Below are 110777 nucleotides of genomic sequence, written 5' to 3' on the forward strand. Positions count from 1 at the left end.
CTCAAGTTCTTCGAGACAGGGGCAGTCGATGGCATGGATCACCACGCCCTTGCCGCGATAGGTGATGCCGACGATACGTTCGCCCGGGACCGGTTGGCAACATTGCGCACGGTTGTAGCTTTCGCCCTCGGAAAGACCCAAAATCGCACGCTTCGAATCGATTGCCGCACTTTCGCGCACCAGTTCCGGGTAAACCGTGCGCACCACGTCGGAGGCCGCGAGTTCAGCGGAGCCGAGCCGGGCCAGCAATTCCTCGGTGGTCCCCAGAGACATCTGCTTCGCCGCTGTCGCGAGCGCCTTCTCAGACGCTTTCTTGCCGACATGTTCAAATGCAACACGGGCCAGTTCACGCCCCAGCTTGACGAAACGCTCGCGGTCCTCTTCACGCAGGGACTTGCGGATCGCCGCCTTGGCCCGTCCCGTCACAACGATGTCGAGCCATGTGCCCTGCGGTCGCTGCCCCTCCGCGGTGAGAATTTCCACCGACTGACCGTTCTTCAGCCGGGTCCAAAGCGGCACACGGATACCGTCCACTTTGGCGCCGACACAGCTGTCGCCGATGCGGGTGTGGATCGCGTAGGCGTAATCCAACGGTGTCGCGCCTTTCGGCAGGGACACCACCTCTCCCTTCGGCGTGAAGGTGAAGACCTTGTCGGAATACATCTCCAGCTTGACGTGTTCGAGGAATTCGGAGTGATCCTCCGCATTCTCGAAGCGCTCGGTAAGCTGGGCCAGCCATTTCGCCGGATCGACGGCAAAGGGGTTCTGCGCCCGCACCCCGTCACGATAGGACCAGTGCGCGGCCACGCCACTTTCGGCCACTTCGTGCATCTGGCGGGTGCGAATCTGCACCTCCACCCGCTTGCCGTCCCGACCCGACACCGTGGTGTGGATCGAGCGGTAGCCGTTGGATTTCGGCTGGCTGATGTAATCCTTGAACCGGGTCGGCACGGCGCGCCAGCGTTGGTGAATCACACCGAGGACACGGTAACAATCCATCTCCGAACGAGTGATGACACGGAAACCGTAAATATCGGAGAGGCGGGAGAAACTTTGCTGTTTCTCCTCCATCTTGCGCCAGATCGAATAGGGTTTCTTCGCCCGCCCGAACACGTCGGCGTCGATGTCCTCACGCTCCAGTTCGGCACGGATGTCATTGGTAATCTTGTGGATCACATCGCCGGTTTCGCGTTGCAACGTGATAAAGCGACGGATGATCGAGTTGCGCGCCTCCGGGTTGATCACCCGAAAGCTCAAGTCCTCGAGTTCCTCACGCATCCATTGCATCCCCATGCGACCGGCAAGCGGCGCGAAGATATCCATGGTCTCGCGCGCTTTCTGGAGCTGTTTTTCGGGACGCATCGACTTGATCGTCCGCATGTTGTGCAGACGGTCGGCGAGTTTCACGAGGATCACCCGCAGGTCCTTCGACATGGCCATGAACAGTTTGCGGAAGTTCTCCGCCTGTTTGGTCTCCGTCGAAGAGAGTTGCAGGTTGGTGAGTTTCGTCACCCCATCCACCAACTCGGCGATCTCTTCGCCGAACTTGCGCGCGACTTCGCTGTACGAGGCGCGGGTGTCCTCGATCGTGTCGTGCAACAGCGCCGTGATGATCGTCGCATCGTCGAGCGATTGCTCGGTCAGGATGGCGGCAACGGCAACGGGATGGGTGAAATAAGGTTCGCCGGAGCGGCGAAACTGCCCCTCATGCATCTCACGCCCGTAGGCATAGGCCTCGCGGATCAGATCGGCATTTGTCTTGGGGTTGTAGTTGCGGACCAGCGCGATCAGGTCTTCGACGTCGATCATTTTGGTCCGCGAACTCCGTGGATTGGGGCCTTGAGGCCCCGCATCTTAATTCTGCCCCTGCGCTTCCATCAGCGCGCGCAGCAGTTTCTCTTCGGACATATCGTCCTCGGCCGGTTTGTCGGCCTCCTGCCCCATGAGAAGCGCCATCTGATCGTCTTCCGGCTCATCGACCTCGATCTGGGTCTGGTGGCTTTCGATCATCCGTTCGCGCAGCGCATCGGCGGACTGGGTTTCCTCGGCGATCTCGCGCAGGGCGACAACCGGGTTTTTGTCGTTGTCGCGATCCACGGTCAGCGCCGAGCCTGCGGCGATCTCGCGCGCACGGTGGGCCGCGAGCATCACGAGCTCGAAGCGGTTCGGAACCTTGTCGACGCAATCTTCAACGGTCACGCGGGCCATGGGATCTCCAATCGTTCGGACGGGGGTGCAATTCAAAGGCTCTACATAGGCGAGCACGAAGCCCTTGACAAGCGCCCTTTCCCGTCATTCTACCCCTAATCGACGAGGATTTCGATGCCTTCGAGGGGTTTCACCTCGGATTTTTCCGCCTCAGGACGGGCCGCGAGCATCTTCGCGACGGTTTTACCGAGGATCGGATGCCGCCAGTCCGGAGCGAGATCGGCAAAGGGAATCAGCATGAAAGCCCGGTCCTGGATGCGTGGGTGCGGCAGGATCAACCGATCCGGGGCACGCACGCTTTGTTGTGCCAAGGGCAGCTCGATCCAGCTGCTCACCGAGGCCACATCGGGAAAAACCTCATCCTCGAAGGCCATCAGATCCAGATCAATCGGACGCCCGGCCCAACGGGTTTCGCGCACTCGCCCGAAGGAATGCTCTACTTCATGCAACAGGGCGAGCAGTTCTTCCGGGGCCAAAACCGTCTCAATCTCTGCGGCAAAATTGATGTAATCCGGTCCGGCACCCTCGGGAAAACACGGGGTCTCGTAAATCCGGCTGATCGCACTGATCCTGCTCCCCTTGCTCTGCAACGCATGCACAGCCGCGCGTAACGTCTCCAGCGGGGCTCCGGCACTTGAAGGCAGATTCGCCCCGAACGCGATCCATGCGCGTCTTTTTGCCCAGTCTCCGGTTTGTTTACCCACTGCCCCCGTCCGCCCTATATATTTAGACAAGTGTTGATTTCGCCGATTTCATACTATCTCACTGTGCAGAAAGCCAAGAACAACTGACGTGCCGTGGCCACGGCACATCCAAAAAATACAAGACAAAAGGACCTTTAGATGTTTTACAAAGATGAACGGCTTGCCTTGTTCATCGATGGTTCGAACCTTTACGCGGCCGCGAAATCGCTTGGGTTCGATATCGATTACAAACTTCTCCGACAGGAATTCATGCGCCGCGGCAAGCTGCTGCGCGCCTTCTACTATACCGCCCTGCTGGAGAATGACGACTACTCGCCGATCCGTCCGCTGGTCGACTGGCTGAACTACAACGGCTTCACCATGGTCACCAAACCGGCCAAGGAATTCACCGACTCGATGGGCCGCCGCAAGATCAAGGGCAACATGGACATCGAACTCGCGGTCAACGCGATGGAACTTGCCCCGCATGTCGACCACATCGTGCTGTTCTCCGGCGATGGCGATTTCCGCCCGTTGGTCGAAAGTCTGCAACGTCAGGGTGTGCGCGTCTCCGTGGTCTCCACGATCAAGACCCAGCCGCCGATGATCGCCGATGAGTTGCGTCGTCAGGCCGACAATTTCATCGAGCTGAACGATCTCAAGGATGTGATCGGACGCCCGCCGCGCGAACCCCGCGACGACGACGGTTACGACAACTGATCCCGGCAACCGAATGCAAAGCCCCCCACGCGGGGGCTTTTCCCCTCCCGGTCGTTGCACTCCTGCACGTTCGCCGCTACCTCTGAACAAGATCAGGAGCGCGCCATGACCGATACGACCCCCAAGCCCCCACTCACCCTCTATCTCGCAGCCCCTCGCGGGTTCTGCGCCGGGGTGGACCGCGCCATCAAGATCGTGGAAATGGCAATTGAGAAATGGGGCCCGCCGGTCTATGTCCGCCATGAGATCGTGCACAACAAATTCGTGGTCGACGGGCTCAAGGCCAAGGGCGCAATTTTCGTCGAGGAGTTGAACGATTGCCCGGATGACCGCCCCGTGATCTTTTCCGCCCATGGCGTGCCGAAAGCCGTGCCTGCCGAAGCCGCCAAACGCGAAATGGTTTATGTCGATGCCACCTGTCCGCTGGTGTCCAAAGTGCACATCGAGGCGGAACGCCATCACGCCGACGGCTTGCAGATGATCATGATCGGCCATGCCGGTCACCCGGAAACCATCGGCACCATGGGTCAACTGCCCGAGGGGGAGGTTTTGCTGGTCGAAACGCCCGAGGATGTGCCGGGGCTTGAGGTACGTGATCCGGAACGGCTTGCCTTCATCACGCAAACCACGCTGTCGGTCGACGATACGGTCGATGTGATCGCGGCGCTGCGCGCGCGTTTCCCGAACATCGCCGGCCCGCACAAGGAAGACATCTGTTACGCCACCACCAACCGGCAGGCGGCAGTCAAGGCCATCGCATCACATATAGACGCTCTTTTGGTCATTGGTGCACCAAACAGTTCAAATAGCAAACGTCTTGTCGAAGTCGGCAAGGCCAATGGCTGCGCTTATTCCCAGCTTGTGCAGCGTGCGGCCGATATCGACTGGCGCGCACTTGAAGGGATCACTTCAGTGGGAATCACTGCCGGAGCTTCCGCGCCCGAGGTTCTGGTGAACGAGGTGATCGACGCCTTCCGCGCCCGTTATGACGTAACCGTGGAACGGGTCGAAACCGCGCAGGAAAACGTCGAATTCAAAGTGCCCCGTGTCTTGAGAGAGACCGCATGAGCGAGGCGGATCGCACCATCCCGATCTACGACGCGCAGGCGGGTGCCTATGCTGTGCGCAATGCCGAACTATACGAGTTGCCGCAAGCGCAGGCCTTCGCGGGCGGGTTGCCGTCAGGAGCACACATTCTCGATTTCGGCTGTGGGCCGGGGCAATATGCAGAATGGTTCGCCACGCAAGGATTTGAGGTCGAGGCATGGGATGCCTCGGCGGAAATGCTCGCACTTACAGCCCGGCATGAGGGCGTTGCAACGCGGCTTGCACGGTTCGATGCGTTGGAGGCGAAAGAGGTTTACGATGGCATCTGGGCCAATTTCAGCCTGCTGCATGCGGAGCGTCAGGAGCTACCCGATCTGCTCCACCGCATTCACCGGGCGTTGAAACCCGGAGGTGTCTTTCACATCGCCATGAAGCTCGGAGAGGGTGCCGGACCGGACAAGCTTGGGCGGTATTATACCTATTACGGCGAGGCGGAACTCGAAGACCTGCTGCACGCAGCGAGGTTTACCGTCCAGGATCGGCGGCTGTTTGGCGGCGTGGGGCTTGACGGCACCGCCGGGCACTATATCACCCTGCTCTGTCATGGCTGAATTCTACGCATATACCGACGGAGCTTGCTCCGGAAATCCCGGTCCCGGCGGGTGGGGCGCTTTGCTCGTCGCAAAAGACGGAGACAAGGTGCTCAAAGAGCGCGAACTCAAGGGCGGCGAGGCGGAAACCACCAACAACCGGATGGAGCTTCTGGCCGCGATCACCGCGCTCGAAACGCTGGAGCGCCCCTCGCACATCACCGTCGTGACCGACAGCGCCTATGTGAAAAACGGCGTCACCGGCTGGATTCACGGCTGGAAACGCAACGGCTGGAAAACCGCCGCGAAAAAGCCGGTGAAGAATGTCGATCTCTGGCAGAGGCTCGACGATGCGCAAAAGCGGCACGATGTAACTTGGGAATGGGTCAAGGGCCACGCCGGTCACCCGGAGAACGAGCGCGCCGATGAACTGGCCCGCGCAGGCATGGCACCGTTCAAGAAGGCGACGTCATGACCCCTCTCGCGGCTCTCGATTATGCCTCCGTAATCGTCTTCGCGATCTCCGGTGCACTCGCCGCCTCCCGCGCCCAGCTCGATCTTGTCGGCTTCGCCTTTGTCGCCTGTCTGACCGCCGTGGGTGGCGGCACGCTGCGTGACGTGCTTCTCAATCGCGATGCGGTGTTCTGGATCGCCGATCCGGCCTATATCGTCATTGCCTGTCTCGTGGCTGCCGTCGTGTTCTTTACCGCGCATCTGTTCGAGAGCCGCCAGAAAGCCCTGATGTGGGCCGATGCCGTGGCGCTGTCCGTCGCCGTCGCCGCAGGTGCCGGGGTCGCGCTCAAGCTCGGGCAGCCCCCGGTGATCGTCGCGCTCATGGGGGTCGCGACCGGCTGTTTCGGCGGGCTGATGCGGGATGTGGTCTGTAACGAGGTACCATTGGTGCTTAAGCAAGGCGAACTTTACGCCTCGGCCGCACTGGCCGGAGCGCTCGCCCTGCTTTTTGCATCCTACATAGAACTTCCGAGCATTTTTGAATTCATTTTCTGTGGTATTCTGACATTTACGCTGCGGGCAGGTAGCATGATCTGGGGCTGGTCTCTGCCTGTCTACAAATCACGCCCCCCTAAAAACTGAGCTCTCACGCCTTGATATACCAAGTTGCCGCCACTGCGAGACAACAGGCGACGAACCATCCTCCGGGGCGGAACATGAGCCAGAGCGCGAGGCTGAAGAGCACGCGCGCGATCATCCCCGGGATGGACAATAACCAGATCATTTCCGGCCCGTGATCGCTTTCCACGCCCAGATCAGCGCCATCGCCCCAAGGATCGCACCGACGAAACCCGCAGCTATGCCCGAGAGCATCAGCAGGAAGCGCAACACCAGCCCGCCGATCAGTGCCCCGAGCATGCCGATGACAACCGTGGTGATCAGATCGGTTTTCAAATCCATGACACGGGTCGCAATGAAACCCGCCGCAGCGCCGACAATGATCAGGAAGAGAACGGGCATGGGTGCCTCCTATCTTTTCCGCCAATGGGTCGGTACGATGATCAGCGCACCGATTGAGGAGGCGATGGCATTCAGCCCCGGTGAGCCGAATCCGATGCCGAACATCAGCCGGACAAAATAGGCCAGAAACGCGCCGCCCACACAGATGATGATCGAGGGCAGGATGCCGTTGCGGGTGAAACCGGTCCGCTCGCTGGCGTAGCCGACGATGCCCGCGATCACGATGGTGCCGATCATCACTGGAAACATGGCTTCACCCTCACACGAACCGGCTGCCTGTCGGCAGATCGAGCCCTTTCAAAATCTCCGCCACCGGCATAGCACGTTTGCCTTCGCGCTGCGCGGTGAGAATTTCGACGGCACCATCACCACAGGCGATGGTAAAATCCCCTATCACCTCGCCGGGAGCGCCAGTGCCGTCCGTGACGCGCGACATGTGGAACTTGATCCGCTCACCGTTCAGCGTGGCCCAAGCGCCGGGAAAGGGGGAGAGGCCACGAATTTGTCGGTCGATCTCCTCCGCCGGACGGGTCCAGTCAATATGCGCCTCAGCCTTGTCGATCTTTTTCGCGTAGGTCACGCCATCGTCCGGCTGCGCTTCGGGCACGAGATGATCCAGCGTGTCCAACGCTACGGTGATCGCATCCGCTCCCATTTCAGACAGACGGTCATGGAGTGTCGCGGTGGTGTCCTCCGCCGTGATCTCGGTTTCCTGACGCAACAGCACAGGCCCGGTGTCGAGCCCTGCCTCCATCTGCATGATACAGACGCCGGTTTTTTCATCGCCTTCGAGGATCGCGCGATGGATGGGGGCGGCACCCCGCCAGCGCGGCAGGAGAGAGGCGTGGATGTTGAGGCAGCCACGCTTCGGTGCATCGAGAATGCTCTGCGGCAACAAGAGGCCATAGGCCACGACCACGGCAATTTCGGCGTTCAGCGTGGCGAAGGCGGCGACATCCGCCGGGTCCTTGAAATTCACCGGATGCCGGATCGGCAGGCCAAGCTCTTCGGCGCGGGCCTGAACAGGTGTCGGGCGGTCTTTCTTGCCCCGCCCCGCCGGACGCGGCGGCTGGCAATAGACGCAGGCGATCTCATGGCCTGCCTCGACAAGTGCGTCGAGCACAGGAACGGAGAATTTCGGGCTGCCCATGAAGATCACTCTCATGTCATGGCCCCCGTCTTTTTCGCCTTCTTGAGGAACATCTGACGTTTCACCGGCTTGAGATTGTCGAAATACATCCTGCCATTCAGATGGTCGATCTGGTGCTGCACCGAGGTGGCCCAGAGACCGACGAAATCGCGCTCCTCAACCTCCCCCGCCTCGTTGAAAAAGCGCACGGTGACGGCGCGCGGGCGGGAGATCACGGCGGACATACCGGGCAGGTTCGGGGAGGCCTCTTCGTGTTCACGCATCTGTACGGAGGCGTGAAGCACCTCGGGATTGGCCAGTTTGATCGCCTTGCCCCGCTCGTCGGAACAATCGACCACGGCCAGGTGTTGCATCACCCCGATTTGCGGCCCGGCAAGGCCATAGCCCGGCATGGCATCCATGGTCTCGACCATATCGGCCCAGATCGTGCGAATCTCGTCCGTGATCTCGGCCACGGGCGGCACTGCGGTTTTCAGACGTTTGTCGGGATAAGACACAAAGGGGCGGATGGTCATGCGTAGGCCTCCTCCAGACGGGCGCGGGTTTTCGCATCGAGTCGGTCGAAATGCACAAGCCCGTCGAGATGGTCGTATTCGTGCTGGGCGATACGGGCCTCAGCACCCTCCATCTCGCAGCTGTGGCGGCCCCCATCAAGATCGGTCCAGCTCAGCGTGATCCGCATCGGCCGGGCGACGGTTGCGGTGATGCCGGGGATCGAAAGACAACCTTCGTCCATCTCACAGGTCTCATCGGACATGGCGGTGATCTCGGGATTGATCGCCACGAGGGGGGATCTCGTCCCCTCCTTCCATGTCGCATCCATCACGAAGAGCCGCAGCATTGCCCCGACCTGAGGCCCGGCAAGGCCACGACCGGGGGCGTCATACATCGTGTCGAACATATCTGCGACGAGGGTGCGAATCTCTGCGGTGATCTCAGTCACCGGCGCACAACGCGTACTCAGGCGCGCATCCGGCCAGAGCAGGATCTCGCGTAGCGCCATCAGAGGCGCGCCTTCTCGCGTTTGAGTTTCTGCATCTTGCGAGTGATCATTTGCCGTTTCAGCGGCTTGAGATAGTCGATGAACAGCACTCCGTCCAAATGGTCGATCTCATGCTGTACACAGGTCGCCCAAAGCGCGTCAAACTCCTGTTCGTGTGGCTTGCCCTCGACATCCTGCCATTTGACGCGCACCATCTTGGGGCGCTCTACCTCGGCATATTGGCCGGGGATGGAGAGACAGCCCTCCTCGTAGACATTGCGTTCTTCGCTTTTCCACGTCACTTCGGGGTTCACCAGAACCATCGGCTCCGGCGTACCATCCGCTTCCTTAGCGCAATCCATCACCAGCATGCGTTTGATCAGCCCGACCTGCGGCGCGGCAAGGCCGATGCCGGGCGCATCATACATCGTCTCAAGCATATCGTCAGCAAAGCGCGCGAGTTCCTTGTCGAACTCGGTGACGGGATCGCAGTGCTTTTTAAGACGCGGGTCGGGATGGATGAGGATCGGTTTCAGTGTCATGTCCTGCATTTAGTCAATGCGCCCGCCGCACGCAATATCAGCGCTGCGAAAACGCATAGCCCCTCGCGCGGGATTTTCGGTTTTCCTTCGGCAAGTGGGGCGATTAGGCTCGCACATAATGATTTCAGGGAGCCCTCCATGACCAATCCGCTGTTCGACCCGATCATCAACCGTTTTGGCACCCATTGCGCGAAGTGGGACAAGATGGAGGACCTCTACGGCGTGCCCGCCGAGGATGGCATTGCGATGTGGGTGGCGGACATGGATTTTCACCCGCCGGCCTGTGTGCAAAGGGCACTTGAAAAGATGACCGCTCATGGGGTCTATGGTTATTTCGGCGATGAGCGCGATTATCATGCCGCCATTCAGTGGTGGATGAAAAACCGTCATGGCTGGGAAGTCGACCCCGGCTGGATTTTCACCACACACGGGCTGGTGAACGGCACGGCGCTTTGCATCGACGCGTTTACCAAGCCGGGCGACGGGGTCGTTCTGATGACGCCCGTCTACCATGCGTTCAGCCGGGTGATCAAAGCCGCCGGGCGCGAAATCGTCGAATGTCCTCTGGCACTCGAAGGCGGCAAATACATCATGGATTTCGAGGCTTGGGACGCACAGATGACCGGCAATGAAAAGATGCTGATCCTCTGTTCTCCGCACAATCCCGGCGGGCGCGTGTGGACCCGTGAGGAACTGGAGAGCGTTGCCGAGTTCTGCAAGCGGCACGACCTCATTCTGGTCTCTGATGAGATTCACCACGATCTGGTGATGCCGGGACACATACACACGCCGATGGCCCTGATCGAGGGCATTGAAGATCGTCTGATCATGATGTCGGCGACCACGAAAACCTTCAACATTGCGGGGACGCACTCGGGCAATGTGATCATCCCCGATGCGACCTTGCGCGCGAAATTCGCCTCCCGCATGGCGGCGCTGGGGATTTCTCCGAACTCTTTCGGTCTGGAAATGGCCACCGCCGCCTATAGCCCGGAAGGCGCCACCTGGGTCGATGAGCTGATTGTCTATCTCGATGGCAACCGTCAGATTTTCGATGCCGCTATCGCAGAAATTCCAGGGCTGAAATCCATGCCGCTGGAGGCGACCTATCTGGCCTGGGTCGATTTCTCCGACACCGGCATGTCACGGGAGGAATTCACCGCCCGTGTCGAAAAAACCGCCCATATTGCGCCGAACCACGGGCCGACTTTTGGAAAAGGTGGGGAGCTTTACCTACGGTTCAATCTCGCAACTCCACGCAGCCTTGTGGAAACCGCCTGTGGACGCCTGAAGGACGCGTTCAGCGATTTGCAGTAAAGATCAGCGCGGCAAAAGCGCGACCGGCGCATCATCGGGCCGGTCGTAGTCGAGCGGCGGGCGATCCGTGGCACAGGTCGCGCGTTTGAACTCGAAGCTCATTTCGTGACCTTCTTCCTGCGAGGCCACGATCAGGGCTTGGTAAAGATGTTTCGAGCCATCGAACACGTCCACAAGCCCGCGCAGATGATCGGTGTTGTCCCGGTCCAGCGCAAAGCCGTTGTCCCAGGCTCGCAGGATCGGATAGGTCTGATCCCCGACTTTCACCCGAAGCCGCGACCGTTTTTTCAGATCGCGTTTGCGGGCCAGCTCAAGCCCTTCAAGCACTTCTTTCGGCAGAAAGTCGATCATGTCATCCTCCACGACAATCGTCTTGTCTTAAGGATGGCACAGGAATGGTTTTGGTCAAGTTAAAGCGTTTTGCGAACAATCTGAATCACAGATTTTCGGAAAACGTTGTGCAGGGCTCATATGTTGAGGGCCTTTTGCAACTGTTCTGTGCCTCAGATCAATTGCAAAAGGCTTTAACGATAACGCGAGTGTACCGCCCGATGCACGAGAGTCACCCGATTGCCGCAGTTACCGCTTCACCTTCGGGCGCAACACATGCGGTATCGCCGGATCGTAAAGCGCAGAATCCTTGAAATCCGCCACCTCTCCAAGAGCAGGCCCCACAAGGATCAACGCCGTGCGGGTGATCTTCTCAGCCCGGATTTTTTCATGAATATCGGACAGCGTGCCACGGATCAGCATCTGATCCGGCCAACCAACGCGATACGCCACCGCCACCGGACAATCGGCCCCGTAATAAGGCGCAAGCTGACGTTCGATCTCGCGTAAATTGCGAATACCAAGGTGAATGGCCAGAGTCGCACCGGTCTTTGCGAAATTCTCCAGCGTCTCACCTTCGGGCATTGAGGTCGATTTCATCGAGACCCGCGTGAGAACAATGCTCTGCGCAATCTCCGGGATGGTCAGTTCCTGCCCCAGCGCCGCCGCTGCCGCAGCATAGGCTGGAACACCGGGAATGATCTCATAGGGGATACCATCGGCGCGCAAACGGCGAATTTGCTCTGCGATCGCACCATAGAGAGAAGGGTCGCCACTGTGCACACGCGCAACATCAAGTCCATTTTGATGCGCTATTTTGATTTCTTTGTGAGTATCATCCAGCGTCATCGGTGCCGTGTCGAGAACCCGCGCACCCTCCGGGGCACAGGCGACAACTTCCGGCGGCACCAGAGAACCGGCATAAAGACACACGGGGCATTCCCCGATGATCCGCTCGGCCTTTTTCGTCAAAAGCTCCGGATCGCCGGGACCGGCTCCGATGAAAAAAACCGTCATAGATTGTCCTCCAGATGGCGATTGCCAACGTCCTGCAAATCTCCGTCGATCCGTCTCGCATAACCGCGCGGCGTGAACATCCGCGGCCCTTCGCCCAACTGCGCCAGACGTGTGTTCGACGAACCGATCAGCACCACGGTCAGCATGTCCACCTCCTCCACCTCAAGCGCGTCGAGCCGTCGATAACGCACATATTCCGTCGGGCGGCCCAGATTGGACGCCAGCATGACCGGCGTATCCGCCGGACGATGTTTCAACAATATCTCCCGCGCCTCGGCCAAAAGCGTGCGGCGTTTTTTTGAGACCGGATTGTAAAAAGCGATGACGAAATCTCCCTCGGCGGCGGCTTTCAAGCGGCGCAGGATGTCGTCGCGCGGGGTCAGCAAATCCGATAGCGAGATCGCACAGAAGTCATGTCCCAAAGGCGCGCCCGCCCGTGCCGCCGCGCCTTGCAGGGCCGACACGCCGGGAGAGCAGATCACTTCGACCCGACGCGCGGCATCGGAGACACCGTGCTCTTCCGGCTTGCGATCGAGCAGTTCGAACACCAGTGCGCCCATCGCGTAGATACCCGCATCTCCGGAACAGACCAAAGCTACGTTCTTGCCTTTTGCTGCCTGTTCCAAGGCATAGCGGCACCGGTCTTCCTCACCCCCCAAAGGGAAATCGCTGCGGAGTTTACCGGCAGCTAATGAGCCGAGAATATCAATATAGAGGCCATAACCAACGAGTTCTTCGGCTTCCGAGATCATTTTCGATACTTCCGGTGTACGCCAGCTTGCCTGTCCCGGCCCGATCCCAACAACCGACAGACGCCCCCGGGCGCGGCCTTTCAAATCAACGAGCGGTGTCTCGGAACGGGTCAGCGCGCAGGTCGTATTGGCGGTTTTGCGCTTTTCTGCAACCAACATCCCGCCCGCCGCCAAAGCCGCGCCTTCTGCAACACCATGACACCCGACCTCGGCGAAGACCACTTCCGACGGGTTGGCCAACCGATCCGCCTGCGCCTCCAGCTCCTGCGCCGTGAACAGCCGCAAAGGCACGTCCAGACGTTTTGCCAAAGCGATCATCGCCAGTTCATCCGCCTTCAGATCAATCGTATTGACCGAAGCAATCGCTCCCGGTGCAACCCCCTGTTCCGCCAACATATCCGAGACATTCTGCCAAAGCTCATCGGGATCGGCATTGCGCGCACACCCGACACCGAGGGCGTAACGTTGCGGGTGATAAACAAGGCGTTGCGATCCCGGCGCGCCCGGCGCATCGGTCACGGAAAGCGCCACCTCGCCACCCTCATCGGTCAGCTCGAAAATGTTTTCTCCCTCAACCGAGACACCGGCCCCGCAGAGCAATGCGGCCATCGCGGATTTGGCATCTTCGGGGTTGGCAAGGCGATAGCCCAAGGGCGGCTCATCCAGGGCGATCCCCAACGCAATATCCCCCGCCGTCGTGATGGCAGCTTTCGCCTCAAGGGTTTGTGCGATCTCTTGCGCCAGACGGTTGGCGCCGCGATGCCCCCCCAGAAGCGGGACAACGACGGAACCGTCGTCGGACACGGAAATCACCGGTGGTTCGCTTTTCTTGTCGTGCAATAGCGGCGCGACGGCGCGGATCAGGATACCGGACGCACAGACGCCGATCACCGGAATACCCGCCGCGAAAAGATCGCGGATGTGGTCCAGGGCATTTGGAAAACTGATCTTTGCGCTGGTCCGGCCTTCACGGCCATGCAGCTCTGCACCAAGGGCAACGGCAATTTTTGCCGCAACCTTCTCGCCAGAGGAATTCAGAGCGACGACAACCGGGGTCACAGCCATGGATCGGCCCCTTTCACGATAAGGATCATGGAAAAATACGGTGCCTTTTCAGGCGCTTTCGAGAGCGGCATCACCTGTTCGTCCGGGGTCGATGCACGTTCGATATAGACCGCTTTATCGGTCAGTCCCGCCACCTCAATCGCCGCCCGGACCGCCGCGAAATGACGCCCGAGTTTCATCACCACAATGGTGTCTGAGGGTGGCAGGGTTTGCGTCGGATTTCCGCCCGACAAACGTCGGGCAAGTTCCGGGGCGGGGAGGATCGTCACCACCTCGTTGCGGGCGGCGAGTGGAAGGCCCGCAACAGCGGCACAGCTCATGGCGGAGCTGACGCCGGGCACGACCTCGACCGGATAATCGGACCGCAGACGAGCGTAGAGATACATGAAGGAGCCGTAGAAAAACGGATCGCCCTCACAGAGCACCACCACGTCATGACCGGCATCGAGTTCGGTCCGAATGGCCAAAGCCCCCGCATCATAAGCGGCCTGTGCCGGGGCGCGGTCGACGGTCATGGGAATGTCCATGACGATCTCGCGTGTACCGGGGGCGATGTGATCTGCCGCAATGGAGCGGGCAAAAGATGTGCCGCCCGCGAGCCTCGGATAGGCAATGACCTTGGCCCCCGCGATGAGCCGCGCGGCCTTGAGGGTCATCAGTTCGGGATCGCCCGGACCAAGGCCAATACCGTAAAGTTTTCCGGTCATTTGGTGAGACTCCATTGCGTGACGGGCATGAAAGGCTTCCAGCCCGACAGGCTTCCGACTGGTTTGGCACGTGAGACGGACAGACGGGTGAGATCGCCACCGAATTCGCTGCGCAGCGAAAGCAGCATGGTTTCGCTTTCCAGCGTCACCGCATTGGCAACCAGACGGCCATGCGGTTTAATCGCGGCGAGGGCAATCTCGACGACTTCGCGTGATAATCCGCCGCCAATGAACACCGCATCCGGGGCGGGCAAATCCTCAAGCCCCTCCGGCGCTTTCGCGTCGATCAGTTTCAAACCCGGCGTGCCCAGAGCCAAGGCGTTTTGCGCCGCCAAAGCGCGACGGTCGGCGCGGTGTTCGATGCCGATAGCACGGGCGTCACGCGCCGCGCGCATCCATTCGATGGCGACCGAGCCGGACCCGCAACCGATGTCCCAGAGCATCCCACCACGCACCGGACCGAGCTTGGCCAAGGTCACGACGCGCACCTCTTGTTTGGTCATGTTGCCGTCGGACACAAAGGCGCTGTCGGGCAAACCAAAACGCGGCAGCAGGGTCGCGCCCTCTTCCGCAATTAGATCGACAGCGAGGGTATGGAACTCTGGCACTTCATGTGACCAATCGGCGGCGGTACCGTCAAAGCGGGCTTCATCAACACCACCCATATGGGCCAGCACCGTCATGCGAGAAGGGTAAAATCCAAGATTACGCAAAATTTTCGCAACTTCTGACGGGCTATCAGAACCTTTTGTCAAAATGAGCAATTTCTGCGATGCGGCGAGGAAAGGAATAACCTGTTCTGCCGGACGCCCGTGAATGGTCAATATTTCGCAATCGGCTAGCGACCATCCCATGCGGCAAGCCGCAAGCTGGAAGGCGGAAAGCTGCGGATGGTAGAGTATCTCGGACGAGTCGATCTCCCGTCCGATCCGGGCTCCGACAGAATACCAGAGCGGATCGCCGGTGGCGAGCACGGCGACACGACGCCCACGCAGGGAGTTCAGATCGGAGATCAGCGCATCGAAAGGCGAGGGCCATACGCGACGCTCGGCAATCAGCGATGCTGTCAGTTCATGGTGGCGTTCCGCTCCGAAGATCACCTCCGCATCTTCAAGCACCATGCGGGTGGCGGGGGCGAGGCTGTCGAGACCGTTGTCACCGATACCGATGATATGGAGCCACGGAGCACTCATTCGCCGATCTCCGGCAGTCCGGCCGCCAAGGCATTCACGGCGGCGGAAGCGATAGCCGATCCGCCGCGGCGTCCGCGAAGCGCGATGAAATCACAGCCTCGGGGATTGGCGGCAAGCTCGGCCTTGGATTCCGTCGCGCCCACGAACCCGACGGGAAAGCCGAGGATCAGAGCCGGTTTGGGAAAGCCCTGCTCGATCCGCTCCAGAAGGTGAAACAGCGCCGTGGGGGCATTGCCGATGGCAACGACGGCGCCCTCAAGATGCGGCTCCCAGAGGTCCACGGCGGCGGCGGAACGGGTGGTGCCGATCTCTCTGGCGTGCTCGGGGACGGAGGGGGCGTTGAGCGTGACGACCACCTCGTTGTCTGCTGGCAGATAGCGGCGGATAATCCCCGCCCCGGCCATTTCGCAGTCACAGAGGATAGGCGCGCCGGATTTCAGCGCGTCGTACCCGGCGGCATAGGCACCGGGAGAAAATGCGAGACGATCCGCCACCTCCACCATGCCGCAAGCGTGAATCAGGCGGATTGCAAGGCGTTCCATGCCGGGATCGAAACGATCCAGACGCGCCTCACGCCGTACGGTTGCGAAACTCTGGGCGTAGATCGCCTGTGGGTCCTTTTCATAAGGGCGCATGCGGTTCAGCCTTTGGTTTTGCGCGCCGACTCGGGGCCGAGCGGGTGATTGGCGTGCGGGTAGACCGGATGGCGGTGGTCGTGGCTGTGGTCATGACCATGATGATGATCGTGGTCATGCGGGTGCTCATGATCGTGATGATGGTGACTGTGGTGGTGAGCATGATGATCGTGATCGTCATGATGGTGATGATGATCGTGGTGGTGGTCATGGTGATGACCCGCCGCCTCAAGCCGACACAACCCGGTGCAGAAGGTATCGCAAAGCGTACAATCGGCCACGTTGGAACCCGGCGCAGAGGCTCCCTGCCCCTCGACATGGTGATGGTGGCTTTCCTGAACCGCGCCAAGCTCGGCTTCGAACCCCAACACCTCGGTGCGGTATTTACAGAGCACACAGGTCGGTGGCGGCACTTCGCTCAACGCCGGGTGGCCCTTGCCGTAGCGGGACAGATCGGCGGTGCGCTCGGTGGGGCTGATCTTGCGCGGTGCTTCCCCCTCGATGGAGAGAACCTGCGTGCGGTAGGGACAGATCCCGCAATTCGGCACTGGAATATCACCGTCCTGTTCGAGCACGCGTTCGGCGAAGGTTTCGAGCACTTTCGGATGGTCGTTGAGATAACCCGCCTTGACGAACTGAATGTCGGGATATTTGGCGGCGACCTGATCGGTGAAGCCATAGATGCGGTCGATCAGGATGCCGGTGAAAAGGAAATAGGGAAAGACGATGACACGTTTGTAGCCAAGCCTGGCGACATGTTGCAGGCAGGGTTCAACGAGCGGGAAGGTAACGCCGGAATAACCGATCTCGCACCAGCCAAAGCCCATGCCCTCCCAGAGAAGACGCGCGATCTTGGCGACATTGGCGTTGGCGTCCGGGTCGGAGGCGCCGCGACCGATGACCACAAGGCAGGTGTCGTGCAGAGGCAGTTCTCCCAAATCGGCATTGGCGCGGTCGACGGCATCCTGCACACGACCGGCGGCGGCGGCGATCATTTTCGGATCGACACCCAGTTCGCGGCCATAAGAGACCTCGATCCCATGCTTGGCGGCATAGGTGTTGAGCACCGTCGGAATGTCGTTTTTCGCATGCATCGCAGCAAAAAGCATCCCCGGCACGGCAAGGATGCGCTCGCACCCGGCCTCGCGCAGACGGTCGAGGCCATCGCGCAGCACGGGGTTGGCGAATTCCAGATAGCCGTAGTCCACGAGCCAGTCGGAGGGCAGCAAAGCGGGGAGTTTCTCCGCCAGAACGGCAAATTCGTCCACCGCAGCCTGGCTGCGGGAGCCATGGCCACAAATCATCACACCGGTTTTCATGGGATCAGACCTCTTGCGGCTCGACCTCGGCTTCCGCCTGCCCGGTCTCGTCCTCTTTCCTGCCCTTGATGGCGCCCCAGATCGCAATAGCGACAGCGGCCCCGATGGCAGCACCGGCAAGCCAGTGATTGTGACCGGCCATTTCGCCGATATGGCCCGGATGCGCGAGCGCCGGGGCGGCGAACAAAGTGAAAATGAGTGCAAGACTGCGAGTCATGGCATTTCCTTGTCTGTGGCCCCCATTTCGGGTCTGTGGGCCGTCGTGAATTCAAGGAGGCTGGGACGTCTGACGATGCTGCGCGTGATCCCCGGTTTGGGTCGATCCGCCACTGCCAACCTCTCTGGTCCCGTGTCGGGACGTCGTCATGCGTTCTCTATAGGCGGGGCCCGTGCTTCGCGCAAATGCTTTCGCTGTCGCAGCACCAACCTGTGCATGAGTGCACCATCACTGCGCTCGCAGGCCTGTTTGCACAGAAACGCAAAGTCTTTAGGTGAGCACCAAAGGCAAAAGGAGGCCCCGATGGGTTATCTGCAAGACGGCATCTGGCATGACCAGTGGTACGACACCAAATCTTCCGGTGGCCGGTTCCAGCGGACCACCACCGGCTTTCGCAACTGGATCACCCCGGACGGTGCCCCCGGCCCCTCGGGCACGGGTGGCTTCCGGGCGGAAAGCGGGCGCTATCACCTCTATGTCTCCTACGCCTGTCCCTGGGCGCACCGGGCGCTGATCTTTCGCGCCCTGAAAGGGCTTGAGGACCATATCTCCATCTCGGTCGTGCATCCCGATATGCTGAAGGACGGCTGGACCTTTGCAAGCGACTTTGCCGGGGCAACCGGAGATACACTTCTGGGCAAACGCTTTCTGCGTGAAATCTACACCGAAGCCGCCCCGCAGATGTCGGGCCGGGTGACAGTGCCGATCCTTTGGGACAAGAAGCGGAACACTATCGTCTCCAACGAATCCGCAGAGATCATCCGCATGTTCAATTCCGCCTTCGACGGGATCACCGGAAACGACCTCGACTTCTGGCCCGAAGAACTTCGCGACCAGATCGAACGCCTGAACGCTCGTGTCTATGACACGGTCAACAACGGCGTTTACAAGGCGGGCTTCGCCACCACGCAGGATGCTTATGACGAGGCCATCGAACCGCTGTTCGACAGTCTCGACTGGCTTGAAGGCATCCTGTCAGAAAGCCGGTATCTTACTGGCGATCATGTGACCGAAGCCGACTGGCGGTTGTTCACCACTTTGGTGCGTTTCGACAAGGTCTACCACACGCATTTCAAGTGTAACCGGCGGATGCTGAAAGACTATCCCAACCTCTGGGGCTACACCCGTGAACTGTACCAAACGCCCGGCGTGCGGGAGACCACACATTTCGACCATATCGTGCGGCATTATTATTTCAGTCACGACACGATCAATCCCAACCGGATCGTGCCTGTCACACCCGCGCTCAGCTTCGACGCGCCGCACGGACGCGCTTGACCTCGCTCAGGGCGCTGTCCTTGCCGTAATGCTCCACCATGGCAGTCAAATCTTCCAGATCGACCTTCTTGGGCAGGAAGGCGCAGGCATTCGCGACGTGTTGAAAAATCGACCCATCGGAGAAGAAACTCGAATTGGTGGTGAAGATCACCCGCGTGTCCGGATGGCGGTAATTGGCATAATCCGCGACAGCAAAGGCCGAGCCTTGCTCCAACACCAGATCGAGCACGATCAGATCCGGTGCGGAGTTCTGCAAACTCTCAATCGCCTCGTCCTGCCCGGCCACCAGCGTCACGCACATGCCTTGGCGTTCCAGATGGCGTTGCCAGACACGTCCAATGTCCGGGCTGCTTTCGACGATCAATACCTGCATGTTTCTTCTGCCGCCGGCCTCTGCCGCAAGCAACTCCGCTCAGCGCTGTTCGCGTGTCCTTGGATTCGATAGGCCACACTTAACGGAGCTTTAGTCGCTGGGTCAATCGACCCCGTCCCTGCCGTGCAGCGGAAAAGGCTAAGATTTTAGCTTGCACTCTGCGCGGGCTAGGGCAAAACACGGGATATGACAGAAAGCATCCCCAATTCCGCACAGACCTGGATCACGACCTGCGAAGGCTGCAAAGGCGCTGGCTGGGCGGAGCGGGGTGAGTCGCAAACCGATGGCGCGCGTCTGGCCGACGCCATCGAACGTCGCGCCGATCCGGCAGGGATCAGGACCCGACGGGTGAGTTGCACCATGGGATGCGAACGCGCCTGCAATGTGATTGTGCAAGCCGAAGGGAAAATCGGCTATTCCCTTGGAAAATTTGACGGAACCGAGGCGGATGCAGAGGCAATCGTGGCCTATGCACGGCTCCATGCCGCCTCAGCTACGGGGCAGGTTCCGTTCCGGGACTGGCCGCAGGGCGTCAAGGGACATTTCGTGTCACGGCAGGTGCCGCTGCCGGTTGAGGGAGATGCGGAAAGATGAGTCACCGGCGCGATCATGGCGGCGGGCTGGACGCCGCATTGGCCCGTTGGGGGGGGGAGAAATCCGACTGGATCGACCTCTCGACCGGCATCAATCCGGTGCCTTACCCCATCGGCGAGATTCCGCAAATCGTATGGAATGCGCTGCCGGATGCTGCGGCGCAAGATGCGCTGGTTCAGGCCGCGCACAGTTTCTGGCAGGTGCCCCATGGCGCCGCCGTGCTGGCCGCGCCCGGAGCATCGAGCCTGATCGCACGCCTGCCCGCGCTCTGGGCAGAGATGAGCAACCGGGGCAAGGTGGAGATTCAGCCACCGACCTATAACGAACATGCCGGAGCGTTCGAGGCTCATGGCTGGGAGGTCATGACCTCCGATCCGACGCGCAAAGCCAGCGTGCTGGTCGCGGTGCATCCGAACAATCCCGACGGGCGGCTTTGGCGGGACGAGGAATTCACCGCCCCCATAACGATCATCGACGAGAGTTTCTGTGATGTGATGCCCGAGGAAAGCCATATCGAACGGGTGCGGGACGGGCAGACGATTGTGCTCAAGAGCTTTGGCAAGTTCTGGGGACTGGCCGGGCTGCGTCTTGGCTTTGCCATCGGCGCACCGGAGTTGATCGACCGTCTCGCCACCTTGATCGGGCCATGGGCGGTGTCGGGACCGGCGCTTCTCGTTGGGACAGAAGCGTTGAACGATCCCGATTGGGCGATGCGCACACGGATCAGATTGGCACGAGATTCGGCGCGTTTGGATGAGATGATGGAGCGGAAAGGCGCGAATCTCGTGGGCGGCACCACGTTGTTCCGACTGTATGATGTGGGCGATGCCCATGCGGTGCAGAGCCGTCTGGCGGAGCATCATGTCTGGTCGCGGCTCTTCCCCTATTCTCGGCGCTGGCTGCGGCTTGGCTTTCCACCGCCCGATTGCTGGGAACAATTGGAAACGGCTTTGGAACACGCGCTTTGAGCACGGCACTGGCCCTCTGTTTCGCCATGGTGCTTGATGCCCTGTTCGGCGAACCGAAATGGCTCTGGGACCGGGTGCCGCATCCGGCGGTGCTGATGGGGCGCCTGATCGGCTGGGCCGATACGCGGTTCAATCGGGGTCCAGGGCGAAAAGCGAAAGGCGTCGTGCTGATGGCGGCGCTGGTGATTGGAGCAGCGGCGCTGGGGCTGGTGCTGCGGCAGATCCCTTTGATCGAAGTGCTTCTTGGCGCCATCCTTCTCGCCCAGAAATCGCTCATTGATCACGTGAAGGCCGTGACGCGCGGGCTGGAGACCTCTCTCGACGCGGGACGCCATGCGGTGTCGATGATCGTCGGGCGGGACACCTCTGACATGGATAAACCCGCCGTCGCGCGCGGGGCCATCGAGTCGGCGGCAGAGAATTTCTCCGACGGGGTGATCGCACCTGCGTTTTGGTTCCTCATCGCGGGATTGCCGGGCATTCTGGTCTACAAGGTGGTGAACACCGGCGACAGTATGATCGGCTATCGCACCGAACGGCATCGCGATTTCGGCTGGGCAGCGGCGCGACTGGACGATGTGCTGAACCTGATCCCGGCACGGCTCACGGCGCTTTTGCTGTTTCCCTGGGGCAAGCCGCTGTCGCTTTGGCGCGAGATCGTAACAGAAGCCCATCGCCACCGTTCCCCGAATGCCGGCTGGCCCGAGGCCGCCCTGTCACGCAGTCTTGGCGTCGCACTGTCCGGACCACGCGCCTATCATGGCGAGATGCGCGACTACCCTTGGGTCAACCCCGAGGGACGCGAAGCCACTACGCGCGACATCGACGCCGCCTGTGTGCGGCTTTGGGCCGCTTGGGCTTTTGTTCTAATCTGCGTCGCCATTCTGTCATTTGCCTGACACCGACCTGCCCGCTATCTTGCCCGTCAACATGACTTTAAAAGGTAACCCTATGCGTCTTCACGTCGGCTCTCTGGGCCTCATTCTCGCTCTCTCCCTCGCCTCCCCCGCTTTCGCGGACGTACCCTGCGGCGGAAATTTTTCAAGCTTCGTCAACCAGATGAAGCAATCCGCCCTGCAACAGGGTCATTCGAAAGCAGCCGTCGATCAGTTCTTCGCCTACGCCCGCCAAGACCCCGCCGTGATCAAGGCCGACCGCGCGCAGGGCGTGTTTCAGAAGAATTTCATCGACTTCTCCCGCGCCCTCATCAGTCAGAACCGGATGCAGAACGGCGCAGCCAATGCGGCGAAATACAAAAGCGTATTTGATCGGATCGAACGCGACTATGGCGTTTCGCGCGGGGTGCTTTTGGCGTTCTGGGCGCTGGAGACCGATTTCGGGCAGGTGCAGGGCAATTTCAACACGCTGAATGCGCTGATGACCCTGTCGCATGACTGCCGCCGCCCGGAACTGTTCCAGCCACAGGTCTTTGCCGCGCTGACACTTTTCGAGCATGGCGATTTCGACCCGGTGACCACGCAAGGCGCCTGGGCCGGGGAGATCGGCATGGTGCAGATGCTGCCGAAAGACATCCTTGAAAATGGCGTCGATGGCGACGGGGACGGCCATGTACGGCTCAAGACCTCCGCGCCGGATGCCCTGATGTCCGGGGCGAAAATGCTGCGGCATCTGGGCTGGCGGGCGCATGAGCCGTGGCTTCAGGAGATCGTGGTACCCGCAAATCTCGACTGGTCGAAAACCGGGCTTAATCACAAGATGACGGTCAACCAATGGGCCAAACTGGGCGTGAAGGCCCGCAGTGGGTCGCTTGGCAATGGCAATTTGCAGGCTTCTGTGTTGCTGCCGATGGGGCGCAATGGTCCGGCCTTTCTCGCCTATCCGAATTTCGAGGTCTATTTCGAATGGAACAAGAGCTTTGTCTACGTGACGACAGCGGCCTATTTCGCCACCCGTCTCGAAGGCGCACCAGTCTATAGTGTGGGCAATCCCGACGCGGGTCTCGCAGGCGCGCAGATGAAACAGTTGCAACAGAAGCTCGCCAACATGGGCTACGATGTCGGCGGCATCGACGGCATTCTGGGCGAAAAGACCCGTGAAGCGGTGCAGAACGTACAAGAAAAGCTCGGACTGCCCGCCGACGCCTGGCCGACGCCTGCGCTCTTGTCCAAGCTTTAAGTGCACAGGTGAAGTGTACAGGGGCTGTGCCTCGCAGCCCCTTGTCTTTTCCTGAGTGAAATACTTTTTTTGAGCAACGCGTCGCAACGCCCACAACAAAGGAATGTCCGATGGACGCCCCTACGATCCGCCGCATGCGGCACGAATTGAAATTCCGCGAGTTGACCGTAGCCAACACCAAGCGGCTGACCCCGCATATGATCCGCATGACCCTCACTGGCGTGGATCTTGCCGATTTCGCCAGCGGATCGTTCGATGACCACATCAAGGTTTTCATCCCCGGCGAGGGCGAACCTGCAAAGCGCGACTATACCCCGCGCCGCTTCGATGCAGACGCGCAGGAACTGGTGATCGACTTTGCCGACCATGGCGAGGGGCCTGCCGCAAGCTGGGCTCGGACAGTGAAACCGGGCAGCACGGTGCAGATCGGTGGCCCGCGCGGGTCTCGCGTGATCGAAGGTGAGATCGCGCATTGGGCCCTGATCGGCGATGAAACCGCACTTCCGGCGATGGGACGCAAGCTTGAGGAGCTGCCCAAGGGGGTCAAAGCCACAATGATCGCCGCCGTGCCAGGGCCGGAAGATGAGCAAGTTATCGAAAGTCAGGCCGATGTCACGATCCACTGGTTGCACCGCCCGCTGAGCGAGGCGACGGAGGCTAAACCTTTCCTTGACGTTTTGCCGCAGATTGAGTTGATCCCCGACACCTTCGTCTGGATCGCGACCGAGGCCGAAATTGCCAAACACCTACGCGAGGCTGTGCTGGCGATGGGACACCCCTTGCCCTGACTAAAAGCCGCTGGCTATTGGATCAATGGCGAGGCGGAAGCTTCGATCAAGAATCTGGATGCACCAGCCGGAGACCATGGCGGTGGCGACATGGGGCGCGGTTAACCATGTTTATCGCACATTCCCAAGCGTGCTTTACGATTTGGTAAGGAATCTGTTAGAGTCTAAACTAGCGAAATGAGACATCCAGTGTCATCATCCAAATGCCCCGGCGGAGTGGCTTCTCCGCCGGGGCTCTCTTTTTCGGATTATAACCCGATCCAGAGCCGGATGATGGCCAACACGAGCGTTGCCGCCGCAATAATCACCATCCATTTACGAAATGATTTCTCTTCCAGTATCATCACCTCCTGACACCGCAATGGGTTGCGGTATCGTCAGAATTAGAGTCGAATTGTTGGAAAAGTCTTAAGAGTCCGCGCAACACCCGGTTCACGCAACAAGCGCCTCGGCCTTTTTCAGGTCCACCGACACCAGTTGTGACACCCCCTGTTCCTGCATGGTCACGCCGAACAGGCGATCCATGCGGGCCATAGTCACGGCGTGGTGGGTGATCACCAGAAAGCGCGTGTCGGTGCGCTGGGTCATCTCGTCGAGCATGTCGCAGAACCGCGTCACGTTGGCGTCGTCCAAGGGCGCATCGACCTCGTCCAGCACACAGATAGGCGCCGGGTTGGCCATGAACACGGCGAAGATCAGAGCCAGCGCAGTCAGCGTCTGTTCCCCACCCGAGAGGAGCGACAGGGTGGAGAGTTTCTTACCCGGAGGCTGGCACATGATCTCAAGCCCGGCCTCTAGGGGATCGTCGCTTTCGACCATCATGAGACGCGCTTCGCCACCACCGAAGAGATGGGTGAAAAGCATGGAAAAATTGCTGTTCACCTGTTCGAAAGCGGTCAGCAAACGCTCCCGCCCCTCGCGATTCAACGACGCGATGCCCGAACGCAGCGTCTTGATCGCTTCTTCCAGGTCGTCTTTTTCTTTCACAAGGGTATCGTGTTCCTCACGGACCTCTTTCGCGTCTTCCTCCGCCCGCAGGTTGACCGCCCCGAGACTGTCGCGCAGACGTTTCAGACGGTTCACATCCACCTCGATTTCGCTGTGGGGCGGGATTTTCTCCGGGTCGACGGCCAGTTCTTCCAAAAGCTTCGCGGGCGTCGTTTCCAACTCCTCGCGGATGCGCTCTATCGCGGCCCCCACTGTCTCCTTCGCCGCATCCCGGCGGGCCTCGGCGGCGGCGCGGGTTTCGCGCGCCTCGGAAGCCAGACGCTCCGCCTCACGCTCCGCATGAACCGCTTCGCGCAGGCTCTCTTCGGCCACCGCAAGCGCATCGGACGCCCGTTTACGCCGATGCTCCGCCTCCTCGATCTGCGCCATCAGAGCCTCGCGTTTCTCCGCGATTTCCTCGGGCTGGGCTGCGGCCTCGTAAAGCTCTTCCTCGGTCGCTTCCTTGCGATCCTGAAGCTCCGCAATGCGCTTGCCCGCAGTCTCAAGACGGTGCCGCCAGCCGGACAGTTCCTTGGTCACTTCCTGAGAGCGCCGGGTGCGGGCCTCACCTTCGCGGCGAATTTCGTCATGAGACGAACGCTTCGTCATCATGGTGATCCGCGCCGCCTCTACGGCGAGCTTGACCTCTTCGATCTCGGACCGGGCAACCTCCAAATCAGGCAAGTCCTTGACCGCTTTCTCCGCCTCGCGCAACCGCTGCTCCGCTCCCCGCGCCTCTTCTTCGTGACGCGCCACCGCAAGGCCGAGATTTTCGACCTTACCTTCGGCGAGGGTCTTTTCATTCTCGACCTTCGAGAGCGTCCGCGCCGCTTCCGACATCGCACGATCCGCGTCGCGGCGGGCCTCGCGGGCCAGACGGTCGGCTTCGGTCAGACGGGCCAGTTCCGCTTTCAGATGCTCATGCGCCTGCGCGGCGCCATCCGCCTTGGCTTCTGCGGCGACGAGGTCCTGTTTCAAATCCTCAAGCCGGTTGAGCTGTTGCAGGCGCAGAGCGGCTGCGGAGGGCGCATCCTCCGCACCGGCACGATAGCCGTCCCAGCGCCACATATCGCCCTCGACGGAAACAAGCCGTTGGCCGGGTTCGAGATCGGCCTGAAGCCGCGCGCCATCTTCGGCGCGCACGAGACCGATCTGCGCCAGACGACGCCTTAGTACCGGCGGCGCTGTAACGTAATCTTCCAGCGGCTCAACCCCGTTGGGCAGGTCTTGATCATCGGAGTAATCAGGCAATGTAACCCAACCGGAGGCCTGATAGGCTTCAATCGCGGGCTGTCGCAAATCATCAGAAAGCGCTGCACCGAGCGCTTTTTCATATCCTGGTTTGACCTTAATGAGATCGAGCAACTGCTTGCCGCCGATCTGGTCGCGGTCGAGCATTTTCGCCAAAGCCCCTACTTCGGCCTTGAGCGCCCCGACCTCACCCTCCGCCTCGGAACGCGCAGCACGCGCCAGAGCCTCGCGAGATTGCGCCTCTGTCCGGGCATCATCCGCCTCGATCAACATCGCCTCCGCCTCTTCGGCGCGGGCGATGGCCTCTTCCTGACTAACTTCGGCCTCTTCCAACGCCTCGGCAGAGCGCACCAGCGTTTGGCGCGCCTCATCGACGGCGCCACGGGCGCGATCCGCCTCATCCCTCGCGCGGTCCAGCGTCTTGCGATTGTCCTCGACCAGACGGTTCGCGGATTGATGGCGGGCCGCGAGACGAGCCACGTCTTCGGTCATCTGGGTCAGGGCCGTTTCGCGATCCGCCAAAATCTGGCTGGCCTCAGAAGCCTCCGCTGCCGCTTCGAGCAGGCGCGGCTCATGGCCGTCGGCGGCTTTGATCAGCTCGCGCTGCTCCCATTCGAGCCGCGCAATGGTTTCACCCGCATCCTTGTTGAGCTGCTCCTCTCGCGCCATGTCGGCGACCAGTTGGTCGATCCGGCGCGACAGGGTTTCGATCATCTCGCGGGCACGACGTTCCTCGTCGGAGAGCTGATCGCGGGACACGGTCAGACGCTGCAACACCGCCGCTGCGATGGCCTCCTCCTCACGGAGCGGCGGCAGGGATTCTTCCAGGCCTTCGCGTTGCTTGGCGGCGTCGCGGGCGAGACGTTCGGCCTCGGAGGCCTGTTTCAACCGGGTGCGCAGAATGTCTTCTGCCTCGGCCCGCGCCTGATCGGCATCGCGCCAGCGACGATAATGCAAAAGCCCCTCGGCATGGCGCAACTCGGTGCCGATCTCGCGATAGCGCGCCGCCTGACGCGCCTGACGCGCGAGCGAGGCAAGCTGACTGGCAAGCTGTTCGATCACGTCATCGACGCGAGCGAGGTTGGTCTCGGCCCCCTTGAGTTTCAACTCCGCCTCGTGACGGCGCTGATAAAGACCGGAAATCCCGGCGGCCTCTTCGAGAATACGACGACGCGCTTTGGGTTTGGCGTTGATCAGCTCGGATATCTGCCCCTGCCGCACAAGCGCGGGCGAATGCGCGCCGGTCGAAGCGTCGGCAAACAGCATGGAAACGTCACGGGCACGCACGTCCTTCGAATTCACCTTATAGGCGGAACCGGCATCGCGGGTGATCCGACGGATGATCTCGACCGAGTCGCTGTCGTTGAAGCCCGCAGGAGCAAGGCGCTCTGAGTTGTCGATCATCAGACAGACTTCGGCGAAGTTGCGTGCCGGGCGCGAGGCGGCTCCCGCGAAGATCACGTCTTCCATTCCCGCGCCGCGCATCGCCTTGGGACGGTTCTCGCCCATCACCCAGCGCAACGCTTCGAGAAGGTTCGACTTGCCACAGCCGTTCGGGCCGACAACCCCCGTCAGCCCATCCGCGATCACAAGATCGGTGGGGTCCACAAAGCTTTTGAAGCCATTGAGACGCAGACGGGTGAAACGCAAAGGGGCCTCTTTCTGATTCCTTTTAACGGAAAATTCTTCGGGAGGTGGACGCCGGAGTCAACGGGGACACCCCGAGATATGGGGAAAACGGTGAAGTTATCCACAAAATATCGCCAATCTTCGAGAAATGACTAGGTTAACCTACGGGGGCAGAGGGCTAAAACGCTTGACCATACCATCGCGCACGCGCCAAATAGGCGCGTCATGGTTCCCCGACAAAGACGCATGAGCGTTCGGGGAGAAATGGGAATGTGGTGCGTGTGATCCACCCCGGAGCACAAGGCCACAGCCGCCCCCGCGACTGTAAGCGGAGAGTGCCCGTCGGCATACCACTGAGGGAAACCTTGGGAAGGTGACGAGAGCGCTTTGACCCGCGAGCCAGGAGACCAGCCCTGACCACATAACTCAACCCGCCGACGGGGATGTCGGCTATGGAGGATGTTTCGATGCATATCGAACCCGGTATTGTCACCGGTGCGAAGATCGCACTGTCTTATGCCACCGCTGCGGGCGCTGGCCTTTACACTCTCAAGGAAAGTATCGGCGCGTTGCGCGATCAGGGCGCGGGGTCGTTTCTGGCCCGGACCGTGATTTCGACCGCCGCCGTATTCGTGTTCTTTCAGGTTTTACCGCATTATCCAGTGGGGGTTTCCGAGGTTCACCTGATCCTCGGCTCCACGTTGTTCCTGCTGTTCGGGGCGGCCCCTGCGGCACTCGGTCTGGCGCTCGGGCTTCTGGCGCAGGGCGTGTTTTTCGCCCCCTTCGATCTGCCGCAATACGGGATGAACGTCACCACGCTTCTGGTGCCGCTTTTCGGGATCAAGGCGGTCGCGAACCGCATCATTGCGCCCGATACCGCCTATGCGGATGTCTCCTACAAACAGGCGCTGGCGCTTTCCACCACCTATCAGGCGGGGATCGTGCTCTGGGTCGGGTTCTGGGCCTTTTACGGTCAGGGTTTCTCTGCGGAAAGCCTTGCGGCAGTCGGCATGTTCGGCGGAGCCTACATGACCGTCATCATCCTTGAGCCGCTGGTGGATCTGGCCGTTCTGGCAGGCGCGAAAGCGATCAGGGGGCTGGGCAAGACCGGTCTCGTGTCCTCGCGCACTCTCGCGGCCTAAGCATATGACGCCGGGGCCTGTGGTCCCGGCGGTTTCCCAAAGGATAGTGATATGGCAGCGAAAATTCCTGCAACCGTTGTGACGGGGTTTCTCGGCGCGGGCAAAACCACGCTGATCCGGCACATGCTGGCCAATGCGAATGGCAAGCGGATCGCCCTGATCATCAACGAATTCGGCGATCTCGGGATTGACGGAGATATTCTCAAAGGCTGCGGCGACGCGAGCTGTTCCGACGAAGATGTAATGGAGCTGTCGAACGGCTGTATCTGTTGCACCGTCGCCGATGAGTTCATCCCGACGATGCAAAAACTCCTGGAGCGCGAGGACAAGCCCGATCACATCGTCATCGAGACCTCCGGGCTCGCCCTGCCGCAACCTCTGGTGCGGGCGTTCAACTGGCCGGAGATTTCAACGAAAGTCACCGTCGACGGCGTCGTGACCGTGGTCGATGGCAAAGCGGTGGACGAGGGCCGGTTTGCCCATAATGTCGCCGCCGTGGATGCGCAGCGCAAGCTGGACGAAAACCTCGACCACGAAACGCCGCTCTCGGAGTTGTTCGAGGATCAGATCGCCTGTGCCGACATGATCGTGGTGAACAAGGCGGATCTTTTGGGCGAGGATCAGGCGGAAGCTCTGGTCACGAAACTCAAGGACGAGGCTCGGGAAGGCGTGCATGTGCTCCGCTCGACCATGGGGGCTTTGCCTGTCGATGTGCTCTTAGGTCAGGGGATCGGCGCGGAGGGCGATCTTGAGGCGCGTGGCGAGGTACATCATCACCATCACGACGACGATCATGAGCATGATGACGATCATCATCATGAACACGGCCACGACGAATTCGAGAGCTTCGTGGTGATCCGCCCCGAAATCGAAGACCCGAAAGCCTTTGTCGAACAGATCGCCGAAGTGATCCGGGAACACGACATTCTGCGGCTCAAGGGCTTCGTCGCGGTCAAGGGCAAACCGATGCGTCTCACGGTGCAGGCCGTCGGCCCGCGCGTCGACAGCTATTTCGATCAGCCCTTCGGCACCGCACCCCGCCTGTCGCAACTTGTCGTCATCGGTGAAGCGGGGCTTGACCGCACCATGATCGAAGCGGCCCTGAAAGCATAAGGGAAGGCCGTTACTCGGCCTTCTTCTTCTCCGCCGCCGCTTTCATTCGCGCCAGCAACTCGGCTTTCGGGGCCTGTTTGCCTTTGGGTTGTTGGCGTTTGTGTTCACCGTGTTTCGGAGCGCCGGAGGCTTTCTTCGGCCCACCCATTTTCGAATAATCCATCGGAGACCTCTTTGGAGTTTTCCGAGCAATGCCCCGAAACGCGGGGCGTGACAAGGAGAAGCGATACATCTGCTCGCCGCCACCCCCGGTTCCATCGACGACGGCAGCGAGGCCGTGGATTTGGGCCAGACGCCCGCCGATCTCGTGGTGATCTCGGCGGCGGATACGGAGCTTGCGCTTTTGTCGGAAGCGCGGGTGGCGATGGCGGATGCACTCTCCCTGCGGTTGGCCTCCTTGATGCATCTACGCCATCCGATGTCGGTCGATCTGCATCTCGACACCTGCGCCACGCGGTCCCGGATGGTGATCGCCCGTGTACTCGGCGGGGCAGGCTATTGGAAATACGGTCTCGAACAATATGCCGCGCGATTGCATGAGGCGGGCGTCGCCTTTGTCGCGCTGCCCGGCGATGACAAGCCCGATGCGGAACTGGCGGCGCTCTCGACCGTCTCAACCGAAGATTACCACCGCCTCTGGTCTTATCTGACCGAGGGCGGGGCGGAAAACGCGGTTGGATTTCTGGCCTATGCCCGTGCGATGCTCGACGGTGGTGAAAAGCCCGCCTCCGCCAAGCAGCTTCTGCGCGCAGGGATTTATTGGCCGGGGAAGGGCGTCGTGGATCTCGACCGACTCGCACAGGGCTGGACCGAGGGCGCGCCGGTTGTGCCACTGGTGTTTTACCGCGCATTGGTTCAGGGTGCGGGGCTTGGCCCGATCAACGCACTGGTGAAAGCGCTTTTGGCGCAGGGCCTGAATCCCCTACCCGTCTTTGTCGCCTCCCTGAAAGACCCGGTGTCTGCCGCCACTCTGGAAAGCCTTTTCCAGAACGCCCCACCGGATGTCATCCTGAACTGCACCGCCTTTGCCGTCGGAACACCGGAGAGCGGCGGTACGGAAACACCGCTGAGCAATGCTGCCACGAACGGAGCGCCGGTGTTTCAGGTCGTGCTGGCAGGGTCATCGCATGAGGCGTGGGAAGCGGGCACCTCCGGACTTTCGGCGCGCGACATCGCAATGAACGTCGCGCTGCCGGAGGTGGACGGGCGGGTGATGACCCGTGCCGTGTCCTTCAAGGGTGAGGCCTATCGCGATACGGCAACGGAATGCACCATCGCGACCTACCGCGCGGAAGAGAGCCGCATCGCGTTCGTTGCGGAACTGGCGGCGAACTGGGCTCACCTGCGCCGCACCCCGCGCCCCATGCGCAAAGTTGCGCTGGTGCTGGCGAACTATCCGAACAAGGACGGACGACTTGCCAATGGGGTCGGTCTCGACACCCCCGCCGCGACGGTGAACGCGCTGCACAGGCTGGCGGAAGAGGGCTATGTCATCGACACGCCGCCAAAGGACAGCGATGCCCTGATGCAGCAGATCATGAACGGGCCAACCAACTGGCTCACCGACCGCGCGGCGCGGGAGGGGGGCGTTCGGCTGTCGCTGGTGGCATATCGTGCAGAGTACGACACCCTGCCCGACGCGGTGCGGCAACAAATCGAGGAGAGGTGGGGCCAACCCGAAGACGATCCCTTCTTCACGCAAGACGGCTTCGCCCTCTCGATCCTCCCCTTCGGCAACGCGCTCGTAGGTATCCAGCCCGCACGCGGCTATAATATCGACCCGACGGAGACCTACCATTCCCCGGACCTCGTGCCACCGCACAATTACCTCGCCTTCTATTTCTACCTGCGCCACAGCTTTGGCGCGCAAGCCATCGTGCATATGGGCAAGCATGGCAATATGGAATGGCTGCCGGGCAAGGCGGTCGCGCTGTCGGAGACCTGTCTGCCCGAGGCGGTCTTTGGCCCGACCCCGCATCTTTACCCGTTCATCGTCAACGATCCGGGCGAGGGAACGCAGGCAAAGCGCCGGGCGCAGGCCGTGATCATCGACCACCTCACCCCACCTCTGACCCGTGCGGAGACCTATGGCCCGCTGCGCGATCTGGAGGCCTTGGTGGACGAATATTTCGAGGCGGCGGGCGTCGATCCGCGCCGGATCGCGACGCTGCGCCATGAGATTTTGAGTCTCAGTTCCGTGACCGGTCTGGACCGCGATGTCGGCATGAGCGGGGCGGATGACGAAAGCGATCTGGCAAAGCTCGACGCCTATCTTTGCGACCTCAAAGAGGCGCAAATTCGCGACGGGTTGCACATTTTCGGCACCGCCCCCGAAGGGCGTCTGGCCCGCGATCTGGCGCTTGCGCTCGTGCGGGTGCCGCGCGGGGATGGCAAGGGGCGCAATGCCTCCTTCATTCGGGCGATTGCACTGGATTTGGGGCTGAGTTTCGATCCGCTCGATTGCGATATGGCGAAGGTTTTTGATCAAAATCGACCCAAATGTCTGGCCGAGGTCAGCCCGGACACATGGCGAACCTATGGCGATACGGTCGAACGTCTGGAACTTTATGCGGGGAACCTTCTGGATGAGGGCACAGACGCCCCCGGTCCCGCATCGCAAACGGTGCTCGACGCATTGCGCAAAGAGACCATGCCAACGGTGGCCGCCTGTGGCCCCGCGGAGATGAACGCGCTCCTGACCGGACTGGACGGGCGGTTCGTGCCTCCCGGACCTTCCGGCGCGCCAACGCGCGGGCGGCTGGATGTGTTGCCGACCGGCAAGAATTTCTATTCCGTCGACGCTCGTGCCGTGCCGACCCAAACCGCATGGCAGTTGGGCTGGAAATCCGCCAACCTTCTGATCGAGCGGCATTTGCAGGAACATGGCGACTGGCCGCGCGCTATGCTGATCACCGCATGGGGCACGGCGAACATGCGCACGGGCGGCGATGATATTGCGCAGGCGCTCGCGCTCATGGGGATCAAACCGACGTGGGATACGATGTCGCGCCGCGTCACCGGGTTCGAGATTCTGCCCGCCTCGGTACTGGGCCGTCCGCGTGTCGATGTGACGCTGCGGATTTCGGGCTTCTTCCGCGATGCCTTCCCGCAATTGATCGCCCTCGTAGACAGTGCCGCACGGGCGGTTCAAGCGCTCGATGAGCCTGAAGAGGACAACCCGGCGGCCGCGCGGGCGCGGCGTGGCGCGGGCAAATCCCGTGTGTTCGGGGCGAAACCGGGGGCTTATGGCGCGGGGCTTCAGGCGATGATCGACGAGCGGATCTGGACCGACAAGGCCGATCTGGCGGAAGCCTATCTTGAGTGGGGCGGCTATGCTTATGGCACGGCGCAGGAAGGCGTGCAGGATCGCGCGGGGTTCGAAGCACGATTGTCCGAGGTCGAGGCCATCGTGCAGAATCAGGACAACCGCGAACACGACCTTCTGGACAGCGACGATTATTACCAGTTCGAAGGCGGCGCGGCGGCCGCCGTGGTGACACTTCAGGGCCGTGATCGCCCGATCTACCACAACGACCATTCGCGACCGGAACGCCCGGTGATCCGCACGCTCGACGAGGAAATCGGCCGGGTGGTGCGGTCGCGCGTGGTCAATCCGAAATGGATCGAGGGCGTCAAGCGGCATGGCTATAAGGGCGCGTTCGAGATCGCCGCAACGGTGGATTACATGTTCGCTTTCGCCGCCACGACCCATGCGGTGAAGGACCATCATTTCGATCTGGTGCATACGGCCTTTATCGAAGACGATGACACGCGCGACTTTATCGCAGAGCACAATGCGCCCGCACTGCGCGAGATCGCGGAGCGGCTGATCGAGGCGATGGAGCGCGGATTGTGGCGGCCCCGGTCGAATTCGGCACGGGGGCTTTTGGAGAGACTCAGATGACATCGGAACAGATTGCCCCGGAGGATGCGCGGGTAACTGAGGCACTGAACCTGATCCGCACGACCTTTGCCGGAATGGAGGGACGGATCGACCCGCCTTCTTCCATGCATAGGATGACGTTTGAGAGCCTGCGCGAGGATGCGCGGACCAAGGAGCTTTGGGGCATCGGCACCCCGCTTGTCGCCTGCGTGATCCTGACGGAAAAGCCCGGGCGGCTTTACATCGGGAAACTGGCCGTGGCGGAAGAGGCGCAAGGCAAGGGGTTGGCACGAGCGTTGATCGGGATGGCCGAAAAGCGGGCCAAAGAATTGGGACTGAACCGTTTGGAATTGGAAACCCGGGTGGAGTTGACGGAGAACCATGCGGTGTTCACCCGGCTCGGCTTTGTCGAGACCGGGCGCAAGGCCCATGCGGGCTATGATCGTCCGACCTCGATCACTTTTCAGAAGCAAATCTAGGGATCATCCTCTCTTAACCCCAAGGACGAATATTGCAGGTGCCGGGCACCCAATCCTTGGCACCGGGCCCCTCCGAGCAATCGAGCTGACCTTTCGACATCGCCTGATCACCAATAAACGTGCCCTTCCTGATCTTGCAGCCCGTGGTCTGCATCGCGGCACTTTCCATCTGCATCAGGATCAGCATGCGCGAAGGTGGCGGGAACACCATGTTGACGCGATGCACCTCGACGCAATTGCGGGTCTCTTCAGTGTAGACGCGATAGCTGTTGCCGCCGATCTCCACCGGGTAGAACCCCGCTCGGGAATAGCCCAGAGCAGGGCTGTCGGCGGCACATCCGGGCAAAAGGAAAAGAGGCAGGAGGGCGAGGAGCGGTTTCATGCCGCGAGCTTCGCCGGACAAGATTAACGAGTGATTAACGCCAGTCCTTCCATAAGGCGCAACCCGCAGCTTATGCCATGGCCTCGGCTAAAACGACTGTTCACCACCCCGCTTCGGATCAAGCAGGTTCGACGGCCCTTGCTCCAGCACCTCGACCTCATCGCCAAGAACGATGTTGCCCTCTTCCTCGACGATCAGGTTTTGGCCGAAGATGATCTTGCCGGTGACGGCGCGGTGAATCCGCCCAAGGGTTGCAAGCGGCTCACGCGGATGGGTCTGTTCCCCAGTCTGCGGGTCCTGCGTGATCATGACGCAACGCTCACAGGGCTTCACCACCCGGAACACCGCAGATCCAATGCGGATCACCCGCCATGTGTCTTCCGACCAGGGTTCGATATCACCGGCGATCACGATATTGGGACGGAAACGCTGCATCTCCACCGTGTTACCCAGCTCAGCGTTCAGTTCGGCCAGAGAGGCCATCGTCGTCAGCAGTAACGGATACCCATCGGAGAAGGCCGTGAAATGCCCCTCCCCAGCATAGGCCCGGGACACCGGACGACGGGCCGTGTCGGGGAACCAGACCAGACGCACCTCCCGTTCGAGCGCGGAGGACAGGAAGTGCGAAGCGTAGTTGCCCGCATCTTCGACGCCTTCGATCAGATGCGAAAATACCTTGACCGAGGTCTGCGCACCGGAGGGAAACGGAATATCGAGGCGAGCGCCTTCGAAGGAAATGGAGATGCCATAGGGCATGCAAACCGCGCTCAGATGCGCCATGCGTGGCAATTCCCGACGCGTGGCCACGGTACCGTTCGGATAGACAACCGCCCAGCGCCGATCGCCCTCGATGCCGATCGGTTGCACTTTGACCGCAGCGTGATCCGATCCGGTCAGACTTTTGACCGGATAGGTTGTGATACGCGCGAGTTTCATTGTCCCCCCGAACAACACATTACAATGCTATCCACACCTAGCGCTTTGTGTCACAAAGAACCAGTTGCCTCAAAAGACAGGCCGGTTGCAGCAAGAACGTCATTGCGCTCGTTTTTGCCGCCGCTCCATTTGGTCGCGCGGCGTTTTGACATGTATCAAGGATGCACGTTTGTCAGGAAATATATTCGTCAAAAGGAATATATTCAGGAGACCTTCCATGAAACCGACACGTGCAGCGGACCACTACGTCCCGACGTACTTTCTCGCCTCACTCGGCGCCGGTGGCCTCTCTGTCACCTTCTTCATGTATCTCATGTTCTGGGTGCCCCATCCGGGCCGCCCGGTGCCGGTATTCGAAGACATTCTCGCCGCCTTTTCCACGGGTGCCCTGCCGATGAAGATCGCCATTCTGGCGGCCTGGATCGGCATTGCCGTCTTCGTCTTTCTCAACCTCAAGTACCTGATCTGGAACCTCAGCCAATATGCCGCTCTCAAGAAGACCGAACGGTTTCAGGCGTTGCGCAATTCCAATGCCGAATCGACCATGCTGGCAATGCCGCTGGCACTCGCCATGTCGGTGAACGCGCTGTTCGTGGCGGGTATGGTCTACGTGCCAAAGCTCTGGAGCGTGGTGGAATATCTTTTCCCCTTCGCAATGATCGCCTTCGGTGTCATCGGCTGGATCGCGCTGTCGATCATCGGCGATTTCCTAGGGCGGGTTTTGGCGAAAGGCGGCGTGTTCGATGTGACATCGCACAACTCCTTTGCCCAGATGCTACCGGCCTTCGCACTTTCGATGGTGGGCGTGGGCTTTGCCGCGCCAGCCGCCATGTCGCATGTGCCGTGGATCGTTGCGACCGCTCTGGTGCTGTCGACCTTCTTCGCCGTTGCCGCCCTGATCTATGCGCTCGTCGCGTTGACTACCGCGTTCAACTCGATGCTGCATTACGGCACGCATGAGGAATCGGGACCGACTCTTCTGATCGTGATTCCGATCGTGACGATCCTGTCGATCCTGTTCATGCGTCAGGCACATGGGCTCCACACGTTCGAGGGTCATTCCGATCCGGCCAGCACGATGATGTTCCTGGCCCGCATGGTGTCGCTGCAATTCGTCTTTCTCGGGCTCGGCCTCGTCGTGCTCAAACGTCAGGGCTATTTCAAGGATTTCGTCTTCGGGTCGAAAACCTCTCCGGGTTCCTATGCTTTGGTCTGTCCGGGGGTGGCGCTGTCGGTGCTGATCCAGTTTTTCGTAAATTCGGGTCTGGTGCAGGCCGGGGTGATTGCGAAATTCAGCGTGATCTATTGGGTGATCACGGCCATCGCCATCGGCTTCCAGATCGCGATGATCGCATTGGTCTTCCGCCTGAATGCGCAGCATTTCACCCGCACAGAGGCAACACCGGTACCGGCTGAATAAGCCTTCGAAACATCACAGAGAAAGGCGCATCCCAAGGCTGCGCCTTTTTCATGTTCGCTATGCCCTCAACATCAGGCAGGCTTGCGCTTGCAGCCCGGTCGCATGCGCGTAAAACTGCCCGCGCGTCATGCGACGCAAACGAGGCACGCACATGATCCTACATTTCGGCATTCTTCTCGGGTTTCAGCTTATCGGCGAAATCCTCGCCCGCTCTTTCTCCCTGCCGCTGCCTGGCCCGGTCATCGGCATGATCCTGTTGGCGATCCTGCTTTTGACGCGGCCTCGTGTCGGCCCGGCGATCGAGAAAACCGCCAGCGGGTTGCTGTCGCATCTCTCGCTCCTGTTCGTGCCAGCGGGCGTGGGTATCGTGCAATATCTCGACCAGATGTCCACCATCGGCCTGCCTCTGGCCGCCGCCCTCGTGGGATCGACGGTGCTCTCCATCGCGGCGGGGGCGCTCACGTTCAAATTCGTCAATCAGGCGCGCGGATACAAGGACCAGCCTCATCATGACTGAGATTCTCGACATCTGGAGCTATCTCTCCACAGGCCCGCTCCTGTGGCTGACGCTGACGCTTCTGGCCTATCTGATCGGATTGGGGGTGTTTCACCTGTCTGGGCATCGCCCCTTTGTGAACCCGGTGCTGATCTCGATGATCCTCCTGTCCACATTGTTGGTGGCAACCGACACAAGCTACACAACCTATTTCGAGGGTGCCCAATTCGTTCATTTCCTCTTGGGCCCGGCCACGGTAGCGCTGGCTGTGCCGCTTTGGCAGAATTGGCAAAGGATCAAGAAAAGCGCCATTCCGATGCTCGCCGCGCTGATTGTGGGCGGCCTTGTTGCGATGGCCTCGGCCACGGCGATTGGCTATGCCTGCGGACTTCGTGGCGAGGTGCTCTTGTCGCTGGTACCCAAGGCCGTCACCTCGCCTGTCGCCATCGGTGTGTCGGAGACCATCGGCGGGCTGTCGACCCTTACCGTTGCGCTGGTGCTGATCACCGGGGTGATCGGCGCTGTCGTCACGACACCCCTTCTCAATGCCATCCGTGTGCGCGACTATCGGGCGCGTGGCTTTGCGACCGGCGTGGCCGCGCACGGGATCGGCACGGCGCGCGCGTTCCAAGTGGATGGGACAGCGGGTGCTTTCGCTGGCATCGGCATGGTACTGAACGCCATTTTCACCTCGTTGATCGCTCCGATCTTCGTACAACTGTTTTTCTGACCGGGAGGACATATGTCAGACCAGAACGACCTTGACCGCCACGCCGCCAAGATGGCCAAGAAGAAGGCCGCCCGCGACAAGATCATGGCCACCAAGACCGATCAGAAAGGGCTGATCATCGTCCATACCGGCAAGGGCAAAGGCAAAAGCTCCGCCGCTTTCGGGATGATCTTCCGCTGCATCGCGCATAGGATGCCCTCTGCCGTGGTGCAGTTCATCAAGGGCGGCATGGAGTGCGGTGAGCGCGATGTGATCACCGAACATTTCTCAGACATCTGCCAGTTCTACACGATGGGCGAGGGCTTTACCTGGGAGACACAGGACAAGGCCCGCGACATCGAAATGGCACAGGCGGCGTGGGAAAAGGCCAAGGAGCTGATCCGCGACCCGGAAAACCGCATGGTGTTGCTCGACGAGATCAACATCGCGCTGCGCTACGATTATCTCGATGTGCAGGATGTGGTGGATTTTCTGATTACGGAGAAACCGCCTTTGACCCATGTCGTCCTGACCGGACGTAACGCGAAAGATGAGATCATCGAAATCGCCGATCTGGTGACGGAGATGGAACTGGTAAAACACCCCTTCCGGTCAGGGGTGAAGGCGCAGCAGGGGGTGGAATTCTGATGCTCAAACTTCTTGGCATCTCCGGCGCTTTGCGCGCCGCATCGACCAATACCAAGCTGCTGCACGAGGCGGTGCGGCTGTTCGGGCCTTGTGACGTCACGCAGGCCAACCTGCGCCTGCCGCTTTATGACGGCGATCTGGAGGCGGAGGGCATTCCGAGCGAGGTCATGACCCTCGCCGAACAGATCCGCGATGCCGACGCGGTGGTGATCTCGACACCCGAGTATAACAAGATGATCTCCGGTGTGCTGAAAAACGCTCTCGATTGGGTGAGCCGTACCGGCGTGAAACCGTGGGAGGGCAAACCCGTCGCGATCATGTCGGCAGCAGCAGGACGCGCAGGCGGAGAGCGGTCGCAATACAGCCTGCGTTGGGCGATGACGCCGTTCAACGCGAATCTGTTGCAGGCCCCGGAGGTTCTCGTCGCGGACAGTTCGAACGTTTTCGACAATCAGGGACGACTGATCAATGAACAGACCGAAGCGGCGCTTCAAAAGCTGATGACTGCCTTGCGCGAAGCCGCGTCAAAGCCGGTTTGACACCTCGATGAGGTTGCCGTCCGGATCCCGCAGATAGATCGACAGAAGCGGTCCAGCGGCCCCCGTGCGACTGACAGGCCCCTCTTCCACGGCAATCCCCTTTTCCGCAAGATGCCGCATCCAGTCGGCCACGGGCATGTCGGTCAGGAAGCAAAGATCGCCTGAGCCCCACTGCACATGGGCAGCTTTCGGTTCGAACTCGCGCCCCGCCTGATGCAAGTTGATCTTCTGCGCCCCGAAACGCAGCGCATGGCGCGTTGTGCCATCGGACGGCTGGAATTCTTCGGCCACCATGCCCAAAGCCTCAGTGTAAAACGCGACGGTCGCCGGGATGTCGGCCACGGTCAGCACGAGGTGATCGAGAGAGGTCACTTTCATAGACTCGCCTCCACGCGGAACTCTTCCGGGACAGCGTCGCGCCCCTCCAAGACGAGGTCAATCAAAACCTGTGCTGCCAGCGGAGCCATGCCATAACCGATCTTGAACCCGCCATTGGCGATGAAATGTCCGGCACGTTCGGGCCATGGCCCCAGCATCGGCGCACGGGATTTCGCACGCGGTCGCACCCCGGCCCAGCGACGGATTTCACGTGCCTCACGCAACGCAGGCACCGCCTCGCGCGCACGGGCCAGAAGCGCGTCGGCCTGCTCATCGGTGGTGTCGGGATTGTCGAAGTCGCGCTCTGAGGTCGAGCCGATCGCGGTGGTACCGTCAGCATGCGGGATGACATGCAGGCTTTCGCCGTAAAGCTGTGGCGCTTCGGGGAGGGCAAGATCCAGAAGTATGGCCTGCCCTTTCACCCCGTTGCCGACCTCTTTGCCGAAAGCGTCATTGAGCGCCTTGAGCCCCCACCAGCCGGAGGCATGGATGACAGCGCCCTCTTCCGGGCCTTCGGTAACGATCTCTCCGCCCAGAGCCGTAATTGCAGCCGCAAGTGACTGACAGGCGCGCCACGGGTTGAGGCGAGCCGAAAGCGTATCGAAAATAAGATACCCGGTGGGGCTGATCGGGGCCCAATAACCCGTCTCGCCCTGTGTCACCACGCGCCACTCGGCCTTGCCCTGCCAAAGTTCCTTCGCCTGATCTTCGCGCTCGCGGGCCAGTTGCAATTGACGCTCATCCTTGATGGCCTGCACACGCCCGAGATTGCCGTAACCCGAAGACACACCGCCCGTCGCCTCGACTTCCGGCCAATGGGTGCGGGCCATGATCAGGCTTTGAAACTGGAACTCCTTCTTTGCATTCCAGCGCTCCGGCGTATGCGGGGCGAGTGCCCCTACCACCCCACCCGAAGAACCGTGCCCAACGCCGTAAGGGTCGATCACCCGCACCTTCGCGCCGCGTCTGGCCGCCTCATAGCCACAGGACAGACCAAAAGCCCCCGCACCGTAGATCGTGATTTCCGCTCTGCCCATCTGCGATTTTACCCGTTGCAAGTGACCCCCGCCCAAAGCATGGTCTGCCAAACTCGCCTTCTCATAAGCCATCCCATGACCAACGACCAGACAGCCAGCATCGAATGGCGCGACGGGAAAATTCCCGTATCGCGCCAGTTCGACGATCCCTATTTCTCGCTCGGCAACGGGTTGGAGGAAACGCGACATGTTTTCCTGACTGGCAATGATCTGCCCGCGCGGCTCTGCGATGGGTTTCAGGTCGCCGAACTGGGCTTTGGCACCGGGCTCAACATGCTGGCGATGGCGCTGATCTGGCAGGGGCCGGGTGTGGTGAAATTCACCTCCTTCGAGGCCTTTCCCATGGTCACCTCCGACATCGCCACGGCGCTTGAGGCCTTTCCCGAGGCCGCCACGATTGCCGATCCGTTCCTAACCGCCTGGGCAGCGGACAAACGCGCCTTCCGTTTGGGCCATATCGAAGTTGAAGTGAAAATTGGCGATGCACGGGAAACCCTTGCGACATGGGACGGTCAGGCGGATGCCTGGTTCCTCGACGGGTTTTCCCCCGCCAAGAACCCCGAACTTTGGGGGGAGGACCTGATGCTTGAGGTCGGGCGACATACCGCGCCGGGCGGCACCTTCGCGACCTATACGGCGGCGGGCCATGTGCGTCAGAAACTCACCGAGGCGGGATTTGCCGTCGAGCGCACGCCCGGTTTCGGGCGCAAACGCCACATGAGCCGGGGCGTGAAAGCATGACGAAACAGAACCCCGCGCTTGGCATCTGGTTGATGATCGCCACAAGTTTCATCTTTGCCATGCAGGACGGCATCTCGCGTCATCTCGCGGGCGCCTACAACGTCTTCATGATCGTGATGATCCGCTATTGGGTTTTTGCGCTGTTCGTCCTGATACTGGCCGCGCGCAAGGGGAAGCTCGCTTCGGTGCTGCGCTCGGCGCGTCCGCGCCTTCAGTTCTTTCGCGGTGCGCTTCTGGCCTTTGAAATACTGATCATGGTCACCGCTTTCGTCCGCATGGGGCTGGTGGATGCGCCGGCGATCTTTGCCGCCTACCCGCTTCTGATCACAGCACTCTCCGGGCCGGTGCTGGGCGAGCATATCGGCTGGCGGCGGTGGATGTCGGTCGTGGTGGGCTTTGTGGGCGTGATGATCATCATCCAGCCGGGCAGTGGCGTGTTCTCCCTCAACGCAATCTTCCCTATCGCCGCCGCTTTCTGTTTCGCGCTTTACGGGTTGCTCAATCGCTATGTCGCACGCTTCGACAGCGCCGATGTGACCTTTGTCTACACCGGGATTGCGGGCGCGGTGGTCACCACTCTGATCGGCATCTGGTATTGGGAGCCCATGCTGCCCGCCGACTGGCTCTGGATGGGGCTTTTGTGCGTGACCTCGATCTCGTCGCATTACCTTCTGATCAAGGCCTATGAGCTGTCTGAGGCCTCCGCGATCCAGCCCTTCGCCTATCTGCAACTGCCGTTTTCCGCCATACTCGGGCTTTTCGTCTTCGGCGATGTGATCCGCAGCAATGTGGTGATCGGCGCGGCGATCGTGGTCAGCGCCGGGGTGTTCACCTTCCTCCGCGCCCGTCAGGTCAAAAACGGTTAACGGGCCGCGAGTTCTTTCGACAGACGGATCGGCCCGGTCTCCCCGTGCAGGCGCGCGCGGTAGACCGGCAGGCTCTCGGCCACCCGCATCACATAATTGCGCGTTTCCCGGAAGGGCAGGTGCTCGATCCAGTCCACCGGATCGACCTTGCCCGTGCGCGGATCGCCATAGCGGATGATCCAGTCGCGGGCACGTGACGGACCGGCGTTGTAGCCCACGGAGATCAGCATGACGTTATTGCCGAATTCTTCTTCCAACTGCGCAAGATAGGCAGACCCGAGCCGCGCATTGACGATCGGATCGAAAAGCTGACCGTCCGAATAGCTCTCAAGCCCGAGTTTTTCCGCCATGGCAGCGCCTGTACGTGGCATGAGTTGCATCAACCCGCGTGCGCCAACATGGCTCTGCGCCATGGGATAGAACTCGCTTTCCCGCCGGGCAATCGCCATGGCCAGTTCTGGTGCGACCGGAAGATCAGCCTCGGCCAGCGCATGCAGCGGGTAATAAGCGCGGTTCAGAACGATGCCCTGATCGGCCGCGAATTTCGCCACCAGAACCGCAAGGTAAGGATCGTGATCAAGCGCCAGATCGCCCAATTGCCCAAGTTCCTGCGGCGAGAGGCTTTCGCCCAGATGGCGCATAAACCGTGCGGCGAGCGGCAAATCCCCGACTTCTTCGAGCAGAAGCGCCGCCTTGAGCACGGAAGACCCCATGAAACCCGCTTGTTTATAATCGGCAAAGCGCATCTCGCCGGTCAGGGCCGGATCGAGAGAACGCCCGATTTTCTCGGCAGACAGCAGGCCATAGAAAGACGTCTGAAACTGCGCCCCGAAAGCATAGGCGGCGGCGGCATCGTCTTTGGCTCCCATGGCTTCAAGCGCCCGGCCCTCCCAATAACCAGCCCGGCCAAGAGAGATCGGCGTACTCACCGCCATGCGGAAACGGTTGAAATGATCGAGCGCCTTGCCCGGTTCCTTGAGATAGCGCAGCGCCACATAGCCCGCGAGCCATTCGAGATCGGCATAGTCGTCCTGATCCGGGGTCAGGCCATGACGGGTTGCCACGCTGTAGGCGATCTGTTCCTTGCCGTCGCGCATCATCTGACGCGCCAGAGTGCGGCGACGGTCGCTCCAGGCCTCGGCCCGTCCCAGCCCCTCGGACGTCGATTGTTGCAACAGAAGCGTCACCGCATCCTCGTTGCGTCCGCGCCGCACACGCCACTCGAAACGCGCATGGGCCAAAATCGGGTGATCGGCGAGGCTCGCAGGAACTGCGGCGATGGCCTCGTCCACCCCGGCCTCGTCGCGGACCAGAACGGCGGTGGCGGCAATCAGCTTGTCCCAGCCGGTCGGCAGATTGGGCAACATCCGCTCGGCATCATTAAATCGGTCGCGCCAGAGCAGCATTTCGGTGCGCGCCACATGGGAAGATTTCAGGATCGAGCCATAGCGCGCCAGAAGGATCTGTTCCTCCTCCGGTTTCAACGCCAAAGTGTTCCAGACCAGCACAGCCTCCGCCTGCGCATCGCCGGACTGACCGAGTTTTTCATAGGCCGAAATGAGCCGCAGAGCCCCCGCACCGGTCTGCGGCGGGTAGGCGGTCAGGTAGTCGATCACGGCGCGCGGCTCCGCATCCTCCGGGATGGTCGCCTCGCCCTTCTCGGCCAGAAGCGGCAGACCCGGCCAGTCCGCATGACGTTTCAGGAAATCACGATACTCGGCAAAAGTGCCGCGCCCCGCGCGCAGATAATTCCAGTCGATGATGTCGCGCCCGATGCCGCGCGCTTCCTCGCGTGCCAGTCGCCAGTCGCCCTGTCCCTGTGCCGCATATGCCCGCGACAGCGCCTCCGATTCGGGAGACGCGGTGGCGGAGATCGCGGAAAAAACTGCGAATACAAATGCGTAAGCCGTCTTCATGGCGGACTTTTGAAACATGATCGGGTCTGGACCTTCAGGATATCTGGCGGGGACTGCTCGGTTTTTCCCAAGGATGAACGCGCGCGCGAGGGACAGCAACACAGATTCTTGTGAACCGCAGCGAAGGCGGCTAGTTTCCGCCGGAACTTTCACGGGCGACTCGGGCACAAATGACCCGGGGCCCATATTTGCGAAAAAGGAGCGTACGATGTTCAAAGGATCCATTCCTGCACTGGTGACGCCGTTCAAGAACGGCGAACTGGATGTCGATACGCTCAAACGTCTCGTCGAATGGCATATCGAACAGGGCTCCAGCGGTCTCGTGCCCGTGGGCACCACGGGCGAGTCCCCCACCCTCAGCCATGCCGAACACCAGCAGGTGATCGAAATCGTGGTTGAGACCGCCGCCGGTCGTGTGCCGGTGATCGCGGGTGCCGGCTCGAACAACACTGCCGAGGGGCTGAACCTGATCAAGCACGCCGCGAAAGTCGGTGCGGACGCCGCGCTGGTGGTCACACCCTATTACAACAAGCCGACTCAAAAAGGCCTGATCGCGCATTTCACCGCAATGCATGACGCCGCCGAACTGCCGATCGTGATCTACAACATTCCGGGCCGTTCGGTGATCGACATGACCACCGCAACCATGGCGGAGCTTGCGAAACTGCCGCGTATCGTCGGCGTGAAAGACGCCACCGGCGATCTGTCTCGCGTGCCGAAAACCCGCATCGCCTGCGGGCCGGACTTCGTGCAGCTCTCCGGTGAGGACGCAACCGCGCTGGGTTTCAACGCCCATGGAGGTGTCGGCTGTATCTCCGTGACCGCCAACGTCGCGCCGAAGCTCTGCGCCGAGATGCAGGCGGCGACTGAGGTGGGCGATTACGCGACAGCGCTTGAGATCACCGACAGGCTGATGCCGCTGCATCTGGCGATCTTCCTTGAGCCAGGGGTATGCGGCGCGAAATACGCCATGTCGCTTTTGGGCCTGTGCTCCGATGAGGTGCGCCTTCCGCTCACGCGGCTGTCGGATGAAACCAAATCCGCGATCAAAGCGGCGATGGAACACGCCGGGCTGCTCTGAGCCTATCGTTAATAAGATCGGGAAGGGGCCCTTTGCGGCCCCTTTTGCTTTACCGATGTCGGCTTTCAAGCTGCGTGCGCCTTACATGGCGCAGCACTTCCATCAAAAGTGCGGTCATCATGCCGATGTTCAAAAGCCCGTTGGTCGCAGCAAACCCACCCAAAAGCCGCCAGGCGTCGGGCAGCAGGAGATCGCCGAACCCAAGCGTCGTGAAGGCCACGAGCGAGAAATACAGCGCCTCCTCGAAATGCACGAACAGCCCGAGCGAGCGAAAAGCGATGGCCCAGATCCACACCCCGGTCGTGATCATCCACAACACTGCGATCACCGCCCCAAAGAGCACAAACGCCAGTTTCGGCCTGTGCGGTTCGCGGATCAGCCAGTTATGCGCCCTTTGCAGCACCAGTTCGAGCATCAGAAATCCCAAGGCGGCCACGAAGACCGACAGAAGAATGAGCGCGCTGCCGACGAGGATCTGGAGAAACATGGGGGCTCCGGTCATATTTCATCGTGTTTTGCCAGATTTCCCGGCGGTGAACCAGTGGACAGATGACCGCCGAACGCCTATCTGACTGTCCACCATGGCCAAGAAAAAACAGACTCCGGAAGAAAAAAACTACAAGGTGATCGCCGAGAACCGGCGCGCGCGCTACGACTATGCCATCGAAGATGACATAGAATGTGGCATCGTGCTCACTGGCTCCGAGGTCAAATCCCTGCGCACCGGGCAGTCGAATATCGCCGAAAGCTATGCTTCGGTCGATGACGGCGAGCTTTGGCTCACAAACGCCTATATCGCGCCCTATGAGCAGGCGATGTTTCCGCATGAGGAACGCCGCAAACGCAAGCTTCTGGTGTCGCGACGCGAACTCGCCCGGCTCTGGCAGGCGACGGGGCGACAAGGCATGACACTGATCCCGCTGGTGATGTATTTCAACCATCGCGGCAAGGTGAAGCTCAAGCTTGGCATCGCCAAGGGCAAGAAAAACGTCGACAAGCGCGAAACCGAAGCAAAGCGCGACTGGGGCCGTCAGAAACAACGGCTTCTGCGCCACGGCGGTTGACGCAACGTTACGGCGGGAATTCCTTTCCCATTCTCCCCTGAAATTCCCGACCTGCTTCTGACATGTTTTCAGAAACAGAAGAGCCGGTGGTGGGCCGGACCTCTAAAGGGGCAGAAATGGAACAACTGATCACATCTCTCATCGCCGGGGCCGTGGGCGGCAATGCCGGTGGTGCAATTTTCAAGAACATCAGTCTTGGCACACTCGGCAACTCGCTTGCCGGGATCGTTGGTGGCGGGCTCGGCGGCCAGCTTCTTAGCGTGCTCGGTGCAGGCGGTATGGGCGATGCGGTGGCAGGCGCCACGGGTTTCGACATCGGCAGCCTCGTGCAACAGGCCGCAGGCGGTGGCGTCGGTGGTGTGATCCTGATGGTGGTCGTCGGCTTCATCAAATCGAGGATGTCCTGATCGCGCCCGTCTCGCGCGCTGCACCTCTATCCTATTGTAACGAGTACGGGACGCCCCAAAAGGCGTCCCGTTTTTCTAATTTCCGGACGATTTTCCACCAGCTTACTCACATAACCGGCGGATAACCCGTACACGCTTGCATGGCGCAATCGGGACCTGTATGGCAAAGAGCGTTACCGCAAAGAGAGCTGCCCATGCCCTATAGCGATCCGAAAACTCTCGTCTCGACAGACTGGCTTGCAGAGCATCTGAAAGCGCCAGAGCTTCGGCTCATCGACGCCAGCTGGTACATGCCTGCCGACAATCGGGATTGCCGCGCCGAATACGAGCGCGAACATATCCCCGGTGCGCGTTTCGTCGACATCGACGAGGTGGCCGATCTGCGCTCCGCCCTGCCGCATATGTTGCCGCCGGTGGAGAAATTCATGTCCCGCATGCGCGCGCTCGGCATCGGTGACGGGCATCAGGTGGTGGTTTATGACACCTCCGGCATCTTCTCCGCGCCGCGCGTCTGGTGGATGTTCAAATACTTCGGTCAGGACAATGTCGCCGTGCTCGATGGTGGCCTGCCGAAGTGGAAATCCGAAGGCCGTCCCGTCACCGATATTCCGCCGGTCATCCGCGACCGGCACATGGTTGTCGACGTGCGCCCCGAACTGGTGCGCGACGTGACACAGGTGGCTGCCGCCTCCAAACTCGGCGATTATGTGATCATCGACGCGCGTTCCTCCGGGCGGTTCAGGGGCGAGGAACCCGAACCGCGGCCGGGCCTCGCATCCGGTCACATTCCGAACTCCCGCAATGTGCCCTTCACCGAGGTGTTGAACCCCGATGGCACACTGAAATCTAATGAGGCGCTGCGCCGTATCTTCGAAACTGCGGGCGTCGATCTGAACAAACCGGCGATCACCACCTGCGGGTCGGGGGCGAGCGCCGCCATTTTGGGCCTCGCGCTCACCCGTCTTGGTGTAGCTTTCTCGCTCTATGACGGTTCCTGGGCGGAATGGGGCATGTACGGCGACCTGAAAGTCGCAACTGGAGACGCGTAATGCTGAGCACTCTGAAACCGCAACCGGCGGATAAAATCCTTCAACTGATGCAGTTCTACCGCGAGGACCCGCGCGAGACCAAGATCGACTTGGGGGTCGGCGTCTACAAGGACGCGACCGGCCACACACCGATCATGCGCGCGATCAAGGCGGCGGAGAAAAAACTCTGGGACGAGGAAACCACCAAGACCTACACCGCGCTTTCCGGTGATCCGGCCTTTGGCACGGCGATGAAGACGCTGGTTCTGGGCAATTCTGTCGATCATGCCCGCGTCAGTGCGATCGCGACCCCGGGCGGCACCGGCGCGATCCGTCAGGCGTTTGAATTGGCGAAACTCGCCAACCCCGATGTGACGATCTGGACCTCGAACCCGACCTGGCCGAACCATGTCTCGATCATCAACTTCATGAAGCTGAACCACGCCGAATATGCCTATTTCGACGAGGCCTCCTGCACCGTCGATTTCGACGCGATGATGGAGAGTCTGAAGGCGGTGAAAGCGGGTGATGTGGTGTTGCTGCATGGCTGCTGTCACAACCCGACGGGTGCGAACCTGACGCTGGAGCAATACGGTCTGGTGGCCGATCTGATCGCCGAAAAAGGCGCAACCGCGCTGGTGGACATCGCCTATCAGGGCTTTGGCGACGGTCTTGAGGACGACGCGGCGGCAACCCGTCTTCTGGCCTCAAAACTGCCGGAGCTTCTGGTTGCCTCAAGCTGTTCGAAAAACTTCGGCATCTACCGTGAGCGCACCGGCTGCCTGATGGCGGTCTCCGAGAAGGCCGAGCAAACTCCGGTGACCCAAGGCACGCTTAACTTCCTGAACCGTCAGAACTATTCCTTCCCGCCGGATCACGGCGCGCGTCTGGTGACGATGATCCTGAACGACGAGGCCCTCAAGGCCGACTGGATGGCGGAGCTTGAAGAGGTGCGTCTTGGCATGCTGGGCCTGCGTCAACAACTCGCCGACGAGTTAAAACGCCAGACCAACAGCGACCGGTTCGATTTCATTGCCCGCCACCGTGGCATGTTCTCACGCATCGGCGCGAGCCCCGAGGAAGTGCTCAAAATCCGTGAAGACTTCGGCATCTACATGGTCGGCGATTCGCGGATGAACATCGCCGGGCTGAACACTCGAACCGTGCCGCTTCTGGCCGAGGCGATCGCCAAGACCTGCAAGTAAGCACTTGCGAATATTTGCCACTCAAAAGCGCGCTTCGGCGCGCTTTTTTGATGTTTTCCATGCTAAATTGAAAATGTCGCATCGCGTCACATCAAGATGACTTTTAAATGCAACTTATTCGCATATGTCTGATTACCGGACAGAAACATCAAAAGGAAACGCCATGAAAACCGAAACCGTAGATGGGCTGAACTTCGAGACCTGGACCGTGGACGAGGTCGCGAAAGCTTTCGACGCCAACGAGATCGCCCTGATCGACGTGCGTACACCGCAAGAATATGCCTTCGAGCATATTGAGGGCGCGCTGCTTTTGCCGCTGTCCTTCTTCTCCGCCGAAAAACTGCCATCGCAAGAAGGCAAGCGCATCATCTTCCACTGCGGCTCCGGTGTCCGTTCCGGCAAGGTCGCGATGATGTGTGCCGCCGCCGGGATCAGCCCGGTCGGTCATATGGAAGGCGGCTTTGGCGCATGGAAAGCGGCGGGCCAAGCCTACACCGGCACCGACATGGCGACTGGGGCACCGAAAAAGGTTCCGGCCCAGTAAGCCCCAAACCTGTTATAACTGCGGGCGTCCCTCGGGACGCCCGTTTCGCGTCAGCCGGGAAAGGCTTCCGCCATTGCCCGCTCGAATTCGGCCCAGGAAATCGTCGCCTTGTTTCCGGCATAACCGTGATAATGCGATTTGCCCGAAGCGGTCGGCAAACCGGCCCAGATTTTCGCCAGATTGTTCATAAAGCTGTGCCGCGTGATCGCTCCCGCACGCAACTCATACACCCCCGCATCCGCCAAAAGAACGTCGGCCAGCCGGTCCTGCACGGCGGGGGTGAAAATCACCTCCGGTCCGAGATCAAGCTCGGTGACCAGAGAGGCCAGCGTCGAGGGAATGAACTGATAATAGCCGATGGCATGAGGCTGGCCCGGTGTCGCGTCGATCCATGCGAAAATCTCGCCCAGTGTCATTTGCGTCGGTTTCTTCACAGGCTTGCGTTTTGCCCCGTGCTGCACCGCATCATAACCATCGCGAGGGCTTTCAGCGCGGCCGATCAGGGCCCGGAGACGCAGGATGTCCAGAGGCGCATTAGACAGCCTGCGAATGCGCGCGCGGGCTTCGGGGCGCGGCGGCAGCTGTTCGAAAAAACTGCCCTCCGCACGCCCGACAAAGAGGCTCGGGCCAGGGCTTTCGGCCCCGCTCAGGGAGGTGGCAAGCGGTTGTGGCAGATTGACGACGAGGGGTTGACGTTCGAGGTCCCAGGCCTGCCCGCTGGGGCGCAGGAGAGATACGGGTTCCGCCGCCAGAAGGAACGGCCAGAGCAGAGCGATAACAAGCAGAACGCAATTCTTGCGCGACATCGGGTCCTCACGGAGAGAAGGGCGAAGACCGGATTAAGACAGTTTGGTTGAGAAAAGGTTAGGACCCAAAATTCGGACATGAAAAACCCGGGCGCTTGCACGCCCGGGTCTGTTTCTAGACTGAGGAAGGGATCAGCCTTTGTAGAACTCCGGATAGGCTTCCATGCCAAGCTCGCCTTTGTCGAGACCCATGATCTCTTCTTCTTCGGAGACGCGGATGCCCATGACCATTTTCAGGATGAACCAGACGATTCCGGAAACCACGAAGGTGAAGGCACCGACGATGACGATGGAGATCAGCTGACCGCCAAGGGTGGCATCGGGGTTGGTGAAGACCACGGCGATGGTGCCGTAGACGCCACAGAAGAGGTGGACCGGGATGGCGCCGACAACGTCGTCGATTTTCAGCTTGTCGAGCAGCGGCACGGCGAAGACCACGATGATACCACCCACGGCACCGATCAGGGTCGCAGCACCCAGCGTCGGGGTCAGCGGTTCTGCGGTGATGGATACGAGGCCAGCGAGCGAACCGTTGAGCACCATGGTGAGGTCGACCTTGCCGTAGACCAGTTGAGTCACGATCAGAGCGGCAATCGCACCACCGGCAGCCGCGGTGTTGGTGTTCGCAAAGATGCGAGAGATGTCAGCCACGTTGCCAGCAGTGTCCATGTAGAGCTGGGAACCGCCGTTGAAGCCGAACCAACCGAGCCACAGGATGAACGTACCGAGCGTTGCGAGCGGCAGGTTGGAGCCCGGGAAAGCGGTGACTTTGCCGTCTTTGTACTTGCCGATACGCGGACCGAGGATGAGAGCACCGGCCAGAGCGGCCCAGCCACCCACGGAGTGCACAACGGTGGAACCCGCGAAGTCGAGGAAGCCGTAGTTGGCGTCGAGGAAACCGCCACCCCATTTCCAGGAGGCCTGGATCGGGTAGATGAAACCGGTCAGAACGACGGTGAAGATCAGGAACGGCCACAGTTTGATACGTTCGGCCAGGGTCCCGGACACGATGGACGCGGTGGTGGCACAGAACATCAGCTGGAAGAAGAAGTCGGAGCCAACGGACGCGTAGGTCAGATCGGTGTCGGGGGAGCCGCCAACCGGCTCAAGCGAGGTCATCGAGAACGCGCCGAGCACGTTGGTGATGGACCATGCATCGCCCGGATACATCAGGTTGTAACCGATGATGTAGTACATCACGGCGGCAATCGCGAAGAGTGCGATGTTCTTGGTCAGCTGCATCGCAACGTTCTTGGAGCGCACGAGGCCAGCTTCGAGCATGGAGAAGCCCGCGCCCATCCACATCACCAGGAAACCGGTGACGAGGAACATGAAGGTGGTGAAGATATAGCCGATTTCTTCGTTCGGCGGCGTCATGTCAGCCGCCATTTCGGCTTCCTGCGCAAACCCCATGGCCGGAAGCGCGACGAGCGCGGCGGCAAGGGGAAGATATTTGGTGAGTTTCATCTGTCTCTGGTCCCTTTTCGTTTCGGGTATGCGCGACTTAGATCGCGTCGTCGTTGGTCTCGCCGGTGCGGACGCGGGTTGCGCCTTCCACGTCGAGGACAAAAATCTTGCCATCGCCGATCTTGTCGGTCTTGGCGGTGGTTGCGATGGTCTCGACCACCTGATCAGCCATGGCGTCGGACACGACGATTTCGAGCTTCACCTTCGGCACGAAGTTCACGGCATATTCTGCGCCGCGATAGATTTCGGTGTGACCGGACTGGGAGCCAAAGCCCTTGATCTCCGTCACCATCATGCCGCGCACACCGATACCGGTGAGTGCTTCGCGGACTTCTTCAAGCTTGAACGGCTTGATTGCAGCAATAATGAGTTTCACGTTTTTCCCCTTCCGTTTGAGCGGGCGGCGTCCAAAGGACAGCCACGGGGTCAGCAAAACGGTGTTCAGACTTGCTTCACAAGGAATCCGCGCAGGAGGGATGAGTTATTTCTAGGCATCGCTGCTCAAAAATTGTACATTTTGTGCGTCATGGTCAAAAAATAGGCGTAAAATAAAGAGGTGGAGGCGACTCGTTTCCCCTTAACTTTCCTCTCAACATCCGCAGGCCAAGTCTTTACACTTACGGCAATAAGAATGGACCGAGATCGAGCAAAAGACATGACCAGACCAAACCGGGGGAAGCCCAGGCTGGTGGCCGAGAAACGCTATCCCGCGACCCAAAAGACGCAGAAAAAACAGACAAAGCCCAAAACGAAGGCCCCGAGGAAGGCGCGCACCACGCGCACGACACGCGTTCGCAAACGCTCGTCCAACCTGTTTGTCCGGTTCATCGGCGGGCTCTGGCGTCTGATCTGGATCACCCTCACACGGGCCGGAATCGCGCTTGCGGTGGTCGTCGGAATTGCCGTCTTCTACCTCTACTCCAGCCTGCCGCCTTACGACTCCTTGCTCGACGGGCGCGCACGCGGTTCGGTCACGCTTCTGGACCGCGACGGGTCGGTCTTTGCCTGGCGCGGCGAACAGTTCGGCGGCCAGATCACCGCCGACACCGTTTCGCCCTATCTGAAAGAGGCGATTGTCGCGACCGAGGACAAACGCTTCTACCGCCATTTCGGGGTCTCGCCCCGCGGCATTGCCTCGGCCATTCGCATCAACCTGTCTGAGGGGCGTGGCCCCCTGTCCGGGCACGGCGGCTCGACCCTGACCCAGCAGACCGCGAAACTTCTGTGTCTTGGCGTGCCCTATGATCCGAAGAAGTGGAAGACCCAGGCCGAATACGAGGCCGATTGCCGGGAAAGCACGATTGCGCGCAAACTCAAGGAAATGGTTTTCGCCATGGCGATGGAAGCGCGCTATTCCAAAGATGAAATTCTCTCGATCTACATGAACCGCGCCTATCTCGGGGCCGGTGCGAACGGGTTTGAGGCCGCAGCTCAGCGCTATTTCGACAAATCCGCAGCCGAGGTGAACATTTCCGAGGCCGCCATGTTGGCCGGTCTTTTGACCGCGCCAACCCGTTATGCACCGACCAATAACCTGCAACGCTCGCAGGAACGTGCGGGGATCGTGCTTTTGTTAATGAACCAGCAGGGGTACATCACCGACGAGGAACGCGCCTATGCCAAGGCACATCCCGCAGAACTTTCGGAAACCGCGGAGAAACGCGCAGGCGGATACTTCGCCGACTGGGTCATGGGCGCCGGGCCGGATTTCCTGACCCGTGACACCACCGAAGACGTGGTGATCGAAACCACGTTTGACCAACGCATCCAATCTGCGGCCGAAGAGGCGCTGACGTGGATTTTCGAGAACAAGGTGAAGGAAGGTTCGGACGCGCAGGCCGCCATCGTGGTGATGTCCGCCGACGGGGCCGTGCGCGCCATGGTGGGCGGACGCAAGCTCAAGGTCTCCGGCGCCTTCAACCGCGCAACACAGGCGAAACGCCAGCCCGGGTCGAGTTTCAAACCTTTCGTCTATGCCACAGCGCTCGACATGGGCTGGTCCTATGACGATGTGGTGGTGGACGAGCCGATCACCCTTAACATTCCCGGTTCGGGCCCATGGTCGCCGCAGAACTACGACCGTAAATTCCATGGTGCCGTGACCCTGACCGACGCGCTCAGGCACAGTTACAACATCCCGGCGGTCGAGTTGGCGATGGATGCAGGACTTGAGAATGTGCGCACCGTGGCTTCGAGTTTCGGGATCGAGAGCGATCTGGCGCAAGGCCCCGCTCTGGCGCTCGGCGTGTCGGAAACCACGCTTCTGGAGATGACCGGAGCCTATGCCGGCATCCTCAACGGCGGCTCTTCGGTAACGCCTTACGGGTTGAAATCCCTGCGTCTCAAAGGCGACAGCACGCCGCTGATGGGACAGGAAGGCGGGCTTGGCGAGCGTGTCATCACCCCGAACAGCGCCCAGCAGCTTATTTACATGATGTATAACGCGGTCCAGAGCGGCACCGGCACGCGAGCGCAAATCCCCGGCGTCGAGGTGGCGGGCAAGACCGGCACGACGCAGGCCGCGCGCGATGCCTGGTTCATGGGGTTCACCGCCGATTACGTCGCAGGCGTCTGGATGGGCTATGATGACAACTCGCCATTGACGGGCGTGACAGGCGGCGGACTTCCGGCTGAGATCTGGCAACGGACCATGGCGCAGGTGCAGGAAGGTCTCGAACCCAAACCTCTGCCGATGATCCGTCCGGCTAGCCCCCCCACGGTACAACGGGTGCAACCCTCCGGCAACGGCCAGCGCGGCGGCAACAAGGCCGACAACGTGCTGCTCGATCTGTTGGGCGCGATTTTCGGAAATGGGAACTAAAGTGCCCCGCCTTTAACCTGAGGCATCAGATAAAGGCGGGGTGCGTGCAACGTTCATATGTTGCGCGGCGTTCGGCCAAAAGCTGTGTCTCAGGTTAAAGGCGTGACGCTTTCAACAAAAAACGCGCCTCTCAGGGCGCGTTTTTCAATTCAGATTTTAACTGCGATCAGGCCAGCGCGGCTGTCAGCTTGTCGATCGAGCCACCGGCCCTGTCGAGCATGGCACCGATCTCGGCCCGTTCGGATTTCAGCAGGGAAACGCCTTCGATCTGAAGGTCGATGAACTTCCCTGCCTTGTCATGCACGATGAAGGAAATCGCGAACGGCGCTTCGCCTTGCAGAATGGCGGTGCAACGCACATCGTAGATCGAATTGACCTGCTGGGTGCTGTTGACCTGAATCCTGCCGCCAATGAATTCGCGGAAGCGCGAACCGTATTTGCGGGCGATATAGGTCTGGAACGCCTTGGTGAAGGCCCCGAGCTGCGAAGACGAGGCGGAGCGGGCGGGCGGACCCAGTACCGAGCGCGCGATGTTGGGCATGTCGGCATAGCGCACGAGCACCCTCTCGAAATCCACATACATGGCGGCTTCGGACTTGCCTGAATTGATGATGGTATTGATGTCCGCCACCGCCTTGCCAATCAGCGCCTCCGCCTGCGAAGCCGAAAAGGCCAGCGCAGCCCGGGGAAGCACCAGAGCGGCCCCCAGAGCGGTCAGAACCGTGCGGCGTGTAAACCCGAAGTCACTCATAGAAATCCTCATAAATATCATAGGTCGCGGCCTGCTCCGTCCCTTCTTCGCCCGCAATGATCGGTGTGCCGAGCTCATAGCGGCGATTGTCGAGGTAGGTCAGGCGCATCTGTGTGTAGCTGTCCACGCTGTCATACAGCACGGATTCATACAGTTCCGAATAACGATAGCGTGTGTCGGCCAGATCGGCGACTTTCAGCCCCGTCTTGTAGCCCTTTTCCGGATTGCCCAGAAGGTTGCCCACCGGATCGAGCGCAATGTCGATGATCAGCCCAAGGGCATCGCGTTCCGTCGATGGGCCGTAGACCGGCAGCACGACATAGGCCCCCTCGCCCACACCCCAGGTGTAAAGCGTCTCGCCAAAGTCCGAATCGCGCTCTTCGAGCCCCATTTCGGTCGCCGGATCGAACAGCCCGCCAATGCCCACGGTGGCGTTCACCGCAAAACGGGCGGTGTTGTGCAGGGCATCGCCAAGGCGCAGTTGCAACACGTCGTTCACCACGGTACCCGGAATACCCAGCGTATCGGAGACATTCGACAGCCCCTTGCGCAGCGGATCGGGTACCACCGTACCATAGGCGGTCGACACCGGTTTGATGACCGTCCGGTCGAGCGCAATGTTGGTTTCGTGCCAGCTGCGGTTCACTTCCTCATAAGGATCGTTGATCCCGCCACCTTGCGGCGCGGCGGTACACCCCGCCAGAATTCCGAGAGACAGGGTGGCGATCAACGGCGTGAACCGGTTATGGATAACTCGCATCATGGGCAAACTTTCGGTTCAGGCGTGACAGAACAATCCCATCGGGGATATATGCCCAGATAATAGTACACGAATGAAAGCCCAATATTAACGCTCCGGGTGTTATCAGCCTGTGACATAGTTTCAACAGATTGTGCATGGTCGTGTCCTTCCGCCAGCCGACCCCCACACACATCACGAAAACCGGATAAGACAGCCGTATGAGTGAACACAGCCGCATCGGACAAGGGGAACTGATCAGCGCCCGCAGGGAATCGCGTGGCCTGTTCTGGGCTGTCGGGCTGTTTTCCATCTGCATCAACCTCCTGATGCTCACCGGCCCGCTCTTCATGTTGCAGGTCTATGACCGGGTGCTCGGCTCCGGCTCCGAGGCGACATTGCTTGCGCTCTTCTCCATCGTCGGCTTTCTTTATCTGATGATGGGGCTGCTCGACGGCACCCGTGCGCGAATTCTGTCGCGCATCGGGGCACGGTTCCAGAGCCGGCTCGAAGACCGTGTTTTTCACGCCTCCCTCGGCCATGCCGCCCTGACCCCGCGCGAAGCGGGCAAAGGCCGCGCCATGGAACAGCTCTCCGCAATCCGCCGCTTCTTCGGCTCCCCGGTCTTCGCCGCGCTGTACGACCTACCCTTCACGCCTTTCTTTCTTTTGGGGATTTCCCTGTTCCATCCCTATCTTGGCATTCTGGCCGTTGGTGGTGGCACGGTTCTGGTTATTGTCGCGCTGGTGCACCGCAGCCTCGCAAAGCCCGCCCAGGACGCTGTGATGCGCGCCGAATCCGAAGCCAGCCAGACCGCCAGTCGCATGGGAGCCTCCGCCGAAGCGCTTACCGCTTTGGGCATGCGCGAAGCCGCCTACCGGCGCTGGTTGCGCATGCGCAGCGTCGCGCTTGAGAAGACGGTCACGAGCGAGGACACCACCCACGGCTTTACCGCCGCCTCCCGTACCCTGCGGCTTTTCCTGCAATCCGCGATGCTTGCGATGGGGGCATGGCTTGTGCTGGAGCGTCAGGTCACGCCGGGTGCGATGATCGCCAGCTCCATTCTTCTGGGCCGGGCGCTGCAACCCGTCGATCTTTTGATCGGGCAATGGAATGTCGTGCAACAGGCCCAGCGTGGCTGGTCCGATCTGGCCGGGCTTCTGGGTAAGACACCCAAACCCGAGGCCCGCACCGAACTTCCACGCCCGCACGCGCAACTCAGCGTGCATCAGATTTCCGTCGTACCACCGGGGCAACAACAGGCCTCGCTGCGAATGGTCAGTTTCGATCTCGCCCCCGGAGAGGCTCTGGGTGTCATCGGACCCTCGGGGGCCGGAAAATCGACGCTGGCGCGCGCGCTCACCGGTGTCTGGCAACCGGCCAGCGGCTCCATTCGTCTCGATGGTGCGAAACTCTCGCATTACAATCCCGAGGTACTTGGAAGTTACATCGGCTACCTGCCGCAACAGGTGCAGCTTTTCGATGGCACGATTGCCGAGAATATCGCGAAGCTTTCCCTGACACCCAATGCGGAGGCCGTTGTTTCCGCCGCGAAAAAGGCCGATGCGCATGATCTGATCCTGTCGCTGCCCGATGGCTACGACACGCCGGTCGCCTCGGCAGGCGGGCTTTTGTCCGGCGGGCAGTTGCAGCGCATCGGACTGGCCCGTGCCTTTTACGGCAATCCGGTGATCGTCATTCTGGATGAACCCAACTCCAATCTCGACAACACTGGTTCTCTGGCGCTGAACACCGCGATCCGCCGCCACAAGGAAGAGGGTGGTGCCGTGCTGATCATGGCGCACCGGCCGTCTGCGATTCAGGAATGCGAAAAGCTCATGGTGCTGGATGGTGGCATGCGCCGCGCTTTCGGGCCGCGCGATCAGGTACTCTCGGAAATGGTCAAGAATTCCAAGGACATCCAGAAGGCGCGCGCCAAAACGGGCCCGCGACCGGGACCTGCCTCGGGCATGGGAGGCGTGCAATGAGCGCCCCGACCGCATGGCCCGCCCGCCGCACCGTGATGTTCGGCCTGTTCTGCGTCGCGCTTCTGATCGGCGGCTTCGGTGGCTGGTCGGTCTTTGCCCGGATCGACGGCGCGGTCGTCGCCTCCGGTCAGGTTCAGGTCGAACAGAACCGCCAGGCCGTGGCCCATCGCGACGGTGGCGAAGTGGCCGCCGTCTATGTCTCCGAAAGCAATCAGGTGGCCGAAGGGGAACTTTTGATCTCCCTGTCGCCGGATGAATATCTGAGCGAACTTGCCCTGATCGAAACCCAGCTTTTCGAATCCATGGCGCGCGCCGCGCGCCTTGAGGCCGAACGCGACGGAGCAGATGAGCTCACCCTGCCTGAGGAACTCGTGACCCGTATGGCGGAGGACCCGCAGGTGGCACGCTCCGTTACAGGGCAGCGCGATCTGTTCACCGCGCGGCGCGAAACAGCACGGGCGGAGATCGACCAGCTCGACAAGCAGCGCAACCAGATCGAGGTGCAAATCGACGGACTCGCCAGCCAAAAAGCTGCGCTGTCCGAACAACTCACCCTGCTCGAAGAAGACCTTGCGGCACAAAATGTCCTGCTCGACCGTGGCCTGACCCAGCAAAGCCGGGTGATCGGCCTGCGCCGCGATGCGGTGAGCCTTGCCGCCGAGATCGGGCGTATCGACAGCTCCGAGGCGCAGGCACAGGTGCAGATCACCGAAATCGAACTGCAAATCCTCAAGGTCGGCAGCGACCGGCGCGAAAGCGCCATCACGGAGCTGCGCGACATTCAGGCCGAGATTGGCAGCCTGCGAGAACAACGCAGCGCCCTGCGCGCCCGACTCGACCGGCTCGACATTCGTGCCCCTGTGGCGGGTGTGATCTATGGCCTGACCGTGTTCGGCCCCGGTGCCGTGGTTCAACCCGCGCAGCCCGTACTCTACATCGTGCCGCAGGACCGCCCCCTGATCATCACCGCGAGCGTCAGCCCGACCCATGTCGATCAGGTCTACCCCGGCCAACCGGTGCGGCTGCGCTTCACCTCTTTCGATCGTCGCACCACACCGGAGCTTGAAGGTCAGGTGACGCGCGTCTCGCCGGACGCCTTCACCGATGAAGTCACAGGCGCAAGTTTCTATCGCACCGACATTCACATCCCCGAGGAACAGCGTGCGCGCCTGCCCGACGGCTCCGTACTCATTCCCGGCATGCCGGTCGAGGCCTATATGGCGACGGGGGAGCGCTCGCCCATCGCCTATCTGACGAAACCGCTCACCGATTACTTCACCCGCGCCTTCCGCGAAGACTGAGGGCGTCACAAGACATCGCAAACCAAGGACTGACAATGGACCTTTCCGCCAAACTTTCCGATCTCGGCCACGCCCTGCCCGATGCCCCTGCTCCCGCCGCCAATTACGTGCCTTTCGTGCAGAGCGGTCAGCAACTTTTCATTTCGGGTCAGATTTCCGCCGGTCCCGAGGGGTTGATCTGCGGCAAGCTGGGCGCAGATCTCGACACCGAAGCCGGCGCAAAAGCTGCGGAACGCTGTGCTCTGGCGCTTCTGGCACAGGCCAATGCCGCCGTCGGCGGGGATTTCTCCAAGGTGAAACGGCTGGTGAAACTGGTGGGCTTCGTCAACTCGACGCCGGAATTCACCGATCAGCCGAAGGTCATCAACGGCGCATCCGATCTCATGGTGGCTGTGCTGGGCGAGACCGGACGTCACGCCCGCTCCGCCGTCTCCGCCGCCAGCCTGCCGCTGGGCGTCGCGGTCGAGATCGAAGCGATTTTCGAGCTGGCCTGATGCCGCAACTCGATCCCGCCTTTCTCAAGGCACCGATTGCACACCGGGCGCTGCATGACGGCAATCACACCCGTGCCGAGAACAACATGAAAGCCATCGAATCCGCCATCGCAGGCGGGTTCGGGATCGAGATCGACCTGCAACTTTCCTCGGACGGGGAGGCGATGGTGTTTCACGATTACAGTCTCGACCGGCTGACCGAGGGTTCCGGGCCTTTTGCGCAGCGCAATGTCACCGAGCTTTCGGAATTGCGCTTCAAGACCGGTGAGATCGGAGTGCCGACGCTTAGACGGGTGCTTGACGCCGTGGACGGGAAAGTGCCGCTTCTGATCGAAGTAAAGGATCAGGACGGCGCCATGGGCCCCAGGGTGGGCCTGCTCGAAGAGGCGGTGGCCCGTGCGCTTGCCGGTTATGAGGGGCCGGTGGCGCTCATGTCCTTCAATCCGCATTCCGTTGCGAAACTGGCGGAACTCTGCCCCGATATTCCGCGCGGACTGACCACCAGTGCTTGGGCGGATCGCGAGGACGAATTGGTCCCTGCCGCACGGCGGGCCGAGCTTCGGGATATCCCGGATTACGACCGGGTCGGGGCCTGTTTCATTTCGCATCAATGGGATGACCTGTCTTCTCCGCGGGTCGCGGGGCTGAAATCGGCAGGTGCGCATATCCTGTGCTGGACGATCAAAAGTGCTGAGGCCGAAGCGCAGGCGCGTGTCGTTGCGGAGAATATCACCTTCGAAGGCTACCTGCCGACTTGACGCCCCGAACCTGCGTGCCAGTTTCTAACGGAATGACGTGCGCAGGATTTTCATGACGGACCAGATCGAGATTAGCCTGATGAACAGCCTCGGCGCGATGCCCCCCGAGGACTGGGATGCCTGCGCCGCACCGCGAGACGGGCGCCCCGAGGACCCGTTTGTCACCCACCGGTTTCTCATGGCACTGGAGCGGTCCGGGTCGGTCGGCCCCGGCACCGGCTGGCAACCGAGCTATCTTGTGGCGCGGGCAGCGGGCCAAGTGATCGCCGTCGCGCCAATGTATGCCAAGAGCCATAGCCAAGGCGAATATGTGTTCGATCACAACTGGGTCCATGCCTATGAACGTGCAGGAGGGCGATATTATCCGAAACTTCAGATCGCGGTGCCCTTCACCCCGGTGACCGGGCGGCGGCTTCTGGCCCGTCCGGGGTTCGAAGCCGTCGGTCAAGCGGCCCTTGTGCGGGGGGCGGTCGAGATCGCGGAGCAAAACCGGCTCAGTTCCCTTCATCTCACCTTTTGCACCGAGGACGAGATTGCGGCGGGCAAGGCTATGGGGCTGATGCATCGCACCGGGCAGCAGTTTCACTGGGACAATGCGGATTACACCACGTTTGACGATTTCCTCGCAGCACTCTCCTCACGCAAACGCAAGAACATCCGCAAGGAACGCGCGCAGGCACAGGGTTTTGGCGGTGAGATCATGCAACTGACGGGCAAAGCGATTGAACCCGAACACTGGGACGCCTTCTGGACCTTTTATCAGGACACCGGCGGGCGCAAATGGGGCACGCCCTACCTAACGCGCGCGTTCTTCGATGAGTTGCATGAAACCATGCGCGCCGACGTTCTTCTGGTGTTGGCGCTTCGCGACGGGCAACCCATCGCAGGGGCGTTGAACTTCATCGGGCGGGAGCGGCTTTTCGGACGCTATTGGGGCTGCACCGAATATCATCCGAGTCTGCATTTCGAACTCTGCTACTATCAGGCCATCGACTACGCCATCGCCCATGGGCTCAAGCGCGTCGAAGCGGGCGCGCAGGGCGAACACAAGCTGGCGCGGGGGTATTTGCCCAACACCACCCATTCGCTGCACTGGATCGCCGATCCCGGTTTTGCCCGCGCCGTGGGCGATTATCTTGAGGCGGAACGTGCCGCCGTGGCCGAAGAGGTTGAGGTTCTGACCGCTTACGGCCCGTTCAAATCCACCGCAGAGGAGGAAGATCATGACTGAGCTTTTACAAGGCGCGACCCGGACCGAGGCCCTTGCGCCGCTTCTGGCACAAGGCTGGACAGAAACACCGGACAGAGTCGCCATCGAAAAACGCTTTGTCTTTCGGAACTTTAACGAGGCCTTCGGGTTTATGACACGGGTTGCGCTTATGGCCGAAAAAAGGGATCACCACCCCGACTGGCGCAATGTCTACCGCACGGTCGAGGTAACGCTTTCGACGCATGATGCGGGAGGACTGACCACAAAAGACACCGAATTGGCACAGAGAATGGACGAGGCAGCCGCATATGTTTGAACAACTCCTGAATTACGAAATCTACAACGGTCACACCGTGGGGGACTATCTGTCGCTCGAATTCCTTGCGGGTATTGCAGGTTCGATCCTCGGCGCACTCCTGCTTCTGGTCGTGGGAATGATGATTGCAGGCTGGGTCGGGCGGCGCATCCGCGCAATCGGCCTGCGGTATCAAAGCCTCGACGACACGTTGTTCAATTTCCTTGCCAATATCGCGCGCTATGCGGTTCTGGCCTTCACCGTTCTGATCATCCTGAACACCTTCGGCGTCCAGACCACCTCCATCGTAGCAGTGATCGGTGCCGCAGGTCTCGCCATCGGTCTGGCGCTACAAGGCACGCTGTCGAACATTGCCGCAGGCGTGATGATCATCCTGTTCCGGCCCTTCAAGATCGGCGATTTCGTCGAAGTCGCGGGCAAATCCGGCACCGTGAAAGATATTTCTCTGAACTATACCGAACTTGCCGATCTCTCCAACGTGCAGGTGATCGTGCCGAATTCGCAAGTCTGGGGAAATATCATCACCAACTATTCCACCAACCAGATGCGGCGCGCCGAATGGACCTTTGGTGTGGGCTATGGAGCCAACCTCAAGACCGCCGAAGAGGTCATTCGCAACACGATCATGTCCGATCCACGCTCTCTTACCGATCCGGAACCGTTCATTCAGGTCAACAATCTCGGCGATTTCTCGGTCGATTTTCTCGTCCGGGTCTGGGTCAAATCCGCCGATTTCTTCCAGTATCAGGCCGATATGAAGCGTAAGGTGAAAGAGGCTCTTGATGAGGCCAAGGTGGACATTCCTTTCCCGACACGGACCATTCTCAACGCCGCCGAATAAGAAAACGCCCGGGGGTCATCCCCGGGCGTTCGTCTTTCAGATCTTCTCAAGCAGCGACTCACCCGCCGAGATCGTGCATTCGCCGGGGCTGGTCTCGACTTCGAGCACCTTCACAACGCCGTCCTCGGCATAGAGCGCGAAGCGTTTCGAGCGGTTGATCAGGCCCGCAGGTGGGGCGGTGAAATCGAGTCCCAACGCCTTGATGAACCCGCCCTCGGCATCGCCCAGCATGGTGATCCCCGCAGCATCCGCCCCGGTGTCCCTGGCCCAGGCGCCCATCACGAACGGATCGTTGACGGAGACGCAAATCACCTCGTCCACGCCCTTGTCCTTGAACCTGTCCATGGTGCGAATGAAGCTCGGCACATGGGCGGTGGTGCAAACGCCGGTATAAGCTCCCGGCAGACCGAACAGCACAACCTTGCGCCCCTTGAACTTGCCCGCCAAATCAACCGGCGCAGGTCCGTCCGCCGTCATTTCAAGCACGCTGCCACCCGGCAAGCTGTCTCCAACCGAAATCGTCATATTTATGATCCTCTGTACGTTGTCATTCTCTCTTGCGACGATATAGGGTCGGGGCGTTTCACGACCAGAGGAAAGATCATGAGCCACTTCATCGTCATCGGGGCCGGACAAGCCGGACAAAGCATCGTCACCACATTGCGCGGGCAGGGGTTTGACGGAGCGATCACCCTGATCGGGGATGAACCCGTGCCCCCCTATCAGCGCCCGCCTCTGTCCAAAGCCTATCTTCTTGGGGAAATGGAGCTGGATCGCCTGTTCCTGCGGCCCGAAAGCTATTACGCGGATGAGAACATCACCCTGCGCACGGATACGAAAGTGACCGGCATCGACCCGGTTGCGAAAACCGTGTCCATCGGCGATGAGATACTGTCCTACGACAAGCTGGCGCTCACCACCGGTTCCGCCCCACGCCTGTTGCCCTCTGCCATCGGTGGCGATCTGGGCGGGGTGTACACCATGCGCACGCTCGCCGATGCCGATGCGATCGGGCCGGAATTCCGCGAAGGTGCCTCCGTGTTGATCGTGGGCGGCGGCTATATCGGGCTTGAAGCCGCAGCCGTCGCCGCCAAGAAGGGGCTCAAGGTCACACTCGTGGAAATGGCCGACCGGATTTTGCAGCGCGTCGCTTCGGTTGAGACCTCCGACTATTTCCGCGCGCTGCATAAGGAACACGGCGTCGATCTGCGCGAAGGCGTGGGGCTTGTCAGACTCACCGGAGAGGGGCGCGTACAGGCTGCCGAACTGACCGATGGTACCATGCTGGATGTGGATTTCGTCATCGTCGGCGTCGGCATCACTCCGGGTACGGAACTCGCGGAACGCGCCGGGCTGATGCTGGAAAACGGCATCAAGACCGATCTGCATGGTGCAACCTCCAACCCGGATATTTTTGCTGCGGGAGATTGTGCCTCCTTCCCGCATGAGGGCGCGCAAATCCGCCTCGAATCCGTCGGCAATGCGATTGACCAAGGTGCAGTCGTTGCGAAAAACATGCTGGAGCAGGGTGTCACCTATGTGCCGAAACCGTGGTTCTGGTCGGATCAGTATGACGTCAAATTGCAGATTGCCGGGCTGTCCACGGGCCATGACCGCATCCTGATCCGTGAGGACGAAGGCACGCGCTCGCATTGGTATTACAAGGACGGGCAGTTGATCGCCATCGACGCGATGAACGATCCGCGTGGGTATATGGTCGCGAAACGCCTTATCGAGGGCGGCAAGACTGCCGATCCCGCGAAAGTGGCCGATCCGGCGACCGATCTCAAAGAGCTGATGCGCGGCTGATGCGGATCATCGCCGGAAAGTTTCGCGGGCTGGCGCTTGCTTCGGTGGGAAAGGGCGACGCGGGTGCGCATCTGCGCCCGACCACCGACCGCGTGCGCGAAAGCCTGTTCAACGTCCTGATGGGCGGAAAATACGGTGATCCGATCACGGATATGCGGGTTCTGGACCTGTTTGCCGGCACCGGCGCTCTGGGTCTTGAGGCTCTTTCGCGTGGAGCCTCTCATGTCACATTTGTTGATGATGGACGTAAATCCCAAGAGTTAATCCAGAAGAATATCAAAATCTGCAAATCAAATGCAGAAACGAAGCTGATCCGCTCGGATGCTACGCGCCTACCCCGGAACCCCGATGCACCTTATGACCTGATCTTCCTCGACCCGCCCTATGCGAACGCTCTCGGAGAAAAGGCAATAGAGGCTGCCATGCAAGGTGGCTGGGTGGCGGAGACTGCGCTCATCGTCTGGGAAGACAGTGCAGCCATTACCCCGCCCGAAGGACTGGTGCTTCTGGACACACGCAAATATGGCGATACGAAAATCAATTTCCTGGAACCCGCATGACACCGAAAGCCGTGATCTTCGATTGTGACGGGGTGATCGTCGACAGCGAACCGCCCCTGCTCGCCTTCCTGCAAAAGGACTTCGCGCGCTTCGGGCTTGATGTTTCCCTGCACGATCTTGAAACCCAATATGTCGGCGGGACGATGAAGCTGGTGGGCGAACGCGCTCGCGCTTCCGGCGCTGACCTGCCAAAGAATTGGGAGGTGGACGTTTACCCCCGCGTCTTCGAAATGCTGCGCGCGGGCGTCCCGCTGATCCCCGGCATCGAAGCCGCATTCGACGCACTGGATGCGGCGGGCATTCCCTATGCGGTCGGCTCCAATGGGCCTATGGAGAAGATGGATGTCACGCTCGGCGCGCATCCCAAGGTTTTCGCCCGCCTGAAAGGCCGCATCCATTCGGCCCACACCCATGGCACGGCCAAACCGGAGCCGGAACTCTTCCTGATCGCTGCAGCCCAACTTGGGGTCACGCCTGAAACCTGCATCGTGATCGACGACAGCCCGTCCGGCTGCATCGCAGCGCGTCGAGCGGGTATGCGCTGTTTTGGCTTCGACCGTCACGGCGACGGTGCGCGCCTGATCGCGGAAGGGGCAGAACACCTCTCCGACATGCACGACCTCGTTAACCAGCTCGGCCTCTAATTCTTCTTGGTCAAATACTCACAAAGAAAAGCCGCCCGAAGGCGGCTTTTCCATTCAATATCACAGATTTTACTCCGTGGTGATCTTATATGCCGCCCCGTTGGCATCGACCCAGGGCGCCGCGTCATAAGCGTGCTCCATCGCCGCTTTCACATCGGCCACGAGTTTCTCCCCGTCGAAACCTTTCTCATCCATTTCGGCGATCCAGTCGGCCACGACCTCATCGCCTAGTTCATAAATCTTCGCGGTTTCCGCTTCGCTCAACACGTTCACCGCATTGTCGCTGTCTGCGATGACTTTCACGCCATCCTCGTCACCCATGTCATAGGCCACACCGGACCAGCGCGAGGCCATCAGGCCGGAATTGCGGTCGATCACCTCTTTCAGGTCATCGGGCAGGCTGTCGTATCTCGCCTTGTTCATCGCCCAGAGGAAATAGAGGTTATAGAAGGACCGGTTCCCCGCCACATCGGTTTCCGCGTCGGTCAGTTCGTCGAGCTTCAGCGACGGCGACATGGCGAAGGTGATGATCCCCCCGTCCAACACGCCCTTGGACAGCGCTTCGGGAAAGGCTGGCACCGGCAGGCCCACCGGAGTCGCCCCCATTTTTTCCAGCAGAAGCGTCGAGGTCCGCGTTGGCGCACGCAGTTTCAGCCCCTTAAAATCCTCGACCTTGCGGATCGGTTCACCTTTCTTGTGGACCAGTCCTTCGCCATGGGTGTGGGCGGCCAGAATGTGAATGTCCGCGAAATCGTCGAGCAGATGTTCCTGAGTGAACTCCCATGCGGCCATGGAGGACAGTTCCGCCGATTTCAGCGAAAGGAACGGCAGTTCGATCGCCTCGGTTTCCGGGAAACGGCCCGGTTGATAGCCCGGAATGATCCAGCCCCCGTCGATCGCACCGTCACGGATCAGATCGTACTGATCCGGCGCGTTACCGCCGAGCTGCATCAATGGGTAGATCTCGATCTTGATGCGACCGCCACTGTCCTTCTCGACCTTGCGCGCCCAGGGCTCCATAAAATAGGTCGCGGACCCGGCTTTCGGCGAGACGAAATGCTGGAAACGGAGCGTGACCTCCTGCGCCGCGAGCGACAGGGGGCCGCTGGCCGTGACAAATGCCGCAAGCGCGACGGTTTTCAGAAAGGATGTCATGAACAAGCCTCCTCGCTTGGCGGCCCCATCGGCGACCGCAACCGGATGAATGATGCTGTTAGCTAATCCAGCCGGGATAGGCACACAACATCCGAAGGCGAAGTTTTCTCTGACCCTTTGGTCAGGCTTTTGAAATCATGGCAAAAGCAAAAGGCGGGACATCGCCCGCCTTTGACACGTCACATGGGTTTCAAGACCGTTCAGACCTTGTAGGTCGGATGGAACAGGTTGCCCGGAGAGAGGGTGAAAATCTCGCATCCCGTGGCGGTCACGCCGATGGAATGCTCGTATTGCGCGGAGAGAGATTTGTCCCGCGTCACGGCGGTCCAGTCATCGGACAGCACCTTGGTCTCCGGACGGCCAAGGTTAACCATCGGCTCAATGGTGAAGAACATGCCTTCTTCAAGTACCGGCCCTGTCCCCGGACGCCCGTAGTGCAGCACATTCGGCGGCGCATGGAACACCCGGCCAAGCCCGTGACCGCAGAAATCGCGCACGACCGACATGCGGTTGCTTTCGACATAGGTCTGGATCGCGTGACCGATGTCGCCAAAGGTATTGCCCGGCTTCACCGCTTCAATGCCGATCATCAGGCTGTCATAGGTCACCTGCAACAACCGCTCCGCCTTGCGCGACAGTTTGCCCGCAACATACATGCGCGAGGTGTCGCCGAACCAGCCGTCCTTGATCACCGTCACGTCGATATTGAGGATATCGCCGTCCTTGAGCGTCTTGTGCCCGGGAATACCGTGACAGACGACATGGTTCACGGAAATGCAGGAGGCGTGTTTGTACCCCTTGTAGCCGATGGTGGCCGAGGTCGTGCCAAGTTCCACCACACGGCGTTCGATGAAAGCATCAAGCTCCTCGGTCGAGACACCGGGCACCACGAGCGGCGCCACCTCGTCGAGAATCTGCGCCGCGACCTGCCCGGCCGCGAGCATGCCGGCATAATCGGCGTCCTCGTAGATGCGAATTCCGTCTTTGGTGATGCGGCCGCGATGCGTCTCGTCCAAGGGTCCAACTCCATTGTCTTTCCCGGCCCATATAAGCCTTTCGATAAGAAAGGACCAGTGCCGGAGGGTTAAAGCGCGCGCACAGGGGTTGCGTTGAAAGTCACCGCCTCGGGTGTCGCCCTGACCGGGAAGACCATGATCTCGACACCTGCCGCCTTTGCCTCACGCTCAGCCTCGGCATAGACCGGATCAATATCGGAGGCGGGCGCAAAGCGGGCGCAATCGTCGCGCGAAACGAGATAGAGCATCACGGCGCGGTCGCCCTCGGCCACCCGCGCGGCCAGTTCGCCAAGATGTTTGGCGCCGCGTGCGGTCCTGGCATCCGGGAATTCGGCCAGTCCCGTTTCACGTGACAAGGTGACGGATTTCACCTCCACCCAAATCTTTCGCTCGTCTTGCGTCACCAGAAAATCGGCGCGGGAGTTTTCGCCGTATTTCACTTCGGCACGCATCTCGCCTTCGAGACCGGGCACCTGCCCCGCCTCAAGCGCCTCTTTCACCACACGGTTGGCAATGCCAGTGTCCACGACCACCATCGCCCCGGACAACTCCACCAGACGCAACCCGTATTTGAGCTTTTTCTTCGGATCGTCATTGGGTTCGACCCAGACTTTCGTCCCTTCTTCCGCCAACCCCATCATCGAACCGGGGTTCGGGCAATGGGCTGTCACCTCGCGCCCGTCCATCAGACGAATGTCCGCGAGGAAGCGTTTGTAACGTCGCAAAAGCGTGGCGGGGATCAGGTCTGATTGAAAGCGCATGATCAGAGGCCTATACCGTTTGGGAAACAGTCTCAAGGAGACCGAGATGACCCGCACCGACAATCCCACCGCCGCCATTTTGATCATCGGGGACGAAATCCTCTCCGGTCGCACCCGTGATGCCAATATGTATCACCTCGCGGGCGAATTGACGCGCGTAGGGATCGACCTGAAGGAAGCGCGGGTCGTGCCCGACGACCGCGAGATGATCGTCGCCACGGTGCGGGAGCTGTCGAGCAAGTATACCCACGTCTTCACCTCGGGCGGCATCGGACCGACTCATGACGACATCACCGCCGATTGCATTGCCGAGGCCTTTGGTCTGCATATCGACATCCGGGATGACGCCCGCGCGCTTTTGACCGCGCATTACGAGGGCCGCGGTGTCGAGTTCAACGAAGCACGGATGCGCATGGCCCGCATTCCGGACGGCGCGACACTGATCGAGAACCCTGTGTCCATCGCCCCCGGTTTCTCCGTTGAGAACGTGCATGTCATGGCCGGTGTGCCGAATATTTTCGAGGCCATGGTCGCGGGGCTTTTGCCGCGTCTCACCGGCGGCAAACCGCTTTTGTCGCAAAGCTATCACATCGACCGCCCGGAAAGTGCCGTGGCCGAACCGCTCGGCGCGCTGGCCAGCAAATACCCCGATTTGTCGATGGGCTCCTACCCGTTCACCCGCAACGGCGCCTTCGGTACAAACATCGTGATCCGCGGACAGGACGGGGCGGAGATCGAAGCCGCGCTTCTGGAACTCGCCGCGCTGTTCCCCTCAGACGCCTGATGACCGATCCAGCCGCCCTCTTCGCCGCCTTCGAGGCCACATGGCCCGCTGCGGCGCGTGAGACACTTGGCCCCTTCACCTATCGCGATGGGGCGGGCGGTGGCAGCCGGGTGTCGGCGGCAACGCTGGACGGTGAGTTTAATGCATCGGCGCTCAAAACCATCGAGACCCGTTTTGCAAAGGACGGTCGCGACGCCCTGTTTCAGATTCGCGCCGGCGAGGAAGCATTTGATGCAGAGCTGGCGGCGCGGGGTTATCGGCTGTTCGATCCTGTCGCCTGCCTGATCGCACCGCTTGAGACCTTTCCCGCCGCCTCTTCGGAAAGCGGCTATGCCTGCTGGCCCCCCGTGGCGATCCAGCGTGAGATATGGGCCGAGGGCGGTATCGGTCCCGCCCGCCTCGCGGTCATGGACCGTGTGCCCGGCCCCAAATGCGCCCTGCTCGGACGGTTGGGCGACACGCCTGCGGGCACCGGCTTCATCGCGATTCATGAGGGGATCGCAGCGCTTCATGCGCTTGAAACGTCCGTTCCCCACCGCCGTCAGGGTTTGGCTCGGGCGATGATGGCGCTGGCCGCCGATTGGGCGCGCGCGCAAGGCGCGAACAGCCTCGCCCTGCAAGTCACCCGTGCAAACACGGCGGCATTGGCGCTTTATTCTTCGCTTGGAATGCAGGAGGCGGGACAGTACCACTACCGCACCAAAGCCTTGTCAGAGTTCCAATGATCCGTCCGGTTTCCTTCGCCTTTTCCCTCACTCTCGCCACCGGAGCATGGGCCCTCGACTTGCCCGGCGTTGCGACCCAGACAGGCAGGAGCGAGGAATTGTCCTCCGCACAGCCTTTTCCGCGCGGCGCGTTTCAGGGCGAGGCAACGCCCGACGTCATGGCGGAGGGGGATATCGAACTGGTGGCCTACCGGCTCAACGGCACTTCCCTGACCAGTTACCAGATGATCGACCCGCTGCGCGCGCAACTTGAGCAGGATGGGTTCAATACCCTCTATTCTTGCGCCGACATGGAGTGCGGCGGATTCGATTTCCGCTATCTTCTGGATCTCCTGCCGGAACCTGCGATGCATGTGGACCTCGGCGATTTCCAGTATCTCCTGAGTGAGCACCCCGACGGGCGGGTCGTGTCGGTCCTGAGCAGCAAGGCGCGGGATGCGGGTTATATTCAGATCAGCACAGTAACCCCCTCCGACGAGCCCGAAGTCGAGTTGCGCGCACCGTCCGCACCGGAGGCGGTTGTGTCGCTGTCGGGAAGCGAGGACCTGATCAACCGGCTGGAAACGCGCGGGCGTGTCGTGCTGGAGGACCTGACGTTCGAGACAGGTGCCTCCAATCTCGGCGAGGGGCCATTCGCCTCGCTCCGCCGTGTGGCGGAATATCTCAAGACGCACCCGGAAGTGCGTCTTGCTCTCGTCGGACATACCGACAATGTCGGCGGGCTGGACGGCAACACCGCCCTGTCCCGCAAACGTGCCGAATCGGTGCGACAAAGGCTTATCCAGAATTACGGCATCGCGCCGGGGCAGATCAGCGCAGAGGGCATCGGTTATCTCGCGCCACGCACCTCCAATGCAACCGAAGAAGGGCGGGAAAAAAACAGAAGGGTCGAAGCGGTGATCACCTCGACCCAGTGAGAGCTTTCGCTCCTCTCTTCCACGAGAATCAGTTCACCACTTGTCCGGGCCTTTTTCGGCAAAGGCATGGACGAGGAAGTCGATGAAAGCGCGCACTTTCGGCTGGGTGAAGCGCCCCGGCGGGTAGACGGCATAAATCCCCTGGGTCTCCGGCGGCAGATCGGGAATCGCCTCCTCGATCAGGCCCTTCTCCATCGCATCCGCATAGAGGAAGGACGGCAGGTAGGCGATGCCGAGGCCGGAGATACAGGCGTTCAGAAGCGACTGCCCGTCATTCACAGTCAGCCAGCCCGCCGTGCGAATCTGGCGCTTTTCCCCCGAGGGTGCGGTGAGTTTCCACACGGCTCCGTTCGACTGGTTGGAATAATGCAGGAGCTTGTGTTCGTTCAGGTCGTCTATCTTTTGCGGATGGCCATATTTCTCGAAATAGGCAGGGGCACCGACCATCCGCTTGGTCGTTTCCGTCAGCTTACGGGCACGCAGTGTGCTGTCTTCCAATTCACCGATGCGCACAGCCATGTCGAACCCTTCGGAAATCAATTCGACGTAACGGTTGTTCAGAACCATGTTGACCTGAATGTCCGGAAATTCGGACAGGAAGTTGCCCAGCACAGGGGAAAGGTGATTGACGCCGAAATCGGTGGCGACCGAAATGCGCAGAAGACCTGAAGGGGCCGACTGCATCGAGGTCACGAGAGCATCGGCCTCTCCGGCATCGTTGAGAACCCGGCGCGCACGGTCGTAATAGGCCAGACCGATCTCGGTCGGAGACACACGACGGGTGGTGCGGTTGAGAAGGCGGGCCCCCAACCGCGCTTCAAGCGCAGAGACATGTTTGGAAACGGCGGATTTGGAAATCCCCATCTTCTTGGCTGCATCCGTGAAACCGCCCTGATCCACAACGGTGGCAAAGGCTTCCATTTCAGTCAGTCGGTCCATGTAATCATACCTACAAATTCTCGCCCCACGGAAAGAAGTTATCCTTTCGAAATCGGGCAAGATTGCGGAAGACAGGCGACAATAGCGTGGTCTCTTAGTGATCGTTTTGGGTCCGGAAACGCGGACACAATCAGCAAACAGACCGCTAACTCCGCCGAAAAATGCCTCCGGCGGGCGTATTTTTACTGCCGTGAAAACGGGTTAAAGCGTCCCGACAAAAATCTGAGACACAGTTTTTGGCGAAACGCAGAGCAAGATACGAACGTTGCCCGAAATCCGCCTTTATCTGATGCCTCAGGTTAAAGGCGGGACGCTTTAGAGGCAGGCGGCGAGGCGTGCGCCCTGGTCGATGGCGCGCTTTGCGTCGAGTTCGGCGGCGACGTCCGCCCCACCGATGATGTGACAGGTCCTGCCTTGCGCCTCCAGCGCCTCGGCAAGGCTGCGCTCCGACAACTGACCGGCACAAAGTACAATGGTGTCGACCTCGATCAGCCGCGGTTCACCGTCTTTGGTGACCCAAAGCCCCTCGGATGTGATCTTGTCGTAGGTCACACCGCCCAGCATCTTCACACCTTTCATCTGAAGCGTTGCGCGATGAATCCAGCCAGTGGTCTTGCCAAGCCGCTTGCCGGGTTTCTCTGCCTTGCGCTGCAACAGCGTCACCTCCCGCGCAGGCGCCTCCGGTTTCGGCCCCTCGGGCGACAACCCGCCGCGATCCTGCACCGGATCGGTGATGCCCCATTCGGCCTTCCACTCCGTGAGGTTCAGCGTCGGGCTTTCCGCAGTCGTCAGGTATTCGGCAACATCGAAGCCGATGCCCCCCGCGCCAATAACCACGGCGCGCGGCCCGGCAGTGACGCGACCTTTCAGGATGTCGATATAGCTGACCGTGTTGCCGTGCTCGGTCTGGCCCGGGATTTCCGGATCGCGTGGGATGACACCCGTGGCGATCACCACCTCGTCAAAAAGCGCGAGCATCTCCGACGTGGCCTCAGTGCCGAGCTTCACCTCGATGCCCGAAGTGTTCACCATGGTCTTGAACCAGTCGACAAGGCCAAAGAATTCCTCCTTGCCCGGCACCTGCTTGGCCATGTTGAGCTGACCGCCGATCTCATCGGCTTTGTCGTAAAGCGTGACCTTGTGCCCGCGCTGGCTGGCGATGATGGCCGTCATGACACCCGCAGGCCCCGCTCCGACGACGGCGACGGTTTTCGGGGCCTCCGCAGGATCGTAACGCAACTCGGTCTCATGACAGGCGCGCGGGTTGACGAGGCAGGAGGTGAGCTTGCCCGAAAACGTATGATCGAGACAGGCCTGATTACAGGCGATGCAGGGCGCGATCTGATCCGACTTGCCCTCCGCCGCTTTCACGACGAAATCGGGATCGGCAAGGAAAGGCCGCGCCATGGAGACCATATCGGCACAGCCATCGGCCAGAACATCCTCGGCCACCTGCGGATGGTTGATGCGGTTCGAGGTAATGACGGGAATCGTGACTTCTCCCATCATGCGTTTCGTCACTTCTGCAAAGGCCGCGCGCGGCACAGAAGTGGCAATCGTCGGCACACGGGCCTCATGCCAACCGATACCGGTGTTGAGGATCGTGGCCCCCGCTTTCTCGATCTCTTTGGCGAGTTGCACGACTTCCTCCCAGGTCGAGCCGTTCGGCACCAGGTCGATCATGGAAATCCGGTAGATCACGATGAACTCGGACCCTACGGCGGCACGCACACGCTTCACCACCTCGATGGGAAATCGCATCCGGTTCTCGTAGGAACCGCCCCAGCGATCCTCACGCCTGTTGGTATGGGTGACGAGGAACTGGTTGATCAGGTAGCCCTCGGACCCCATCACCTCGACACCATCGTATCCCGCCTCCTTGGCACGGGCAGCAGCGGTGGCATAGTCGGCGATCTGTTTCTCGATCCCGGCCTCATCGAGTTCCGTGGGCTTGAAAGGCGAGATCGGCGATTTGATCGCGGAAGGTGCGACACAATTCGGCCCGTAGGCATAACGCCCGGCATTGAGTATCTGCATCGCGATCTTGCCACCCTCGGCATGAACGCGATCCGTCACCTTGCGGTGGTTCTCGATGTCCTGATCGGTGAACAGACCCGCCGCACCGGGATAAACCCCGCCTTCGACACTGGGCGCCATGCCGCCGGTGACGATGATCCCCGCTCCGCCACGGGCGCGGGCGGCATAGAATTCGGCCACGGCCCCCCAATCGCCGCGCTCCTCTAACCCCGTGTGCATCGAGCCCATCAGGGTACGGTTGCGCAGGGTGGTAAAGCCGAGATCAAGCGGCGCCAAAAGATGCGGATAGTGGGTCATGTAATGTGCCTCCCTTTGCGCGTCAAAATGCGCAAGGGGCCGGAACATGTCACGCAAGACGCCGCGTCAGATCAGTTCGAGCCGGTCTCTGTACAATGCCGCCGGAAGGCGCGCTTGAGCATGTCGAGCTCCTGCCGCAGCAGGTCCATCTCGGCCCTGATGTCTTCGGCGAGCACATCGCCCGCCATCAGCGTCAGCGAATTGAGCACCTGCCCGGTGGCACGGTCGGAGAAGACAAAGGTCTGCACCCCGTCATTGAGCAGTTCGGAGGGTACGGCAAAGCGGAAAAACCAGACACCTTCGCGTTCCGCATCCTCACTCAGCGTATGCCCCTGCACCGGCTGGTCGAGATAGGTCACCTCGATCTCGGGCAGCGCGCTCACGGTTTCAGGCACATGCAACTCGCCTTCCCAGACCCCCGCCTGAAGCCGCGTCTTGACCAGTATCACCTCTTCCATATCCGTCCTCCGTCAGAGTTCCGCGCGCGGACGGCGCGAACAGGTCAGGTCCCGCAGTACGATCTGATTCATTTCCGGCCCCTCGAAAATCAGGTCGATCCAGAGCTTTTCCACCCGTTTTTCATTGAGCTTCGTATAGGCCAGATCGAATTCGACATAGCCCTCATCGGTGTATAGCGGCAATTCCCGCACCACCTGTTCCATGTTCGGTCCGTGCTTCACATTCAAACGGGCGAAAATTTCGATGCCTTTTTCAAGGTCGATCGAATAATCCATCCGCACGAGATGACGTTTGCTCAGCCCGTGACAGGCCTCTTCCGGCAACTCCACCGACAGTGACAGGAACGAGCCGTCAAACCGGAACACGTCGAGCCTCAGACCGAAAGGGGCAAGGTCCTCCTCAGAGGTGTTACGCACCTGGCGATAGGTCAGTTCGGAGATTTGACAGTCGTGATAAAGCGTTGTCCCGGTGCCGATCGCCGTCTTGGTCGGCACGGCAGAGGCGCCTTTCAGCGGGATCGGTCCGCGCCAAAGCTCCGGTCGGTAAGACCAGTCGGTGTAGAGCGGCAATGGCATCGCGTTCGATCCGATCAGTGGTAGGGCAAGACGCCCGTCCGCCACGAAAAGAAAACGGTCGATTTCCCATCTGAGCCCACGCGCCTGACCGCGCAGACGCCGCAGCGCCGGCAGAGACAGACGTTCGGCCATATTCGCCCGCCGCGCCCAGCGCCGCGTGGCCAGCGCGTTGATCCGATTTTCGATCATATGCTTGAGTCGACGCCGCATTGCGCAACCTTTTCTTTCGCTTCGGAAGCTTACTATGACCGACAATGGTTTCCACTCAACAAACGCGAAAAAATTCCGTCGTTTGGTTCCATTTGGGCAACAGTTTCAGACCTCAAGCCGGATTACGACGTTTGAGTTCCGTGACGAAGCGGTCGAGCAGGGTACGCAGTTGGTTTTCGGACATCGGCGCTTCGGCAAAGGGCGTGGCCGTCGCGGTCACCAGACGTCCGTTCAGCAGGAAAAGCGCACGCCAGTATTCCCGCCCCTGCCCGCGCAGGGTCAACGGCGCACTGTCACGGACATGGAGCAGAACCGACTCCCCCTGCGCCTCGCTTTCAATGAGTTGCACGGTTCTCGCGGAGCCGCTGCGTGACAAGGCCCGGCGTCCGGTCTCGGAGGCGAAATAGGCCTCGAAACTCGGCGGGTCGAATTGCTCCGTATCGGCCATCGGCGCGGAGACAGAAAGAGTCAGAAGCGCCGTCTTGCCCTTGAACGCCGGATTGTTGCGCCCGCTCAGCCCGAAACAATTGCCCAGAAGCGCAAAGCCGCCCTTGTCATTGTCACGCACCGAGGCCGGATCGACGCAATATCCCGAAGGCCCGGCCACACTGACGCCGCTGACCGGGAGTGTCACGGCACGCGCCGGACGATGCGCCGGATCCACCGGCGTGCCCATGTCCATCTCGCAGCCCGCAAGACCAAGTACCAACCCCGCCACCATTGCCATATTCACAAACGTCTTTACCGGGCTCTTCACAGACACCATTCCGCTCTCCTCACGTCTTGCGCCGCCTATAGCCCGCCCATCCGGGGCTTCCAAGTCGGGCGGGTTCACGGATCGGCGAGTTCCCGCGCTTTCACACCGGAGCCACGCGTGTTACCTCTGCCTCGAACACCCTCGTCATGAGAGAGCGCATGCCGCAAAGGACGCATCCCTACGCCCCGATCATCGCCTCCGCGATGCGCCGCCCCGAGCTTTGGCGGGTAGGTGTCACACTTTTGGCCGGCCTCCTGCTCAGCGTGGTGGTCACGCCGCTGTTTTATTTCTTCGTCGGACGCCTTGCACCCAATCTCATGCCCTTCCAAGCTGGTCCTCGCGGTGTCATGGTCGGTGCCACGCCCGGTGGCTTGTTCACCATTCTCGCGGGGTTTGCCCTGCTTCTGATGGGGTCGATCAAACTGGCCGAACGCCTGCATGGGCGCAACCTGCGCGAACTGACCGGACCCGCCCGCACGATGCGCGCGCAGTTCCTTGTAACGCTCAAATGGATCGCGGGTTTCACGGTTCTCAGCATGCTTTTGCCTTGGGACGGTCCCGCCGAGCCGGTCGCCAACATGCCAGGTACGGTATGGTTGTTCTGGCTGCCCTTTGCCATACTCGGCCTGATGGTTCAGGTCACCGCCGAGGAGGTGTTTTTTCGCGGCTACCTGCAAAGCCAGATCGCCGGGGCCACGAACTCCTACCCTCTGGGTGTGGCCGCCTCTTCCGTGCTCTTCGGTCTGGCGCATCTGAGCGGCACGTCCGAGGGCATCGCCGCCGTGTTCCCGGCGCTCTGGGCCATCGGCTTTGGCGTTCTGGCGGGCGATCTGACCATGCGCTCTGGCACGCTCGGCCCGGCCATCGCGCTGCATTTCATGAACAACCTCTCCGCCATGCTGCTTGCCCCGCAACAGGACATGATGTCGGGTTTCGGACTTTTCGTACAGACCGACAGCCTCCAGACGCTCTATTCCGACCCGAAAGCCCTGATCTTCCAGAGCCTCATGTTGTTCGTCAGTTGGCTTGTCGCCCGGCTCGCGATCAGGCGTTGATTGCAATTCACAGCAGAGGGGCTTATCTGAGGCCCTGATAACGTAACGTCCAAAGGCGCACCCATGAACTGGATTTCGAACTACGTCCGCCCGAAGATCAACTCGCTCTTCTCGAAACACGACACACCGGACAATCTTTGGACGAAATGCCCGGAGTGCGGCACCATGCTGTTTCACCGCGAACTGGCCGAAAACCAGAACGTCTGCACCAATTGCGATCACCACATGCATATCACCCCGCGCGCGCGGTTTAGCGCGATGTTCGACGGGGGGATTTTCTCCGAGGTGAAGGTTCCCGAACCGATTGAAGATCCGCTGAAATTCCGGGATCAGAAAAAATATCCCGACCGTATGAAAGCAGCACAGAAGTCGACGGGCGAGAAAGAGGCCATGCTGGTCGCCGAGGGCGAGATCGGGCGCACGCCAGTCGTGGCCGCGGCACAGGATTTCTCCTTCATGGGCGGCTCCATGGGCATGTATGTCGGTAACGCCTTCATCGCCGGTGTCGAGCGTGCAATCGAACTCAAGCGCCCGTTCATCATGTTTTCCGCCGCCGGCGGCGCCCGGATGCAGGAGGGGATTCTCTCCCTCATGCAGATGCCGCGCACCACTGTGGCCATCGAAATGCTGAAAGAGGCGGGCCTGCCGTATATCGTCGTGTTGACCCACCCGACCACGGGCGGGGTGACAGCGTCTTATGCAATGTTGGGCGATGTGCAGATCGCCGAACCGAATGCTTTGATCTGTTTTGCCGGTCCCCGCGTGATCGAACAGACGATCCGCGAAAAACTGCCCGAAGGCTTCCAGCGCGCCGAATATCTTCTCGATCACGGCATGCTCGACCGTGTGACCCATCGCATGAAGATGAAAGACGAACTTGTCACCATCCTGCGCATGCTCGGCAACCTGCCGCCTGCTGTCATGGGCGATCTTCCGGCCCCCGCGCCGGAGGACAAGGGTGCCGCGCCGAAAATCGCCGCAGAGGCCGCCGTTGGGGCCAAAGTTCCCGCGAAGGACGCGAAAAAGTGACCATCCAAAATTCCGACATCATCCTTGATCGGCTGATGTCCCTGCATCCCAAGGTCATCGACCTTGTCCTTGACCGTGTCTGGCGTCTTCTGGACGCTTTGGATCACCCGGAGCGCAAATTGCCGCCCGTGATCCATGTGGCGGGCACCAATGGCAAGGGCTCGACACAGGCAATGATCCGAGCGGGATTTGAGGCGGCGGGTAAGAAAGTCCATGCCTATACTTCGCCGCATCTGGCGCGCTTTCATGAGCGTATCCGTCTGGCGGGCGAACTGATTTCCGAAAGCGATCTCATGGCCGTGCTCGAAGAATGCGAGGCCGCGAATGGTGGTGAGGCGATCACCTATTTCGAGATCACCACGGTTGCTGGCATCCTCGCCATGTCGCGCGTGCCTGCCGATTACACCCTGCTCGAAGTGGGGCTTGGCGGACGTCTCGATGCCACCAATGTGATCGAAAGACCGGAACTGACGATCATCACGCCGATCTCCATCGACCATACGCAATTCCTCGGTGAAACGATCCGCGAGATCGCGGGGGAGAAGGCCGGAATCATCAAACGCGGCGTGCCCTGTGTCGTCGGCCCGCAGCCCGATGAGGCGCTTGAAGTGATCGAAGCCACCGCCGCCCGTCTTGGCGCCCCCCTGTTGCGCTACGGACAGGAATGGCATGTCTGGGAAGAACGCGGGCGTCTGATTTTCCAGGATGAGAATGGCCTGCGCGATCTGCCGATGCCGCATCTGATCGGGCGCCATCAGGTGCATAACGCAGGCGCCGCCATCGCGGCACTCCGTTATCTGGGCTATCATGACAATGCGTTTGAGGCCGCCATGACAGGGGCCTATTGGCCCGCCCGGATGCAGCGGCTCAAGACCGGGCCACTCATCGACGCCGCCCCCGAGGCCGAGCTTTGGCTCGACGGCGGGCACAACCCGGCGGCGGGGGAGGCTCTCGCGGAGGCACTTGATCGCCTGCCCGCACGTCCGACCTACATGATCTGCGGCATGCTCAACACCAAGGACATCGCCGGCTATCTGCGTCCGTTGAAGCGCCACGCCAAACGTCTCATCGCCGTCTCAATCCCGGATGCGCAGGCCACCCTGCCCGCCTCAGAGACCGCAGCGACCGCCCGCGCGGAAGGATTTTCCGCCATCGAGGCCGACAGCGTCCTGACCGCCGTGCGCACCATCGTCGCCGACGCCCCGCAGGCGCGTATCCTGATCTGCGGTTCGCTCTACCTCGCAGGCCATATCCTCCAGACCAACAGCTGAGACGAACAGAAGCTGTGCGCCCGCGCGTGTTTGCGCGGGAGACCCGTGCGCGTATCCAGCGCGCAGCACAGGAGGTCACGCATATGGCTTTGGAATTCGGCATCGATACGTTTGGCGACGTCACCTGGGACGCGGAGGGGCACGACCTTCCCCAAGGGCAAGTCATTCGCAACGTGATCAAGGAGGGCATTCTGGCCGATCAGGTCGGGATCGACGTTTACGGCATCGGCGAGCATCACCGCCCGGATTACGCCGTCTCCGCCATCGAACCAGTGCTCGCCGCCATTGCCGCGCAAACCTCCCGGATCAAGCTGACCTCTGCGGTCACGGTCCTGTCATCCGACGATCCGATCCGGGTGTTTCAGCGGTTTTCGACGCTTCAGGCGATCTCCAATGGACGTGCCGAAATCACCCTCGGGCGCGGCTCCTTCACCGAGAGCTTCCCGCTCTTCGGATATGACCTGTCGGATTACGAGATGTTGTTCGAAGAGAAATTCGAACTGTTCAAACTGCTCGCAACGGAAGAAAAAGTGAGTTGGTCCGGTCGTCATCGTTCCGCACTCAAAGGGCAGATCGTCTATCCCCGCCCCGAACGCCCGATCCCGGTCTGGGTCGGGGTGGGCGGAAGCCCGGATTCGGTGGTGCGCGCCGCCACCAATGACATCGCCATGACGCTTGCGATCATCGGTGGCAATCCCGCGCGGTTCAAACCCTATGCCGATCTCTATCGCGACATTCGGAACAAGATGGACGCGCCCATGCTGCCGCTTGGGGCGCATTCACCCGGGCACATCGCGGCCACGGACAAGGACGCGCGCGACCGCTTTTTCGAAGGCTACAGGATCATGCATCAGCGCATCGGTCGAAACCGTGGCTGGCCACCACTGACCCGCGATGCCTTCGAGCATGAAATCGACCATGGTGCGCTTTATGTCGGCTCTCCTGACACCGTAGCGCAGAAAATCGCCGCGACGATATCTGTGCTGGGAGTGGATCGGTTCGATCTCAAATATTCGGCCGGACCCGTGAGTCATGAGCTTTTGATGGATAACATCCGCCTCTATGGTGAAGAGGTCGTGCCGCGCGTTCGGGCGATCCTGGCGAAGGGCTGATCAGTCCTGCGCTTCTGAGCCCCAGTCTCGATCCTGCATTTCCCGCAATCTCGATGCCGTGCGCTCGAACTCGAACGCCCCGGCACCTTCAATATAAAGCCGTTCCGGTTCGTCCACGGCGGAGCACACCGTCCGCACTTTCGCCTCATAAAGCGCGTCGATCAGCGTCACGAAACGTTTCGCCTCGTTGAAATTGTTGCGCGTCAGGCGCGGGATGTCTTCGAGGATCAGCAATTTCACCGCATCCGCGATCACGAGGTAATCGCCCGGCCCGAACATCTGGCCACACAGATCCCAGAACGTCGCCCGCGCAATGCCGTTGTGAAACCGCGGCAGGACCACATCCCGCCCCTTGACCTTAAGCGTCAGGCTCTCCGTCGCGCCCCCGGTCAGGTCGTTCCAGATATCGTCCATGGTGGCGCGCACATCGGGCGTGACCGGATGGAAATAGACCAGCGTACCCGTCAGACGGCCTTGGCGATAATCCACCGGCGAGTGCAGGTGATGCACTTCGAGCCGCTGTTTGATGATCTCGATGAAGGGCAGGAAAAGCTGGCGGTTCAGCCCATCCTTGTACAGGTCATCCGGCACCCGGTTCGAGGTGGTGACAACGGTCACACCCTTGGCAAACAGCCCCTCGAACAGACGCCCGACGATCATCGCATCGGCAATATCGGTGATCTGCATCTCGTCAAAGCACAGCAACCTGATGTCCTGCGCGATCTTGTCGACCACGGGGGCAATGGCATCGGCGGTTCCCGCTTTGCGCGCCGCCTCGATCCCCGCCTGCACCTCCTGCATGAAAGCATGGAAATGCACGCGGCGGGCAGGCACGGGGGCGTGATCATAGAACAAATCCATCAGCATGGATTTGCCACGTCCGACCCCGCCCCAGAGGTAAAGGCCACGCACAGCTTCGGGCTTTTTGCGCCCGCCAATCAGAGACAAAAGTCCCTTTTTGGTCGGTTGCTGCGACAAATCTGCCCTTACCCGGTCGAGCAAGGGCAAAACTGCGACCTGCGCGGGATCTTCGCGCAGCGCGCCTGCGGCCACACGGGCCGCGTAAATGTCCATGAGCGTTTCCATGCTTCTCCCTTACTGCGCCGGCTCACATAAGGAAAGATGATGCGCATCATTGCGATCATTCGATTGACCGCACAGGGGGTTTTCCCGGATGGTGCCCCAAAGGAGACAAATATGTCCGACACGCGCACGCCGCTTTTCACGCCGGTTTTGATCGCCGGTTGCATCGTCATCATCGTGAGCTTTGCGATCCGCGCCTCCTTCGGTGTGTTCCAAATCCCGATTGCCGAGGAGTTCAACTGGCCGCGCGCGGAGTTCTCTCTGGCGATTGCGATCCAGAACCTGTTCTGGGGCATCGGCCAGCCGATTTTCGGCGCTTTGGCGGAGCGGATCGGGGATCGCAAGGCGATCATCCTTGGCGCACTCACCTATGCGGCGGGACTGGTGCTATCGTCCTTCGCGGTCTCGCCCGTTGCCCATCAATTCTATGAAACCCTCGTCGGCTTTGGCATCGCAGGTACGGGGTTCGGCGTCATTCTCGCCGTCGTCGGTCGTGCGTCCTCGAACGAGAACCGCTCCATGTCGCTTGCAATCGCCACCGCAGCGGGCTCCGCCGGGCAGGTGTTCGGCGCGCCTCTGGCGGAATGGCTATTGGGTTTCATGTCCTGGCAGAACGTTTTCCTGCTCTTCGCGGCTTCGGTCCTCGCCACGCTTCTGGCGCTGCCGATGATGCGCAGCCCCGCCATGGCCTCAAAGGCGGAACTGGAAGAAAGCCTCGGCGCTATCCTCGGCAAGGCTTTCCGCGACCCGAGTTACACGCTGATTTTCCTCGGGTTCTTCTCCTGCGGTTATCAGCTTGCCTTCATCACCGCGCATTTTCCGGCGATGGTGACGGAGATGTGCGGTGCCATCGACCCGTCGGGAACGCTCGCCTCTCTGGGCGTTTCGACCACTTCCGCGCTGGGGGCGATCTCGATCTCCCTCATCGGGCTTGCGAATATCGGCGGCACGCTTCTTGCGGGCTGGCTCGGCAACCGGTTTTCCAAGAAATACCTGCTCGCGGGGATTTACCTCGGACGTACTCTGGCCGCAGCCCTGTTCATCGCACTGCCGATCACACCGACGTCCGTACTGGTCTTTTCCGTCACCATGGGCGCTTTGTGGCTCGCCACCGTGCCGCTGACCTCCGGTCTCGTCGCGCATATCTACGGGCTGCGCTACATGGGCACGCTTTATGGCATCGTGTTCTTTTCCCATCAGCTCGGCGCGTTTCTGGGCGTCTGGCTCGGTGGGCGGCTTTACGATCTCTACGGCGATTACACCGCCGTCTGGTGGGTCGGTGTCGGCGTCGGCGCGTTTTCGGCCATCGTGCATTTGCCGGTGAAGGAAGTGCCCTTGGGCAAGCGCGCCTTAGCCTGAGGCCTCCTGCGGGGTCAGAAGCCCTTCCTCCACAAGGCGCCCGGCCCATCCCAGCGGCCCCTCAAACAGGTGTGTCTGCCAACCGCGCGCCCTGGCCGTGTCGATATTGTCCTGCCGGTCATCGGTAAACAACAGCCGTTCAGGCGGAATTTTGCAATCGGCCTCGACCATCTCGTAAATGATCGCATGCGGTTTGACACAACCCATCCGCCCCGACACATAGCGTCGGTCGAATTCGGTCAGGAACGGGTATTGCGTCTCGGCGAACTCGAAACTTTCGATGCCGAAATTCGTCAGCGCAAACACCGGCACGCCTTTCCTGCGCAACGCCCGCAAAAGCTTTACCGAATGCGGAATCGCGGGCTGGGCCATTTTGATCCAGTCGTAATACCACATCATGATTTCGCTCTGGAATTTAGGATGTTGCGCTGCGGCCACCTCGATCGTCGCGCGGAAGTCATAGCCCTGATCGACCAGATCGTTCATCGCATGCAGATCGACGGTCTCGAACATCGTCTTGCGCCGTTCGATCCCGACCGTCGCATCGTAATGCCGTTCCGGCTGCCATTCGATCAACACGTTGCCGATGTCGAAAATCACCGCCTCAACTGTCATGAACCCTCCCGTTTCGCGGCCTGCAGGGCACGCTCCAAAGCATCCAGAAAGCGGGAGCGATCTGCTTTTGTAAAGGCCTTACCGCCCCCTTGTCGGAACGGATCGGCAGCCCGCAGGTCATACATCAGATCGCGCATGGCAAGCGCATTGCCGATATTGGCCTGAGTGAAGGCCTCGCCATCATGTTTGAGCACGCGCGCACCGGCCTCGACAGCTTTGGCCGCGAGGGGAATATCCCCCGTCACGACCACGTCACCCAGACCCGCGCGTTCCGCGATCCATTTGTCCGCCTCGTCCGGTCCGTCGGGCACGATCACCAGTTCCATGAACGGATTCGGAGACGGACGCAGCCCGCCATTGCAGACCAGCAGACATTGCAAACGGTGCCGTGTGGCAACCTTTTCCACCTCGGCCTTTACCGGACAGGCATCTGCATCGACATAGATTTTGGTCACGGCATCCGTCTTCTTCTTGACAAAAATACTCGATCAGCCACCGCCGATGAGCACCCCCGCAGCGAACACCAGCGCGCCGCCGAACACAACCTGAAAGGCCGCACGCAGGAAGGGCGTGTTCATGTATTTCTTCTGAATCCAAGCAATTGACCACAGTTCGATGAACACCACCGCCATGGCGATGAGCGTCGCGGTCCAGAAATGCGGGATAAGATAGGGCAGCGCATGACCGAGCCCCCCGAGCGCAGTCATGACCCCGGACGCAATACCGCGTTTGATCGGGGAACCGCGCCCCGACAATTCGCCATCGTCGGAGGCCGCCTCGGTGAAGCCCATGGAAATCCCCGCGCCGACGGAGGCCGCCAATCCGACAAGGAAGGTGGTCCATGTGTTCTGGGTCGCAAAGGCGGTGGCGAAGATCGGTGCCAGCGTCGACACCGACCCGTCCATCAGGCCCGCCAACCCCGGCTGCACCCAAGTCAGGACGAACTGACGATGTGCGGTCTTTTCTTCCTCCGAGCGGGCATGATCGTCGAGATGCTCGGCCTCAAGCTCCTCTGCGCGCTTCTCATGCCCCGCCTCCGCCGCAGCCAGACGGCCCAAAAGCGCACGCGTGTCGGCATCCTGCGTGCGTTGCGCAGCTTTGCGGTAAAAGGCTTCGGCACTCTGCTCCATGGCATGAGCTTCTTCACGGATACGGTCGAGGCCAAGGTTCTCGATCAGCCACACAGGCGTACGCGTGTAATAGCCGGAGATATGTTCACGCCGAACCAAGGGAATGACATCCCCGAAACGGCGTTTGTGAAGTGAAATCAAAGCCTCGCGGTGAGCGTCCTCTTCCTCCGCCATGCCTTCGAAAATCTTTGCGCTATCGGGATAATCGGCGCGCAAACGCTCAGCATATTGACGGTAAATACGAGCGTCGTCCTCCTCGGATGAAATGGCGAGGGCGACGATTTCCTGTTCCGACAGGTCGGAAAAGCGTCTGCGGTTGGCGAGTACCGGGATCATGTGGGACCTCAATTTAGAATGGTTCTAAAATAATGATCGTATAACTTTCTGCAAGCCCATTATATGCGCTGCCGTATGGGTGTCACCGTACGAATCCCTTGCTCAACTAAACCAATCCGTTTAGATTCTCCTTGGCCGCGTGTCGTGTGCGGCCGATCGACATCCCTGTCGAGCACTGGGGCAGGCCAATGGCCTGCCTTTTCTTTCATTGCACACAGGTCTGAACACACTAAGCTTGGCCCATTGGAGAAAGAGCCATGGACGAGACACATTCCAGCATCAAGAAAGGGCGCAAGTACGCCCAAGTGATTGAAGGCGCCCGGACCGTGTTTCTCAGGGACGGGTTCGAAGGCGCCTCGGTCGACGACATCGCCCGCGAGGCAAAGGTCTCCAAGGCCACGCTCTATAGCTATGTTCCCGACAAGCGTGTGTTGTTCCTTGAAGTCGCCGGCCTCGAAGCCACACGTCAGGCCGATGCCTTTACCGAGCGCATGGACGAAAACCAGCCGCCGCATGTGTTGTTGCCTTCCGCCGGGCGCAAGATCCTCGATTTTTTGCTCTCGGATTTCGGTACGGCCGTCTACCGTATCGCCGTGGCGGAAAGTCTGCGGTTCCCCGAGGTCGCACAACGTTTCTACGAAAGCGGCCCGGGCCTCGTGCAAAAGCGCCTGTCGCAATACCTCGCCACCGCCACCGCCCGCGGCGAGTTAGTGATCGAGGATATCGAACTGGCCGCCGAGCAATTTGCCGAGCTCTGCAAAGTTCGCCTCGTGCCAATGCGCATATTTCAAATGGTTCACGATATTGACGAGGCCCAGAAACAGGAAATCGTCGACAGCGCCGTCGCCATGTTCCTCGCCCGCTACGGAACCTCTCGATGACCCGCATCTCTGCCCTGCTCGCTTTGTCCCTTTTCTTCCTGAGCGCCTGCAAGGAAGAACCCCGGGCCGCGACTGAAAACATGACGGCTCCTGCGGAGACCTGTGCCGCCTCTCTCGTCACGCCCCTGATCGGTGAACCGAAATCCGCACTCGACGGACTTGGCATTCCAGAGCCCCTGCGCATTATGGGTCCGGGCATAGCAATGACCATGGACCACATCCCGGAGCGCACAAATATCGAGATTGATAAGTCCGATCACATCCGCCGCGTCTGGTGCGGCTGAACACAGCGAATTTTTGCCCCCCCCCCAAAGGAAAAGCCGAGACAAAATTTGCCTCGGCCTGAAAGTTGGTTGAGCAAGATCCCCGGTGCCGCGAACTGGGTGGGGGCTGTTGAACCGCGACACCGGGGTAAAGCGTTCTCGCTCTGTCCCCGTTTCTGACGTGAGAAGCGGGCTAAATGAGGGGTCAGGCGCGGAATTCTCCGGGCGATTTTGCGCCCGAAATGAGGCAATCCACAGAGGTCCTGCGAGTTTTCTTGATTTGCAAAGTAAATGACCTCACTCTTGGGGCATGACCATTCAAACGCCGACGCCCTTTCCGGGCCCACCGCAGCCCCCCCACCAACCGGACAAGGTCGCTTTCGACCGCCATGAGCTTGGGGCCATTCTCGGACTTTACGGACGCATGGTTGCCGCAGGCGAATGGCGCGATTACGGCATGTCATTTCTCAAGGATGTCGCCGTCTTCTCCGTGTTTCGCCGCACTGCCGAGCACCCGATCTATCGCATCGAGAAGCGCCCCAAATTGCGTGGCAGACAAGGTATGTATGCGGTGATCGGCATGGACGGTCAGGTGCTCAAACGCGGAGCGGACCTGCGCATGGTATTGCGGGTATTCGACCGCAAGCTGATCCGCCCCGTGGAGTGAGTCACAACCTACGATGCGCCATGACCGGCCCGTCGCCCTGCGCCTCGATCCGGGCAATCGCCCGCGCGATGGGTTCATAAGCGACCGCCATATGATGCGCATTGGCGTGGATCAGCACCTCTTCGTCGACACACATCGCCACGTGGCCTTTCCAGAACAAGAGATCGCCACGCTGGTAACCGTCCGTTGCATCGGAGCCAAGCCCCATCTGCATGTCGCTGTCCCCCGGACAGAGCACGCCACAGGCCAGCAGACCCGCCTGCACAAGCCCCGAACAATCGATACCGAAGGCGGAATTTCCGCCCCAGAGATAGGGCGTGCCGAAAAAAATCTGCGCGATGGTCACGGGGTCTGAAAACGGTCGTCCAATGGGGCGCACATGGGCTTTCGGAACGAACAGCCCGCCCTCGATCTCCATGAATTTGTGTCGCTCATCGACCACCTTGATGCGTGATCCGAAAGACAGGCTGGTCACGGCTTCGATCTTGAAATCGTCACGCGGGTAGAGATGGGTCGCACGCGCCGAAATCGTGTGCGTCGGAGTGAGTTCCGGCTCCAGATCCGCCTCCTCGACATAGCCGACATAGCCGTCCCGCGCGGCGATGCCGAAGGCCCAGCCGTCGCGCACCTCCAACACATCGAAACCCTCCCCCCAAAGCAGTTGCCGATCCCGCGTACCCACTGGCGACCTACGCAGATCGGCGACGGGAAGGGAGATGGTGTGACGGGTCGGCAGCACTTCGGCCTGCCCGCCCGTGGCATGACCGGACAGGGCGACTCGTGGATTGGCGGGGGTCAAGCGACGATCCATCACAGGTCCAGAAGCTCCGGCAAAGCGGCGAGAATCGCCCGTGCACCCTGTCCCACCCCGCCCTTCGGTCGGGCCGGAAGCGGCGCGGGGCACCAGCCGTAAATGTCGAAATGCATGTAACGCGGGGTCTCGGTCACGAACCGGCGCAGGAACAGCGCGGCGGTGATCGCCCCGGCCATGCCGCCCGAAGGCGCGTTGTCGAGATCGGCGATACCGGGCTCGATCATCGTCTCGTAAGGCTCCCAATAGGGCAGTTGCCAAAGCGGATCGGCAACCCTGACCGAGGCGTTTGTCAGCCTCGTGGCGTCCTGCGCATCGGTGGCAAAGAATGGGGGCACATCGGGACCAAGCGCCACGCGCGCCGCCCCCGTGAGCGTCGCCATGGAAATCAGCAGATCGGACGGCGTCTCATCGGCCAACGCCAGCGCATCGGCCAGAACCAGACGCCCTTCCGCATCGGTGTTGTTGATCTCGACCGTCAATCCCTTGCGCGAGGTCAGGATGTCCTGCGGCCGAAAGGCGGAGCCATCCACCGCATTCTCCACCGCAGGGATCAGCACCCGCAATTGGAGCGGCAGCTCCAGCGCCATGATCATTTTTGCTAGGCCAAGCACCGTGGCCGCGCCGCCCATGTCCTTTTTCATCAGGCCCATGGAGGAACCGGGTTTGAGGTTCAGCCCGCCGGTGTCGAAACACACGCCTTTTCCCACGAGCGTCAGCTTCGGCCCGCTAGCACCCCAACGCATGTCGATCAGGCGCGGCGCGCGGGGAGAGGCCCGACCGACCGCATGGATCATCGGGAAATTCCGATCCAACAACGCCCCTCCCGTGGTCACGGCAATTTCTGCCCCATGCTCTTCCGCCAAACCTCGCGCCGCAAATTCAAGCTCCGCTGGCCCCATGTCATTGGCGGGCGTGTTGATCAGATCGCGGGTAAGCGCCTCGCCTAGGGCAATCGCTTCGAGCCCCGCAGCATTGAGCCCTTCCGGCGCCACGAGATCCGCTTCGGGGGCAGATTTTTTCGCATAGATGTCAAAGACGTACCCAGAGAGCAGCCATCCAAGAAGCTGTTCCTCCAGTGCGTCTCCCGCCAAATCCGTTTCCAGATGATAAGTGCCCTTCGGCAGTTTGGTGCGCACCGCACCGAGGATAAATCTCTGACGTGCGCGGTCTTGTGGCGTTCCCAAACCGGCGAGGGCACCCGCGATCCCATCCGCCCCCGGCAGCAGGCACACCGCTCCCGCAGCCGCCTTGAAGCCCTGCGCGCGGACCCAGCCGGCCTGAGACGGGCTGAGGTGGGCAAGCGTCGCGTCCAGATCTTCCGGTGCAATCAGATAAAGCGGGAGGGAGGGTGTGCCGCGCACGGCAAAGGTAAGTGGCATCGGGTGGGCCTTTCTTGACTGTTGCGCCAAATTTAGCCCATCCGGAGCCACCTGCAAGCCGAAGCGTTTCAGTGAAGACTTTGGCATGGCAAGGGACAGTGCGCCCCTAAACCATCAGGATCTTCCCCGCGTCTAGAGAGAAGCCCCTTGTAAATCCCAGACGGCCAGAAGGGAATTTTCCCCAATCCGCATCAGTCGTTCGACACAGGCGGCCAAAGCCGTGCTATCGTCGGTCAGCGCCAGCGCACTCACATCGCCCACAACACGGGCGAAGGTGACCATTCCGATCTGCTCGGAAATCGCAATCATCGACCGCGCCGCCCGCTGCAACTCCGGGAGTTGACCCTTGCGATAGCTGCTTTCGACCTTGGCCAGCCGCACCGCGAGTTCCTCCATCGCACGCGACACCACCCCGTCCGCGCCGGAGGTTCCCAGTTGGCTATACAATTGATCCAAAAGATCACGATCCACCTCGACCGTCCCATCCGGTCGCAACTTCGACACCACCATGTCTCTACCCCACAAATCTCATACGCCCCCACGCGCTATGCAAAAACTTTGCAACAAGACCCTCTAGAAAAGGTTTAATGCAAAGCAGTTTCTCACTCGAATTCCCCGAAAACTCTCATTACATTCGCTGCAATTTGGCAGCCGATGTCTGAAAGGAACGTTTCACCCGATGAAATACGCACGCCCCCTTCCCAACTACATGGTTCAACGCTACCACGGCTGGAAAGCCACGACCTTCAACGACAACCGCACCTGGTACAAAAAGCTCGCGGAAGAAGGACAACGTCCCCGCGCCTTCATTATCGCCTGTTGCGACTCCCGTGTGCATGTGACCTCCATCTTCGGGGCGGATCAGGGCGAATTCTTCATTCACCGCAACATCGCCAATCTCGTGCCCCCCTTTACCGACGACGGCGACCACCACGGCACTTCAGCGGCGGTGGAATATGCCGTGACCGCGCTGAAAGTGGCCCATATCGTGATTCTGGGGCATTCCAACTGCGGTGGCGTTCAGGGTTGTTACGACATGTGCTCGGGCCATGCGCCGGAGCTCGAAGAAAAATCCTCTTTCGTCGGTCGATGGATGGACATCCTCCGCCCGGGTTATGAACGCGTCCTGGATGTGCCGGAAGAGCAGCGCAAAGACGCTCTGGAAAAGGAATCCATCCTGATCTCGCTTGAAAACCTGATGACCTTCCCCTTTGTCCGCGAAGCCGTCGAGAAGGGCAATCTCACCCTCCACGGGCTCTGGACGGATATCGGTGACGGCGATCTCCTGCAATACGATCCCGAAACCAAATCCTTTATCCAGGTGTGACCTTAGGCGACCAGTCGCAGGACGTTTTCGACAGCGTGCTCTTCGGTCAAAACGAAGGGCACGTTGGCCACCTCTTCCGGGTGTGGCGCTTCGATCAACGTTCCGGATTGCACCGAGGCGGAACGCACGAACATCGGTTTGCTCATCCGGGTCATCGCTTGACGGCTGGTCGGGCATTCCGTGGTGACGATCTCGTCCATTTCTTCCGGAAAGAACATCACGGCACCGTTCTGACACAGGTTCAGCGCGATGATGCGGCCTTGGCGGGCTTTGGCGATGTAATCGGTCATGGGTCTGTCCTTTCTCAAATCTTCGTTCAAGCGGCCAGCGCGAGGCGCACGCCGAGATCCGGGCGGTAGTCCGGATCGTTGCGACATCCCCCGAAAAGGACCACGTTCGAACGCCGCGTTTCCCGGGTCAGGTTGTGATTGGCGGGACGACCGGCAGCCTCGGAAACATGCACATCCCAGTTGAAAAGGATCGCCCCTTTGGCCTCAACGGAGCAGCCTGCGGTCTTCATCAGCTTGGTCATGTTTCCATCCTTTCGGTCCGTGCCCCCGGAACCCTTGAGAGCATGGGAGCACAGCCGCGCCTGCAGCGGAATTCAAGCATGGAAACAATTTGAGACAACTACCGGGCTTCGGCAGCCTTACAAAAAAATCTTCTTCAAAAACAGTATCTTAAAACCCCCTGCACCGAGAGTTTTCGAAAGTTAAAATTCTTCCCATCGGTGATGGGATGGTTAATTTCCATTAAGACTCGCAGCGCGGCGGAGGCAGCTTTGGGGCAGCTTTGTGACATGCCCGTTTTTGCCTCCACAGCTCCCGAATCGTACCCCAGCTCAAATGGAAAAGCGCGCCCCTCAGATGGCTTCACACATCGCTCATTGCAGTTCCTTCCCTTCCGGCCAGCGCAGGTTTTCGCTCAGTTCGATCTCCTGACGCGCCCCCGCATCAAGGTCGAAATGCCAGGCAAGCACACCGCGCTTGTCGTTCAACCCCTCCACATCCGGCGCGGGTCGGGCAGTCCAGTCGGTCTTCAGCTCGTCCTGCTCGGAGACGGACACCCGGTCCACGACCTCCACAGGCCAACTCCGCGCCGTGTGGTTCTCCACGCTGATGCGCCATTCACTCGCCGCTTCGTTGGACTTGGAAATCACCCCCCGATCACCCTCGTTGCGGGTCACAAGCACGCGCTCCACGGTAATCCCGTCCACCGCCCCAAAGGCCAGTTCGGTCTCTGCCCCGTTCACCACGGTCCCGAGCATCACCGTGCCAAGGCTCACACCATCGCGGATCAATCGCACCTCACCCGGCACCAGCATCTCACCGGTGTCATTGGCGAAAGAGGCCATGAGATAGCCGGTGTCCTCGTAAAGCGGCACGGCGCGCACCACGATCTCCGGCGACAGCGCGAGCGAGGACAGCATGAACTCGCGCCCCTCCGTTCCGGAATAGAGGCTGACCGGTTCGGGGGCGTTATAGGTCTGGCTGAGCCCGGTCAGATTGACCTGAATCTTGGGCGCGGTCTCCATGACCGGCGCCGCCGCGTCCAGTTCCATTACACCGCCCGCCGCCCGCATCAGGGGTTCGACCGGGCGCGGCTCGTAAACCCGGCGGACATACTCGTACACCTCATTCGGGGCCGGTTTGCGGTTCGGGTCGTCGGTGGCAAAGCGCAGTGCCACATCGAACCACGGTTCCCGCGTGCTCTGTTCGACAAAGACGGAGCGGACCAGATCCATTGTCCCGGCCTCCGTGTCGAGCCGTGCGGTGTAGCGCGGTTGCCAAAACGCGTCTTCGGACATGTAGGTGAAGCTGACATGCACCTCCCCGGCCTGCGCCACACTCACCGGCAGCGTGACCGAAATCCGATCCTCGGTATCTGGAACCAGAAGATCGAGCGCGATCCTGGCCTCCGTCAACTCCTTCTCAAGCCCTTCGAGCGCCTCTTCCGCCGCATCAACACGACGGGACGCCTCCAGACCAGCAAGACGCGCGGCCAGAGATTCCTCGCGGATCATCCGGGCGGTGGCAGCCGATTGCCCGGCATCCTCGCCCGCCGTCAGCCGTCCGAGATAGGCCAATGTATCCTCGACCGCATTCACCTCGAACCGGATTTTCTCGATCTCGGCACGCCGGTCGGCAATCTCTTTCTCAAGCGTATCGACACGCGCCTTGGCTGCTTTCTCCGCATCGGAGCGAAACAAAAGGGCCTCACTGATCGGTGCGGTGCCATAGGAAACCGGGCCAGGCTCGCCTCCCTCCACCCGGATTTGCAAACTCCGTTCGACCTCACCCGGATCGTAGCCAACGGGAATGTCGGCGAAGACGATCTCGTGCTGCCCCTCGGGCAAGCTCACTGTCGCATCCCGGGTGATCATCGCTCCTTGAGGATAGATCGTGGCCACCGTGACAAGACTGCGCGCCTCGAACCGCTCTGCAAAGGCCGGTAGCGCCATGAGTGTGCTTCCCGCCAAGCAGGACAGGGTCAGAATGGAACGGGTACTGAATTTCGGCAACATGATTTCCTCCTTAGCGGTCGGAGGAAAGGTCCAATGCAGAGCCGCTCTGTGCAAGGGGAATTCAGCTCTCGGCAAATTCGCATCACACACATGGCGAAACCTCGCCGATCCCCGACAACAGGTCAGGCGACGGTCTTGCGATCGCCTTTGTCCCCGTCGCGCAACTTGTCCCGGAAGGTTCTGCACAAATCTTCTCTGGTCGATTGCGGATGGAGCTTGGCCAATTCCTCCGCCCAGTCACCCAGACGGTCTCCCAGAGAGTCCGATACCCCCGTGTCAGTCTTTTTGATCTCGTGGTGACGCATTACGCCAAGGTCTATTTTCACTCGAAACATCACCCCACCCCTTCGTTGCATGGCTCTGTCGTCAGGATGAAAGTCAGCACAGCAACGCCACAGATGCGCCGTGGATGTGAATAAAATTTAAAGTTAACCTCCTCATCCACGCGCGCAGGCTGCAAATTCTGCTAAAATCCCAAAGCGTTGAGTGAATAAAACTTGAGGCTTTTCACGGCCAACTTCACCCGACAGGCACCCTCGCCAGCGTCGACTTCCCGGAAATGCCGCCATCATGCCCCTGATCCGGCGAATCGTGCCATGAAACCCAACGAAAAAGGGCGCCCACAAGCGCCCTTTCGTTAAGAGGTTCGTTGTCGCCTAGACGGTTCAGCCCTTTTTGAGGACCCGGCGCCCCAACAGCTCGGCAATCTGAACCGCGTTCAGCGCCGCGCCTTTGCGCAGGTTGTCGGAGACGCACCAGAGGTTCAGCCCGTTCTCGACGGTCACGTCCTGACGGATACGGGAGATGAAGGTCGCGAAGTCGCCGACGCATTCCACCGGCGTCACATAACCGCCGTTCTCGCGTTTATCGACCACGAGAATACCCGGCGCGGTGCGCAGAATTTCACGGGCTTCGTCCTCGTCAAGGAATTCCTCGAACTCGATATTGATGCTCTCCGAATGGCCGACAAAAACCGGCACACGCACGCAGGTCGCGGTGACCTTGATCGCGGGATCGACGATTTTCTTCGTCTCGGCGATCATTTTCCACTCTTCTTTCGTGTCGCCCGAGTCCATGAAAACGTCGATATGCGGGATCACGTTGAAGGCGATCTGCTTGGTGAATTTCGAGGGCGCGACTTCCTGCCCCGGCACATACATGCCCTTGGTCTGGTCCCAAAGCTCGTCGATACCTTCCTTGCCGGCACCGGAGACGGATTGGTAGGTCGACACCACGACGCGCTTGATCTTCGCGCGGTCATGCAGCGGCTTAAGTGCCACGACCATCTGCGCGGTCGAACAGTTCGGGTTCGCGATGATGTTCTTGTTCTTGTACATCTCGATCGCGTCCGGGTTCACTTCCGGCACGATCAGCGGAATGTCCGGGTCGTAGCGATAGAGCGAAGAGTTGTCGATCACGACACAACCCGCCGCTGCCGCTTTCGGCGCGTAGGTTTTGGTCGCATCCGAGCCCACGGCAAAAAGCGCGATGTCCCAGCCGGAGAAATCGAACGTGTCGAGGTCCTTGGTGGTCAGGGTCTTGTCGCCAAAGCTCACTTCGGTGCCGAGAGATTTGCGCGACGCAAGTGCCGCGATCTCGTCCACAGGAAACTCGCGCTCGGCGAGGATGTTCAGCATTTCGCGGCCCACATTGCCCGTGGCGCCCGCGACGACGACTTTATAGCCCATTTGGCACTCCTCATTCGTCCAGGGTGACTGGCGCAGAGCCTTACTGGAAAGGGGGCGGAGAAGAAAGAGGGTTTAGCGCCGGACGGCGGCTCTGGCGGCCGCAATTCGGGCCTGTGCGGTCTTTTGGTCGATCACCACGCCCGCAATCGGGTCATCCGATACGCATGGGAAATGGACCTGATCAAGATAGTTCATGAATGCGGCCCTGAGCGCGGGATCGAAAGAGAGTGATTCCGCCCGGTCGAGGGCCCCGCTCAGGGCCTCCGCACTGGCGGCCACTTCCACCAGCCCAGGCAGGGCGAAAAACGCCTCACCCAGCACGATCACCGGCTTGTCGTAGAAAAACGCCTGAAGACCGACGGAGGAATTGATGGTGATCACCCCACAGCTCGCACGGACCTGTTCGAACGTGTCGGTCTGGTTGTCCACCACGATCCGTCCCTTCGCCACCTCAATGGCACTGGCCAGAGGCCAGGCGAGCGAGGTCTTGGCGGAGGGATGTTCCTTGACCCGGATATGCCAGCCCTCGGGCAGGGAGGCCGCCGCCTTACCCAGAGCGGCCAACATGTTCGGCACGGAACCGACCCAGCCGGAGAACAGGGTGATCTGGCTGTCATTGGGCACTTGCAGCGGGACAAAGAGAAAGTTTTTTCCGGCCAGATCAGCCCCCGTTGCCTGTCCGACATCCGCGCGTCGCGAGACCCGTGCTGTCAGATTGGCCCCCAGTTGCCGCCAATCCTCTCCCTGTCGGTCCGGTCGGCCCGCAGCCCATGAGGTGTAAAACCGCGCATCGCGTGGCAGGGAGCCAAGCGCGTTTACCCCGGTATGATCGAGCTGCATCCGCCCCGGAAAAGGCGCAAGCTCGGCGTAAAGCGTCGGCACACCCGCATCGCGCGCGCCCTCCATGAACACCCGTCGCGAGCCTGTGATGCCGTTCCAGCACAGCGCCACCGTCTCGGGCTGACGTGTGAAATAGCGGCGCGATCCATTGTATTGCAGGCGGATCAGAAGGCGTTTGAGCGCACGCCCCACGCCTCCTTTCGGCTGACGCTTCGCCACAGCCAGCGCCGCATCGACGCGCGTGCGGGTTTCCGGGAAATCGCGCAAGGACATGGGGATCGTCCAGAGGACACGGGAGCCGCCATCGGCCGCCCCGACAGAGGACATGAAGCTGTCCTTCTTTTTCGCATAGCCCTTGAGATAGGTGATCATCGCGCCCCGCCTTTCCCTTCCTACCTATGTCAGCCGGGAATGCACGACAAGATCGCTCCGCATCACGGCATCGGATCGCGAGGGTTTGACAGCATTCACCCAAACTGCATCGCTGCATCACTGGCTGACTTATTTTCCGGTGGAAACCTCCCCGTCAGCCCCCACCCATCGGCACAGGCCATCACGAGCGGACGCAGGTTCTCGCGGTTCGATGTTTCAATCGCGACATGAATCTCACGCAACAGTTTGGCCACCTCGATTTCGCTCAACCGATGTTCCTCCGCCCGCAGAATCTTCGGATGCGGCGTTTGGCAAAGAGTTTCCGGAGAGACGAAAAGTTCCTCGAAAAGTTTCTCGCCTGGGCGCAAACCCGTGATCTCGATCCCGATATCCCCTTCCCCCGTCACGGGGTCCTTAACACGTCGCCCGGAGAGGTGGATCAGCTTGCGCGCCAGATCCATGATCTTTTGCGGCTTGCCCATGTCGAGCACGAACACATCCCCGCCTTCGGCATAAGCCCCGGCCAGCAGCACAAGGCGGGACGCCTCGGACACCGTCATGAAGTAACGCCGGATCTCGGGATGCGTGACGGTCACAGGTCCACCACTTTCGATCTGAGCCTGAAACAGCGGCAGAACGGAGCCGGAAGACCCGAGCACATTACCGAAACGCACCATTGAGAATTTGGTGTTGGGCGCGCGGGTCTGAATGTCCTGAACGATCAGTTCGGAAATCCGTTTCGTCGCCCCCATGATACTGGTCGGACGCACGGCCTTGTCGGAGGACACGAGAATGAAACGCGCGACACCTTCCTGCACCGCCGTATCGGCCAGAATTTTCGTCCCCATGACGTTGTTGCGCACGCCTTCGATCTCGTTGTTTTCGAGCAGAGGAACGTGTTTGTACGCGGCAGCGTGCAAAACGATTTCCACTTGGTGTTGACGCATCATCTGGCTCAGACGAATGGCATCGGTGACCGTACCAAGACAGGGCACAACCTCGACTTTGCAGACCTTCGCACGGGCCCGCAGTTCAAAATCCAGCCTGTAGAGATTATATTCGTTCTGTTCAAACAGAACGATTTTGGCCGGCTGACAATGGAGGAGCTGGCGACACAGTTCCGACCCGATAGAGCCCCCGGCTCCGGTCACCATGATCACGCGACCGGCATAGCTTCTGGCCACCTCTGGCGTATCGAGATCCACCTTGCCGCGACCGAGAACCTCGTCGGGGTCCACCGTCCGCAGCCGTGCATTGCCACGCTCGATCAGCATGTCGATGAAAGACGGGAGAATCCGAACCTCGACATTGGCGCTTGCGCACAGATCCACGATGGCATCCCGACGCTTTTTGGCACTGTCCGGCAGCGCGATGATCAGTTCAGAAATCGAATTTCGAAAAATCTCCGGGACCAGATTGCCGGAGGGCAGCACTGGAATACCGCCGATTTCCATGCTTTGCAGGGTGGGATTGTCATCGAAGAAGGCCACCACACGCCGGTCTGGAGACTGACCCAAGGCAGAGGCGAGCTGTACCCCCGCCGCCCCCGCGCCAAAGATCGCCACGCTTTTGCGTTTGTGCAGATGCCCCCGAAGCCCACCGAGGATCGACACGGCGATGGCGCGTGACGCCACCAGACCCGCGAATGCGAAAATGCCGAAGACCAATCCGGGTGCACCGATACGCTCCATCCCGAGCACAGTGCCCGCCCCCCAAAACGTCAGAGCGATCCCGAAGCTGAAACGGGCAATGTTGAGCAAGTCCCGTGCATTCAGCATCACAAGCTTGATCCGGTCCAATCGGAAGGCGGCATTCAGGGTCAGCCCACCGATCACAATCGCACCCGAGAGCCAGAGCGCATTTGCAGTCTCCCGGAAAGCTTCCATGCCGGGCAAAAGCTGAAGGCTCAGGATCAGGGAAAGCATCAGGACCGCAAGATCAGAGGTCAGAAGAAGCCCCCGGATCACCTTGCGCGGAAGGGATGTCAACCCAACGATCAGAACCTTTTTGTACACTGGAATGCTCGCCTGAATCTGTGGACCCTCCCCACTGTTCCGAGAGTACTCACGGCGAAGTTAAAAACTCCTTAGCCTCGGGAGAAAACTTCCAGATCAAACGCAGATAGTCGGCAGCCGCCTTGCAATTTGGCTCCTACCTCAGAGTCTTGCGCAGCGTGAGATACAGAATTTTCGCATCAAAACAAAGGTTTGAATTTTTCTGGTAGAGCAGGTCCAGCCGCGCTTTCCGGGGCACGCATCGACGGGAATACACCGCATCGGTCGCCTCAGGCGTCTTGCAAGGTGTCAGAAGACGCGCTTCGTGGGCATGAAAGATCAAGGTTGCAAGCCCCGTCACACCGGGCTTGTTGCGCAGCACTTCCCCATAGAGTTCCGGATAGCGCTCGACATAAAGCCGCAACGGCGGGCGCGGCCCCACGAAGGACATGTCGCCTTTGAGAATATTCCAGAGCTGCGGCAGTTCATCCAGACGGCTGCGGCGCAGAAACCGGCCGCTCCGGGTGATCCGGTTGACCTTGTCACCACCGGACACACCGCTGTCGCTCCCGGACACGGTCATGGTCCGAAATTTGACCAACCGGAATCCGCGCTCCGGCGTCTTCATCCGCTCGGACAGAAAGAACACCGGGCGCCCGTCACGGATCAGGACCAACAGCGCCAGAATCACGATGACCGGCGACAGCAACAGCCCGAGACTGAGCGCCAGAGCAATGTCGAACACGCGTTTGCCAAAACTCATACCATGGCCCTCAACACCTGCCATTCACGGACGATCTCCACCGCGCCGCCCGACAGATCGACGCCCGGACAGAGTACCGACAGCCGTGTCGTATCCAGCGTGATATTCTGATGCCCCGGATCGGTCCGCTTACACCTAACCCACGGCACCGCTGCCGCCTCCAGAAGATCGTTCATGCGCACCGGACGCCCCCCAGCCAGATTGAGTACCGGAGGAAGGGATTCCTGTGTCGCGATCAGGGCACGCAACACCGAAAAAAGCGTCATCGGCCCGATATAGGAGCGCTGCGGCCCCTGACCGTCGGGGAAGATATCCAGTGTCAGAGGATGAACTGAACGGCTCGCGGCATTGCGCAAGAGCATATCCGCCCCGGCGACATTGCCGATCCTCAGGGCGCAAATTTCGATCCCTTCGGTCTCGGCACGGCGGGCACAGAGGGCCTCCATCTCGACCTTCGCCCGACCGTAGGCATTGATCGGGGCAAGCGCATCCTCTTCATGAAATGGTTGCTCTCGCCCCAACCCGTAGACGGCGGAAGACGAGGCGACCAACACCCGCGGGATTCCAGCTTTGAGCGCTGCCGTAAGAGCATGATTCACGTTTGTAACGTGGGCCTGCATCGCTTCCGAGTCATCTTTCGCCCCAATTGCGCCGGAAAAGATCAAAAAGCGATCAAAGCCATGGCGTGCCTGCGCGGCGACCAAAGGTGCGGGATCGTTGAAATCGGACCAGAGAAAAGCCGCCTCATCCGGTATGTCCAGAGTCCGATACTGCCAAAAGAGCGCCACGCCATTTTCGGAAACCTGTCGTTGCGCCGCACGCAAAAGACGTCCGATCCGGCCGGAAGCCCCGAGATAAGCGGCATGGTGATCTGGCATAACGGGCCCCATGAAAAGCGACCTCATTATGCTAAAGCGTTTTGCGAACAATCTGAATCACAGATTTTCGGAAAACGTTGTGCAGGGCTCATATGTTCAGGGCCTTTTGCAACTGTTCTGTGCCTCAGATCAATTGCAAAAGACTTTAGACGCTTAACCGACAACAGGCCAGTCCGCCCGGTTCACCCGGTAAATTTTATCGGCAAACTCATCGGATAGCTGGCATCGGTCAATTCAGCAGGGGCCGCCGGGAACCGACCGACCCGTTTCACCGCCTCGACAGCCGCCGCATCGAGTGCCGGGTTGCCGGAACTTCTCGCAATACCGACACTCAACAGAGTGCCCTCGCGACTGACACGAAAACTCACGGTCACGGTGCCATCCCCATTACCACGGGGCACGCGTTTACGGCGCTCGATACGCGAACGAATGGTTGCGGCCCAGCTCGACAAGGCCGACTGGCGTTTCGCTGCACTCAGCCCCGCCCCCTGCGACGCGCGGGCCTCACCGGCCTGTTGCCCACCACCGCTACCCGCGGCACGGGTCTCCTGACTGGAGCGGTCGCTGCCCTGTACGGCTTGTTGCGCCCGCTGCGACTGTTGCGCTTTCGGGGCAGGTTTGGGCTGGGGTTTGGGCTGCGGCTTCGGCGGTTCCGGAGCCTTCGGCGGCTCCGGCGCGTCAAAGACTTCTGCCTGCTCGACCGGCTTCATCGGCACCGGCAGCGCCATTTCGCTTGGAGCCAGTTCAAGCTCCGGAATATCCGACAGAGGCTCCATCACAGGCTTGGGCGGCTCAGGAACCTTCGGCAGGTCAGGGGCCACGTCAGGAACTTCTTCCCAACGCTCAACCATCGCCGCCAGTGCCATGTTCGACGCCTGAAGCGACAGGAGGTCTTCGCCACCTTCGCCCGAAGCCGAAGTGCCTGCGGAATGATCCATGAGCACAACCGCCGCGACAGCGAGATGCGCCCCCAGAGCAAGGGTAACGAACAGTGCTCCTGTGAGCATTCGGTTCATGAGCCACCTCCCGTGCGGGTCACCAATTCGACCTTGGGAAATCCGAGCGCCGCCAGTTTCGGCAGGAGCGCAGCCAGCACCGAAGCCGGCACCTCGCGATCCGCGCTCATGGCGATGGAAGGACCGCTCGCCCCGATACATCCGCCATCGGCACAGAGATCAATGCGTTCAAGCTCCAACGCATGCAGCACCGCCTCTTCGCCCTGCGCGTCACGGAAGGCCAGCGTGCCGTCCTTGGCCAGATAAAGCGGCAGGGGGGCGGTGATCTCGGCTTCCGCCCCTGCCTCGGGCAATTCCAGTTCAATCGGATCGGGAGGCGCGATTTCCGCCGTCATCAGGAAGAAGATCAGCAACAGGAACACGACGTTGATCATCGGCACGACCGTCTCGGCCGGTTGCGGGCGGGGGGTGTCAGAAAAATCCATCGCTCACTCCACCAGAACCAGATTGGCAAATCCGGCCTCACCGAGCCATTCCATCACGCTCACCAACCGTTGCAGCGGCACTTCCACATCGTCGGGCCGCAGCACCACGATGTCGTCGGGGCCTTCCACCAGCTCTTTCAGATGCTCAAGCAAAGCCTCTTCGCCCTCGATGTTGCCATTGAGTTTCAGGTCCTCGACCCCGACACGAATCAAACGCGGCGGGCCGGAATAGCCCTGCGATGCGCCGCCACCCAATGTCAACGAAAGCTGCGCCGGAGAACCGAAGCGTGAGGCCAGCATGAAAAACACCAGAAGCAGAAACACCACGTCGATCATCGGCGTGAGCGACATGCGGTGTTTGCGCCGGGGCGCACCGAAGTCCATGGTTCACTCCGCCGCTTGTGCCATCTGAATCGTCCGGTCCGTCTTGGCCCGTGGACGCAGGAAGATGCGGGTCGCCATATCCTCGAATTCGTGGCGCAGGCGGTCGGCCACGGCCTCGAACCCGGTGAAGGCGATAGAGGCAGGGATCGCCACGGCCATACCGGCGGCAGTGGTCAGAAGCGCCTCCCAGATGCCACCCGCAAGCAACGCCGGGTCGGCCTTCGCCCCCGCTTCCTGAAGCGTCTGGAAGGCGGAGATCATGCCGAGCACCGTGCCCAGAAGACCCAGAAGCGGGGCAATCGTGGCAATCAGTTCGAGCGGGCGCAGACCGGAGCGGGCACGGGCGAGAAAACCCTTGGCGACACGCACGGTTTCAGCTTCGGCACCAGCGTCGTCATAGGCGGCATTGCGATGCGCCTCGAACGCGGCGCGGATGAAACGCGACCGCAACCCCTTGCGACCCGCAAGACGCGCCTCGGCCGCAGCGGTGTCCCCTGCAGCCCATAGTGCAATCGCCTCTTCTCCCGGCGTGGTCCGGCGCCAGGCGCCGAGATAAGCCAGATCCCAAAGCTTCCACAAGATCAGCGCCAGTGTGATCACGGACAAGGCCGCGATGGCCCAGATCGAGGGCCCGCCCTTGGCGAGAAAATCGAGAAGAGAAGAGAGAAGGGCCGAATCATCCATGTCAGTCACCATATTACGTGCGTAGCTGGCTGATCCATTCAGCTGGCGTTTGACCCCGGATAGATTATCCTAGTTTTTTAGTCAAGATATGGAGATCATTCCCGTGACAGTGCTACCACCGGATCGAGCCGCGCAGCGTTGCGCGCCGGAAGGAAGCCGAAGGTGATGCCGATCAGTGTCGAGGACAGAAAGGCCACGACAATCGCGGTGGTCGAAAAACTCAACCGCACGCTGGAAGCGAATTCTTCGATCAGATAACCGCCAGTCAGGGCACCCAGAATGCCGAGAACGCCACCCACCAGACATACCATGACCGCCTCGATCAGGAACTGACTGACGATATCGGAACGCCGCGCGCCAATGGCGATGCGCACGCCGATTTCCTTGGTGCGCTCAGTCACCGAGACCAGCATGATGTTCATCACCCCGATGCCGCCCACGACAAGGGAAATCACCGCAATCATCGCCACGAGATAGGTCAGCGTCTGAGTCGTCGAAGTGATAGTTTCCCGGATCGTATCGGAGTTCGACAGGAAGAAATCCTCCGTGCCATGACGCGAGATCAACAGCGCGGTGATTTCCGCCTCGGCCTGGTCCATGTCGTAATCGTCGGTCACCCGCACCCCGATGCTGTCGAGATTGTCCTGACCGGACACCCGCGCCATTGCCGTAGTGTAGGGCACCCAGACATTGAGCGACGACGGGCCGAAACTCGCCCCCGTAGAGCGCACGACACCGATCACGCGCACCGGCACATGGCCGAGGAACAGCACCTGACCCAGCGGATCTTCCCCATCCTCGAAAAACGTGTCCTGCGTGTCCTCGTCGATCACCGCGACCTGCGTGTAGCCCTTGATATCTTCCTCACCAAAGACCGAACCGGACACGGTTTCATAGGCATGCACCTGGAAGTAATCGCCGGACACCCCGTTGATCGTCGCCGAAGCCTCGGTGTTGCGATAGCGCACCGTCGCCGAGGAGGACACAGCGGGAGAAACGCTGTCAGAGAGAGCCAGAAGCGCGAGCGCATCAGCATCCGAAGGCACAAGGGTCTCGATCCGTCCCTGATCACGCGACCCGAAACCCGAGCCCGCCCGCACGGTGATCGTGTTGGTCCCGAGCGAGGAAATATTTTCCAGCACCTTTTCCTGCGAGCCATTGCCGAGCGCGACCACCAGCACCACGGAAGCGATCCCGATGATAATCCCGAGCATGGTCAGGAAAGAGCGCGTACGGTGCGCCAGCATAGCCTTGAGCGAAATGTTGAAGGCTTCGGTCAGGCGACGGAAGGAAGCCCCGAGCCCGCCGCTTTGTTTCATCGGGCGTTCTATGGAAGCCTGCGACGGTTCTCCATCCTCCTTGCGCGTGTCGGAAATGATCCGCCCGTCGCTGATCTCGACGATCCGGTGCGCGTGTTCAGCCACATTCGGATCGTGGGTCACCATGACGATGGTGTGACCCTTGGCGTTCAGTTCCCGAAGCAAGGTGATCAGGTCCTCGCCGCTTTTGCTGTCGAGTGCGCCGGTGGGTTCGTCGGCGAGGATCACCTCGCCCCCGTTCATCAGCGCACGCGCCACGGAGACCCGCTGTTGTTGCCCCCCGGAAAGTTCAGAGGGCCGGTGATCGAAGCGGGTGTCGAGACCAAGCTGAGTCAGCAGGTGTTTCGCATGTTCACGCCGCGCAGACCGCGTCGCCCCGGCATAGATCGCAGGCACTTCCACATTGCCCACCGCATCGAGATCGGGGAGCAGTTGATATCGTTGAAAGATGAAACCGAAATGCTCACGCCGGAGCTGCGCCAACTCGTCGGGGTCGAGGTCGCTCACATCCTTACCGTTGAAACTGTAAGTCCCGGAACTGGCCCGATCAAGACAGCCGAGTATGTTCATCAGCGTCGACTTTCCCGAGCCCGACGCGCCGATGATCGCCACCATCTCACCGGGGTAAATGTCGATATCGACATCGCGCAGCACGGTGATGGTTTCGTCGCCGGCCTGAAACGAGCGGCTGATGCCACGCGCGGAAATCAGTGGTTCACTCATGACGACCTCCCCCTCAGAACATTCCCGGAGGGCCCATGCGACTGTTGCCGGAACTGCTCGGCGCGCTCACCGTACCCCCGGTCACGATCAGATCGCCTTCGCTCAGGCCCGAGACGATCTCCGCCGTCACCTTGTTGTTCAGTCCGACCTCGACCGGTTGCGGGTGGCTGGTGCCGGTTGCGGCATCGTAAATCTCGACCATGTATTGGCCGTCCGGCCCGCTGTTCAGGGCCGAAGACGGTACGGTCAGCACATCGACGGCCTCGTCGAGCACGATGGACACTTCTGTGGTCATACCGATGCGCAACATGTGATCCGGATTATCGACCTCAAGCCGCCCATTGTAATAAATCGCCTCATCCGTGCTGATCGTATCGCTGTCCTCGATCTCGGAGGGCGCGGGTTCCACATCTCGCACCACAGCCTCGAACGCCTTGTCCGGCTCGCCCAGAATGGTGAAGCTCACCTTCTGCCCCGCCGCGACATGCACGACATCGGCCTCGGAAATCTCCGCCTTCACGATCATCTTGTCGAGATTGGCGAGCTTCACGATGGTCGGCGCATCGGTACTGGCGTTCACCGTCTGCCCCTCATCGACCACCACGGCCACCACGGTCCCGGCCATCGGTGCCGTCACCTTGGTCCGGTCCAGCGCGATCTGGGCGGTGGAGACCGTCACCTCGGCACTGGATTTCTGCGCATTCAGCGCGTCAAGCTCAGCCTGATAGACCTCAAGCGTGGCCTCAGCCGCCTCGACATCCTCCTGCGAGGCGTAGTTCTGAGCATGCAGGCTGGTGACCCGCGTAAGGCTCAGTTCCGCCTGTTTGAGATTGGCTTTCTTGGCCGCGATCTGCGCCTCGATATTGGCAAGGTCCGCCTGCGCCTGCAAAAGGTCGTTCTTCTGATCCTCACTGTCGATCTGCGCGATCAGATCGCCCGCCGCGACCGTATCACCCAGCGCCACGACCAGTTCCTCGATCTGCCCCGAAGTCCGTGCGCCGACGCTCACAAGCTGACTCGCCTCGATCACGCCTGAGGCCAGAACGGTCTCCTGCACCGTCCCCCGCGTCACCGTCGCAGTTTGCGGCGGGGCGGTTTCAGTATCGCCCTTGTACCAGGTCCAGCCGAAATATCCGGCCACAACCACAAGGGCGACGATCAGGAGGCGCAACGGGGTTTTCATGGCAAACCTTTCAAGCGAAACGGAAACGGGTCGAAAACCCGCAGTTAAGACATGATACGCAGATAGGCGCGTTCTCCGTCGCTTCCACAAGGAAATCGCGGAGAAAAACCGCCGGGACCCGAAATCCCGGCGGTTTTGTCACATACCCCTACAGCTTCAGGGCGTCACCTCACCCCGCTGGAACGAGCTGCGCCAGAGGCTCATAGGTTTCCTCGTAATGATCGAGTTCCGCCTCGAACCATGCCGTGCCACGGGTCGCACCGCCAAGCGATTGAAACAACTCCCCTTCGGCCATCGCCGGAAGAAGTGCGTTGAATACGTCCCAACCGGCGGCATCGGGATGTGCATCGAACCCGAGCACCTGCCCCTTGAGCCCGGTGACCATCGGCATCAGCCCACCGGAATAGAGGCTCGGCACATGGATCGCGATCCTGTCGATCGGTTGCAGCACCACGGGTTTGCACGCGGCCAATGCTTCGCGCACCGCTGCTTTCGCCGCTGTGCGGAAGGCGTAATCGGAACTGTCCACGGCGTGATGCTTGCCGTCGGTGAGCGTCACTTTCACATCCACCACAGGCAAACCATTCGGCCCTTCCGCCAATGCATCGCGCACGCCCGCCTCAACGGCAGACATGTAATTGCGCGGCACCGCGCCACCTTTCACCACCTCTTCGAAGATGAACCCTTCACCACGGGCCAAGGGCGCGACCTCGATCACCACATCGGCAAATTGCCCGGCTCCACCGGATTGTTTGCGGTGGCGATAATGCGTTCCCCCCGGTTTCGAGATGGTCTCACACAGCGCGGGCGGGATCGGCTGGGTCTCGACCGGGACACCGAAAACATCAGTGAGTTTTTCCAGCACACGACGTTGATGCAACGCACCTTGCGTGGCGAGCACCGCCTTGCCGCTTTGCGCATCCTGTTCGACGGCCAGCCCCGGATCAATGTCGGCGAGCTTGCCGAGCGCCGCCGAAAGCCGCGCCTCGTCGCGTTCGTTCTGCGGCACCAGAAGCATACGGTTCTTCGGTTTGTGTGGCACCGCCCAATCGGGCGTGTCGATGGCCTCGGAGGCCCCATAAATCGGCGCACGCAACGCCAGATGATCGGTCTTCACCGTCAATCCGATCGCTCCCGGCGCCAGTTCGGACAACGCGGTTTTCGTGTCGACATCGACCAGTGTGCCGATCGTGCCGCCCATCAATTCGGAGCCGGGTTTCAATGTCTGACCCACGGCTCGGATCAGCACCGTCTTGCCAAGGTGTTTGATCTGATCTGCGAAAATTCCGACGGCCACGGGGGTCGTACCAAAACGCTCGGTGAGCGCCTCCACGCCGGGCACTTCGTGACGCAGGCTTTTCATCAGTCGCGTAAGCCCGTTCCCGCCTGTCGCAGAGCCAAGGAAAGCCGGGATCAGATCGTGGTGCTGCAACACTTTCGTCGCCACCTCGTAAAGCTCGTCCGACATGGGTTTCTGATCCTCGATCAGTTCCTCCAAAAGCTGATCGTCGAAATCGGCGAGATGTTCCAAAAGCTCGGCGCGGGCTTCCTGTTCTCGGACGCGGGCCGAGTCGGGCATTTCGACAAGGGCGGAGCGCTCACCCGCCTTGAAGGCCCAGGCACGCTCGGAAATCAGATCGACCATGCCGGTGATCTCGCCATTTTCACGAATCGGCACTTCGCGCAGCACGATGCCATGGGCGGAATAGGTTTGCAGCGCCGCCGCAATTTCGGCAGTGCGGTCGGTGGCGGCGTCCACCTTATTGATGAAAATCAGCGTCGGAAGACCCGAGGCCTCCAGCAGCCGAAGATAAGGTGCGGCCAGAACCGCCGCCTCGGCCTCCGCCGACACGCAAAGCACGGCGGCATCGCTCACCGCCAGCGCAGACCCGGCCTGCGCCAGACCTTCGGCCCCGCCGGGGCAATCGAGCATCGCCCAATCCTCATCGAGATAACGAAACAGGGTCACCGCGGCCTCGCCGAAAAGGCTCAGGGAACGGGGCTTTCCCGTATCGAGCCCGGCAAGCGCCGCGGCCAATGCCGATTTGCCGGATTGTGACGGTCCTAGGATGGTGACGGTTTTCATGGCTGTGTCTCCCGAGCTGTCTCGCGGACCCCGAATGGGCCGGAATGGTTCGTGTCGGGGTGACGCTACAGGATCAGGATGCGCCCTGACCTTGGCTCAGGTCAAGTTTTCGCGGTTTTCTTCCAATCACCCTCACGCCGGAAATCCTCCAGCGCAAAGTCGATCAGCGCCCGCACCTTGCGCGGCAGGGTGCGGCCTTCGAGATAGACGATGCTGACCGGATGGTACGGTCCGACGGTCTCCGGCATCAGCGCCACAAGTCGCCCCGTTTCGAGATCGTCGCCCAGCACGAAGGGCGGACAAAAGGCGATGCCATGCCCCGCGACGGCGAGATCGCGGGCGACACGGGCGCTGTTGACCATGAACCGCCCCGGCACCTGTATGAACTCCTCTTGTCCCTCCGGGCCAAAAGGCCAGCGCGTCGGGTTGCGCCGGTTGGTGTCTAGGATGCATTGATGCGCCATCAAGTCTCCGGGTTTCTGTGGCACACCATGGGTTTCGAGATAGGCGGGGGAGGCCACCAGAACCGAACGCAGTTCGCCAAGTTTTCGCCGTTTCAGGGAGGACACATCCGCTGTGCCGATCCGAAACGCGAGATCAATCCCGCCCGCAGCAAGGTCCACGTAGGCGTCACTCAGCCGCAAGTCGATGACCAGCTCCGGATGCGGCGCAGCGAAACGGGCCAGAAGGTCTTTGACATAGACCTCTCCGAAGGTGACAGGCGCGGAAATGCGGATCGTGCCGGAAAATCCGCGCGTGTCCTCGGTCACCTCCCCCAGCAGCGCGTCGAGATCATCCAAAAGCGCAGGGGCGCGGGACAAAAGCTCCTCCCCGGAAGAGGTCAGACCGACCCGTCGCGTGGTGCGTTGCAACAAGCGCACGCCAAGACGGTCCTCCAGTTCGGCAACGTATTTCGAGGTTAGCCGGTTGGAGATGCCAAGCCGCTCTGCCGCCGCCGTAAAAGACCCACTCTCCGCCGTGGCGACAAAGGCGCGCAACCCATTGATCAGATCCATCAGAGCCTCTTTAGGAACAAAATATAGAAAGTCATTTCACATATTCTCCATTTCATTCACATGCGGCAAGCTCCATCTTCAATGCAAGACATCAAACCGCTCCCCCGAGTGATCCACCGGGAGAACGATGAAAGGAGACCGCCATGAGCATCGCGCAACAGCTGCGTCAGTTGAAAGACAGCCTGAAAACCTCCGACCGCATGCCGGTCGTATTCCTCGGCCATGGCAGCCCGATGAATGCCCTTGAGGACAATGAATATTCCCGTAGCTGGTCGGCGCTCGGAAATGCCCTGCCGCATCCGCAGGCGATCCTCGTGGTTTCCGCGCACTGGATGACGCGTGGGTCCACCTTGGTGGATATTTCGCGCATGCCGAAAACCATCCATGATTTCTATGGCTTTCCTGAAGAGCTTTTCGCCCAGCAATACCCCGCCCCCGGCGCGCCCGATGTGGCGAAAGAAGTGGTGAGCCTGCTGTCCAGCCACCATGCCGAGGGCGATGACACCTGGGGCCTCGATCACGGCGCGTGGTCGGTTTTGAAATTCCTCTATCCGGGCGCGGATGTGCCGGTGTTTCAGTTGTCGATCGACATGACCAAGGACCTGCCGCATCACCTCGAAATCGGCGAAGCGCTCAAAGAATTGCGCAATCGCGGGGTGTTGATCCTCGGCTCCGGGAATATCGTCCATAACCTGCGTGCCATGCGCTGGGGCGGGAAGCCTTATGACTGGGCCGAGGAATTCGACAAGCTTTTCGCCGACCGTCTGCAAATGCGCGACCACGCCATGCTAAGCGACCGTGAGGGCCTCGGTACCCTGTTGAAAATGGCGCATCCGTCGCTCGATCACTATCTGCCAGCACTGACCATCGCAGGGGCCTCAGACAAGGACGATCATCTGTTATTCATGAACGACTCGATCGACATCGCCTCCGTCTCAATGCGCAGCTTCGTCTATTATTGAGGGATCATCATGCTTGTTGACGGACAATGGACCAAGACTTGGACCCCGGTGCAGAAGGCCGACAAGAAAGGCCGCTTCGTGCGGCAGGTGTCGAGCTTTCGCAACTGGATCACCTCGGACGGCTCAGCCGGGCCGACCGGAACGGGTGGCTTCAAGGCAGAGGCCGGGCGCTACCTGCTTTACGTCGCCTATATCTGCCCCTGGGCCTCGCGCACGCTGATGGCGAGGGCGTTCAAGGGGCTTGAAGACATCATTCCCGTGACGGTGCTGAACCCGACTCTGACCGATCAGGGCTGGATATTCGGCGGCTATCCCGGTGCAAATGACAGCGACCCGCTTTATGGCGCCACCTATATTCACGAGCTTTACACCCGCGCCGATCCGCATGTGTCGGGGCGCGCCACGGTGCCGGTGCTTTGGGATACGAAAACCGAGACCATCGTGAACAACGAAAGCGCCGACATCATCCGCATGTTCGACACCGCCTTCGAACATCT

General features: G+C 60.6%; 119 protein-coding genes and 1 riboswitch (2 of these 120 cut by a window edge). Of the genes, 54 read left to right on the top strand and 65 right to left on the bottom strand.

Features of this window, described 5'->3' with window-relative positions; translation table 11 throughout:
- The 3 genes from C8N42_RS04940 to folK all read right to left on the bottom strand — a co-directional run.
- Window positions 1-1809 carry the 5' portion of a RelA/SpoT family protein gene (locus C8N42_RS04940; protein WP_107815442.1) on the bottom strand. Its footprint begins 309 nt before the window's first position, so 1809 of the gene's 2118 nt are visible here — the first part of the coding sequence; it begins with the start codon at window positions 1807-1809; its stop codon lies off the left edge, out of view.
- 45 nt (window positions 1810-1854) lie between these two features.
- Window positions 1855-2208: a DNA-directed RNA polymerase subunit omega gene (gene rpoZ / locus C8N42_RS04945; RefSeq protein ID WP_096806421.1), complete on the bottom strand. Its 354-nt coding sequence runs from the start codon at window positions 2206-2208 to the stop codon at window positions 1855-1857.
- 95 nt (window positions 2209-2303) lie between these two features.
- The gene (folK, locus tag C8N42_RS04950) at window positions 2304-2912 is read right to left on the bottom strand and encodes a 2-amino-4-hydroxy-6-hydroxymethyldihydropteridine diphosphokinase (protein ID WP_107815443.1); all 609 of its coding nucleotides are present in this window, start codon (window positions 2910-2912) and stop codon (window positions 2304-2306) included.
- Between the two features lie 138 nt (window positions 2913-3050).
- Between folK and C8N42_RS04955 the strand changes: the two genes are divergently transcribed.
- From C8N42_RS04955 to C8N42_RS04975, 5 genes are all read left to right on the top strand, one after another.
- Complete coding sequence (locus C8N42_RS04955) at window positions 3051-3611, top strand: LabA-like NYN domain-containing protein (RefSeq protein ID WP_107815444.1); 561 nt, start codon at window positions 3051-3053, stop codon at window positions 3609-3611.
- 105 nt (window positions 3612-3716) lie between these two features.
- On the top strand, window positions 3717-4679 hold the full coding sequence (ispH, locus tag C8N42_RS04960; RefSeq protein WP_107815445.1) for a 4-hydroxy-3-methylbut-2-enyl diphosphate reductase: 963 nt from the start codon (window positions 3717-3719) through the stop codon (window positions 4677-4679).
- Window positions 4676-5269 carry a class I SAM-dependent DNA methyltransferase gene (locus C8N42_RS04965; RefSeq protein WP_107815446.1) on the top strand — a complete coding sequence of 198 codons (594 nt, stop codon included), beginning with the start codon at window positions 4676-4678 and terminating at the stop codon, window positions 5267-5269. The genes ispH and C8N42_RS04965 overlap by 4 nt, the downstream gene beginning before the upstream one ends.
- A complete protein-coding gene (gene rnhA, locus C8N42_RS04970) occupies window positions 5262-5723 on the top strand; it encodes a ribonuclease HI (RefSeq protein ID WP_107815447.1) in 462 nt (153 codons plus the stop codon). Before C8N42_RS04965 ends, rnhA begins: the two co-directional genes overlap by 8 nt.
- Entirely contained in the window at window positions 5720-6343 is a 624-nt protein-coding gene (locus C8N42_RS04975; protein ID WP_107815448.1) for a trimeric intracellular cation channel family protein, read from the top strand. The genes rnhA and C8N42_RS04975 overlap by 4 nt, the downstream gene beginning before the upstream one ends.
- Window positions 6344-6347: 4 nt before the next feature.
- Here the strand turns inward: C8N42_RS04975 and C8N42_RS21545 are convergent, their stop codons facing one another.
- From C8N42_RS21545 to def (C8N42_RS05005), 7 genes are read right to left on the bottom strand one after another with little or no spacing between them, the layout of a single operon-like run.
- Window positions 6348-6485, bottom strand: a complete 138-nt coding sequence (locus tag C8N42_RS21545; protein WP_170109214.1) for a hypothetical protein — start codon at window positions 6483-6485, stop codon at window positions 6348-6350.
- Window positions 6482-6721 carry a GlsB/YeaQ/YmgE family stress response membrane protein gene (locus tag C8N42_RS04980; protein WP_107815449.1) on the bottom strand — a complete coding sequence of 80 codons (240 nt, stop codon included), beginning with the start codon at window positions 6719-6721 and terminating at the stop codon, window positions 6482-6484. The genes C8N42_RS21545 and C8N42_RS04980 overlap by 4 nt, the downstream gene beginning before the upstream one ends.
- Window positions 6722-6730: 9 nt before the next feature.
- Window positions 6731-6970: a hypothetical protein gene (locus C8N42_RS04985; protein ID WP_107815450.1), complete on the bottom strand. Its 240-nt coding sequence runs from the start codon at window positions 6968-6970 to the stop codon at window positions 6731-6733.
- A 10-nt stretch (window positions 6971-6980) separates the two neighbouring features.
- A complete protein-coding gene (fmt, locus tag C8N42_RS04990; protein WP_107815451.1) occupies window positions 6981-7886 on the bottom strand; it encodes a methionyl-tRNA formyltransferase in 906 nt (301 codons plus the stop codon).
- The gene (gene def, locus C8N42_RS04995) at window positions 7883-8386 is read right to left on the bottom strand and encodes a peptide deformylase (protein WP_107815452.1); all 504 of its coding nucleotides are present in this window, start codon (window positions 8384-8386) and stop codon (window positions 7883-7885) included. The genes fmt and def (C8N42_RS04995) overlap by 4 nt, the downstream gene beginning before the upstream one ends.
- Window positions 8383-8874 carry a peptide deformylase gene (gene def / locus C8N42_RS05000; protein WP_107815453.1) on the bottom strand — a complete coding sequence of 164 codons (492 nt, stop codon included), beginning with the start codon at window positions 8872-8874 and terminating at the stop codon, window positions 8383-8385. The genes def (C8N42_RS04995) and def (C8N42_RS05000) overlap by 4 nt, the downstream gene beginning before the upstream one ends.
- On the bottom strand, window positions 8874-9395 hold the full coding sequence (def, locus tag C8N42_RS05005) for a peptide deformylase (RefSeq protein WP_107815454.1): 522 nt from the start codon (window positions 9393-9395) through the stop codon (window positions 8874-8876). Before def (C8N42_RS05005) ends, def (C8N42_RS05000) begins: the two co-directional genes overlap by 1 nt.
- 138 nt (window positions 9396-9533) lie before the next feature.
- Here def (C8N42_RS05005) and C8N42_RS05010 point away from each other — a divergent pair, with 138 nt between their 5' ends.
- Window positions 9534-10712, top strand: coding sequence for a MalY/PatB family protein (locus C8N42_RS05010; protein WP_107815455.1), 1179 nt, complete (start codon window positions 9534-9536; stop codon window positions 10710-10712).
- Between the two features lie 3 nt (window positions 10713-10715).
- Here the strand turns inward: C8N42_RS05010 and C8N42_RS05015 are convergent, their stop codons facing one another.
- The 8 genes from C8N42_RS05015 to C8N42_RS05050 form a co-directional block, all read right to left on the bottom strand.
- Entirely contained in the window at window positions 10716-11063 is a 348-nt protein-coding gene (locus C8N42_RS05015) for a hypothetical protein (protein WP_107815698.1), read from the bottom strand.
- Window positions 11064-11291: 228 nt separating this feature from the next.
- On the bottom strand, window positions 11292-12059 hold the full coding sequence (gene cobM / locus C8N42_RS05020) for a precorrin-4 C(11)-methyltransferase (protein WP_107815456.1): 768 nt from the start codon (window positions 12057-12059) through the stop codon (window positions 11292-11294).
- The gene (cobJ, locus tag C8N42_RS05025; RefSeq protein WP_107815457.1) at window positions 12056-13876 is read right to left on the bottom strand and encodes a precorrin-3B C(17)-methyltransferase; all 1821 of its coding nucleotides are present in this window, start codon (window positions 13874-13876) and stop codon (window positions 12056-12058) included. Before cobJ ends, cobM begins: the two co-directional genes overlap by 4 nt.
- Window positions 13867-14583 (bottom strand): precorrin-2 C(20)-methyltransferase, encoded by a 717-nt coding sequence (cobI, locus tag C8N42_RS05030; RefSeq protein ID WP_107815458.1) that lies wholly within the window; start codon window positions 14581-14583, stop codon window positions 13867-13869. The genes cobJ and cobI overlap by 10 nt, the downstream gene beginning before the upstream one ends.
- A complete protein-coding gene (cbiE, locus tag C8N42_RS05035; protein WP_107815459.1) occupies window positions 14580-15776 on the bottom strand; it encodes a precorrin-6y C5,15-methyltransferase (decarboxylating) subunit CbiE in 1197 nt (398 codons plus the stop codon). The genes cobI and cbiE overlap by 4 nt, the downstream gene beginning before the upstream one ends.
- Window positions 15773-16411 carry a precorrin-8X methylmutase gene (locus C8N42_RS05040; RefSeq protein ID WP_107815460.1) on the bottom strand — a complete coding sequence of 213 codons (639 nt, stop codon included), beginning with the start codon at window positions 16409-16411 and terminating at the stop codon, window positions 15773-15775. Before C8N42_RS05040 ends, cbiE begins: the two co-directional genes overlap by 4 nt.
- Before the next feature lie 5 nt (window positions 16412-16416).
- On the bottom strand, window positions 16417-17730 hold the full coding sequence (locus C8N42_RS05045; protein ID WP_107815461.1) for a sirohydrochlorin chelatase: 1314 nt from the start codon (window positions 17728-17730) through the stop codon (window positions 16417-16419).
- Between the two features lie 4 nt (window positions 17731-17734).
- Window positions 17735-17947, bottom strand: coding sequence for a DUF6732 family protein (locus tag C8N42_RS05050; protein WP_107815462.1), 213 nt, complete (start codon window positions 17945-17947; stop codon window positions 17735-17737).
- 303 nt (window positions 17948-18250) lie between these two features.
- Here C8N42_RS05050 and C8N42_RS05055 point away from each other — a divergent pair, with 303 nt between their 5' ends.
- Complete coding sequence (locus C8N42_RS05055) at window positions 18251-19225, top strand: glutathione S-transferase family protein (RefSeq protein ID WP_107815463.1); 975 nt, start codon at window positions 18251-18253, stop codon at window positions 19223-19225.
- Here the strand turns inward: C8N42_RS05055 and C8N42_RS05060 are convergent.
- Window positions 19194-19598 (bottom strand): response regulator transcription factor, encoded by a 405-nt coding sequence (locus C8N42_RS05060; protein WP_107815464.1) that lies wholly within the window; start codon window positions 19596-19598, stop codon window positions 19194-19196. The genes C8N42_RS05055 and C8N42_RS05060 overlap by 32 nt on opposite strands.
- Before the next feature lie 186 nt (window positions 19599-19784).
- On the opposite strand from C8N42_RS05060, the gene C8N42_RS05065 reads away from it, so the two are divergent.
- The 5 genes from C8N42_RS05065 to C8N42_RS05085 all read left to right on the top strand — a co-directional run bounded on the left by C8N42_RS05065 (window position 19785) and on the right by C8N42_RS05085 (window position 24084).
- Window positions 19785-20192 (top strand): DUF1636 family protein, encoded by a 408-nt coding sequence (locus C8N42_RS05065; RefSeq protein WP_107815465.1) that lies wholly within the window; start codon window positions 19785-19787, stop codon window positions 20190-20192.
- On the top strand, window positions 20189-21160 hold the full coding sequence (locus tag C8N42_RS05070) for a threonine-phosphate decarboxylase (protein WP_107815466.1): 972 nt from the start codon (window positions 20189-20191) through the stop codon (window positions 21158-21160). Before C8N42_RS05065 ends, C8N42_RS05070 begins: the two co-directional genes overlap by 4 nt.
- Complete coding sequence (cbiB, locus tag C8N42_RS05075; RefSeq protein ID WP_107815467.1) at window positions 21157-22059, top strand: adenosylcobinamide-phosphate synthase CbiB; 903 nt, start codon at window positions 21157-21159, stop codon at window positions 22057-22059. Before C8N42_RS05070 ends, cbiB begins: the two co-directional genes overlap by 4 nt.
- A gap of 52 nt (window positions 22060-22111) precedes the next feature.
- A complete protein-coding gene (locus tag C8N42_RS05080) occupies window positions 22112-23296 on the top strand; it encodes a lytic murein transglycosylase (RefSeq protein WP_107815468.1) in 1185 nt (394 codons plus the stop codon).
- Between the two features lie 110 nt (window positions 23297-23406).
- Window positions 23407-24084: a siderophore-interacting protein gene (locus C8N42_RS05085; protein ID WP_107815469.1), complete on the top strand. Its 678-nt coding sequence runs from the start codon at window positions 23407-23409 to the stop codon at window positions 24082-24084.
- Between the two features lie 432 nt (window positions 24085-24516).
- Here the strand turns inward: C8N42_RS05085 and smc are convergent, their stop codons facing one another.
- Window positions 24517-27972, bottom strand: coding sequence for a chromosome segregation protein SMC (smc, locus tag C8N42_RS05090; RefSeq protein ID WP_107815470.1), 3456 nt, complete (start codon window positions 27970-27972; stop codon window positions 24517-24519).
- 188 nt (window positions 27973-28160) lie between these two features.
- A riboswitch (cobalamin riboswitch) is annotated at window positions 28161-28381 on the top strand.
- 37 nt (window positions 28382-28418) lie between these two features.
- Between smc and C8N42_RS05095 the strand changes: the two genes are divergently transcribed.
- Window positions 28419-29093 (top strand): energy-coupling factor ABC transporter permease, encoded by a 675-nt coding sequence (locus C8N42_RS05095; protein WP_107815699.1) that lies wholly within the window; start codon window positions 28419-28421, stop codon window positions 29091-29093.
- 51 nt (window positions 29094-29144) lie between these two features.
- Window positions 29145-30206 (top strand): cobalamin biosynthesis protein CobW, encoded by a 1062-nt coding sequence (gene cobW / locus C8N42_RS05100; RefSeq protein WP_107815471.1) that lies wholly within the window; start codon window positions 29145-29147, stop codon window positions 30204-30206.
- Window positions 30207-30216: 10 nt separating this feature from the next.
- On the opposite strand, the gene C8N42_RS21550 is transcribed toward cobW, so the two are convergent.
- Window positions 30217-30369: a hypothetical protein gene (locus C8N42_RS21550; protein WP_170109215.1), complete on the bottom strand. Its 153-nt coding sequence runs from the start codon at window positions 30367-30369 to the stop codon at window positions 30217-30219.
- A 63-nt stretch (window positions 30370-30432) separates the two neighbouring features.
- Here C8N42_RS21550 and cobN point away from each other — a divergent pair, with 63 nt between their 5' ends.
- A complete protein-coding gene (gene cobN / locus C8N42_RS05105; RefSeq protein WP_107815472.1) occupies window positions 30433-34110 on the top strand; it encodes a cobaltochelatase subunit CobN in 3678 nt (1225 codons plus the stop codon).
- Window positions 34107-34568 carry a GNAT family N-acetyltransferase gene (locus tag C8N42_RS05110; protein WP_107815473.1) on the top strand — a complete coding sequence of 154 codons (462 nt, stop codon included), beginning with the start codon at window positions 34107-34109 and terminating at the stop codon, window positions 34566-34568. The genes cobN and C8N42_RS05110 overlap by 4 nt, the downstream gene beginning before the upstream one ends.
- A gap of 13 nt (window positions 34569-34581) precedes the next feature.
- Here C8N42_RS05110 and C8N42_RS05115 read toward each other — a convergent pair whose 3' ends face one another.
- Together C8N42_RS05115 and C8N42_RS05120 are read right to left on the bottom strand one after the other, a co-directional pair.
- Window positions 34582-34950, bottom strand: a complete 369-nt coding sequence (locus C8N42_RS05115) for a hypothetical protein (protein WP_146168241.1) — start codon at window positions 34948-34950, stop codon at window positions 34582-34584.
- An 87-nt stretch (window positions 34951-35037) separates the two neighbouring features.
- Window positions 35038-35886 carry an MOSC domain-containing protein gene (locus C8N42_RS05120; RefSeq protein WP_107815475.1) on the bottom strand — a complete coding sequence of 283 codons (849 nt, stop codon included), beginning with the start codon at window positions 35884-35886 and terminating at the stop codon, window positions 35038-35040.
- A gap of 217 nt (window positions 35887-36103) precedes the next feature.
- On the opposite strand from C8N42_RS05120, the gene C8N42_RS05125 reads away from it, so the two are divergent.
- From C8N42_RS05125 to C8N42_RS05145, 5 genes are all read left to right on the top strand, one after another.
- Window positions 36104-37306, top strand: a complete 1203-nt coding sequence (locus C8N42_RS05125) for a TsoY family (seleno)protein (RefSeq protein WP_107815476.1) — start codon at window positions 36104-36106, stop codon at window positions 37304-37306.
- A 151-nt stretch (window positions 37307-37457) separates the two neighbouring features.
- The gene (locus C8N42_RS05130) at window positions 37458-37823 is read left to right on the top strand and encodes a CidA/LrgA family protein (protein ID WP_107815477.1); all 366 of its coding nucleotides are present in this window, start codon (window positions 37458-37460) and stop codon (window positions 37821-37823) included.
- Window positions 37816-38532: an LrgB family protein gene (locus tag C8N42_RS05135; RefSeq protein ID WP_107815478.1), complete on the top strand. Its 717-nt coding sequence runs from the start codon at window positions 37816-37818 to the stop codon at window positions 38530-38532. Before C8N42_RS05130 ends, C8N42_RS05135 begins: the two co-directional genes overlap by 8 nt.
- Window positions 38533-38544: 12 nt before the next feature.
- Window positions 38545-39159 (top strand): cob(I)yrinic acid a,c-diamide adenosyltransferase, encoded by a 615-nt coding sequence (cobO, locus tag C8N42_RS05140; RefSeq protein ID WP_107815479.1) that lies wholly within the window; start codon window positions 38545-38547, stop codon window positions 39157-39159.
- Window positions 39159-39698 (top strand): NADPH-dependent FMN reductase, encoded by a 540-nt coding sequence (locus C8N42_RS05145; protein ID WP_211309145.1) that lies wholly within the window; start codon window positions 39159-39161, stop codon window positions 39696-39698. The genes cobO and C8N42_RS05145 overlap by 1 nt, the downstream gene beginning before the upstream one ends.
- Here the strand turns inward: C8N42_RS05145 and C8N42_RS05150 are convergent.
- Window positions 39684-40076, bottom strand: a complete 393-nt coding sequence (locus C8N42_RS05150) for a VOC family protein (protein ID WP_107815481.1) — start codon at window positions 40074-40076, stop codon at window positions 39684-39686. The two genes, C8N42_RS05145 and C8N42_RS05150, sit on opposite strands and share 15 nt — an antisense overlap.
- Window positions 40073-41113, bottom strand: a complete 1041-nt coding sequence (locus C8N42_RS05155; protein WP_107815482.1) for an NAD(P)/FAD-dependent oxidoreductase — start codon at window positions 41111-41113, stop codon at window positions 40073-40075. Before C8N42_RS05155 ends, C8N42_RS05150 begins: the two co-directional genes overlap by 4 nt.
- A gap of 75 nt (window positions 41114-41188) precedes the next feature.
- On the opposite strand from C8N42_RS05155, the gene mnmC2 reads away from it, so the two are divergent.
- Window positions 41189-41854: a tRNA (5-methylaminomethyl-2-thiouridine)(34)-methyltransferase MnmC2 gene (gene mnmC2 / locus C8N42_RS05160; RefSeq protein WP_107815483.1), complete on the top strand. Its 666-nt coding sequence runs from the start codon at window positions 41189-41191 to the stop codon at window positions 41852-41854.
- Complete coding sequence (locus tag C8N42_RS05165) at window positions 41851-42720, top strand: DMT family transporter (RefSeq protein ID WP_107815484.1); 870 nt, start codon at window positions 41851-41853, stop codon at window positions 42718-42720. The genes mnmC2 and C8N42_RS05165 overlap by 4 nt, the downstream gene beginning before the upstream one ends.
- Here C8N42_RS05165 and C8N42_RS05170 read toward each other — a convergent pair.
- Window positions 42717-44636 carry a lytic transglycosylase domain-containing protein gene (locus C8N42_RS05170; RefSeq protein ID WP_170109216.1) on the bottom strand — a complete coding sequence of 640 codons (1920 nt, stop codon included), beginning with the start codon at window positions 44634-44636 and terminating at the stop codon, window positions 42717-42719. The genes C8N42_RS05165 and C8N42_RS05170 overlap by 4 nt on opposite strands.
- Before the next feature lie 208 nt (window positions 44637-44844).
- Between C8N42_RS05170 and dapA the strand changes: the two genes are divergently transcribed.
- Entirely contained in the window at window positions 44845-45717 is an 873-nt protein-coding gene (gene dapA / locus C8N42_RS05175; RefSeq protein WP_107815486.1) for a 4-hydroxy-tetrahydrodipicolinate synthase, read from the top strand.
- Window positions 45718-45766: 49 nt separating this feature from the next.
- On the opposite strand, the gene C8N42_RS05180 is transcribed toward dapA, so the two are convergent.
- The gene (locus C8N42_RS05180; RefSeq protein WP_107815487.1) at window positions 45767-46204 is read right to left on the bottom strand and encodes an ion channel; all 438 of its coding nucleotides are present in this window, start codon (window positions 46202-46204) and stop codon (window positions 45767-45769) included.
- A gap of 94 nt (window positions 46205-46298) precedes the next feature.
- Between C8N42_RS05180 and smpB the strand changes: the two genes are divergently transcribed.
- From smpB to C8N42_RS05205, 5 genes are all read left to right on the top strand, one after another.
- Window positions 46299-46781: an SsrA-binding protein SmpB gene (gene smpB / locus C8N42_RS05185; RefSeq protein WP_107815488.1), complete on the top strand. Its 483-nt coding sequence runs from the start codon at window positions 46299-46301 to the stop codon at window positions 46779-46781.
- A gap of 116 nt (window positions 46782-46897) precedes the next feature.
- Complete coding sequence (locus C8N42_RS05190) at window positions 46898-47188, top strand: hypothetical protein (protein ID WP_107815489.1); 291 nt, start codon at window positions 46898-46900, stop codon at window positions 47186-47188.
- Window positions 47189-47382: 194 nt separating this feature from the next.
- Window positions 47383-48237, top strand: a complete 855-nt coding sequence (gene sseA, locus C8N42_RS05195; protein ID WP_107815490.1) for a 3-mercaptopyruvate sulfurtransferase — start codon at window positions 47383-47385, stop codon at window positions 48235-48237.
- The gene (locus tag C8N42_RS05200) at window positions 48237-49421 is read left to right on the top strand and encodes an amino acid aminotransferase (protein ID WP_107815491.1); all 1185 of its coding nucleotides are present in this window, start codon (window positions 48237-48239) and stop codon (window positions 49419-49421) included. The genes sseA and C8N42_RS05200 overlap by 1 nt, the downstream gene beginning before the upstream one ends.
- Before the next feature lie 163 nt (window positions 49422-49584).
- Window positions 49585-49965 carry a rhodanese-like domain-containing protein gene (locus tag C8N42_RS05205; RefSeq protein ID WP_107815492.1) on the top strand — a complete coding sequence of 127 codons (381 nt, stop codon included), beginning with the start codon at window positions 49585-49587 and terminating at the stop codon, window positions 49963-49965.
- 50 nt (window positions 49966-50015) lie between these two features.
- Here C8N42_RS05205 and C8N42_RS05210 read toward each other — a convergent pair whose 3' ends face one another.
- From C8N42_RS05210 to C8N42_RS05220, 3 genes are all read right to left on the bottom strand, one after another.
- Window positions 50016-50771 carry a lysozyme family protein gene (locus tag C8N42_RS05210; RefSeq protein WP_211309146.1) on the bottom strand — a complete coding sequence of 252 codons (756 nt, stop codon included), beginning with the start codon at window positions 50769-50771 and terminating at the stop codon, window positions 50016-50018.
- A gap of 132 nt (window positions 50772-50903) precedes the next feature.
- Window positions 50904-52238, bottom strand: coding sequence for an ammonium transporter (locus C8N42_RS05215; RefSeq protein WP_107815493.1), 1335 nt, complete (start codon window positions 52236-52238; stop codon window positions 50904-50906).
- Between the two features lie 37 nt (window positions 52239-52275).
- Entirely contained in the window at window positions 52276-52614 is a 339-nt protein-coding gene (locus C8N42_RS05220) for a P-II family nitrogen regulator (RefSeq protein ID WP_107815494.1), read from the bottom strand.
- A 279-nt stretch (window positions 52615-52893) separates the two neighbouring features.
- Here C8N42_RS05220 and C8N42_RS05225 point away from each other — a divergent pair, with 279 nt between their 5' ends.
- Window positions 52894-55059 carry a transglycosylase domain-containing protein gene (locus C8N42_RS05225; RefSeq protein ID WP_107815495.1) on the top strand — a complete coding sequence of 722 codons (2166 nt, stop codon included), beginning with the start codon at window positions 52894-52896 and terminating at the stop codon, window positions 55057-55059.
- A 166-nt stretch (window positions 55060-55225) separates the two neighbouring features.
- On the opposite strand, the gene C8N42_RS05230 is transcribed toward C8N42_RS05225, so the two are convergent.
- Entirely contained in the window at window positions 55226-55810 is a 585-nt protein-coding gene (locus C8N42_RS05230) for an MlaC/ttg2D family ABC transporter substrate-binding protein (RefSeq protein ID WP_107815496.1), read from the bottom strand.
- Window positions 55803-56573, bottom strand: coding sequence for an MlaA family lipoprotein (locus tag C8N42_RS05235; protein WP_107815497.1), 771 nt, complete (start codon window positions 56571-56573; stop codon window positions 55803-55805). Before C8N42_RS05235 ends, C8N42_RS05230 begins: the two co-directional genes overlap by 8 nt.
- Window positions 56574-56770: 197 nt before the next feature.
- On the opposite strand from C8N42_RS05235, the gene C8N42_RS05240 reads away from it, so the two are divergent.
- Genes C8N42_RS05240 through C8N42_RS05270 form a run of 7 tightly spaced genes read left to right on the top strand, consistent with a single transcriptional unit; the run spans window position 56771 to window position 63457 of the window.
- A complete protein-coding gene (locus C8N42_RS05240; RefSeq protein ID WP_107815498.1) occupies window positions 56771-58537 on the top strand; it encodes a type I secretion system permease/ATPase in 1767 nt (588 codons plus the stop codon).
- A complete protein-coding gene (locus C8N42_RS05245) occupies window positions 58534-59838 on the top strand; it encodes an HlyD family type I secretion periplasmic adaptor subunit (RefSeq protein ID WP_107815499.1) in 1305 nt (434 codons plus the stop codon). The genes C8N42_RS05240 and C8N42_RS05245 overlap by 4 nt, the downstream gene beginning before the upstream one ends.
- 35 nt (window positions 59839-59873) lie before the next feature.
- Entirely contained in the window at window positions 59874-60332 is a 459-nt protein-coding gene (locus C8N42_RS05250; protein WP_107815500.1) for a RidA family protein, read from the top strand.
- Window positions 60332-61090: a glycerophosphodiester phosphodiesterase family protein gene (locus C8N42_RS05255; protein WP_107815501.1), complete on the top strand. Its 759-nt coding sequence runs from the start codon at window positions 60332-60334 to the stop codon at window positions 61088-61090. Before C8N42_RS05250 ends, C8N42_RS05255 begins: the two co-directional genes overlap by 1 nt.
- Window positions 61091-61142: 52 nt before the next feature.
- Window positions 61143-62321: a GNAT family N-acetyltransferase gene (locus C8N42_RS05260; protein ID WP_107815502.1), complete on the top strand. Its 1179-nt coding sequence runs from the start codon at window positions 61143-61145 to the stop codon at window positions 62319-62321.
- Window positions 62314-62616: a 4a-hydroxytetrahydrobiopterin dehydratase gene (locus tag C8N42_RS05265; RefSeq protein WP_107815503.1), complete on the top strand. Its 303-nt coding sequence runs from the start codon at window positions 62314-62316 to the stop codon at window positions 62614-62616. Before C8N42_RS05260 ends, C8N42_RS05265 begins: the two co-directional genes overlap by 8 nt.
- Entirely contained in the window at window positions 62609-63457 is an 849-nt protein-coding gene (locus tag C8N42_RS05270) for a mechanosensitive ion channel family protein (protein WP_107815504.1), read from the top strand. The genes C8N42_RS05265 and C8N42_RS05270 overlap by 8 nt, the downstream gene beginning before the upstream one ends.
- A 36-nt stretch (window positions 63458-63493) precedes the next feature.
- On the opposite strand, the gene C8N42_RS05275 is transcribed toward C8N42_RS05270, so the two are convergent.
- Window positions 63494-63982, bottom strand: coding sequence for a peroxiredoxin (locus C8N42_RS05275; protein ID WP_107815505.1), 489 nt, complete (start codon window positions 63980-63982; stop codon window positions 63494-63496).
- 78 nt (window positions 63983-64060) lie between these two features.
- On the opposite strand from C8N42_RS05275, the gene C8N42_RS05280 reads away from it, so the two are divergent.
- From C8N42_RS05280 to C8N42_RS05290, 3 genes are read left to right on the top strand one after another with little or no spacing between them, the layout of a single operon-like run.
- On the top strand, window positions 64061-65266 hold the full coding sequence (locus C8N42_RS05280) for an NAD(P)/FAD-dependent oxidoreductase (protein WP_107815506.1): 1206 nt from the start codon (window positions 64061-64063) through the stop codon (window positions 65264-65266).
- Window positions 65266-65826, top strand: a complete 561-nt coding sequence (gene rsmD, locus C8N42_RS05285) for a 16S rRNA (guanine(966)-N(2))-methyltransferase RsmD (protein ID WP_107815507.1) — start codon at window positions 65266-65268, stop codon at window positions 65824-65826. Before C8N42_RS05280 ends, rsmD begins: the two co-directional genes overlap by 1 nt.
- Window positions 65823-66470, top strand: coding sequence for an HAD family hydrolase (locus tag C8N42_RS05290; protein ID WP_107815508.1), 648 nt, complete (start codon window positions 65823-65825; stop codon window positions 66468-66470). The genes rsmD and C8N42_RS05290 overlap by 4 nt, the downstream gene beginning before the upstream one ends.
- 69 nt (window positions 66471-66539) lie before the next feature.
- Here C8N42_RS05290 and C8N42_RS05295 read toward each other — a convergent pair whose 3' ends face one another.
- From C8N42_RS05295 to sfsA, 3 genes are all read right to left on the bottom strand, one after another.
- On the bottom strand, window positions 66540-67625 hold the full coding sequence (locus C8N42_RS05295) for a TRAP transporter substrate-binding protein (RefSeq protein ID WP_107815509.1): 1086 nt from the start codon (window positions 67623-67625) through the stop codon (window positions 66540-66542).
- A gap of 200 nt (window positions 67626-67825) precedes the next feature.
- Window positions 67826-68641 carry a type I methionyl aminopeptidase gene (gene map / locus C8N42_RS05300; RefSeq protein ID WP_107815510.1) on the bottom strand — a complete coding sequence of 272 codons (816 nt, stop codon included), beginning with the start codon at window positions 68639-68641 and terminating at the stop codon, window positions 67826-67828.
- Window positions 68642-68709: 68 nt separating this feature from the next.
- Window positions 68710-69402 carry a DNA/RNA nuclease SfsA gene (sfsA, locus tag C8N42_RS05305; RefSeq protein WP_107815511.1) on the bottom strand — a complete coding sequence of 231 codons (693 nt, stop codon included), beginning with the start codon at window positions 69400-69402 and terminating at the stop codon, window positions 68710-68712.
- A 46-nt stretch (window positions 69403-69448) separates the two neighbouring features.
- Here sfsA and C8N42_RS05310 point away from each other — a divergent pair, with 46 nt between their 5' ends.
- From C8N42_RS05310 to C8N42_RS05320, 3 genes are read left to right on the top strand one after another with little or no spacing between them, the layout of a single operon-like run.
- Window positions 69449-70186, top strand: coding sequence for a competence/damage-inducible protein A (locus tag C8N42_RS05310; protein WP_107815512.1), 738 nt, complete (start codon window positions 69449-69451; stop codon window positions 70184-70186).
- Window positions 70186-70911 (top strand): GNAT family N-acetyltransferase, encoded by a 726-nt coding sequence (locus C8N42_RS05315; protein WP_107815513.1) that lies wholly within the window; start codon window positions 70186-70188, stop codon window positions 70909-70911. Before C8N42_RS05310 ends, C8N42_RS05315 begins: the two co-directional genes overlap by 1 nt.
- Entirely contained in the window at window positions 70908-71828 is a 921-nt protein-coding gene (locus tag C8N42_RS05320) for an OmpA family protein (RefSeq protein WP_107815514.1), read from the top strand. Before C8N42_RS05315 ends, C8N42_RS05320 begins: the two co-directional genes overlap by 4 nt.
- A 33-nt stretch (window positions 71829-71861) precedes the next feature.
- Here the strand turns inward: C8N42_RS05320 and C8N42_RS05325 are convergent, their stop codons facing one another.
- The 5 genes from C8N42_RS05325 to C8N42_RS05345 all read right to left on the bottom strand — a co-directional run bounded on the left by C8N42_RS05325 (window position 71862) and on the right by C8N42_RS05345 (window position 77111).
- Window positions 71862-72767 (bottom strand): LysR family transcriptional regulator, encoded by a 906-nt coding sequence (locus C8N42_RS05325; protein ID WP_107815515.1) that lies wholly within the window; start codon window positions 72765-72767, stop codon window positions 71862-71864.
- 315 nt (window positions 72768-73082) lie between these two features.
- Window positions 73083-75101, bottom strand: a complete 2019-nt coding sequence (locus tag C8N42_RS05330; protein WP_107815516.1) for an oxidoreductase — start codon at window positions 75099-75101, stop codon at window positions 73083-73085.
- A gap of 71 nt (window positions 75102-75172) precedes the next feature.
- Window positions 75173-75559, bottom strand: coding sequence for a hypothetical protein (locus C8N42_RS05335; protein ID WP_107815517.1), 387 nt, complete (start codon window positions 75557-75559; stop codon window positions 75173-75175).
- 12 nt (window positions 75560-75571) lie between these two features.
- A complete protein-coding gene (locus tag C8N42_RS05340) occupies window positions 75572-76345 on the bottom strand; it encodes a DUF6478 family protein (RefSeq protein ID WP_107815518.1) in 774 nt (257 codons plus the stop codon).
- Between the two features lie 112 nt (window positions 76346-76457).
- A complete protein-coding gene (locus tag C8N42_RS05345; RefSeq protein WP_107815519.1) occupies window positions 76458-77111 on the bottom strand; it encodes a hypothetical protein in 654 nt (217 codons plus the stop codon).
- Window positions 77112-77260: 149 nt separating this feature from the next.
- Between C8N42_RS05345 and C8N42_RS05350 the strand changes: the two genes are divergently transcribed.
- The 4 genes from C8N42_RS05350 (at window position 77261) to C8N42_RS05365 (ending at window position 81569) form a co-directional block, all read left to right on the top strand.
- Window positions 77261-78157 (top strand): CPBP family intramembrane glutamic endopeptidase, encoded by an 897-nt coding sequence (locus tag C8N42_RS05350; protein WP_170109217.1) that lies wholly within the window; start codon window positions 77261-77263, stop codon window positions 78155-78157.
- Window positions 78158-78220: 63 nt separating this feature from the next.
- Window positions 78221-79186: an acetyl-CoA carboxylase, carboxyltransferase subunit beta gene (gene accD / locus C8N42_RS05355; RefSeq protein ID WP_107815521.1), complete on the top strand. Its 966-nt coding sequence runs from the start codon at window positions 78221-78223 to the stop codon at window positions 79184-79186.
- Window positions 79183-80457, top strand: coding sequence for a bifunctional folylpolyglutamate synthase/dihydrofolate synthase (locus tag C8N42_RS05360; protein WP_245889968.1), 1275 nt, complete (start codon window positions 79183-79185; stop codon window positions 80455-80457). Before accD ends, C8N42_RS05360 begins: the two co-directional genes overlap by 4 nt.
- An 83-nt stretch (window positions 80458-80540) precedes the next feature.
- On the top strand, window positions 80541-81569 hold the full coding sequence (locus C8N42_RS05365) for an LLM class flavin-dependent oxidoreductase (RefSeq protein ID WP_107815522.1): 1029 nt from the start codon (window positions 80541-80543) through the stop codon (window positions 81567-81569).
- Here C8N42_RS05365 and zapE read toward each other — a convergent pair whose 3' ends face one another.
- Entirely contained in the window at window positions 81570-82655 is a 1086-nt protein-coding gene (zapE, locus tag C8N42_RS05370; RefSeq protein WP_107815523.1) for a cell division protein ZapE, read from the bottom strand.
- A 111-nt stretch (window positions 82656-82766) separates the two neighbouring features.
- Here zapE and C8N42_RS05375 point away from each other — a divergent pair, with 111 nt between their 5' ends.
- Window positions 82767-84011 (top strand): MFS transporter, encoded by a 1245-nt coding sequence (locus C8N42_RS05375; protein WP_107815701.1) that lies wholly within the window; start codon window positions 82767-82769, stop codon window positions 84009-84011.
- On the opposite strand, the gene C8N42_RS05380 is transcribed toward C8N42_RS05375, so the two are convergent.
- The 3 genes from C8N42_RS05380 to mbfA are packed head-to-tail and all read right to left on the bottom strand — an operon-like array spanning window position 84003 to window position 86092.
- Complete coding sequence (locus C8N42_RS05380) at window positions 84003-84626, bottom strand: HAD family hydrolase (protein WP_107815524.1); 624 nt, start codon at window positions 84624-84626, stop codon at window positions 84003-84005. The genes C8N42_RS05375 and C8N42_RS05380 overlap by 9 nt on opposite strands.
- The gene (locus C8N42_RS05385) at window positions 84623-85081 is read right to left on the bottom strand and encodes a YaiI/YqxD family protein (protein WP_107815525.1); all 459 of its coding nucleotides are present in this window, start codon (window positions 85079-85081) and stop codon (window positions 84623-84625) included. The genes C8N42_RS05380 and C8N42_RS05385 overlap by 4 nt, the downstream gene beginning before the upstream one ends.
- A gap of 33 nt (window positions 85082-85114) precedes the next feature.
- Window positions 85115-86092: an iron exporter MbfA gene (gene mbfA / locus C8N42_RS05390; protein ID WP_107815526.1), complete on the bottom strand. Its 978-nt coding sequence runs from the start codon at window positions 86090-86092 to the stop codon at window positions 85115-85117.
- A 257-nt stretch (window positions 86093-86349) separates the two neighbouring features.
- On the opposite strand from mbfA, the gene C8N42_RS05395 reads away from it, so the two are divergent.
- The 3 genes from C8N42_RS05395 (at window position 86350) to C8N42_RS05405 (ending at window position 87903) form a co-directional block, all read left to right on the top strand.
- The gene (locus C8N42_RS05395; RefSeq protein ID WP_107815527.1) at window positions 86350-86973 is read left to right on the top strand and encodes a TetR/AcrR family transcriptional regulator; all 624 of its coding nucleotides are present in this window, start codon (window positions 86350-86352) and stop codon (window positions 86971-86973) included.
- Window positions 86970-87257 carry an I78 family peptidase inhibitor gene (locus C8N42_RS05400; protein WP_107815528.1) on the top strand — a complete coding sequence of 96 codons (288 nt, stop codon included), beginning with the start codon at window positions 86970-86972 and terminating at the stop codon, window positions 87255-87257. Before C8N42_RS05395 ends, C8N42_RS05400 begins: the two co-directional genes overlap by 4 nt.
- 289 nt (window positions 87258-87546) lie before the next feature.
- Window positions 87547-87903, top strand: a complete 357-nt coding sequence (locus C8N42_RS05405; protein WP_107815529.1) for a DUF2794 domain-containing protein — start codon at window positions 87547-87549, stop codon at window positions 87901-87903.
- 1 nt (window position 87904) lies between these two features.
- Here the strand turns inward: C8N42_RS05405 and C8N42_RS05410 are convergent, their stop codons facing one another.
- The 3 genes from C8N42_RS05410 to C8N42_RS05420 all read right to left on the bottom strand — a co-directional run bounded on the left by C8N42_RS05410 (window position 87905) and on the right by C8N42_RS05420 (window position 90606).
- The gene (locus C8N42_RS05410) at window positions 87905-88717 is read right to left on the bottom strand and encodes a C40 family peptidase (RefSeq protein WP_107815530.1); all 813 of its coding nucleotides are present in this window, start codon (window positions 88715-88717) and stop codon (window positions 87905-87907) included.
- Window positions 88714-90096, bottom strand: a complete 1383-nt coding sequence (locus C8N42_RS05415; protein ID WP_107815531.1) for a leucyl aminopeptidase family protein — start codon at window positions 90094-90096, stop codon at window positions 88714-88716. Before C8N42_RS05415 ends, C8N42_RS05410 begins: the two co-directional genes overlap by 4 nt.
- Window positions 90097-90228: 132 nt before the next feature.
- The gene (locus tag C8N42_RS05420) at window positions 90229-90606 is read right to left on the bottom strand and encodes a hypothetical protein (RefSeq protein WP_245889969.1); all 378 of its coding nucleotides are present in this window, start codon (window positions 90604-90606) and stop codon (window positions 90229-90231) included.
- A gap of 169 nt (window positions 90607-90775) precedes the next feature.
- On the opposite strand from C8N42_RS05420, the gene C8N42_RS05425 reads away from it, so the two are divergent.
- Entirely contained in the window at window positions 90776-91423 is a 648-nt protein-coding gene (locus C8N42_RS05425; protein WP_107815533.1) for a carbonic anhydrase, read from the top strand.
- A 2-nt stretch (window positions 91424-91425) separates the two neighbouring features.
- On the opposite strand, the gene C8N42_RS05430 is transcribed toward C8N42_RS05425, so the two are convergent.
- The 17 genes from C8N42_RS05430 to C8N42_RS05510 form a co-directional block, all read right to left on the bottom strand.
- Window positions 91426-91713, bottom strand: a complete 288-nt coding sequence (locus C8N42_RS05430; RefSeq protein ID WP_107815534.1) for a hypothetical protein — start codon at window positions 91711-91713, stop codon at window positions 91426-91428.
- A gap of 26 nt (window positions 91714-91739) precedes the next feature.
- Window positions 91740-91955: a hypothetical protein gene (locus C8N42_RS05435; RefSeq protein WP_107815535.1), complete on the bottom strand. Its 216-nt coding sequence runs from the start codon at window positions 91953-91955 to the stop codon at window positions 91740-91742.
- Between the two features lie 351 nt (window positions 91956-92306).
- Window positions 92307-93947 carry a DUF4139 domain-containing protein gene (locus C8N42_RS05440; protein ID WP_107815536.1) on the bottom strand — a complete coding sequence of 547 codons (1641 nt, stop codon included), beginning with the start codon at window positions 93945-93947 and terminating at the stop codon, window positions 92307-92309.
- A 122-nt stretch (window positions 93948-94069) separates the two neighbouring features.
- Window positions 94070-94282 carry a hypothetical protein gene (locus tag C8N42_RS05445; protein WP_107815537.1) on the bottom strand — a complete coding sequence of 71 codons (213 nt, stop codon included), beginning with the start codon at window positions 94280-94282 and terminating at the stop codon, window positions 94070-94072.
- Window positions 94283-94612: 330 nt separating this feature from the next.
- Window positions 94613-95635, bottom strand: a complete 1023-nt coding sequence (locus C8N42_RS05450; protein WP_107815538.1) for an aspartate-semialdehyde dehydrogenase — start codon at window positions 95633-95635, stop codon at window positions 94613-94615.
- Between the two features lie 72 nt (window positions 95636-95707).
- Window positions 95708-96847: a capsular polysaccharide export protein, LipB/KpsS family gene (locus C8N42_RS05455; protein ID WP_107815539.1), complete on the bottom strand. Its 1140-nt coding sequence runs from the start codon at window positions 96845-96847 to the stop codon at window positions 95708-95710.
- Between the two features lie 95 nt (window positions 96848-96942).
- Window positions 96943-98862 (bottom strand): polysaccharide biosynthesis protein, encoded by a 1920-nt coding sequence (locus C8N42_RS05460; RefSeq protein ID WP_245889970.1) that lies wholly within the window; start codon window positions 98860-98862, stop codon window positions 96943-96945.
- Window positions 98863-98998: 136 nt separating this feature from the next.
- Window positions 98999-99604 (bottom strand): sugar transferase, encoded by a 606-nt coding sequence (locus C8N42_RS05465; RefSeq protein WP_107815540.1) that lies wholly within the window; start codon window positions 99602-99604, stop codon window positions 98999-99001.
- Complete coding sequence (locus C8N42_RS05470; protein WP_170109218.1) at window positions 99601-100482, bottom strand: NAD-dependent epimerase/dehydratase family protein; 882 nt, start codon at window positions 100480-100482, stop codon at window positions 99601-99603. The genes C8N42_RS05465 and C8N42_RS05470 overlap by 4 nt, the downstream gene beginning before the upstream one ends.
- Window positions 100483-100664: 182 nt before the next feature.
- Window positions 100665-101498 (bottom strand): energy transducer TonB, encoded by an 834-nt coding sequence (locus tag C8N42_RS05475; protein ID WP_107815542.1) that lies wholly within the window; start codon window positions 101496-101498, stop codon window positions 100665-100667.
- The gene (locus C8N42_RS05480; protein WP_107815543.1) at window positions 101495-101923 is read right to left on the bottom strand and encodes an ExbD/TolR family protein; all 429 of its coding nucleotides are present in this window, start codon (window positions 101921-101923) and stop codon (window positions 101495-101497) included. The genes C8N42_RS05475 and C8N42_RS05480 overlap by 4 nt, the downstream gene beginning before the upstream one ends.
- Before the next feature lie 3 nt (window positions 101924-101926).
- A complete protein-coding gene (locus tag C8N42_RS05485) occupies window positions 101927-102307 on the bottom strand; it encodes an ExbD/TolR family protein (protein WP_107815544.1) in 381 nt (126 codons plus the stop codon).
- Between the two features lie 3 nt (window positions 102308-102310).
- Window positions 102311-102991: a MotA/TolQ/ExbB proton channel family protein gene (locus tag C8N42_RS05490; RefSeq protein WP_245889971.1), complete on the bottom strand. Its 681-nt coding sequence runs from the start codon at window positions 102989-102991 to the stop codon at window positions 102311-102313.
- 95 nt (window positions 102992-103086) lie between these two features.
- Window positions 103087-105033 carry a MacB family efflux pump subunit gene (locus C8N42_RS05495; protein WP_107815546.1) on the bottom strand — a complete coding sequence of 649 codons (1947 nt, stop codon included), beginning with the start codon at window positions 105031-105033 and terminating at the stop codon, window positions 103087-103089.
- Window positions 105034-105046: 13 nt separating this feature from the next.
- Window positions 105047-106216: an efflux RND transporter periplasmic adaptor subunit gene (locus C8N42_RS05500; RefSeq protein WP_107815547.1), complete on the bottom strand. Its 1170-nt coding sequence runs from the start codon at window positions 106214-106216 to the stop codon at window positions 105047-105049.
- A 169-nt stretch (window positions 106217-106385) separates the two neighbouring features.
- Entirely contained in the window at window positions 106386-108302 is a 1917-nt protein-coding gene (locus tag C8N42_RS05505; RefSeq protein WP_107815548.1) for an elongation factor G, read from the bottom strand.
- A gap of 101 nt (window positions 108303-108403) precedes the next feature.
- Window positions 108404-109318 (bottom strand): LysR family transcriptional regulator, encoded by a 915-nt coding sequence (locus C8N42_RS05510; protein ID WP_107815549.1) that lies wholly within the window; start codon window positions 109316-109318, stop codon window positions 108404-108406.
- A 143-nt stretch (window positions 109319-109461) separates the two neighbouring features.
- Between C8N42_RS05510 and ygiD the strand changes: the two genes are divergently transcribed.
- Together ygiD and C8N42_RS05520 are read left to right on the top strand one after the other, a co-directional pair.
- The gene (ygiD, locus tag C8N42_RS05515; protein ID WP_107815550.1) at window positions 109462-110280 is read left to right on the top strand and encodes a 4,5-DOPA-extradiol-dioxygenase; all 819 of its coding nucleotides are present in this window, start codon (window positions 109462-109464) and stop codon (window positions 110278-110280) included.
- 9 nt (window positions 110281-110289) lie between these two features.
- Window positions 110290-110777, top strand: partial view of a glutathione S-transferase family protein gene (locus C8N42_RS05520; RefSeq protein WP_107815551.1) — the 5' portion only. 478 nt of this gene lie beyond the right edge of the window; the window shows 488 of its 966 coding nt (coding positions 1-488); it begins with the start codon at window positions 110290-110292; the stop codon falls past the right edge of the window.

The sequence above is a fragment of the Celeribacter persicus genome (genome assembly GCF_003050785.1).
GTDB lineage: Bacteria > Pseudomonadota > Alphaproteobacteria > Rhodobacterales > Rhodobacteraceae > Celeribacter > Celeribacter persicus.

Excerpts from the sequence above, each read along its gene's own strand:
- C8N42_RS05065 (WP_107815465.1), top strand. The coding sequence starts at position 19,785 with ATGACAGAAAGCATCCCCAATTCCGCACAGACCTGGATCACGACCTGC.
- C8N42_RS04965 (WP_107815446.1), top strand. The coding sequence starts at position 4,676 with ATGAGCGAGGCGGATCGCACCATCCCGATCTACGACGCGCAGGCGGGT.
- C8N42_RS05070 (WP_107815466.1), top strand. The coding sequence starts at position 20,189 with ATGAGTCACCGGCGCGATCATGGCGGCGGGCTGGACGCCGCATTGGCC.
- C8N42_RS05425 (WP_107815533.1), top strand. The coding sequence starts at position 90,776 with ATGAAATACGCACGCCCCCTTCCCAACTACATGGTTCAACGCTACCAC.
- C8N42_RS05400 (WP_107815528.1), top strand. The coding sequence starts at position 86,970 with ATGACCCGCATCTCTGCCCTGCTCGCTTTGTCCCTTTTCTTCCTGAGC.
- C8N42_RS05490 (WP_245889971.1), bottom strand. The coding sequence starts at position 102,991 with ATGGATGATTCGGCCCTTCTCTCTTCTCTTCTCGATTTTCTCGCCAAG.
- dapA (WP_107815486.1), top strand. The coding sequence starts at position 44,845 with ATGTTCAAAGGATCCATTCCTGCACTGGTGACGCCGTTCAAGAACGGC.
- C8N42_RS05255 (WP_107815501.1), top strand. The coding sequence starts at position 60,332 with ATGCCGCAACTCGATCCCGCCTTTCTCAAGGCACCGATTGCACACCGG.
- def (WP_107815454.1), bottom strand. The coding sequence starts at position 9,395 with ATGACACTGAAACCGATCCTCATCCATCCCGACCCGCGTCTTAAAAAG.
- C8N42_RS05455 (WP_107815539.1), bottom strand. The coding sequence starts at position 96,847 with ATGATCACCTATCTCAAGGGCTATGCGAAAAAGAAGGACAGCTTCATG.
- C8N42_RS05345 (WP_107815519.1), bottom strand. The coding sequence starts at position 77,111 with ATGGTGTCTGTGAAGAGCCCGGTAAAGACGTTTGTGAATATGGCAATG.
- C8N42_RS05245 (WP_107815499.1), top strand. The coding sequence starts at position 58,534 with ATGAGCGCCCCGACCGCATGGCCCGCCCGCCGCACCGTGATGTTCGGC.
- C8N42_RS05200 (WP_107815491.1), top strand. The coding sequence starts at position 48,237 with ATGCTGAGCACTCTGAAACCGCAACCGGCGGATAAAATCCTTCAACTG.
- C8N42_RS05450 (WP_107815538.1), bottom strand. The coding sequence starts at position 95,635 with ATGGGCTATAAAGTCGTCGTCGCGGGCGCCACGGGCAATGTGGGCCGC.
- cobI (WP_107815458.1), bottom strand. The coding sequence starts at position 14,583 with ATGACCGGAAAACTTTACGGTATTGGCCTTGGTCCGGGCGATCCCGAA.
- C8N42_RS05205 (WP_107815492.1), top strand. The coding sequence starts at position 49,585 with ATGAAAACCGAAACCGTAGATGGGCTGAACTTCGAGACCTGGACCGTG.
- C8N42_RS05340 (WP_107815518.1), bottom strand. The coding sequence starts at position 76,345 with ATGCGGCGTCGACTCAAGCATATGATCGAAAATCGGATCAACGCGCTG.
- C8N42_RS05500 (WP_107815547.1), bottom strand. The coding sequence starts at position 106,216 with ATGAAAACCCCGTTGCGCCTCCTGATCGTCGCCCTTGTGGTTGTGGCC.
- C8N42_RS05110 (WP_107815473.1), top strand. The coding sequence starts at position 34,107 with ATGACATCGGAACAGATTGCCCCGGAGGATGCGCGGGTAACTGAGGCA.
- C8N42_RS05415 (WP_107815531.1), bottom strand. The coding sequence starts at position 90,096 with ATGCCACTTACCTTTGCCGTGCGCGGCACACCCTCCCTCCCGCTTTAT.
- C8N42_RS05280 (WP_107815506.1), top strand. The coding sequence starts at position 64,061 with ATGAGCCACTTCATCGTCATCGGGGCCGGACAAGCCGGACAAAGCATC.
- C8N42_RS05445 (WP_107815537.1), bottom strand. The coding sequence starts at position 94,282 with ATGTTTCGAGTGAAAATAGACCTTGGCGTAATGCGTCACCACGAGATC.
- cobJ (WP_107815457.1), bottom strand. The coding sequence starts at position 13,876 with ATGGCTGTGACCCCGGTTGTCGTCGCTCTGAATTCCTCTGGCGAGAAG.
- C8N42_RS05325 (WP_107815515.1), bottom strand. The coding sequence starts at position 72,767 with ATGGACCGACTGACTGAAATGGAAGCCTTTGCCACCGTTGTGGATCAG.
- C8N42_RS05190 (WP_107815489.1), top strand. The coding sequence starts at position 46,898 with ATGGAACAACTGATCACATCTCTCATCGCCGGGGCCGTGGGCGGCAAT.
- C8N42_RS04985 (WP_107815450.1), bottom strand. The coding sequence starts at position 6,970 with ATGTTTCCAGTGATGATCGGCACCATCGTGATCGCGGGCATCGTCGGC.
- C8N42_RS05420 (WP_245889969.1), bottom strand. The coding sequence starts at position 90,606 with ATGGTGGTGTCGAAGTTGCGACCGGATGGGACGGTCGAGGTGGATCGT.
- C8N42_RS05010 (WP_107815455.1), top strand. The coding sequence starts at position 9,534 with ATGACCAATCCGCTGTTCGACCCGATCATCAACCGTTTTGGCACCCAT.
- C8N42_RS05055 (WP_107815463.1), top strand. The coding sequence starts at position 18,251 with ATGGGTTATCTGCAAGACGGCATCTGGCATGACCAGTGGTACGACACC.
- C8N42_RS21545 (WP_170109214.1), bottom strand. The coding sequence starts at position 6,485 with ATGATCTGGTTATTGTCCATCCCGGGGATGATCGCGCGCGTGCTCTTC.
- C8N42_RS05435 (WP_107815535.1), bottom strand. The coding sequence starts at position 91,955 with ATGACCAAGCTGATGAAGACCGCAGGCTGCTCCGTTGAGGCCAAAGGG.
- C8N42_RS05475 (WP_107815542.1), bottom strand. The coding sequence starts at position 101,498 with ATGAACCGAATGCTCACAGGAGCACTGTTCGTTACCCTTGCTCTGGGG.
- C8N42_RS05275 (WP_107815505.1), bottom strand. The coding sequence starts at position 63,982 with ATGACGATTTCGGTTGGAGACAGCTTGCCGGGTGGCAGCGTGCTTGAA.
- C8N42_RS05290 (WP_107815508.1), top strand. The coding sequence starts at position 65,823 with ATGACACCGAAAGCCGTGATCTTCGATTGTGACGGGGTGATCGTCGAC.
- C8N42_RS05350 (WP_170109217.1), top strand. The coding sequence starts at position 77,261 with ATGCCGCAAAGGACGCATCCCTACGCCCCGATCATCGCCTCCGCGATG.
- C8N42_RS05465 (WP_107815540.1), bottom strand. The coding sequence starts at position 99,604 with ATGAGTTTTGGCAAACGCGTGTTCGACATTGCTCTGGCGCTCAGTCTC.
- C8N42_RS05335 (WP_107815517.1), bottom strand. The coding sequence starts at position 75,559 with ATGGAAGAGGTGATACTGGTCAAGACGCGGCTTCAGGCGGGGGTCTGG.
- C8N42_RS05295 (WP_107815509.1), bottom strand. The coding sequence starts at position 67,625 with ATGACATCCTTTCTGAAAACCGTCGCGCTTGCGGCATTTGTCACGGCC.
- C8N42_RS05265 (WP_107815503.1), top strand. The coding sequence starts at position 62,314 with ATGACTGAGCTTTTACAAGGCGCGACCCGGACCGAGGCCCTTGCGCCG.
- def (WP_107815452.1), bottom strand. The coding sequence starts at position 8,386 with ATGACCATCCGCCCCTTTGTGTCTTATCCCGACAAACGTCTGAAAACC.
- C8N42_RS05380 (WP_107815524.1), bottom strand. The coding sequence starts at position 84,626 with ATGACAGTTGAGGCGGTGATTTTCGACATCGGCAACGTGTTGATCGAA.
- C8N42_RS05505 (WP_107815548.1), bottom strand. The coding sequence starts at position 108,302 with ATGAAAACCGTCACCATCCTAGGACCGTCACAATCCGGCAAATCGGCA.
- C8N42_RS05480 (WP_107815543.1), bottom strand. The coding sequence starts at position 101,923 with ATGGATTTTTCTGACACCCCCCGCCCGCAACCGGCCGAGACGGTCGTG.
- rnhA (WP_107815447.1), top strand. The coding sequence starts at position 5,262 with ATGGCTGAATTCTACGCATATACCGACGGAGCTTGCTCCGGAAATCCC.
- C8N42_RS05165 (WP_107815484.1), top strand. The coding sequence starts at position 41,851 with ATGACGAAACAGAACCCCGCGCTTGGCATCTGGTTGATGATCGCCACA.
- C8N42_RS05125 (WP_107815476.1), top strand. The coding sequence starts at position 36,104 with ATGAAACCGACACGTGCAGCGGACCACTACGTCCCGACGTACTTTCTC.
- fmt (WP_107815451.1), bottom strand. The coding sequence starts at position 7,886 with ATGAGAGTGATCTTCATGGGCAGCCCGAAATTCTCCGTTCCTGTGCTC.
- C8N42_RS05080 (WP_107815468.1), top strand. The coding sequence starts at position 22,112 with ATGCGTCTTCACGTCGGCTCTCTGGGCCTCATTCTCGCTCTCTCCCTC.
- cobO (WP_107815479.1), top strand. The coding sequence starts at position 38,545 with ATGTCAGACCAGAACGACCTTGACCGCCACGCCGCCAAGATGGCCAAG.
- cobW (WP_107815471.1), top strand. The coding sequence starts at position 29,145 with ATGGCAGCGAAAATTCCTGCAACCGTTGTGACGGGGTTTCTCGGCGCG.
- C8N42_RS05375 (WP_107815701.1), top strand. The coding sequence starts at position 82,767 with ATGTCCGACACGCGCACGCCGCTTTTCACGCCGGTTTTGATCGCCGGT.
- C8N42_RS04975 (WP_107815448.1), top strand. The coding sequence starts at position 5,720 with ATGACCCCTCTCGCGGCTCTCGATTATGCCTCCGTAATCGTCTTCGCG.
- C8N42_RS05270 (WP_107815504.1), top strand. The coding sequence starts at position 62,609 with ATGTTTGAACAACTCCTGAATTACGAAATCTACAACGGTCACACCGTG.
- C8N42_RS05260 (WP_107815502.1), top strand. The coding sequence starts at position 61,143 with ATGACGGACCAGATCGAGATTAGCCTGATGAACAGCCTCGGCGCGATG.
- zapE (WP_107815523.1), bottom strand. The coding sequence starts at position 82,655 with ATGGAAACGCTCATGGACATTTACGCGGCCCGTGTGGCCGCAGGCGCG.
- C8N42_RS04955 (WP_107815444.1), top strand. The coding sequence starts at position 3,051 with ATGTTTTACAAAGATGAACGGCTTGCCTTGTTCATCGATGGTTCGAAC.
- C8N42_RS05405 (WP_107815529.1), top strand. The coding sequence starts at position 87,547 with ATGACCATTCAAACGCCGACGCCCTTTCCGGGCCCACCGCAGCCCCCC.
- mnmC2 (WP_107815483.1), top strand. The coding sequence starts at position 41,189 with ATGACCAACGACCAGACAGCCAGCATCGAATGGCGCGACGGGAAAATT.
- C8N42_RS05120 (WP_107815475.1), bottom strand. The coding sequence starts at position 35,886 with ATGAAACTCGCGCGTATCACAACCTATCCGGTCAAAAGTCTGACCGGA.
- sfsA (WP_107815511.1), bottom strand. The coding sequence starts at position 69,402 with ATGCGCTTTCAATCAGACCTGATCCCCGCCACGCTTTTGCGACGTTAC.
- C8N42_RS05430 (WP_107815534.1), bottom strand. The coding sequence starts at position 91,713 with ATGACCGATTACATCGCCAAAGCCCGCCAAGGCCGCATCATCGCGCTG.
- C8N42_RS05250 (WP_107815500.1), top strand. The coding sequence starts at position 59,874 with ATGGACCTTTCCGCCAAACTTTCCGATCTCGGCCACGCCCTGCCCGAT.
- accD (WP_107815521.1), top strand. The coding sequence starts at position 78,221 with ATGAACTGGATTTCGAACTACGTCCGCCCGAAGATCAACTCGCTCTTC.
- C8N42_RS05050 (WP_107815462.1), bottom strand. The coding sequence starts at position 17,947 with ATGACTCGCAGTCTTGCACTCATTTTCACTTTGTTCGCCGCCCCGGCG.
- C8N42_RS05135 (WP_107815478.1), top strand. The coding sequence starts at position 37,816 with ATGACTGAGATTCTCGACATCTGGAGCTATCTCTCCACAGGCCCGCTC.
- C8N42_RS05155 (WP_107815482.1), bottom strand. The coding sequence starts at position 41,113 with ATGGGCAGAGCGGAAATCACGATCTACGGTGCGGGGGCTTTTGGTCTG.
- rsmD (WP_107815507.1), top strand. The coding sequence starts at position 65,266 with ATGCGGATCATCGCCGGAAAGTTTCGCGGGCTGGCGCTTGCTTCGGTG.
- cbiE (WP_107815459.1), bottom strand. The coding sequence starts at position 15,776 with ATGAGTGCTCCGTGGCTCCATATCATCGGTATCGGTGACAACGGTCTC.
- C8N42_RS05215 (WP_107815493.1), bottom strand. The coding sequence starts at position 52,238 with ATGAAACTCACCAAATATCTTCCCCTTGCCGCCGCGCTCGTCGCGCTT.
- C8N42_RS05310 (WP_107815512.1), top strand. The coding sequence starts at position 69,449 with ATGACCCGCACCGACAATCCCACCGCCGCCATTTTGATCATCGGGGAC.
- cobM (WP_107815456.1), bottom strand. The coding sequence starts at position 12,059 with ATGACGGTTTTTTTCATCGGAGCCGGTCCCGGCGATCCGGAGCTTTTG.
- rpoZ (WP_096806421.1), bottom strand. The coding sequence starts at position 2,208 with ATGGCCCGCGTGACCGTTGAAGATTGCGTCGACAAGGTTCCGAACCGC.
- C8N42_RS05130 (WP_107815477.1), top strand. The coding sequence starts at position 37,458 with ATGATCCTACATTTCGGCATTCTTCTCGGGTTTCAGCTTATCGGCGAA.
- C8N42_RS05015 (WP_107815698.1), bottom strand. The coding sequence starts at position 11,063 with ATGATCGACTTTCTGCCGAAAGAAGTGCTTGAAGGGCTTGAGCTGGCC.
- C8N42_RS05230 (WP_107815496.1), bottom strand. The coding sequence starts at position 55,810 with ATGAGTGACTTCGGGTTTACACGCCGCACGGTTCTGACCGCTCTGGGG.
- C8N42_RS05395 (WP_107815527.1), top strand. The coding sequence starts at position 86,350 with ATGGACGAGACACATTCCAGCATCAAGAAAGGGCGCAAGTACGCCCAA.
- C8N42_RS05170 (WP_170109216.1), bottom strand. The coding sequence starts at position 44,636 with ATGAAGACGGCTTACGCATTTGTATTCGCAGTTTTTTCCGCGATCTCC.
- C8N42_RS05045 (WP_107815461.1), bottom strand. The coding sequence starts at position 17,730 with ATGAAAACCGGTGTGATGATTTGTGGCCATGGCTCCCGCAGCCAGGCT.
- C8N42_RS05320 (WP_107815514.1), top strand. The coding sequence starts at position 70,908 with ATGATCCGTCCGGTTTCCTTCGCCTTTTCCCTCACTCTCGCCACCGGA.
- C8N42_RS05150 (WP_107815481.1), bottom strand. The coding sequence starts at position 40,076 with ATGAAAGTGACCTCTCTCGATCACCTCGTGCTGACCGTGGCCGACATC.
- C8N42_RS05510 (WP_107815549.1), bottom strand. The coding sequence starts at position 109,318 with ATGGATCTGATCAATGGGTTGCGCGCCTTTGTCGCCACGGCGGAGAGT.
- def (WP_107815453.1), bottom strand. The coding sequence starts at position 8,874 with ATGGCGCTACGCGAGATCCTGCTCTGGCCGGATGCGCGCCTGAGTACG.
- C8N42_RS05225 (WP_107815495.1), top strand. The coding sequence starts at position 52,894 with ATGACCAGACCAAACCGGGGGAAGCCCAGGCTGGTGGCCGAGAAACGC.
- mbfA (WP_107815526.1), bottom strand. The coding sequence starts at position 86,092 with ATGATCCCGGTACTCGCCAACCGCAGACGCTTTTCCGACCTGTCGGAA.
- C8N42_RS05095 (WP_107815699.1), top strand. The coding sequence starts at position 28,419 with ATGCATATCGAACCCGGTATTGTCACCGGTGCGAAGATCGCACTGTCT.
- C8N42_RS05115 (WP_146168241.1), bottom strand. The coding sequence starts at position 34,950 with ATGAAACCGCTCCTCGCCCTCCTGCCTCTTTTCCTTTTGCCCGGATGT.
- C8N42_RS05330 (WP_107815516.1), bottom strand. The coding sequence starts at position 75,101 with ATGACCCACTATCCGCATCTTTTGGCGCCGCTTGATCTCGGCTTTACC.
- ygiD (WP_107815550.1), top strand. The coding sequence starts at position 109,462 with ATGAGCATCGCGCAACAGCTGCGTCAGTTGAAAGACAGCCTGAAAACC.
- C8N42_RS05145 (WP_211309145.1), top strand. The coding sequence starts at position 39,159 with ATGCTCAAACTTCTTGGCATCTCCGGCGCTTTGCGCGCCGCATCGACC.
- C8N42_RS05210 (WP_211309146.1), bottom strand. The coding sequence starts at position 50,771 with ATGTCGCGCAAGAATTGCGTTCTGCTTGTTATCGCTCTGCTCTGGCCG.
- C8N42_RS05485 (WP_107815544.1), bottom strand. The coding sequence starts at position 102,307 with ATGGACTTCGGTGCGCCCCGGCGCAAACACCGCATGTCGCTCACGCCG.
- ispH (WP_107815445.1), top strand. The coding sequence starts at position 3,717 with ATGACCGATACGACCCCCAAGCCCCCACTCACCCTCTATCTCGCAGCC.
- C8N42_RS05040 (WP_107815460.1), bottom strand. The coding sequence starts at position 16,411 with ATGCGCCCTTATGAAAAGGACCCACAGGCGATCTACGCCCAGAGTTTC.
- C8N42_RS05180 (WP_107815487.1), bottom strand. The coding sequence starts at position 46,204 with ATGTTTCTCCAGATCCTCGTCGGCAGCGCGCTCATTCTTCTGTCGGTC.
- sseA (WP_107815490.1), top strand. The coding sequence starts at position 47,383 with ATGCCCTATAGCGATCCGAAAACTCTCGTCTCGACAGACTGGCTTGCA.
- C8N42_RS05235 (WP_107815497.1), bottom strand. The coding sequence starts at position 56,573 with ATGATGCGAGTTATCCATAACCGGTTCACGCCGTTGATCGCCACCCTG.
- C8N42_RS05060 (WP_107815464.1), bottom strand. The coding sequence starts at position 19,598 with ATGCAGGTATTGATCGTCGAAAGCAGCCCGGACATTGGACGTGTCTGG.
- C8N42_RS05315 (WP_107815513.1), top strand. The coding sequence starts at position 70,186 with ATGACCGATCCAGCCGCCCTCTTCGCCGCCTTCGAGGCCACATGGCCC.
- C8N42_RS05470 (WP_170109218.1), bottom strand. The coding sequence starts at position 100,482 with ATGCCAGATCACCATGCCGCTTATCTCGGGGCTTCCGGCCGGATCGGA.
- C8N42_RS05365 (WP_107815522.1), top strand. The coding sequence starts at position 80,541 with ATGGCTTTGGAATTCGGCATCGATACGTTTGGCGACGTCACCTGGGAC.
- C8N42_RS05495 (WP_107815546.1), bottom strand. The coding sequence starts at position 105,033 with ATGAGTGAACCACTGATTTCCGCGCGTGGCATCAGCCGCTCGTTTCAG.
- C8N42_RS21550 (WP_170109215.1), bottom strand. The coding sequence starts at position 30,369 with ATGGATTATTCGAAAATGGGTGGGCCGAAGAAAGCCTCCGGCGCTCCG.
- smpB (WP_107815488.1), top strand. The coding sequence starts at position 46,299 with ATGGCCAAGAAAAAACAGACTCCGGAAGAAAAAAACTACAAGGTGATC.
- C8N42_RS04980 (WP_107815449.1), bottom strand. The coding sequence starts at position 6,721 with ATGCCCGTTCTCTTCCTGATCATTGTCGGCGCTGCGGCGGGTTTCATT.
- C8N42_RS05240 (WP_107815498.1), top strand. The coding sequence starts at position 56,771 with ATGAGTGAACACAGCCGCATCGGACAAGGGGAACTGATCAGCGCCCGC.
- C8N42_RS05085 (WP_107815469.1), top strand. The coding sequence starts at position 23,407 with ATGGACGCCCCTACGATCCGCCGCATGCGGCACGAATTGAAATTCCGC.
- C8N42_RS05440 (WP_107815536.1), bottom strand. The coding sequence starts at position 93,947 with ATGTTGCCGAAATTCAGTACCCGTTCCATTCTGACCCTGTCCTGCTTG.